Here is a 115,343-nt window from a genome sequence, read left to right on the forward strand (position 1 = left end):
GTGATCGGTCATCCGTACCACCCTGCAAGACACCAGAACGGTGTCAGGCGCAGGGCACTGTGGAATCTAAAAAATAAAAACTTGATTCATCACGCTATTGAGTTCTCAAACATCATATGCACACAACCGCCAGCCTCGGATTCTTTTCCGTGGCCGCTCGCTGCGACTCCGATTAATTTACACACAACTGTGAACGTTCACAAATCCGCTGGTCAGAGCGCTTTTTATTCCTTGCTAAGGTAACTCACAGCGTTCTGCGCGGCCCGCTTGGCAAAGGGCGAGACACCAGTGATGGTCGCAGCCCCCGGGCCCACACTCTCCCCATAACCCACCATGAACATCCCCTCCACCGTCGGTGTCATACCATCTAGTAGGTCCCGCACTGGGTTCACCGCCGGTCGAAAGCCGGTGCACCAGATCAAATGATCCGCTTCAATCTGATCAAGTGAACCAACCATTTCTTCCGCCGCCAGCTCACCCGCATCCCGCGCCTCACGCACATCTTCGACTGCAACGATGTCCCCCAGCTGCGATTCCGGTCCTGGATCGGCCTCGCCCTTCATCATCGCGTTCAACCGCTCCCGATTGCGGCGGAACAACACCCGTCCATCCACGTCATCCGGCATAAACCGTGGTTGTCTCCGCGTCAACCACGTCACATCCGCGACCTTCGTCAGTTCAGCAGCGATTTGTGCACCTGAGTTTCCTCCCCCGACCACTGCCACATTCTGCCCCTTGAATGGCTCCGCACCCGGATAGTTCGCAGTATGCCACTGCTTCCCCGCGAAATCGCCAGGATAATGGGGCACAAAAGGCGCAGACCAGGTTCCCGTAGCAACAATGAGACAATCGGCACTCCATCGCTCATCCTTGGCGTCGGAAAGAACGAATCGACCGGACTCTTTTGTCACGGTGACTATTCGCACGGGGCGTTCCACTGGAATGGAATAGCGCTGCTCATACTTGGTGAAATAATCCACCACATGCGAAGCCGGCGGAAATCCCGGATGACTGGGCATCATCATGCCCGGCAGATTGGACGCGTTCGCTGGGGAGAATAGTCGCAGCGATGGCCACGCATGTCGCCACGCTCCCCCGGGAGCTTCCTGATCGTCCAGCACCAGGGTCTGCACGCCCGCTCGCAGCAGGTAATACGCGGTGGCCAGCCCCGACTGACCTCCGCCGAGAATGATCGCCTGATAATCCCTCTCCACGGCGCTCATCTCCCCCTTTTTTCTTTTCGACGCCAGCTAGGCGCCTACCCGCGCACCCGCGAAGCGCTTCTTGCCCTTGCGCAGCACCAGCCATGAGCCGTGCAGAAGATCGGCCTCGGTGGGTGACCATTCGATGTCCTCGATACGCTGGTTGTTCACGTACGCTCCGCCCTCGCCCACTGTGCGACGGGCAGCGCCCTTGGACTTCTCCAACCCGGACTCAACCAGGAGATCCAGAATGCCTGTGCCTGGGGATACCTCGGCGATATCGGTTTCCTGCAGGGCAGCGGCGAGGGTTTGCTCATCCAGATCCGCTAGCTCGGCCTTGCCGAACAACGCTTGCGCGGCCAGCTCCACCTTGCCCACAGCATCCGGGCCATGGACCAGGGAGGTCATTTCTTGGGCGAGCACGCGCTGGGCTTCGCGCTTGAACGGGCGCTCGGCAACCTCGGTTTCCAAACGCTCGAGTTCCGCGCGGTCCAGGAAGGTGAACCAGCGAAGGTAGCGGATCACATCGGCATCAGCGGTATTGATGAAGTACTGGTACCAGCTGTATGGGCTGGTCATCTCCGGATCGAGCCAGAGCTTTCCGCCACCAGTGGACTTACCGAACTTGTTACCCTCGCTATCGGTCACCAGAGGAACGGTCAAGGCGTGGACGGATTCGCCATCGAGGCGTCGATTAAGATCCACGCCGGAAATGATGTTGCCCCATTGATCCGAGCCGCCCATCTGCAAACGCGCATCGTAGGTGCGGCGGAGGTGAACGTAGTCGTTGGCCTGCAGGAGCATGTAGGAAAACTCGGTGTAGGACATGCCGTCTGTTTCCAGGCGACGCTTCACCGTGTCCCGGCCAAGCATGGTGTTCAGCGAGAAGTTCTTGCCCAAATCGCGCAAGAACTCGATGGCGGAGAGCTGGGAAACCCAGTCGTAGTTGTTCACCAGAATGGCCTTGTTCTCCCCCTCGAAAGAGACAAAGCGCGTGAGCTGACCGGAGATGCGACCTGCCCACTCCTGGACGGTGGAGGCTTCGTTCATGGAACGCTCTCCGACATCGCGAGGGTCACCGATCATGCCGGTGGCGCCACCAGCCAAAACGATCGGCGTGTGGCCTGCGAGCTGCAGACGCTTGAGCATCAACAACGGCACCAAGTGGCCAGCGTGCAGCGATGGACCAGTGGGATCGAATCCCACGTATGCGGTGGTTGGGGATTCCATCTGCTCGCGCAGGGAATCGAGATCAGTGGACTGGGCGATGAGACCGCGCCATTGAAGTTCATCGATGATGTTTTGAGTTTCAGCCATGGGTAAGCCCGCTTTCTAGATATCTACAGGGAAGTGCGTGAGAGCAAAGACGCTGCTCAACGAGGCCAGGTGACAGCTTCATCAACAAGCAGCACGGGGATGCCGTCTTGGATGGGATAAGCCACGTTGAGGCGGGGATTAACCAGATAATCGCCGTTGAGCTCTAGTGGCCCCTTGTCCTGTGGGCACGCCAAGATATCCAGCAAGTGGGAATCAATCATGGTTACTCAGTCTAGCCCGATACTCCCCCGCAGACTGCCCCGCCCCTCGGCTCTGTGCATAACTTTTATTTTCTTGCACCATGCAATTTCGGCGGAAAAAGTTATAGTGTTAGGGACGTTGAGCAATCTAAGGGAGATGATCTGTGCGCTTCATGAAGAAAATGGTCACCGCACTAGCTGCTGCAAGCGCCTCAATCGCGCTGGCCACCGCACCACATGCAGCTGCTGCACCGGCCGGAAATATCGTGACCATCGCCGATAGTTATGGCGCTAACCCAGAACAAGCCTCGTACTACTTGGGCGGAGCATTCCCGGCGCTCAACCAGCCGGGGACTCCTTTCACTGGCGGCTGTCAGCAGGCCCATAACAACTGGCCGGGTAGCCTCAGCCGCCAGACTGGCGCCCCTGTCTCCAACTGGTCCTGCGCAGCATTGACCTCCAACGGAATCATGGGACGCGTTGAAGGAGCGATCCGCAGTGGTGACCTGCACCCCGGCACTCGCTCCGTGGTGATCTCCGTGGGCATGAATGACTTCGGCCCTCCGGGTGCACGCAACGGCTACGACGTGGGAAACCACCAAGCCATCCGCGATGCTCACATGCGCGAAATCCGCAATGTCTCCCAGCGCATCCGCGCGGTGAACCCCGGCATCAACATCGTGATCGCTGGCTTTCCTCAGGTAGCTAACGCAGCCGGTGGCGTGTGTGTACTCAACGTGATCAGCAACCTGCCGATGGGACTACCGCTGCCCGTGGTGCGCGACGTGGAGAGCTTCCACCGCCAGAACCAGCTGGACGCTGCCAACGCGAACGGCCTGCGATTCGTGGATGTCCGCGAGCAAACCCGCGGTCACGATACCTGCGCGGCGGACAACCAGCGCTATGTTTCCGGAATCGTGGATACCACCGCCCCACACTGGAATATGTTCCTGCACCCCACTGACCTGGGTAACGAGCGCATCGCCCAGGCAATTCGCCCCGTGGTCTAAGTTCTCTGGCATCTTGGGTGAACCTGCGTTCCAGCAGGTCTGCGCAGCAAAATACCGCCTCGATTCCGAGGCGGTATTTTCTTTTCCTGCGCTAGGTAGCGGATCCCACTTAGCGACGCGGAATTGGGCTTTCTTCCGCCCACTTGCGATCAACCTGGGACTGTTCGCGGACGCGCTGCTTCTGCTCTTCCACCCGAATACCGGCAGTACCGCCTCGGGTTGAGCGAGAAGCGACGGCACCTTCAACGGTGAGGACCTCGCGTACTTGCGGGGTCAATGCCTCGTGCACGCTTGCAAGCTCTTCATCAGTGAGGTCGATCAGGCCAACCCCGCGGGACTCCGCGATTCTCACGCAGGAGCCCGATGCCTCATGCGCCACGCGGAATGGAACGCCCTGGCGCACCATCCATTCAGCCAAATCTGTGGCCAGCGTGAAGCCAGCTGGTGCGAGTTCCAGCAATCGTTCGGGGTGGAACTCGAGTGTCTTTACCAGTCCGGCCATCGCTGGCAGCAGCAGGTTGAGCTGGGACACGGAATCCACGATGGGTTCCTTATCCTCTTGTAGGTCGCGGTTATACGCCAGTGGCTGCGCCTTCAAGGTGGCGAGCAGGCCGGCGAGGTTACCGATGAGGCGGCCAGTCTTGCCACGCATCAGCTCGGCCACATCTGGGTTCTTCTTCTGCGGCATGATCGAAGATCCGGTGGACCAGGCATCCGCCAAGGTGACATAGCCGAATTCCGGGGTGGACCAGGCGATGATCTCCTCGGCGAGGCGAGACAAATCCACGGCCGTCTGTGCCAGCACGAATGCCGCCTCAGACGCGAAATCGCGGGAAGAGGTGGCATCGATGGAGTTATCTCCGGCAGAGTCGAAGCCCAGCTCTTCGGCGATCGCCTCTGGATCCAGCGCCAATGAGGAACCGGCAAGAGCACCTGATCCATAAGGAGAGATGGCCAGGCGGGAATCGAGATCCCGGAAACGCTGCAGGTCTCGCTGCAGAGGATGCGCGTGGGCAAGCAATTGGTGCGCCAGCAGCACGGGTTGTGCGGCCTGGAAGTGGGTCTTACCCGGCATGATTGCCTCCGGATAGCGATCCGCCTGGCTCAGCAGAGCCTCCACCACGTCCACCACACCAGCGGCCACGTCACGCAGAGCTTCACGCAGCCACATGCGGAACAGCGTAGCCACTTGGTCATTGCGGGAACGCCCAGCACGCAGGCGTCCACCCACCTCAGTTCCGACTCGTTCAATCAACCCACGCTCCATGGCTCCATGGACGTCCTCATCGGACGCATCGGGCCCGAAGGCTCCGCTGCGTACATCATCACCGAGTTTTTGGAGACCGGCGATCATGGTTTCCAGGTCGGCGTCGGACAAAAGGCCAGCGCGGTTGAGCACGCGGGCGTGTGCCTGCGAGGCCAGCACGTCATACGGCGCCAACACCCAGTCGAAGTGCGTGGACTTACTGAGGGCTGCCATCGCCTCCGCGGGCCCGCCGGAAAAACGGCCACCCCAGAGGGCACCCTCGTTGGTTCCATGAACGTCCTGCTGAGTCATCTACTTCCCTTCGAAAGTCCCTGTTGGAGAAAGGTGGTTAGGCCAGATCGCGCTTGGAGGCGATCTTGGAGGATAGACCGTGCAGCTCCACGAAACCGCGGGACAAGGTCTGGTCGAAGGAATCGCCCTCGTCGTAGGTGGCCAGGTTGAAGTCGTACAGGGACTTGTTGCTGCGACGACCGTTGACGTCCATGCGTCCAGCGTGCATGACCATGCGGATATCGCCGGTCACGTGCTCCTGGGTGGAGTCGATGAAGGCATCGAGGCTGCGCTTGAGAGGAGCGAACCAGAGGCCGTCGTACACCTCTTCGGACCAGCGAGCGTCAACCTGACGCTTGTAGCGGGCGAGCTCGCGCTCCACGGTGACTGCTTCCAGTGCTTCGTGCGCGCGGATCAGCGCCATGGCTCCGGGTGCTTCGTAGATCTCGCGGGACTTGATGCCCACGAGGCGATCTTCCACCATGTCCAGGCGGCCAATGCCTTGGGCACCGGCGCGACGGTTCAGCTCTTCGATTGCCTGCAACACGGTGACCTTGCGGCCGTCGATGGCGACTGGGGCGCCGCCTTCGAAAGTGATGATAACTTCATCCGGAGCCTGGCCCAGAGCTGGATCTTCGGTGTAGGAGTAGACGTCCTTGGTGGGCGCGTTCCACAGATCCTCGAGGAAACCGGTCTCCACGGCGCGTCCCCATACGTTTTGGTCGATGGAGAATGGGGACTTCTTGGACTGCTCGATGGGGATGCCGTTTTCCTCAGCGAAGGCGATGGCCTTTTCGCGGGTCCACGCGTAATCGCGCACGGGAGCGATGATCTCCAGGTCTGGAGCGGTGTTCGCGAAACCGACCTCGAAGCGGACCTGGTCATTGCCCTTGCCGGTGCAACCGTGAGCCACAGCGGTGCCGCCGTGCTCCTTGGCAGCATCGGAGAGGTGCTTGACGATGAGGGGACGGGAGATGGCGGAAACCAGTGGGTATTCCTTCATGTACATGCCGTTTGCCTTGATGGTGGGCAGGCAGTATTCGTTCGCGAACTCATCGCGTGCATCCAGCACGATGGACTCCACGGCACCGGCACCAAGTGCGCGCTGGCGGACGGTCTCCATGTCCTCGCCGCCCTGTCCCAGGTCGATGGACACGGCAACAACCTCAGCGTTGCGCTCCTTGGCGATCCAGCTGATGGCGACGGTGGTATCCAGTCCACCGGAGTATGCGAGTACGACGCGATCCTTCATGAAAAATCCTTATCTGTTGCGAACTGTTTGTTTGCGTATTGAGTGAAGATGTATCTCTGTTCAGCGCTCGTGCCCAGCGTTTCTGCTCAGCGATACATCTTCGGGTTGCTTCTCTGCTTAGTAGTCTAGCCGTGGGCCAATTGCTGAAAGTATTCCGCCAGCTCCTCACCGGAGAAAGGCTCCTTGGCCAGAGCAAATATGGTGTCATCCCCTGCAATCGTGGCGGCCAACTGGCTCACATCGCTGCGATCCAAGATGCTGGCCAGATACTGCGCAGCCCCGGGAGGCGTGCGCAACACCGCGATGTTCCGGGAGAAATCCGTTCCCACCAACAACTCGCCGAGAACCCGGCGCAGCTTATCCGGACCATCGATCCGAACGTCACTGGAATCGGAGTAGTACACCTCTCCGCCTGAGCGGATCTTCCGCGCCCCGATGTCCACCAAATCACGGGACAGCGTGGCCTGGGTGATCTCCACGCCCTCGGCAGTCAGCATGTCAATCAACTGCCGTTGGCTGGACACCTTGTGCGTGCCGATGATCTTTTCCACCATGTCCTGGCGGGCGGAACGGGTTAACCCAGCAGCCATGCCACCAGTGCCTTCTGTGCGTGGAGCCGGTTCTCGGCTTCATCGAAGACCACGGACTGCGGCCCATCGATCACTTCTGCGGTGACTTCACTGCCACGGTATGCGGGGAGGCAGTGGAGGAAGATGGCTTCCGGATCCGCCTTGGCCATTACCTCTGAGTTGACCTGGTATTTCTTGAGCACCGTGCGGTCTTCCGAGGGGTCCTGCCCCATGGAAAGCCAGGTATCGGTGATGACCACGTCTGCCCCACTGGCATCCACCTGATCCGTCACGGTCACCGTGGCCCCGGTTTCCTGTGCCCGGGCCTGTGCGCGTTCCACGAAACGTGGCTCAGGCTGAAAGCCCTCTGGTGCGCAGATGGTGATGTTCACGCCCGCGGTAGCGAACCCCAACATGTAGGAATTAGCCATGTTGTTGGCCCCATCGCCGAAGTAGATGGCGTTCAGCCCCTGCAGCTCACCCTTATTTTCCTTGATGGTCTGCAGGTCAGCCAAGATCTGGCATGGGTGGAAATCATCAGACAGCGAGTTGATCAGCGGCACGGTCGCGGTCTCTGCCATTTGCTCCAGATTGGACTGGGCACTGGTGCGCCACACGATCGCGGAGACGAATCGGGACAGCACCGCGCCCGTGTCCTGGAAGGTCTCCCCCTTGCCCATCTGCGAGCTTCCAGAGTCCACGACAATGGCATTTCCCCCAAGCTCGGTGATGCCGGCGTCGAAAGAAAAACGAGTGCGCGTGGAGGTCTTATCAAACAACACGGCTACCGACTGACGATCCAGCAGATCGCGGTGAGCATTGTTATACCGGTCAGCCTTGAGCTCGGCCGCCAGCGCGAGGATCTCGGCCTGCTCGGCGGGTGAGACGTCATCGTCAGCGAGGAAATGTCGGAGTGTCATGTGATCTCAGTCCTTCTTCTGGTTGCGGTTGTCGGTGAGCATGGTCTTTATCTTTTCGACGCCCTCTCGCGCCTGCTCCTCCGTCAAATTCAACGGTGGGACGATCCGCAAAACCTCGGGGCTTGGGCGGTTGAGGATGAGGCCATAGTCCAGCGGATCCAGGGCCAGTGGCTGCTCGAGAACGGCTCCCAGCATGAGGCCGTGGCCACGGACTTCCTTCACGCCGGATTCCTTGGCGAGCTCATCGGTGAAAATCGCACTGATCTTCTTGACGTGCTGCAGGAGGTTTTCACCCTTGATGGTTTCTATCACTGCGTTTGCGGCGGCGCAGGCGATGGGATTGCCACCAAATGTGGTGCCATGCATTCCCTTTTCCAAAACCTGGGCTGGGGGCCACGCGATGGTGGCTCCGATGGGCAGACCGCCGCCCAGCCCCTTGGCCAGGGTGATCACGTCAGGGACGAAACCCTCATCAGTGGTGGTTTGGAATCCGAACCACTCCCCGGTTCTGCCCATGCCGGCTTGCACTTCGTCGATCATCAGGAGGATGCCGTGCTCATCGCAGATCTCGCGCAATCCGTGGAGGAAACCTGGCGGGGCTGGGATAACTCCGGTTTCGCCCTGGATGGATTCCACGAGGATTGCGGCCACCGAGTCATCGGCCAAGCTGCGGACAGCATCCAGATCCCCGTATGGGAAGTATTCCACTCCCGCTGGCATCGGCTCGAAAGGAGCGCGCTTGTCGGGCTGGCCAGTCATTGCCAGCGCACCCATGGTGCGGCCGTGGAAGCCACGCTCGGCGGTGAGAATGCGTGGGCGGCCAGTGGCGCGTGCGATCTTAAATGCTGCTTCGTTTGCCTCCGCGCCGGAGTTGCTAAAGAACACCTGGGTTTGTTCACCCTGTGGACCCAGCAGCCCGCGGAGCTGCTCTGCAAGACGGATGACCTGTGGGTGAGCGAACACGTTGGAGGTGTGGCCCAAAGTGGAGACTTGGGCGCTGACGGCTTCGATGATGGCCGGATGAGCATGACCCAGCGCATTGACGGCAATGCCTGCCAGCAGATCCAGGTAGTCCTTCCCCTGGCTATCCGTCACTACCGCGCCGCGGCCGGTAACCAATTCCAGCTGCGGAGTGCCGTAGGTGGGCATCACGGATGCCTCCCATTGGGATTGCCAAGAATTGTTTGCGCTCATACTTGCTCCTCCACGTCTGTCCATCCTTGGTCCGAAACCATTGTGCCAATACCTCCGGTTGTCATCAGCTCCAGAATCACGGAATGGGGAACGCGCCCATCGATCACGTGAGCCGCGTTGACCCCACCGCGGATGGCGGAAAGACACGCTTCCATCTTGGGGATCATGCCGGTATCCAGGCTGGGGAGAAGCTTTTCCAACTCATCTGGGGTGATGCGGGACACCAGGGAGTTCTTGTCCGGCCAATCGGTGTACAGACCCTGCACGTTGGTGAGCATGAGCAGGCGTTCTGCACCGAGCGCATCGGCGAGTGCACCGGCTGCGGTATCTGCATTGATGTTGTAAATATCGCCGTTCTCATCGGGGGCGATTGTGGAAATGACGGGGATTCGGCCGGCATCGATGAGGTCGAACAAGCTTGCAGCGTTGACCTTGGTGATGTCACCCACGCGCCCGATATCCACGGCCTCACCATCGACATCGACCAGCTTCTTTTGCGCGGTGAACAGGCCGGCATCTTCGCCAGAGGTACCCACTGCATAGGGGCCATGCTCGTTGATCAGGCCCACTAGTTCCCGGCCTACCTTGCCGAAGAGCACCATGCGGACGTACTCCATGACTTCCGGAGTGGTGACACGGAAACCGCCCCGGAACTCTCCCTTGAGACCCACCCGATCAAGCATGCTGTTGATCTGTGGGCCTCCGCCATGAACCACCACGGGTCGCGCACCGACGGTGCGGAGAAAGACCATATCTGCGGCGAAGGCACGCTTGAGCTCTTCATCCACCATCGCGTTGCCGCCGTACTTCACCACCACGATCTTGTTGCGGAAGTGAAGTAGCCATGGCAAAGCCTCTGCCAGCACGTGCGAACGTTGGCTGGGTGTGAGGTCAGCGGTGAACCTGGAAGAGTCCAGGGAATCCGGCAAGGTAGTCATGTTCACGATCCGTTTCGGGTTTGCGATGAAGTAGGGCGGGCTAAAACCATCTGTGGTGCTAGGTGGAGTATTCCGAGTTGATCTCCACGTAGGAGTAAGAAAGGTCAGTTGTCCACACGGTTGCTCGGCCATCGCCCACACCGAGGTTGATCTCCACGGCGATATCCGCGCCAGACAAATCGACATTGCGGGCACCTGGGGCACCGGTGGAATTCACGCACACGGGCTTGCCGTTGAAGGACACGTTGATCTTCTCTGGATCCATATCCACGGGGGCCATTCCCACGGCAGCGAGCACACGACCCCAGTTCGGATCGGAACCAAACATTGCACACTTGAACAAATTATCGCGGCCCACCACACGGGCGGCATCCTTGGCTTCCGCATCGGTAGCAGCACCGGTGACGGTGATGGATACGCGCTTGGTCACGCCTTCGGCATCGGCTTGCAGCTGCATCGCCAGGTCTAGGCACACCTGATGAATTGCATCCGTGAACTCCTGCTCGTCTGGGGTCACGCCGGATGCTCCTGAGGCCATGAGCAGCACCGTGTCATTGGTGGAGGTGGAGCCGTCCACGTCCAGGCAGTCGAACGTGGTGGCAGTGGCTGCACTGAGAGAATCGTGCAGCTGCGCGGGGTTCTCAATGAGGGCGTCCGTGGTGAGGAAGACCAGCATGGTAGCAAGTGAAGGTGACATCATGCCCACACCCTTGCCCATTGCGCCGATGGACCAGCCCTGGCCACGATAAACGGCTTCCTTCTGCACGATATCCGTGGTCATGATGGCGTTTGCCGCGGCGTTACCAGCGGTAATCTCCTCCGACAATTGCGGAACCAAGGTCTCAATACCGGAAAGGAGCTTTTCCATGGGGAGCACATCACCGATGAGACCGGTGGAGCACACAGCTACATCTGTGCTGTTGATCTCCAGCATCTCTGCGACCTTGTCCGCAGTGGCCTGAGCATCAGTATCGCCCTGCACGCCGTTGCACGCGTTTGCGTTACCCGCATTGATCACGGCAGCTTTGAACGTGCCGTCATTGTGCTTCCGGGTGAGCTTCACCGGGGAGGCGACAACCCGGTTGCGCGTGAACATGGCCGCTGCATGGAATGTGGGCCCGTTGTTGACCAGCAGGGACATGTCTGGCTTTCCAGATGGCTTGATACCCGCGGTGGTCGCTGCAGCCGAGAATCCCTGCGGGACGGTGATGCCAGTGGCACGTTCTCCCACTGCATGCCCATCTGGCTGGGTGGCCGATCCGTGTGTGTTCATGTTTTTAGACTCCAGACTGCGGGAGACCCGCGGTTTCTTCCCAACCCAGCATGAGGTTGAGACATTGCACCGCGGCACCGGCAGTGCCCTTGGTGAGGTTATCGATGGCACTGGTGATAACAGCCATGCCATCTATGACTTCCACCTGCAGGTGGGTCATGTTCGAGCCACGGACATTTTGTGTTTCCGGCTGCTGGCCCTCCGGGAGGAGCAACAGGAATGGTTCATTTGCGCAGAAGTCCTGGTAGGCGCGTCGAATATCCGCACTGCTGCCCCGGGCTGGGGCGGTTACCGTGGTGAGAATTCCGCGTGTGAGCGGAGCCAGAACTGGCGTGAAGACCACGTGCACTGCCTCGCCTTCGGGCACAAATTGCTGCAAGTTCTGGGTAATCTCTGGGGTGTGGCGGTGTGAGCCCACGCTGTACGCGCGCAGGTTTTCCATCGTTTCTGCACCCAGCAGCTTTACTGCTGCCTTCTTGCCCGCTCCGGACACTCCGGTCACGGACACAACGCTGATCTGTGGGGCGATCACCCCAGCCGCCACACCGGGCAATGCAGCAAGCGTTGCTCCCGTGGGGAAACAGCCGGGAGCAGCCACATAATTAGAACCCGCGATAATCTCCCGGTTACCCGGAAGTTCCGGGATGCCGTACGTGCGGCTACCTGCGTACTCCGAGCCGTAATAACGCTGCCATTCATCTTCGTTGCGCAGGCGGTAGTCCGCTCCGCAATCAACGACCTTCATGGAATCAGGCAGATCCAGTGCAGCGGACAGCCCGTGTGGCAGGCCAAGGATCGCGGCATCATTCTCAACGAGGATCTCACGCGTGGTTTCTTCCAGTACACGGTCCGCCAACTGTGGCAATTGCGGAACGATATCCCCGAACCTTTGACCTGCGTTGGAACCGCCGGTGAGGCTACCGATTTCAAAGTCCTTGCCATAGCCAGGGTGCGCAAGAAGCAGGCGGAGAGCCTCTCCTCCTGCGTATCCACTGGCACCTGCGACCGCAATTTTCAACATGCGATCCATTGTGCCTTACAGGAACCGAGAATGCAAACTATGCATAATTATGGATATTATCCACAATTCTCCGCAAAGGCCAGCGGAGATCTAGGCCCGCTGGGTAGCCCCCACAGCTTGAGCTGCTTGCGCAATCGCCGCTTCTCGAGCAGCAGTGGCTTCCTCTTCCTTCAACGTCCGATCAGACGCGCGGAAACGCAGTGAGAAGGTCAAGGATCGCAGTCCCTCACCCAGAGAGTCGGAACGGTAGATATCGAACAGGCGAATCTCTTCCAACAGCTCGCCCGCGCCTTCGCGCAAAGCGCTTTCCACCTCGGAGCTCGGAATATCCTCAGCCACCACTACCGCCACATCCTGCAGAAGCGCAGGGAATGGGGACAGCACAGGCCGTGGGAAAGTCTCGGTCAGCGGTAACCCATCCAGGTTCAGCTCCATGGCTACGGTGCGTGGCTGCAGGTTCAAGCGCTCGCACACCTGTGGGTGCAGCTCTCCGGCATGGCCGATGACCTTATCCCCCACCAGCACCTCAGCACAGCGGCCTGGGTGCCATGGCAAGTACTCGGCGTTGCGCACGGTGATCTCTACGCCAACTGCGCGAGCCACAGTGCGTGCAGCCTCAATCGCATCTCGGGCGCTAAACGCCTCCGGCTCACCCCATGTACCTGGCAACTGGCGGTTACCAGCAGCGATCATCGCCACATGCAGAGGCTGGACGGGCAAGGATCCCAGAATGTCCCGCACCTCAGCTTCGGTAGGCCGCTTCTTCACGGAGAGCATCGGAGAGCTCAGTTCCGAACGTTCCGGAATGCTTACCTGCGCGATGCCGTACAGGGCGGCGTCGCGCTGACCACGGGTGTTGTTACGGCGCAGCGCGTCCATCATGGATGGCAGCAACGTGGTGCCGATGGTGGCGTAATCGCTTTCCAGGGGATTCTGCACCTTGATGGCGACGCGACGAGCATCATCGGCGGGCAAATCCCAGACATCGAAGATGTCGTTGGCGATGAACGGAGATGGGATGACCTCGGCAAAACCTGCCCATGCCATCGCCCGGCCTACGGCGCGGCGCATCTTCTGTCGCGATGACAATCCCCGGCCAGCAGGTGCGGTTGGCACGATGGAAGGGATGTCTTCCAAGCCCTCCAGACGCAGCACTTCCTCCACCAGATCAGCAGGCATGGTGAGGTCAGGGCGCCACGTTGGTGGGGTTACTTCGATCTCGCGCGCGCCATTGCCATCCCGCTTGCCGGTTTCGCGGACTACACATCCGACTTCACGCAGGCGGCCAATGGTGGTGCCGTCCGGGTAAATCTTGCCGGCGACCTTTCCTGGTCGGGAGGTGAACATGGTGATGGTGGGCATGGTTTCCACTTCGCCCACCACCGTGCGGCCCTCTTCGACCTTGCCACCGGCGATGCGGCTGAGCAGAGCTACTGCAAAGTCCAGGGCTTCATCGATGATCGCGGCATCCACCCCGCGCTCGAAACGGCGAGAGGCTTCAGAACTGAGCTTGTGCCGGCGGCACGTGCGCGCGATAGTCAGCTGATCCCAGTGCGCCGCTTCAAACAGCACGTCAGTGGTGGTTTCGGAAATTTCAGACGTGGTCCCGCCCATGACACCAGCCAAGGACTGGATTCCGTTGTCATCGGCAATCACCACGTCTTGCTCGTGCAGGGTGCGCTCCACGTGATCCAGGGTGGTCAGCTTCTCCCCCGCCTTCGCTCGGCGAACATGCAGCGCGCCAGAGACCTTGTCTGCATCGAAAGCATGCATTGGGGTGCCGAGCAAGAACATCAGGTAGTTGGTCACGTCGGTGGCCGCATTCACAGAACGCGCACCACACAGCATCAATTCGCGCTGCAGCCACAAAGGAGATTCCGCGTTCGGATCGATCCCCGTGACCTTGCGCATGCCGAAGATGGAGCACTTGGTTTCCGGGTCCACGTTGATGTCCTGAACCGTGGCGTCGGAGGCCGAAAGGCCAGCGAAGAGGTCGTCATCAAGGGCAGCGGCGGCCGGGTCGGTTGCTGGGTCGCGGAACTGGAGGTTGAAACTCGACGCCAACTCTCGCGCCAATCCTCGTGCAGACAATGCGTATCCCCGGTCTGGGGTGATGTTCACGTCGAAGATGGTGTCATCCAGACCCAAGAACTTCCGCGCATCCGATCCGGGAGTCAGACCCTGGGATTCGAGCTCCGCATCAGAAATGGTCATGATGCCGGGGTTCTGCGCCTTGGCCAGCCCAACCTCCATGGCAGAGCAAATCATGCCCTCGGAGATCTTGCCGTAGGTCTCGCGCGCACCGATGGCAAAGCCACCGGGTAGCACTGTGCCGGGCAGGGCAATCACCACATTGCTGCCTTCTTCGAAGTTCCGGGCTCCACAAATGATGTTCTGCAGTTCCCCGGAACCGTTGGCCTGGCCCACGTTGACCTGGCAGTAGCGAATCGGCTTCTTGAAGCCTTCCAGCTCCTCAATCTTTTCCACGCGGCCAATGACCAGCGGGCCCTCGGTTACAGGAATTGATTCATAGCCTTCGGTTTCAAAGCCCACGCGGACAAAGCCGGTATCAAATTCTGAGGATTCCACAGACCAGCTGGGGTTGGCGGTCTGCAGGATTCGGGTGAGCCAGGATTGGGAGATCAGCATTGTTGAATCTTTTCCTTTAAAGAAGAATGGCGCGTGAGATGAAAAGAGAAATGCGGTTTAACCGCGGACACCGAAAGGCAAGGTGAAGCGGACATCGCCTTCCACCATGTCGCGCATGTCCGGCAGCCCATTGCGGAACTGCAAGGTGCGCTCAATACCCATGCCGAAGGCGAACCCGGAGTACTCCTCGGGATCCACGCCAGCAGCGATCAAAACATTGGGGTTGACCATTCCGCAGCCGCCCCATTCGATCCAGCCCGCGCCGCCCTTCTTGTTCGGGAACCACACATCCACCTCAGCGGATGGCTCCGTGAACGGGAAGTAGTTTGGGCGGATTCGGGTGGTTGTCTCAGGTCCGAAGAGAGTCTTAGCCAGGTGATCCAACGTGCCCTTGAGGTGGGCCATGGTCAGCCCTTTGTCCACTGCTAGGCCCTCGATCTGGTGGAACACCGGGGTGTGGGTGGCATCCAGCTCATCGGTACGGAACACGCGGCCGGGGCAGGCGATGTAAATCGGGAGATCCCGTTCCAGCATGGTGCGCATCTGCACAGGTGAAGTGTGCGTGCGCAGAACCTGCTTGGAACCTTCCGGGGCGATGTGGAAAGTATCCTGCAAGGTTCGCGCTGGGTGATCCGGGATGAAGTTCAGGGAATCGAAGTTGAAGTACTCTGCTTCCACTTCTGGGCCTTCGGCGATCTCCCAGCCCATGCCCACGAAGATGTCCGCGATGTGCTCAGAGAGGATCGTAATGGGGTGCTGCGCGCCACGCTGGCCACGGGTGGTGGGCTCGGTGACGTCAATCTTCTCAGCCCGGAGAACCTCTTGGTTGCGCTTAACCTCGAGCTCTTCCTTCACCTCATTGAAGCGCTTCTCCACGCGACCGCGGGCCATGTTGACCAAGCGGCCAGCTTCCTTGCGCTGGTCCTTGGGCAGAGTTCCCAGGCTTCGACGAGCAGCAGGAATCGGGGCTTCATCACCCAAGTGATCCCGGCGAGCGTTTGCCAATTCATCAAGATCCGAAGCATTCTCAAAAGCCTGGATTGCCGTGGTAGCCGCGGCTTCCAAACCGGCCTCTGATAGGTCGACCGTATTTTCAACGGATTCTGACAAAGCGCACCTCGCGATGTTGAAGCGAAAAAACAATTAACTTGTACAGTCTAGCCAACCGGCAGGACACGTGTGGGATTAGTCTGTGGCTTCTTCTTGCACCTGGGACTGGGCTTGTGACTCAGCCTGGGCTCGCGCCTGCGCCTTCGCTGATTCATAAAGACAGATGGAAGCGGCAGTGGCGAGGTTGAGGGATTCGGCACGTCCACGCAGAGGAATAGAGACGCGGACATCCGCTTCCGCTAGGAGCTCCTCCCCCAATCCATGTGCCTCATTGCCGAAGAGCCACGCGGTGGGTTTGGTGAGCAGTTCATCTGCTTCTTCCAGACTCACCTCCCCGTCTGCTGAGGTGGCCAGGATCTGCAGGCCCTTTGCCCGTAGCTGCCCCAGAACGTCCTTGATGTTAGGGTCACGAGCCACTGGCAGGTGAAAGAGGGAGCCCGCGGATGCGCGGACCGTCTTGCAGGACTGTGGATCAACGGTCTCGCCGGCAAAGACAACGGCATCAGCACCCATGGCATCGGACACTCGGATGAGCGTGCCGGCATTACCGGGGTCACTGGTTAACACTGGAACGGAAACCAGCTGAGGCCTCCCCGCGATGGCCTTACCTGTGCTCCACAGAACGGGCTTGCACATCGCGAAGATTCCGCTGGTGGTGACGGTGTCCGAAAGGTGCTTGGCGGCGCGCTCATCGATGGGGTGCACGTAGACGTTGAGGTAGTTGGCGGTGCGAACCACCGGCTCGTAACGCTCCGCCGCTGCCTCAGTCACGAAAACATCGGTGGCGGCACCGGTGGAGATAGCGGCTTCCACGGAGTTCTCACCCTCAACGAGGAATGCGTCAGCCTTCTTTCGCGCAGCCGCGCGGTGAAGCTTTGCCGCGTTTACTACGCGCGGAGTTCGTTCGGTAAAGGGTTCGCCAAAGTCCAGATGCATGGGGATCAATCTACCAGCCGCGGAAAAACCGCCTGCACACGCACAAAAAGCGCCACCCTTCCAAGAAGGATGGCGCTCAAATGCGATCGGCTCAGATGAAACTAAGCCAGTCGATCCTAGGACGCAGCTGGTGCGTTAACGTCCTCAGGAAGTGCTGCCTTGGCGGCATCGCACAGTGCGGAGAAGGCAGCGAAATCGTTCACAGCCAGCTCAGCGAGGATCTTGCGGTCAACTTCGATCTCAGCAAGGCGCAGGCCCTGGATGAGACGGTTGTAGGTCAGATCATTCTGACGAGCAGCAGCGTTGATGCGCTGGATCCACAGCTTACGGAACTCACCCTTACGCGCGCGGCGATCGCGGAATGCGTAGGTGTGTGAGTGGAGCATCTGCTCCTTGGCCTTGCGGTACAGGCGGGAGCGCTGACCACGGTAGCCCTTGGCGGAGTTGAGTACTTCGCGACGCTTCTTCTTTGCGTTCACAGAGCGCTTGACACGTGCCACAGTGATACGTCCTTTTCTAAAGTTTGGTTATGCGGGTAATGCGGGAAGGGTGCTGCGGAGCGGGGAAGGCTTAAGCCTTGCCCAACAGGCGCTTCATGCGCTTGGTGTCCGCTTGGGAGACCTCCGTGGTGCCCTTCAGGCGACGGGTGCGCTTGGAAGGCTTGCCCTCCAAGAGGTGGCGACGGTTAGCTTGCTCACGACGCAGCTTGCCGGAACCGGTGATCTTGATGCGCTTTGCGGCACCCTTGTGAGTCTTCTGCTTCATTGGTGAAATCCTCTGGCGTTCTAGGGGTGTCTACGACGGACTACTTCTTGCCCTTGCGGATCGGGCCGATGACCATGGTCATGTTGCGGCCATCCTGCTTTGGACGGGACTCAACAATGCCGTGTTCTTCGACATCGTTGGCCAGGCGCTCGAGCAGGCGGTAGCCGAGCTCCGGACGTGATTGCTCACGGCCACGGAACATGATGGTCACCTTGACCTTGGATCCCTTTTCAAGGAACCGGACTACGTTTGCCTTCTTCGTCTCGTAGTCGTGGTCGTCGATCTTCGGGCGGAACTTTTGTTCCTTCACCACGGTCTGCTGCTGGTTCTTGCGTGACTCGCGGGCCTTTTGAGCCTGCTCGTACTTGAACTTGCCGAAGTCCATGATCTTGGCGACAGGTGGCTTGGCGTTCGGCGCGACCTCAACTAGGTCAAGGTCTGCTTCATAGGCCAGCTTGCGAGCATCGTCAGTGTTGACGATCCCGACCTGTTCTCCGCCCGGACCGACGAGTCGGACCTCTGGGACTCGAATACGGTCGTTGATGCGAGCTTCTGCGCTAATGTTATGGACTCCTCAGTCAGCAGTGGTTAGGTTAAATACCGATTTCTGCGAGTGAGAATCCCCCAAATGTCCCCCGACATGGCAGCACGCTGCGCGCCGCCGATTTCTTTTCGATTTCGACGCCACGCTTCTCGCGTGCACATGACCCGAGCCCAATCACGGAGTGACGGTCACAGGTGGGAGAAGGAACTCCACTTGCAGTCTGTTTCCAATCCTTAACTCAGATAAATGAGCTAACTGGAACGAAACTCAGACGGTAGTGCGACCAACCTTAGCAGTTCAATACCCAGACACCAAATTCATTCGATGCTAATTTCTATCCATGGCCTCGCAAAAACCCACTCTGCGCCAGATTCGTGATGCAGCGCGTTTAGCAGCGGAGTCTCACCACAATCTAGCTCAGCTCCTCGATCAATATGCAGAGGCAGAAGACTCAACACCTTCGGGTGTCTCCGTACCTCACCTCACTGACCCAAACTCGCAGGCGCAGCAATCGGGCCGGCCACACTTCCCGGCACAACCGGCACAGCGCTCACAGCCACAATCTCCTCGACAGCCGCAGCCCCAACACATGCAGCCTGCGCCACAGATGTCACAAATGCAGCAGGTACCTCCTCAGGTAGCACAGCAATTTGCGCCACAACCAGGTCAATCGCCAACGCGCCCCGTACCAATGCGCCCTGTTCCACCGAACACCGCAGGAGCACCTCAAGGGTTCACCCAGCCCCCGCAGTATGGAAACCCTGGTCGGCCCGGGGTGGCGTCGGGAAACAAGAAGGATCCCACCGCACTCCAGCAGTGGTGGCAGAAGGAAGAGGCGATCACAAAGGTGCTCGCGGTGGTGGGTGGACTCATCACTCTCATCGGCCTGGTCTTCCTGGCCACGTTGGCATACGCGAGCGGCATCTTGGGGCCGGAATCCTCCGTGATCCTGGCCGCAATCATTGCGTTGCTGGTCTTCGGGTTGGCATTCCGCGCTCATGCCAATAGACCAGCAGGTTTCACTGCCCCTGCGATGATCACCGTTGCCGTGCTGGCCATGTTGGCGGACGTGTGGGTGATCGTTTACCAGGTCAAGTGGCTATCGGAGATCTCCGGCGCGGTGCTCACCACGGTCATATGCATCGTGGGCCTCGTCGTTGCTCGCGCGTGGGATAAGGAAAAGCTGGGGATCCTGCTCACCGTGCTGTCTCCCCTGTTCATCACGCCTTTCGCCTTCAATATTCTGCAGGATGCGCATTCCTCCCTGGCAATTCCTGGGTGTGTGATCGCCACTGCGCTCGCCGCGTTTGCCTCCCGCTGGGATCGCTCCTGGCCCGGGCTGCACGGCACCGCCTGCGCGGTCTTCACCCTGGGCATTCTGCTGACGTGGAATCAACCGCTGTGGACCTTCGCCGCCTCCGGTTTGGGCGTGGCCATCCTGCTCATTTTCGCTTACCGTCAGCCACGGGTATCCCGGAGTCTCAATGGGCTCGCGTGGATCACGTTCCTGCTGGCCCCACTCTTCGCGGCGCATAAGTTCCACGTCATGTTGGTGGTGTTCGAGGCAATCGTCTTCGCCCTCATCCTGATCTGGGCCACCACTCAACAAGCGCTCGTCAAGACCAAGCAGCCCACTTCTGTGCAGGAAAACGCCTTCTTCGGTGTTTACACCAGCGCCACCGCATTGGCGCTTGCGCTGGTCATGGGTTATTCCGAGACAGAAATCTTTTGGTACGCGTGCGGTTTCCTGCTGGTATGCGGAACCATCATTGTGCTCTTCCCCACCGTGCACACGGAGGCTACCAACGTGGCGGGCGCTGCAGCATCCATCCTGGCTGCCCCATTCGCTGTCCGTGTTCTCATGCCTGCGGAAAACCCGAGCACACAGATGTTTGATACCTGGCTCATCCTGGTTGTGGCCTGCGCCGTTCTGGGCCTCTATCTGTTCAAGCGTCGGGGCACGTACGCTGCCCAGGCTCCGGAATTGGAATCCTTTACCTTTGCCATTCTCGCGGTGGCCTCAGCGATCGTGGTGGCCACACTCCTGCTTATCAAGCCAGGTGAAACCAGCTTCATGATCGGGCACATGCTCATCTCCATCGCGTGGATCGTCCTCGGTATCGCATTGATCAGCCGCGGCCAGGACACCACCACCCGCGCAGGTCTTGTCCTCGTGCTAGTGGCAGTAGCAAAACTGGTACTCTTCGATCTGTCGATTCTGGGCGGTCTCGTGCAGGTTCTCGCATTCATCATCAGCGGTGCGATCCTGCTCATCGCGGCGTTCCAGCGCGAAAAGCTGTTCGGCAAAAAGCAGGCCAACCCCCACGTACAGAATCCCCATTTAGCTGGCGTCGCCCCTCACCCCAATGGGCAGCCGACACCTGGGCCGAACCCATACGGTTCCCATCCCAATCCCCCTCGCCCTCAACCCTCAAACAATCAACCTCCAAACCCACAAACCTAGGAACCTTCATGACCCGCAAGCTCGTAGCCAACCTCTTCTACTCCGTCGATGGCGTGGCCTCAGATCCTCATCTATTCCAATTTGATTCTTTCGACGCCTCCCTCGGCCAGCTCATGACCGAAGCCCTGGGGGAAATCACCGACAACGTTCTGGGGCGAGTGAGCTACCAGGAATGGGCTGGTTACTGGCCAGAAGCCACCGAAGGCCCAGACGCGGGATTCGCAAACTTCATCAACGGCACCCCGAAGCACGTGGCGAGCCGCACCCTGACCCAGGAAGAGCTGGCATGGGAAAACAGCCAGCTGATCACCGGTGACATGCTGGATTACCTTCGCGACCTCAAAGAGCAGCCAGGTGGAACCATCGCGGTTCAAGGCTCGCTGTCAGTGGTTCGCCAGTGCGTAGAGGCCGGACTCATGGATGAGCTCACGCTCATCATCCACCCTGTTATTGCCGGCAATGGGCGTCGACTCTTTGAAGGAACCGAAACCCAGCGCCTCACCCTGCTGCGCTCGCAGTCCACCGAAAATGGCAACATCATTGCCACCTACGGCCCCCGCGAAAACTAGCCGGGGAACCTAGCCACGGTTAATAACCGGGCTGCTATTTGCTCAACATCGGCTTGAGGTACTCGCCGGTGTAGGAGCCCTTCACCTTGGCCACCTCTTCCGGGGTGCCCTCGGCAACCACGAGGCCACCGCCGGATCCGCCCTCGGGACCCATGTCGATGATCCAGTCTGCAGCCTTGATCACGTCCAAGTTGTGCTCGATGATCACCACCGAGTTGCCCTTGTCCACCAGGGACTGGATCACCATCATCAACTTGCGGATGTCCTCGAAGTGCAGGCCAGTGGTGGGCTCATCCAGGATGTAGATGGTCCGGCCATTCGAACGCTTCTGCAGCTCTGCCGCCAGTTTCACGCGCTGTGCCTCACCACCGGAAAGCGTGGTGGCAGCCTGTCCCAGGCGCACGTATCCCAGACCCACGTCCACGAGGGTGTCCAGGTAGCGGGAGATGGACGTGACTGGGCGGAAGAATTCCGCGGCATCCACGATGGGCATCTCCAGAACCTGGGAGATGTTCTTGTCCTTGTACAGAACTTCTAGCGTCTCGCGGTTGTAGCGCGCTCCATCACACACCTCACACGGCACGTACACATCCGGCAGGAAGTTCATTTCGATCTTCAGGGTGCCGTCACCATGACACGCTTCGCAGCGGCCGCCCTTGACGTTGAAGGAGAATCGGCCAGCGGTGTAACCGCGCACCTTGGCTTCGGTGGTTTCGGCGAAGAGCTTGCGCACCTTATCGAACACGCCCGTGTATGTCGCGGGGTTGGAACGAGGCGTGCGGCCAATTGGGGACTGATCCACCTGCACCAATTTGTCCAGGTGCTCCAGGCCGGTGACCTTCTTGTGGCGTCCCGGTACCAAGCGCGCCCGGTTGAGGTTATTGGCCAGGCTCTGCGCCAAAATGCCGTTGATCAGCGAGGATTTACCCGAACCGGATACGCCGGTGACACAGGTCAGCACGCCCAGTGGGATCTCCACGTCCACGTTGCGCAGGTTGTTCTGCTGCGCGCCGAATATGGTGAGCTTGCGATCCGCATCGATTTCCCGACGCTTCTCCGGCACCGCCAGAACGCGAGCTCCGGAGAGGTATTGACCGGTGATGGAACGCTCCACCTTGGTGATGCCCTCGGGCTTACCTTGATAGACCACCTCGCCGCCGAACTCGCCGGCGCGAGGGCCGATATCCACCAGCCAGTCTGCGGTGCGGATGGTGTCTTCATCATGCTCCACCACGATCAGGGTGTTACCCAGGTCGCGCAGGTGCTCCAGCGTGGAGATCAAGCGAGTGTTATCGCGCTGGTGCAAGCCGATGGAAGGCTCATCCAGTACGTACAGCACGCCCGCCAATCCAGAGCCGATCTGCGTGGCCAAGCGGATTCGCTGTGCCTCACCGCCGGAGAGGGTGCCCGCGGATCGAGACATGGAGAGGTAATTCAGGCCCACGTCCAGGAGGAACTTCAGCCGAGCCTGAATCTCGCGCAGCACCGCACCAGCGATCATCTCATCACGCTTGGAAAGGGAGAGGTTGTCGAGGAACGTGCTGGCGTCGGCAATAGAAAGGTTGGCCACTTCGGCGATGGACAATTGACGCTCACCGGAAGCGATGGTCACGGCCAACACCTCCGGCTTCAGGCGGGTGCCGTCGCAGGTGGGGCAAGCAACTTCGCGCATGTAGCTGCGGTAACGCTCTTTAGACCAATCGGAATCGGTCTGATCCATCTTGCGCTTCAGGAAGGGCATCACGCCCTCGTAAGGTGCGGAGTAGTTGCGCTGGCGGCCATAACGGCTGCGGAAGCTCACGGCGATCTCCGCGGAGTGTCCCTGCAGCACTGCCTTCTGGTGCTTCTTGCTGAGCTTCTTCCACGGGGTCTTCGGGTCGATCTCCAGCTTCTCCGCAAGCGCGGTGAGCAGCTTGACGAAGTACTTGCTGTTGGGGCTGGAATCCCACGGGGCGATGGCGTGGATCAGTGGCGCATCTTCATCGGGAATGACCAGCTTCTCGTCCACTTCCAGGCGAGTGCCCAGGCCATCACACACGGGGCAGGCACCAAAGGGAGAGTTGAAGGAGAAGGTGCGTGGTTCCAGCTCATCCAGCGCCAACTCGTGGCCGTTGGGGCAGGCCATTTTCTCGGAGAAACGACGGATGCGGTTGGGATCGGAATCATCCAACCCCACCATGTCCAGCACCACGATTCCCTCAGCCAGGCGCAGCGCGGTCTCCACGGAATCCGTGAGACGCTGCTTCTGGGTGGGCTTGACCTGCAGGCGATCCACCACCACGTCGATATTGTGCTTGACCTGCTTCTCCAGCTTCGGTGGGTCGGAGAGTTGATGCACTTCCCCATCCACCTGCACGCGGGAGAAACCCTGGGCGGCGAGGTCTTCAAAGAGATCCACAAACTCGCCCTTACGGGTGCGCACCACGGGTGCCAGGACCTGGAACTTCAGGCCCTCTTCCATGGAGAGCACCTGGTCCACGATCTCCTGCGGGGTCTGGCGCTGGATGATCTCGCCACACTCGGGGCAGTGCGGCACGCCGGTGCGGGCGTAGAGAAGACGCAGGTAATCGAAGATTTCCGTCACCGTACCCACGGTGGAACGCGGGTTGCGGTTGGTGGACTTCTGGTCGATAGACACCGCCGGGCTCAAGCCCTCGATGAGGTCCACGTCCGGCTTGTCCAACCGGCCGAGGAACATGCGCGCATAAGAACTCAGAGATTCCACGTAGCGACGTTGGCCTTCAGCGAAGATGGTATCGAAAGCCAGCGAGGATTTACCGGATCCGGACAGCCCCGTGAACACGATCATCTTCTCGCGGGGCAAGTCGATGTCCACGCCCTTGAGGTTGTGCTCGCGCGCACCTTGGACAACCAACCTATCGGCCACTGAAAACTCCTCTATCTTGCCGTGGACGCCACCCGGCTCGTCTGAGCAGGGCAGCAAGCATACAAATGTCCAAGTTTACGCCACTTTGCACACTTTCTCCCATCCTCGCGGCAGCTACTACGGTGCGGGACATGACTTCCTCACTCACATTTGTCCCGGAAATCGACCACCTAGAAAACCCACGAGCCACGCAAGCCGTGAAGTTGCTAGCCGACGCCACCCTGATCCACACCACGGTGGCTCCCATGGACAACAATTGCTGGTTCGTGGTGAGCCCCAGTGGCGACGCCCTGCTCATCGATGCAGCCGGTGATGCCGAGCATCTCCTAGACATCGCCAGCGAAGCGAACATTCGCATCACCGACGTGCTGACCACTCACCAACACGATGACCACGTTCAGGCACTCGAAGCCGTGCTAAAGGCGACCTCAGCCCGACACCACGCGGGTCGCACAGATGCTCCCGGCCTGCCAGTTGCAGCCGATGAGACTTATGGCACCGACGATGGCCAATCCGAGTTGCTGCGCCTGGCCGGAGACTTCCAGGTCATGGATCTGCACGTGGTGGAACTGCGCGGACACACCCCAGGCGGCATCGCTGTACTGGCAAACAACGAGACTTACTTCCAGCCACCCCGCGCATTCGTGGGCGATTCCCTGTTCCCGGGTGGGGTGGGCAAGACCGAGAACCCAGAGGATTTCCAGCAGCCGATCGATGATGTTGAACAGCGCATCCTCAACCAGCCGGAAGAAACGATCGTGCACCCTGGCCACGGAGATTCCACCACTGTGGGCGAAGAGCTTCCGCAGGTGGATGAGTGGCGTCAGCGCGGCTGGTAAATCGAGTCGGAAATACGCCTGCGCCTGCACGGCAAAATTATGTAGGCTTATTTTCTAGCTGGATTATTTCCAAAACATATTTACTCATAAGGAGTGGTGACCAATGATCCGCAAGATTGCCCGCCCACTGTTGGCGTCCGCATTCGTTCTCGATGGTGTCCAGATGCTGAAGAACACCGGTGAGCACACCGAAGAGGCAAAGCTCATCGTGGGCAACGCACGCCGTGTTCTGCCTCCCAACGTTGCTGCAGTTATCCCCAAGGATGACACCACCAGCGTTCGTCTCGTCGCCGGCAGCAAGATCGCCGGAGCTGCCCTGCTCGGAACCGGTAAGGCTCCCCGCTTGGGTGCTGGCCTGCTGACCCTGCTGCAGCTTCCAACCTCTCTGTCCCGCAACGCTTTCTGGTCCGAGAAGGACCAGGCTGCCAAGAAGAACAAGCAGCGCGGGCTGGTCACTGACCTCGCTCTGGTTGGCGGGCTGGCCATCACCACTGCGGACACCGCAGGCAAGCCAGGTCTGACTTGGCGCGTGCAGAAGGCTCTGCCAGGCAAGTCCGAGCAGGAGAAGATGCTGGCCAACGCTCAGGATCAGGCTCAGGGTCTGCTGACCAAGGCCAAGGAAAACGCCGTTTCCGGCAAGGAAGCTGTGGCTTCTTACGTGGACGATCACTCTGATGAGTGGAAGGACACCGCTGCGGATCTTCGCGACAAGGCAGTGGAGATCGGTGGCCAGGCCAAGGAGTTCGCCTCCGAGCAGGCCGACGTGCTCACCTCCCAGGCTGCTGATCTGAGCGATCGCGCTCAGAAGGAAACCAAGGGCTTCCGCAAGCAGGCCAAGAAGGATCTCAAGAAGGGCCGCAAGCAGGCTCAGAAGGATCTGAAGAAGGCTCAGAAGCAGGCCAAGAAGAAGTACGGCCGCTAAGCCCCTCACTTCTCCGCTGCTTTCTCACCAACCACCCTGTCACTAGGGTGGTGATGTGAGTTACCCGCCGGATCCGAGCTCTCGCTCGGGTCCGGTTCCTTAGTTTCTACAGATTTCCTCACCATCGTTTATTGAAGGTTTGATGACCCCCAACTCCCCTCACTCGTCTCCTCGGGCGCAAATTTCCCAGGAGGAGACTTCTCGGGCGCAAATATCCCAAGCGCAGATCTCCCAGGATCAGATTGCCCAGGAGCAGGCACACTTGGATGAGCTGCTGCGGCGCATCGATGACGCACGGGCCACCCTGGAGAAGCGCCTGAAGAATGTGCGCAAAGAAGCGGATATCGATGACCCCCAGGGTCTGATGATGCGCGACCGTGAGGCGCAGGATATTGGCCGCAAGTTGGAAAGCTACACCGCAGCGGAAATCGGGTTGATGTTCGGACGGATCGACGTCGAGGATTCGGAACCAGAAAATCCCGTTGCGCGGGCAACGGGAACCATCCCGCTGGACCGTCGCTACATTGGCCGAATTGGTTTGCACGATGACGATTCCACGATGCGCACCCTGCTCATGGATTGGCGCGCTCCCATGGCCCGCCCCTTCTACCTGGCCACCACTTTGCACCCAGAGGGAGTGCACACGCGCCGGCACATCAAGACTCGTGGACGCGAGATCACCAGCGTGAGCGATGAGACACTCATCGCAGATACCTCGTCACCACATGAGACAGAGCACTCCAGCTCCACCGTGGCCACCGAAGCCGCGCTGTTGGATGCGGTGACTCGGGTGCGCTCCACACGCATGCGCGACATCGTGGAGACCATCGCTGCTGAACAGGACACCATCATCCGCTCCGAGCACCGTGGAGTGACCGTGGTGCAGGGCGCTCCGGGAACGGGCAAGACGGCCGTAGCCTTGCACCGCGCAGCGTATCTGCTCTACACGTGGCGGGAGCAGTTGGAGAAGTCCGGCGTGCTCATCATCGGCCCGAATGACCGCTTTCTCTCCTACATTTCCCAGGTGCTGCCCTCCCTGGGCGAAACCGGCGTGGTGCTGGCCACCCCGGGCACACTGTTGCCTGGCATCCACGCCGTGCCGGAAACCTCGCTGCTGGCACGCGAAGTCAAGGGCTCCGCGGAGATGCTCACCATCCTGGCCGATGCGGTCAAGACGTGGCAGACCGTCCCAGAGCAGCCCCGGGATTTCACCATCGACTCCGTCACCATCACGTTGACCCCGCGGATGATCCGCGCCGCGCGCACCCGTGCCCGGCGATCTCGCCGCCCACACAATCAGGCACGCCCACTCTTTGTGGATCACGTGGTGGGATCTCTCACCGAGGCCCTGGTGGAGAAAATCGGAGCCGATCCCCTGGGTGGGGAGAATCTCCTCTCCGCCCGCGATCGCGCGCGTCTGCGTGAGGACTTGGCGGGCGAAACCGCGGTAATCGAGGCCGTGGAGGAATTCTGGCCCGAGCTAACCCCGCAGAAAGTGCTCACTCGTCTGTTCGCAAACCCTGAGGAGGCAGCTCCGGAATACGATGCAGAGACGTGGTCAGGTTTGCGTCGAGAAATGGGAGAGAACACCGAGCCCACCTGGACGGATGCCGATACGCCGCTGCTCGATGAGCTGGTGGACTTGCTGGGGATGATCGATGACGAGGAGGCCGAAGCCAAAGAGCGCGAGAAGTGGCTGGCCAGAATCACCGAGGCGCAGGAAGCGCTGGATATTCTCTCGGGTTCGGCCTCGCAGGATCTGGACGATGGCTTCGCGCCGGAAGTTCTCATGGCCTACGACGTGATCGATGCGGAAACCCTGGCCGAGCGTCAGCGCGTGCGTACCACCGGCACCACCGCGCAGCGAGCCGCGAAGGATCTGCGTTGGGCATACGGGCACGTGATCGTGGATGAGGCTCAAGAGCTCTCGGAGATGGCGTGGCGGATGCTGTTCCGCCGCTCGCCGAATCGCTGGATGACCGTGGTGGGCGACCCCGCGCAGACGGGCAACCCGGCGGGCGTGGAGTCTTGGGATGCGGCGCTCAGCCCATATGTCTCCGAGCGCTGGAACCTCCACGAGCTCACAGTGAACTACCGCACGCCACGGGACATCACCACGCTGGCCGATCTACTCCTGCAGAAAATTTCCCCAGATCAGACCCCAACCATCGCCCTGCGCGAGTATGGCACTGGCGTGCGCGTCTCCTCTGACCTCAGCGCCGCGGTGGCTCAAGCTGCGGAGTTAACCGGGCAAGGCTTGGTTGGAGTGATTTTTGCCGACGACGCCCTGCCCACCAATATCGCGGACGATGAGCACATCATGCGCGCGAAAATTTCCGAGATCAAAGGGCTGGAGTTTGACGAGGTGGTGTTGGTAGATCCGCAACGTATCGTCGGCGCCTCCCCGCAGGGTTGGAACGATCTGTACGTGGCCATCACCCGCGCCACGCAGGGGCTCACGCTGGTCGTGAAAAATCCCGCAATGGATCCGGAAGAGATCATTGCGGGGCTGGAAGACTTCTAACCGGTGGTCAGTCGACGGTGTGGACGATCATCGTGTCGCAGTTGGATTGCCGGGCCAGATCCGCGGGAACGCTACCCAGCAGGCGGCCGGTCAGGGAATTGATCCCGCGGTTACCCACCACCAGCAGATCGCCATCGACCTCGGTCACGATGCCCATCAGCGCCTCAACCGGGGAGCCTTGCTTCATCTTTGCGGAGACCTTCTGCACGCCCATCTCTTCGGCCACGGCAATGGCTGAGGCAAGGATTTCATCCGCGCTCGCATCTCCTATAACTGCCTTGGAATCCCCGCGTGGGGATGAAAAGGCATCGGCGTCTGTCGCATAATAAGCAGACGCAAGCACCAGTTCCGCCCCGACTGCAGACGCGATACCTGCGGCCCTCCGCACTGCCAAAAGGGAGGAGTCCGATCCGTCTGTTCCCACCACAATGGTCTTGTACATGTTTGCCATCCTACATACCGGCTTCCTTCATACCCTTGAGTTCTTTGTTCAGGTCTGCGATTTCATCACGCAGGCGCCCGGCGAGCTCAAACTTCAATTCGCGAGCTGCGTTCTTCATCTGCAGGGTCATGCTGGCGATCAACTGCTCTAGCTCCGGACGAGCCATGGACTTGGCTTCTGCGCTGATACTCGAAGCGCTGGAATCTGAATTGAGACCCAGCATCGCCTCGTCTCCCTTGAGCGTGCTCTCCGCGCCCGAGTTGGCTTCCAGATCTGCGACTTGATCGAGGATATCGGCGATCTTCTTGCGCAGAGGCTGCGGATCGATACCGTGTTCCTTGTTGTACGCGACCTGTTTTTCCCGACGCCGATCCGTCTCATCAATGGCGAAACGCATGGAATCTGTGATCCGGTCTGCGTACATGATCACCTCGCCGGAGACGTTACGCGCGGCGCGGCCGATGGTCTGAATCAGCGAACGGGTGGAGCGCAGGAAGCCCTCCTTATCCGCATCCAGGATGGCCACCAGGGACACCTCCGGGAGGTCCAAGCCCTCTCGGAGGAGGTTGATGCCCACGAGGACGTCGTATTCTCCCAAACGCAGCTGGCGCAGCAGTTCGACGCGCTTGAGCGTATCGATATCCGAGTGCATGTAGCGCACCTTCACACCGTGCTCGAGCAGGTAATCAGTCAAGTCTTCTGCCATGCGCTTAGTGAGCGTGGTGACCAGCACACGTTCCTTCTTCTCCGTGCGCTGGCGGATCTGTTCGATGAGGTCATCAATCTGCCCCTCGGTGGGGCGAACCTCCACCTGAGGATCCACCAGGCCGGTGGGTCGAATCACCTGCTCCACGTATTCGCCCCCGGCGGCAGCCACCTCGTAGTCACCCGGGGTAGCGGACATGTACACGCACTGACCCTTGCGATCATCAAACTCTTCCCAGGTCAGCGGCCGGTTATCCAACGCAGAGGGCAGGCGGAATCCGTGTTCCACCAGGTTGCGTTTGCGGGAGGCATCGCCTTCGAACATGCCGCCGATCTGCGGAACGGTCACGTGAGACTCATCGATGATGGTGAGGAAGTCCTCCGGGAAGTAATCGATGAGGGTGGCGGGAGCGCTGCCCGGCGCGCGGCCGTCGATGTGGCGCGAGTAGTTCTCGATGCCACTGGTGAAGCCAACTTGCTGGATCATCTCCAGGTCATACTCGGTGCGCATGCGCAGGCGCTGGGCTTCGAGGAGCTTTCCCTTGTTCTCCAACTCCTGCAACCGTTGGGCGAGCTCATCCTTAATGGCGGCGATGGCCTTTTCCATACGATCCGGCCCCGCCACGTAGTGCGTGGCTGGGAAGATGCGCAGTTCTTCCACTCTGCGGATGATGTCTCCGGTGAGTGGGTGAATGAAGTAAAGGGCATCGATTTCATCCCCGAAGAATTCCACTCGCACGGCGAGCTCTTCATACGCAGGGATGATGTCTACGGTGTCCCCCTTGACGCGGAAATGGCCGCGGGTAAAGGCCATGTCATTGCGCGCGTATTGGATATCCACCAACAGGCGCAGGAACTGATCCCGTTCCACCTCTTCGCCGACCTTCAGCCACACCGAACGATCCAGGTAGGACTGCGGAGTACCCAAACCATAGATGCACGACACAGAACTCACCACCACAACATCGCGGCGAGACAGCAGTGCGGAGGTGGCAGAGTGGCGCAGGCGCTCCACATCCTCGTTGATGGAAGAATCCTTCTCGATGTACGTGTCCGACTGCGCGATATACGCCTCTGGTTGGTAGTAGTCGTAGTAAGACACGAAGTACTCCACCGCGTTATTTGGAAGCAGGCTGCTGAGCTCATTGGCCAGCTGCGCGGCAAGAGTCTTGTTGGGCGCCATCACCAAGGTGGGACGCTGGGTCTTTTCAATGAGCCAGGCCGCAGTAGCGGACTTACCGGTACCCGTGGCACCGAGCAGCACAATATCGCGCTCCTTTTCCTCTAGGCGCTTCGCCAGTTCTGCGATTGCCTTGGGCTGGTCACCAGCTGGCTTGTAATCACTGATGACCTCAAATTTTCCATCCGCCCGTTCAATATCCCCCACCGGACGAAACTCGGAATAGGACAGTTCTGGGCGCTCCGCTGCAAATGCCATGCATTCAGTCTAACCCGTGCCAAGACAGGCACATTTCTCCTGCCCGTGATGTGCTCAATGACGAACGCCAGTGGAATTGAAGCTTCTCCAGGAGCATCCTCGTAACACCAGCGGCAGGTCTACCGAGCGACGTTCTCCCAGAAGCGATCCACCTGCTCCAGCAAATCTTCAACTGTGCCGCTGTTGTCCAGGACAGTATCGGCAGCATCCAAGCGGGATTGCCTATCGATCTGCGCGGCTATCCGCGCCCTGGCGTCGGCCTCAACAAGACCGCGGAACTCAACCAAACGTTGCACGCGAACCTCATCCGGGACATCGACCACCACCACATGATCCATGCTCTTGTACTCCCCATTTTCAATCAACAGGGGCATGTCATAGACCAGCACGGACTCCCCCGCGGATTCCGCCTGGGCGAAGAGCTGCTGGGTGCGCTCGCGAATGCGCGGGTGAGTGATGGCATTCAGCTTGGTGGTGGCCTCGGTGGTGGCGAAGGCCTGCTTTGCTAGCTCGCCGCGGTTCAGAGTTCCATCCGGGAGCAGGACATCGGTGAATGCCTCGGACAACTCCTGCAGCGCGGGCTGCCCGGGTTCAACGATCTCGCGGGCGATCTGATCTGCATCCACCACGAATGCGCCATGCTCAGCCAGTCGCTTCGAGACCGTGGACTTGCCCGAACCGATTCCTCCAGTGACACCAATCTTTAACATGCCCCCACTATATGTTGCTTCCGTCGGATGACTGGGCGGGAATGCGATGCTGGGTTACTACCTCGTGGAGCACACACAACGCGGTGGTCTATCGAACCGACCTGAGCACTGTTTTCTAGGCTCCCCTTCGCGCCGAAGCAAGATCCTTCATTTGGCACAGCAAAAGGCTGTTGCCCCGGAACTCTCATTCCGGGGCAACAGCCTTTGTCATTCATTCACCGTGAGCCACGGTGAGCGAATATTTAGCGCTCGAGGATAGCGACGATGCCCTGTCCACCTGCAGCACAGATGGAAACCAGGGTGCGGCCGCCACCGTTCTGCTCCAGCACCTTGGCAGCGGATGCCAGGATGCGGCCGCCGGTAGCGGCGAATGGGTGGCCAGCAGCCAAGGAAGAGCCCTTGACGTTCAGCTTGTTGCGGTCGATGGCACCCAGTGGAGCGTCCAGACCCAGGCGCTCGCGGCAGTACTCTTCAGACTCCCAAGCCTTCAGGGTGGCCAGAGTCTGGGATGCGAATGCCTCGTGGATTTCGTAGAAATCGAAATCCTGCAGGGTCAGGCCGTTGCGCTCCAGCATGCGAGGCACAGCGTAGGTTGGGCTCATCAGCAGGCCGTCTGGGGTCAGACCGTTGCGGCCGTGGATGAAGTCAACAGCAGCGATTTCGGAATCCACCAGGTATGCGCGCACTGGGATGTTGTGCTCTGCAGCCCACTCCTCGCTGGCCAGCAGCACTGCGGAAGCGCCATCGGTCAGTGGGGTGGAGTTTGCAGCGGTCATGGTGGCGGTGGTGCCGTGCTGCTCAGCATCGCGCTTGCCGAATACTGGCTTGAGCTTGGCCAGCTTCTCCAGGCTGGAATCTGGGCGCAGGTTGGTATCGCGCTGCACGCCCAGGTATGGGGTGAGGAGGTCATCGAAGAAGCCCTCGTCATAAGCCTTAGCCAGCTTCTGGTGGGACTCAACTGCCAGCTGATCCTGGTCTTCGCGGGAGATTTCCAGCTCGCGAGCAGTGATGGCAGCGTGCTCACCCATGGACAGGCCGGTGCGTGGCTCACCGTTGTTTGGAGCCTCTGGTGCCAGCTGGGAAGGACGGATGGAGCCGAGCAGCTTCAGGCGGTCACCGGTGGTCTTCGCGTTGTTCACGGAGATCAGGGTCTTGCGAAGCTCGTCGTTGACAGCCAATGGAGCGTCGGAGGTGGTGTCGGTACCGCCGGCGATGCCAGCTTCGATACGACCGGAAGCGATAGCGTCGCCCACCTGGACAGCAGCGTCAAGGCCGGTGCCACAAGCCATCTGCACGTCGTTCGCAGGGGTCTGGGAGTCCAGAGCGGAACCCATGACAACCTCGCGGGTGAGGTTGAAATCGCGGGCGTGCTTCAGCACGGCGCCAGCGCTGACCAGTCCGAGACGCTCGCCCTGCAGGCCGTAACGAGCCACGAGGCCGTCAATGGCTGCGGTGAGCATGTCCTGGTTAGAAGCACTGGTGTACTCCTTGTTGGAACGTGCGAAAGGAATACGGTTGCCACCAAGAATGGCGACCTTACGAGGAGATCCGTTAGTCATAGTCTGAATCACTCCATCTATCTAGCTGGTTTGTTCGCGGGGCGTATATTTCCTCCGCGCGCATTGACCTGCGCTGCGGGAAGATTCCACGCCTGCATTTACACCGTCAAACTATACATGAGTTCATAGCTCCACTCTGCCGTTTTCCTAACCTCCGCCAACGGAGAAGGCCCCGTCCTCGCAGGTAGGTGTCTTGCTCAACGGGCTTTGTGGGCGCACTAGCCACCTGGCTCATTTAATTTCGCTAATCTTGAATGCGTTACTGAGTCTTCATACGACATTCACTAAGGAGCATTACATATGTCTACCCCTCAGAAAGACGCTTTCCAGCAGTTCCTAGATTCCTCCGCAGGCAAGTTCCTCGCTCCCAAGCTGGGCATTCCTCAGCCAGAGAAGCTGCGCCGTTACGAAAAGGGTCTGCCTGCGTTGGACGGCACTGTTGTCGTTGGTGGCAACGGTCGCCTCGCCGAGTCTCTGAAGTCCCTTCTCGCCGGAGATTACGACCTAGCGGCTTCTGTCGGTGAAGATAAGCACTCTGCGCTGGTTTTCGACGCCACCGGCATCAAGCGCCCAGAAGATCTCAAGGAGATCTACGAGTTCTTCCAGCCAGCAATGCGCCAGATCAAGCCATCCGGCCGCATCGTTGTCATTGGCACCACCCCAGAGGCAATCGACGACGTTGACGAGCACATCGTCCAGCGCGGCCTCGAGGGCTTCACCCGCTCCGTCGGCAAGGAGCTGCGCCGTGGCGCTACCGCTCAGCTGGTCTACGTTGACCCAGCAGTCTCCACCGACCTTTCCGGTGTCGAGTCCACCCTGCGCTTCCTGCTCTCCGGCAAGTCCGCATTCGTCGACGCCCAGGTCATCCGCGTCGGTGCCGAAGGCGCCGAGCTGCCTACCAGCTGGGATCGTCCAAACGAAGGCAAGATCGCAGTAGTCACCGGTGCTGCCCGCGGCATCGGTGCCACCATCGCTGAGATTCTGGCCCGCGATGGCGCCAAGGTCATCTGCGTGGACATCCCCGCTGCAGGCGAGGGCCTCGCTGAGACCGCCAACAAGGTCGGCGGAACCTCCTTGCCTCTCGACGTCACCGCTCCCGATGCAGCTGACAAGCTCAAGGAGCACGCTGAACAGCGCCACGGTGGCCCCATCGACATCATCGTCCACAACGCTGGCATCACCCGCGATAAGCTCCTGGCCAACATGGACGATGCTCGCTGGAACTCCGTCATGGCAGTGAACCTGATCGCCCCAGTGCGCATCACCGAGAAGCTGCTGGAGAACGGTGGCTTGGCTGACAACGGACGCGTCATCGGCGTGTCTTCCATCGCTGGTATCGCCGGCAACCGCGGACAGACCAACTACGGCCTGACCAAGGCTTCCATCATCGGCATGGTTGACGCTCTCTCTGAGAAGCTGGCCGACCGCGGCATCACCGTCAACGCTGTGGCTCCAGGCTTCATCGAGACTCAGATGACCGCTGCGATCCCATTCGCTACCCGTCAGGCCGGCCGCATGATGTCCTCCCTGTCCCAGGGTGGCCTGACCGTGGATGTCGCCGAGACCATCTCCTACTTCGCAGCTCCTTCCTCCAGCGCCGTGACCGGCAACGTCGTTCGCGTCTGTGGCCAGTCTCTGCTGGGCGCTTAATCAGCCACCACCTCGGCGTCGAAAAAAGAAGGAAGAAAGGAAGCTATGAGCAACACAGTGACTTATAAGGAACTGAGCTCGATTCCCGTCCTCATGGACGAGTACCGCAATGCGGTCAAGGACGTGATCCCTGGGCTGGGCGAAAAGCGCAGCGCCAAGGAAAACCCCAAGACCGCATACGAGGTCAAGGGCGTGAAGATCGATGTCAGCCACTTGGCTTCTTACACTCACGCCACGGGTTTGCGTCTGGGCAATGACCTGCCACTGACCTACCCATATGTGCTGTCTTTCCCTCTGGTCATGAAGGTTCTGACCGCTAAGGACAGCCCATTGCAGGCCATGGGCTTGGTGCACTTGAACAACACCATCGAGCAGAAGCGTCCGCTGACCGTGGACGATGTGCTGGACATCCGCGTGCACGCTGACAACCTGCGTCCGCAGAACAAGGGCGTACTGCTGGATCTCATCACTGAGATCTCCGTGGGTGGCGAGGTTGTGTGGACCCAGTCCAGCGCATTCCTGGCTAAGGGCGCGAAGCTTTCCAGCTCCTCCCCTTACAAGGATCAGCCTGCTGAGGATGGCCGTCTGCTGGGCACCACCGAGATGCCAATGGATGCCACTCCCACCTCAACCCTGCGAGTGTCCCCAGAAGACATCAAGGTCTACGCCGAGGCCTCCGGAGATAAGAACCCAATCCACGTGTCCAACCTGGGTGCGAAGGCATTCGGCTTCCCCGGAACCATCGCCCACGGCATGTGGTCCGCAGCCGCGATGCTGCAACCATTGGAAGGCCTGATCCCTGCGGCTGTGCGCTACCGCGTGGACTTTGCCAAGCCAGTGGTGCTCCCTGCAAGTGCCGCGGTGTACACCACCGAGGATGCATCCACGGGAACGTGGAACCTGCAGTTGCGTAAGGCTTCCAAGCTGGAGACCCTGCACGCCACGGCGCGCTTGGATTCCATCTAGCTTTTCGTCTTTCCCCGCTTGACCACTGCCCCGGGCAGCTCTGAATCCCAGAGTTGCCCGGGGTTTTGTGTTGCCCCAATGACCGAGAGCCTGCAGCAGCCACCGCAAACTTGCCCCGCAACCACGTGCGATGAACGTCAACACAACTTTGCATGAACATCTGCAGGTAGCCACCTTTTCCAGTTGCCAGGGATATCCAGGAAGCGGACACTCAAAAATGGACTAGTGCTATGCACGAAGTGCATTTATTAACCACTGCATTTTTCGAGAAATGGATGCTTCGTGACTCTGAACAATTACAACCATCCCGCCGCCATGGCTTCCCCTGCCTCGGAGAAGGGTGGCGACCGCGCATGGCACCTCTTCTTCGGTGTGGCTACCGTGGCCATGCTGATCTGGTTCACCATCTGGGGCAAGGACAACGTTGACCCCGGTGAGCACATGGCGTTGATGATCGCGGCTATCGTGCTGGGCTGTTTCATGGCCTTTAATATCGGCGGCAACGATGTGGCCAACTCCTTCGGTACTTCCGTGGGTGCTGGCACGCTGACCATGAAGCAGGCGCTGCTGGTGGCTGCTGCGTTCGAAGTTGGCGGAGCGATCCTCGCCGGCAGTCAGGTGACTGAGACAGTGCAATCGGGCATCGTGGATCTGGAAGCCGCGAACATCATGCCGATGGACTTCGCTTACATCATGCTCTCCGCGCTCATCGGTGCTGCTTTGTGGCTGCTCATCGCCACGATGATGGGTTGGCCAGTCTCCACCACGCACGCAATCGTCGGCGGTATCATCGGTGCAGCTGTGACCACCGGCTATCTCACCCACTCCATGGATGACCCATGGTCCATGGTGCAGTGGGGTGGCATCGTGGAGATCGTCATCAGCTGGGTTCTCTCCCCTGCCCTGGGTGGCATCGTGGCCTTCCTGTTGTACGGAGCCATCAAGAAATCCATCCTGGTCTACAACGACAGCGCCAAAGAAAAGCTCGATGAGCTCAAGCAAAAGCGCACCGAGTACCGCCAATGGCACAAGGGCTTCTTCCAGGGATTGAACCAAGAGGAAAAGCTGGAATACAACAATGCGATGGCGCGCGATGCCCTCACGGTCCAGGATGAGGATCACAAGCGGGATGACCTCGATTCCGATTACTACAAGAAGCTCTACGACCTTCAAGAGGACGCAGAGGACGTAGAAGCCCACCACGCTCTGGTCACCTGGGTGCCGGTGTTGGCCATGGCTGGTGGCATGGTGATCACCGCGATGCTGCTGTTCAAGGGCCTGGATAAGACTGGTCTCAACCTTTCCAGCTTGGGCACTCTGGTAACCATCATGATGGTTGGCGCCGCGATCTGGATGGCGGTCTACATCTTCGCCAAGACCATGAAGCACAAGGACCTGGACCGTTCCACGTTCATCTTGTTCTCCTGGATGCAGGTGTTCACCGCTTCGGCATTTGCCTTCTCGCACGGCTCCAATGACATCGCCAACGCGGTGGGACCCTTCGCCGCCATCCTGGACGTGCTGAAAACCGGGGAAATCAGCAGTGAATCCGTTGTCCCCACCGCCTTGTTGGTGGCCTGTGGCATCGCGCTGGTTTCCGGTCTCTGGTTTGTCGGCCGTCGCGTGATCGCGACCGTGGGCACGGGCCTAACCAAGATGCATCCCGCCACCGGTTTCGCCGCTGAACTTTCCGCTTCTGGCGTGATCATGGGTGCTTCCTTGATGGGATTGCCCGTTTCTTCGACGCACATTCTCATCGGCGCAGTGCTCGGCGTGGGACTGGTGAACAAGAACGCCAACTGGGGCCTGATGCGACCCATTGCTCTGGCCTGGGTCATCACCGTTCCCGTGGCAGCTGTCATCGGAGCAATCTCCGTGGTGGCAGCGCGCGCGATCTTCGGCGCCTAATCCAACAGCGCTAATCCAGCAGCTGCTTTTCCGCCAGCTCCTTGTACAAGGGGCTGGTTTTCAACAGTTCTGCGTGCGTTCCTGCCGCGGACACTTTGCCTTCATCAACCACGATGATCTGATCTGCGTCAACCACGGTAGACAGCCGGTGCGCCACCACCACCAGCGTGCGGTTCTTACTTGCCGCCTTGATGGCGCTCAGGATCAGCTCTTCATTGCGGGAGTCCACTGCACTCGTGGGTTCATCGAGCAGGAGCAGTGAACTATCCATGAGCAGCATGCGGGCCAGTGCGAGGCGCTGACGCTGGCCACCGGAAAGACTCATGCCTCGGTCGCCGATCACAGTATCTAACCCCTGAGCCTGTGCAAAGCGCTCTTTCAGGCCTACGCGCTCCAGGGCAGACCAGCCCTGTTCATCACTCACATGAGGATTGGCCAACCGTAGATTCTGCCACACAGTTCCGGCCAGAATCGCAGCCTCCTGCTCCACATACCCAATGAGTTCACGGACGGAAGAGCGAGACAGTTGCGACATGTCTTGCTCGCCCAAAAAAATCTTGCCCGCAGATGGATCATAGAAACGCTGCATGAGCGCCAGGATGGTTGATTTACCTACCCCGCTGGGACCCACCAGGGCCGTGGTTTTGCCAGCCGGGATCTCCAGAGAAACCCCGGAGAGAACGGGCGTGGACTTAGTCTCCGCCAATGACTCCGTTGAGGCAGATTCAGGGGTGGGACTCTCAGAGGCGGCGTCGGAAGAAGAAAGGGCGAGGTCAGAATGAGAGGGGTAGGAAAAATAAACATCGCTGAAGGTGACGGATTGGGCCGGGCGGGCGGTGGTGCCGAGATCATCTTCGGGGGCGATCTGCATGACTTCCTGGATGCGATCCACAGCACCCATGGCGGAGCGAATGGTGTTGACCGCGCTGAATATCAATCCCAGGGGCATGGACAGCATGAATAGGTAGAGCACGAAAGCCACGAGATCTCCCACGCTCAAGACCCCGGTGGCCACGCGGGCCCCGCCGAAGCCGAGGACGATGAGGAAGCTCATCTGAAGAGCCAGGCCACTGATGGGATAGAGCACGCCCTGGATAATGGCGATTTTGCGGCCCTTCTCGAAGGCCGAGTGGGCGTCTACCTGCAGCTCGGCCTCCACTTGGGCTGAAGCGTTGGCGGAACGGATAGTGCGGATCGCGCCCAGCGCGCGGTCCATTCCCGCACCCAGAGAGCCCACTGCCTTCTGCAAATCCTTGGTGTACTTCTGGATCTTGGTGGATGCGGCCACCACTATGAGTGTGGCCGTGACCAGGACAGTAAGCACCGTGGCCAGCAACGGGGGATCGATCAGGGCCATGAGGACAATCGCCCCCAGCATGGTGAATGCCGCTCCGACCAGGTCAACCACGCCACCAGTGAACGCCGTGCGGACCAGCGTGGTGTCCGAGCCAAGGCGGGTAACCAGATCACCGGTTCTCTGGGTGTCGTAGACGGAGATCGGCAGACGCAGCAATCGACCCAGTAAGTCTTTGCGGGTGTTGAGCACCGCGTGCTCAGCGGTGCGGGTGAGGAGGAAGATCTGGAAGGCATCAGTGATCGAGTGAATGATCAGCACCGCGACGAGCAGCAACACGAGAGAACCGATGGGTTCGGAGCCGATCTTTCCGATCATTTGGTTGATGATCGCTGGCTGAGCCAGGCCGGCTGCAGAAGTGAGTAGGGATAATCCAATGGCCGCCAGCAGTGGCATGCGGTGCTGCGCCATCATCCCCAACAGAATCGAAAAGGATCCGCGGGTGAGCTTGCCGTTCTTGGTTCGTACTGCGCTGCCATGCGTTGGGTTGGTATGCGCTGGCTTAGTTTCTGCTGGGTGGGTTTCTGCCGGGGCCATGTTGCCTAACTTTCTTTCGTGACGAGCAACCACTGAGGGTATAGAAAAACCCGCCCCTACTGGAGGGACGGGTTCGGGTGATTAATCTCTAGAGATTACTCAGCACCGCCGGCGAGCTTCTCGCGCAGAGCAGCAAGCTGCTCATCGGAAGCCAGGGTTCCGGAGTCTTCGTTGGAATCTGCAGCTGGTGCGGATTCAGAAGAGGACTCGGAGGAGTAGCCGCTTTCGCCGGCTTCAGCAGCCTCAGCTGCTGCAGCGCGGGAACGCTCGATCTGCGCAGTGTGCAGACCGTGGCGACGCTCAGCCTCTGCGTAGCGCTGCTCCCAAGCTGCACGCTGGGTCTCGAAGCCTTCGAGCCATTCGTTGGTCTCGGCATCGAAGCCCTCAGGGAAGATGTAGTTGCCCTGCTCGTCGTAAGAATCGGCCATTCCGTACTTGGAAGGATCGAACTCTTCGGTGTAGTCCTCGTCAGCCTGCTTGAGGGACAAGGAGATACGGCGACGCTCGAGGTCGATGTCGATGACCTTGACCATGGCATCCTGACCAACGGTAACAACCTGGTCTGGAACCTCCACGTGGCGCTCGGCCAGCTCGGAGATGTGAACCAGGCCTTCGATTCCCTCTTCCACGCGGACGAATGCGCCGAATGGAACCAGCTTGGTGACCTTGCCGGGAACGATCTGACCAATGGCGTGGGTGCGTGCGAATACGCGCCATGGATCTTCCTGGGTTGCCTTCAGAGACAGGGACACGCGCTCGCGGTCCAGGTCCACGTCCAGAACCTCAACGGTGACTTCATCGCCAACAGTGACAACCTCAGATGGGTGATCAATGTGCTTCCAAGACAGCTCGGAGACGTGAACCAGTCCGTCTACGCCACCCAGGTCCACGAAGGAACCGAAGTTGACGATGGAGGACACGACGCCCTTGCGGACCTGGCCCTTCTGGAGCTGGTGCAGGAACTCGGAACGAACCTCGGACTGAGTCTGCTCCAACCATGCACGGCGGGACAGCACGACATTGTTGCGGTGCTTGTCCAGCTCGATGATCTTGGCTTCGATCTCCTGGCCGATGTATGGCTGCAGATCGCGCACGCGGCGCATTTCCACGAGGGATGCTGGCAGGAAGCCACGCAGACCGATGTCCAGGATGAGGCCGCCCTTGACAACCTCGATAACGGTACCGGTAACTGGCTCGTCCTTTTCCTTGAGCTGCTCGATGGCACCCCATGCACGCTCGTACTGTGCGCGCTTCTTGGAAAGGATCAGGCGACCTTCCTTGTCCTCCTTGGTGAGAACAAGTGCGTCAATCTGGTCGCCGACTTCAACGATCTCGCTTGGGTCTACGTCGTGCTTGATGGACAGCTCACGGGATGGGATTACACCCTCGGTCTTATAGCCGATGTCCAGAAGGACCTCGTCGTGATCGACCTTGACGACGGTGCCTTCCACAATGTCACCATCATTGAAGTACTTGATGGTGGCATCGACGGCAGCGAGGAAATCCTCAGCGGAGCCAATATCGTTAATGGCGACCTGAGGGACGTTGTTGGTGGACATGTAGTAGTAGTCTCCGAGACGGATAGGAATAGTGTTGGACAGTTACAAAACATTTGCGAGCGATCAGGGCTCCCCGACCAGCGAGTTCTGCCGGCAGATGTAGTCCGCCAGCTTCACCCCATGATCTTTGAGCCCCCAGCTATATGGCGCTCGATCGCTCCCAAAGCAATGACATTCAAAGGCAGTAGTCGACTAAGACCAAAGCTTGAACGCCAGAGCAAAAGACAAAGCTAAAAAAGCAAAGCACGCCCATCTCAGGCGTACAATATTCCAAACACTACACCTTAGAGCCCCTGCCTCACAAATGGAGGATGGGCTCTTTTTTGCATGCTCAGCGCGCCACTGGCCACTCCCCCCGCTCACGCGATCACCGCGGAAATAATCACCGGGAACACTGCAGGGGATGTCACTGGCTTCAACACCGGGAGTACCCCGGGGCGCTAAGGAACACCCCGCGCCCCTTCGAAGCCCAAGTTTTCCTTAGAAGTTCATAAGAATCTTTGATTCCAGTTTGAATGCCACTTCATCCCCCTCCCCCGAATTAGGGCACCCGGAACAGGGGTAGCTCGCACTCATATGGAGATGAAAATAGTCATTAATTACACAGTCTCAACCTCTAGTGATCACTTAACTGTTGCCTCCATCACGTTAAATCATGTCCATGAGATGCACATATTTAAATACATAACCCCCAGGTCAAAATTGCATACGCAGGCAATTTAACGAATCTGACACTTATTTAATGTGTTGGAAACATAACTAAATACTGGCAATGCGATACGCAGTGCCCATGAACCGCGGCTGCGTTACAAGTGCTACCAAAACGCGGTTCTTAATGTTTGTATTCCTGTGAAATTTCTAAGAAAGTGCGCACAGGGAACTTAGGAATGCTTCAAAAATATTAAGAATCCCCCGTTAGCAATTCGGGCTGTGCTCCACACAGCCTCGGATCTCTCGGCCAGAAAGAAGTTCGCATGACCACCGTAGAACCCACCACATCCAACTTTCACCGACGCGCAGTTCTCAAATTTTCCCTCCTCGCCGGCGCAACAGGCGCTGCCGCAAACCTGGTCTCTCTCGCACCCGCGAAAGCTGCTCCCCTACAGATCCCCAAGCTCCTCAAAGACTGCAATGCTGCGGAGATTGCTGAGCGCGCGAATGTACTGCTCAAGGAGCAACGGATCTACCAATGGAGCATGGACGTGGGAAATGTCGAAGGCATTCCCATGGTTCACGCTTTGCCGGTAGGCGAAAGCCCCTCCATCGACTGGGCCATCGAATTCCTCGATAACTTCATCGATCTGCTCCAAAACCTCGCGGAAAGCGCAATCAACAAGATTTTCCCAGATCAGAAAGCTGGGCTTCAGGTCATCTCCCAGCAGATCCACGCTGTGGAAGAGCGTTTCTGGGCCAAGGTCAACGAATACAATGCCATACTCAAGAAGTACGAGAGCCGGGACCTGCACGCCGGTCTCGATGCCGCAGACCGCGTTCTGATCAGTGTGCTCGCCGGGTTCTTCCTGGGCCTCATCGCTGAACTTCAGGAGCTCCGCCGCAAGTTCTTCATCGTTGTGGAAGATGCATGGAAGGCCCAGCGTTTCTGGCTGGGTGACATCGGCGAGAAGAAGGACCTGCAGAAGTACCAGGACATGTGGGCAACCCTGCCCATCCCGGAGGTGGATGATTACCTCCACGATGATGACTTCTTCGCTTTTGCTCGCGTAGCCGGACCCAACCCACTGGTCCTTCGCGGAACCACCACGTTGCCAGAAGCCCTGGAAGTGGACCTGGAGAAGTTCGCCGCATCCGCTGGCGAATCCCTGGAAAAAGCCCAGGCCGAAGGTCGTCTCTACCACGTGGATTACGCCATGCTCGGCAACATGGCCAAAGAGGATGCCACCTTCAAGCTGATCACTGGTGACAACTACAACACCGCGCCCATCGCCCTATTCATTCGTCCCGCTGATTCCAAGCACTTGCGTCCCGTGGTCATCCAAATCGGCCAGAACCGCGGCACCTCCCCGGTGTTCTACGCACCTCAGCGCGGGACCCAGAAGACCTCTGAGTACTGGGGTTGGCAGATGGCGAAGACCGTAGTGCAGACCGCTGACTTCAACCACCACGAAATGTTCAGCCACCTCGGGGAAACCCACCTGATCTCGGAGGCGTTCTGCATCGCCACCCACCGTCAGCTCCCCCTCGGTCACCCATTGCGGGAACTGCTCGAGCCCCACTTCGAGGGGGATCTGTACATCAACAATCTCGCCGCGGCCATCATCATGGGCCCGTACACCATCGGCGATATCGTGCTGGCCGCCCCGCAGAAGGATATCGCTGGCGGAGCAGCTCAAGCACGCCTGAACTGGAATTTCACAGATCGCATGCCAACCCGCGATTTCGCTGATCGTGGCGTCGATTCCCCAGATCTCGAGTACCCATACCGCGATGATGCCCTCTCCGTGTGGGAGGAAACCTACAGCTGGGTGAGCTCGTACATCGACGTCTACTACAAGACCGATGCCGATGTTGCCGAAGATGCCGAGATGAGCGCCTGGGGCGATGAAGTGATCAACGAGGGCAAGGTCGCGGGCTTCAACAAACCACAGACCATCGATGCACTGAAGGAAGCCATTTCCATGGTGATCTTCACCGCCAGCGCCCAGCACGCAGCCGTGAACTACCTGCAGCGCGACCAGATGACCTACGCCCCGTACTACGCCGGCACCCTGGCCAACCTGCCTGACCGCGCGGACGGCAACTACTCCGAATCTGACTGGTTCAACATGCTGCCAACCTTCCTCAGCGCGTTCGCCCAGATGTACTTCCTCAATGTTTTGGGTGCGGTTTATTACCGACGCCTCGGCGACTACCGGAAGTCCACCTTCCCCCACCCACCGGCATTGACGGATGCCAGGGTGCAGACACCTCTCAACAACTTCCGCGATGGCCTCAAGAATCTGGAAGCCACCATCACGCAGCGCAATCAGGACCGCCTGTGGGAGTACCCATACCTCCTGCCCAGCAACATCCCGATGAGCACGAACATCTAGTTCCCAGCTTTCCTCGCTTACCTGCGCTTCACCGCACCGCCCTTTCCACGACGTACACAAGGACTACTTTTATGACTGCAACCAGCCAATTCAGCTACCGCAGCACCCGCAACATGCGAAACCGGGCTGTTCTCGCGCTCTCAATCAGCGCGTTGCTCGCAGCTGCTGGCGCTTCCGTGGCACTCAACAACGCTCCTGCAGCCCAAGCACTTCCTGCCGCGCACGAATCCAGCCCCAGCATGGTGCCGCAAACCAATTTCCACGATGGACCAGCTCCGGCCGGTCCTGCGGGCCGCATCTACATGCCAAACCCCGGCGAGAACGCCGTGCGCGTGTACGATTCCGCAACCAACCAGCTCCTGAAGTCCATCCCCACCGGTGGTGGGCATGGTCGCCCGGGAGTGATCGCTAAGTCTCACGATGACAAGAAGCTGTACGTGGATAATTTCCGCCACTTCCCCGCAACCGTCACCGTGATTGACCGCTCCAAGAATGACGCAACCAAGGAAATCTCCGTGTACTCCGCGCCGCTGGGAATCTTCAGCTCCAATGACGGCAAGGAAATCTACGTTCCCGAAGAAGGCGGAATGGTAGAGATCATCGACGTAGAAACCGACAAGGTTGTGCGCCAACTCCGGTTCCCGGACATCCCAGTGGGAGCCATCGCCGGCCCCGATGGGCTCATGTACATCGGATTTGGTTCCGGCTACATGGCCGGCGTGGATCCGCAGACCGGCAAGATCGTCAAGCCAGCCATCCACCTCGGCGGAATCGGCGCTTTCTGGTACAGCTTCAACGCTGACGGAACCAAGATGTACGCCGACGTAGTGAACTCCCTGGCCATCGTAGACATGGAGAAATGGCAGGTAGTCAACCGGCTGCACACCGCTCCGGACCAGAAGTACAACGTCTCCAACCCCGGCGCGTTCATCTCGACGCTCAACCCGGATGGCTCCCGCCTGTACGTGTCTCAGTTCGGCCGCGCCAATGTCCTGGTGGTGGATACCGCCACGGACAAGATCATCAAGGAAATCCCCACCAGCGGGTTCCAAACTGGCATCGAATTCAGCCCGGACGGCAGCCGCGGCTACATCTCGGACATGGGTCCGGATTCCTTGCCGTGGAAGGGCCCCATCGGAGAGATCACTCTCTTCGGAAAGCTCATCTCTTGGGGTGACACAGGCCCCAACCAGATCGTGGTGTTCGATCCGAAGTCGGACAACGTCCTGGGAGTTATCGACAACGGTTCAGAGGGCGTCGGCGTTCCTGCCGTAGTTGGCCTTCCTCAAGATTGGAAATAGGAAATGACTCACCTCGGAAAAATTACTTCCGCCCGCTTCGCCGGCAAGTCCCTCGTTGCTCTCAACACTTCGGTGTTGCTGTTTGCGTCCTTTTTGATGACGCCAGTCGCGTCCGCTCAATCCGAATCACCCACCTCGAACCAGGGCTCTGCCGAAAGTGCTGCAGACGGCTCCCGCGAGGGCGCGAATCGGAGTTCGGAACAGGGTTTGGGCCAGGGTTCTGCGGAGTCCGCCCGAACCCCCGGATCTCTGGAATCAGAGCTGGCTGAAGGTTCTGACACCTTTGATAGCTCCTCCAATAACCTCGGTTCCAGCACCCCAAACCTGAATCCTGATCATTCTGCTCCTTCCGCAGCCGAGCTGGATGAAAAGATCTCCGTGCCAGGCGTGCGCAACGTCCCGGGCGGGGCGATCTGGGTTCCGAACTACGGTGCGGGTTCCATCGTGCGCCTGAACAGCCAGACCTTGAAGGAAGAGGCCACTATCCCCTTCACGGGAGATCACCCAATGGTGGGCAAGGTCACCGCTGATGGCAAGCGCTTGTTCGTGGGTAATTTCGGACCGTTTGATCCCACCGTGACCGTGGTGGATACCCAGGCCAACCGCGTGATCAAGAAGATCCCTACGCTGGGCGCGCCTTATGCCACCATCACGATGTCCATGGATCAGGAACGTCTCTACGTTCCTACCGCGGGCTCCGTGGTTCATGTGGTTAACACCAGCACGCTGCAGATGGAACGAACCATCCCCGTTTACCTCCCGCCGTTCATCGCGCATATCGAAATCTCCCCTGATGAGAAGTGGATGTATGTCTTCCAGGCGTGGGGTTTGGTCACTCGTTACAGCTTGGAAACCGGCTTGGCTGATGGTGATGTTCTCCTCACCATCGGTAGCGCTCCAGGTTGGGGTGCCCTCTCGACCGACGGCAAGCGCCTGTACACCATCAACTTCATCAACGGAGTCTCGCTGATCGATACCGATAAGTGGCGCGTGGAGAAGAACATCATGGTGAATCCATACGGTGCCAACCCGATCTCCGGATCGCTCACCCCTGATGAGAGCGAGCTCTACATCTCCAACTTCTCCAATGATGAGGTGCAGATCCTGGATGCACACACCTTGGATGTGAAGCGAAGGATGAAGACCAACGGTGCCGCTGTGTATTCCGCATTCTCCGCAGACGGCAAGTACATGTGGCAAACCACCGTTGATGACGGCATTGAACTGCCCATCCCGCTGCCCATCGCGAGCAGCCTGATGTACCGCCAGAAGGATTACGCATATGGCGCATACCTGCTGGGCCTGAACTCCCGCGTGACCTTGTATGACACGGAAACTCTCACGCCACGTCAGCAGTACCAGACCCGAGGTGCCTTTGTGGCCGGTGTGTTCCCTCCAGAGGGACCAAAGGAAATGCCCGCCCCGCTTCCGGAAGATACTTCCGGCGTGACCGTCGGTTCTTCCGACGCCCTTGCCCCTGTCCTCACCAAGGATTTGCAGAAGTTCCTGGAAGAGCTGGCTCGCCTCAATGGCCTGGCCCTCCCCTTCCCTTCCCGTGAAGGTGCAAATGGCGATGCCGTGGGCTCCTCCACTCAGCCTGAATAGTTCACCCAGCTTTTCCCTTTACCCCGAAAGGAATGCCACCTCATGGCTAACCAGACTCTTCAAGCAGCAGAGCAAATCTACGTTCCCACCGGTCTCTTCGGCCAAACCGGCGTGGTTGATCTCACCCACCCATTCAGCGAATTGTGGCCATTTTTCCAGACTGCAGTGTTCCCAGTCTTGGCGTTCACCATCCAGTCTGTCACCAACTTCTTCGAGGGCACTGTTCGCTTCCTGCCCAACGAGATCTTGTCCACCCTCTTTGCGTAGGAGCAACATGACTGCCAATCAATCCCGCGTCCTTCCTGGGCGCAATCGAGTCGCTGCTGCTTTCGGCGGAGCCATCTTGATGCTCTCTTTCTTGGCAGGCTGCGGTTCCGATGAGGAAGCAAACTCTGCAAGTTCGGACAATGGGCCAAGCTCCTCTGTCTCTTCCAGTGCTCTCCCCACCGCGGGAACGGCACCGGGGTCAGCTGGCAACGCTGAGTCCTCCGCACCCAATCCCGCGGATGTGGCCGTGAACGAGGAGTTTCATGCTCCAGCAGATTTCACTCCCCCACCCGTGGTGAGCGAACCTCCCGCCAGCTTGGACCAGGGGCGTTACGCTCCTTACGGCCTGGCCGAGGATGGGCAGCCGAAGATCCCTGCGGATGCTCCGCGGGATCAGCAGTGCTCCATCATCAAGGGCACCAAATGCTCTGATGAGGATGTGAAGGCCTTCGAGAAGATGTGCACGGACAAGCCACTCTTGTGTGCAAACTACTTCTCTAACGATCGTTCAGATCTGGCACAGCAACAGTAATTTCCCACCACTTTCGAGGGCGCTGCTTACTCAAGCAGTGCCCTCGATTGCTGTCCTAGTGGCCCGCTGGTCTAGTGGGCGGCCAGATCCCAGTTTTCGCCGGCACCAGCAGAGACATCCAGTGGTACGCGCAGGGACACCGCCGAATCCATCTCGCGGATCAGCAGCTTCTCCACGTCCTCGAGCTCGCCCTTGGCTACTTCCACCACGAGTTCATCGTGGACTTGCAGCAGCACGCGGGAAGAGTACTCTCCTGCTCGAAGCGCATCATCCACGCGCAGCATCGCGATCTTGATGATGTCCGCAGCCGTGCCCTGGATAGGCGCGTTCAGCGCAGCGCGCTCGGCATTTTCCCTGGCCACCCGGTTAGACGAGCCGAGCTCTGGCAGGTAACGACGTCGCCCAAACAACGTCTGCGTGTACCCATCCTCCCGGGCCACCTCAACCACGTGATCCAGGTAGCGCTTCACTCCACCGAAACGCTCGAAGTAGTTCTCCATGATTCCCTTGGCTTCACCAGCGCTGATCTTGAGTTGCTGGGAAAGGCCAAAAGCGGACAGCCCGTAGACCAAGCCGTAGGACAAAGCCTTCACCTTGCGGCGCAGTTCCGCGGAGACTTCATCAACCGGGACATCGAACACGCGCGAACCCACGTAATTGTGCAGGTCCTCCCCCGATTGATATGCCTCAATCAATCCGGCATCCTCCGAGAGGTGCGCCATCACGCGCATTTCAATCTGGGAGTAGTCAGCGGTCAAGAGGGTCTCATAACCTTCACCCACCAGGAACGCACTGCGGATGCGCCGCCCTGCCTCGGTGCGCACGGGGATGTTCTGCAGGTTGGGATCCGAAGAGCTCAGGCGACCAGTGGCCGAACCCTTCTGGTTGAAGGTGGTGTGAATGCGCCCATCGTCCTTGATGGCCTCCACCAGCCCATCGATGGTGGACTTCATCTTCTGGTATTCCCGGTGCGCCATCAAGTGCGCGAGAAATGGGTGATTGGACTGGGCAGCCAGCTTTTCCAGCTCGCCCGCAGCGGTGGAATAACCGGTCTTGGTCTTCTTGGTCTTGGGCAGATCAAAGTCCTCGAAAAGCACCTTCTGCAGCTGCTTCGGGCTGGAGAGGTTTAGCTTTGGATCCCCCGCGATCTCCCGCGCTGCGGCAATCTCTTCCTCCAGCTTGGATCCATAATCCTGGCTGAGATCCTCGAGCAATTCCCGATCCGCCGTGATTCCCACATGTTCCATGCGCGCCAAGATCAGGCTCAGCGGCACTTCCAGATCGAAGTACAATGCGGATTGACCAGCAGCATCCAACTCTGGATTCAATGTGCGCACCAGCTCAATCACTGCTTGCGCACGTTCCACAGGCGCAGCGGATTCCGCCAGTTCCCGCCCGGCATGACGCTGCAATACATCGCTCAGCTCACCCGTGCGTACATCTGGACGCAGCAGGTAGGCAGCCAGCGACGTATCGTGCTCCACGCCATCCAACTCCATACCGAACACCTGGAGTTGGTGATAGGTCCGCTTGGCATCATGCAACCACTTACGCTTTTCGGGATCAGCGAGCCAGGAGGTGAGCGCGGCGTCGTCCTTAGGATCTAAGCCAGCCAGATCCAGCACCACACCTACGTTGTCCTTGTCCAAGATAGCGATCTGCTCGTCCACCACCTCGACAGCTACCGCGTCCCGCTTTTTGAGCCAGGCGGCCAGCTTGCCGGGTTTGATGTCCTCCAGGCTGATCGGGACTTGCGCGGTGTCTTCAAACTCCACGCCCAAGGTGCGGAACGCACGATTACGCAGGGTGGCGCCGAACTGCAGCTCCTCGAACACCTGCAGGGCCTCGTTCGCATCCACGTGTGCCGGGCGCAGCTGATCCATGGTTTCCACCACGTCCAGATCCCGCACCATCTCGGTGATCTCTCGCGCGAGTTTGACGTTGTCGATGTTCTCGCGCAGAGATTCGCCAACCTTGCCCTTGATGTCATCCATCGCATCAATGACACCGTCCAGGCTGCCGTACTGCGTGATCCACTTTTGCGCGGTCTTGGGGCCCACACCGGGAACGCCCGGCATGTTGTCCGAGGTATCTCCGCGCAGCGCTGCCAGATCCGGGTATTGGGTGGGCGTGACGCCGTACTTTTCCTCCACCGCATCCGGGGTAAACCTGTGCAGCTCAGAGACTCCCTTGAGGGTGTAGAGCACCGTGACATCCTCGTTAACCAGCTGCAACGCATCGCGGTCGCCCGTGCAAATCAACACCCGCATGCCCGCTTCCTGGCCCTTGGTGGCCAGGGTGGCGATGATGTCATCGGCCTCAAAGGACTCTTTGTCCAATGTTTCGACGCCAAGCGCTTCCATCGCGCGGCGGATCAGCCCGATCTGGCCTTTGAACTCATCCGGGGTGGACGGACGCTGTGCCTTGTACGCAGGGAAAGACTCTTCGCGGAACGTAGGGCCGGAGAGGTCAAAAGCCGCACCAACATGCGTGGGCTTCTCATTTTCCATCAGCCCCAGGAACATTCCGAGGAACCCGTACACAGCATTGGTGTGCTGGCCACCCGTGGTGGAGAAGTTCTGCGCGGGCAGCGCATAGAACGCGCGGAACGCGAGAGAGTGCCCGTCCAGCAATAGCAGGGTGGGGCGGTCTTCTGTGGTGGATTTTCCAGCGGAGCTCATGTGTGCCGAGTCTAGTAGAAGCCCAAGACAAAGCTCCCGAGAAGGCGAGAGATTCCAGGTGGGATTTAGAAGTCTGCGATGACCAGTTTCTTCATCTGCATCATGTGCTGGAAAGCATCGGGGCGTTCCATCAGCTCTTCCAGATTGGCGGGGACCACCTGCCACGCCATGCCGAACTTGTCCTTGAGCCAGCCACACTGCTCAGCTTCGGGAACCGCACTCATTGCATCCCACAGGCGATCAATCTCGGCTTGATCCTCGCACTGGATCAGCAGGGAGATCCCGCCGAAGCCATGGTCCTGGCCGGAGCCGTTGTCCATGATGGAAAACCACTGGTCGCCAATGCGGAAATCTCCGTAGGCCAGCGCACCCGCTGCTGCCTTCCCCGTGTCCTCGGAGTAAGGGAACGTGGTGCCCACCGCGGCACCTTCACCGTACTCAGCAAACAGGGAAACGTAGAATTCCGCAGCTTCCTGGGCACGATCCTGCGCCGGGCCATCAAACATCATCGAAGGCATGATGAACGGGCGAGGATCGCTCTCGGGATCCTTGAAGAACAGCTGCCAGTTCACACCGAACTTATCTTCCACCCAGCCATACAGTGGGCAGAATGGGTATTCGCCCAGCGGCATGAGCTCTTTGCCCTCTTCGCTGAACATTTCCCAGACCTTTTTCAGAGCGGATTTCGCCTTATCGGCGTCGCCATCAAAGAAACGGGGATCGAAGTTGAGCATGAAGGAAACGCCGGGGCTGGGGCGGAACTCATCGCCCGCGTTGATCAGGGTGATGAGGTAACCGGCGATCTCCACGTTCACGGTGACGGGCTGACCTGCGAATTCCTTCTGGAAATCGGGGAGGTCGGTCTCCGGGTAGCGCGCTTCGATGACGGTGCTGACCGGCAGGCCGGTGGTCTGGAAAACTTCCTCGTAGTACTGGGAAGCTGGCTCGGCGCTGCGATTGCACCAGACGTTGGGGATTAACTTTTGCATGATGGGGGCGCTTCCTTGTCTGGGGGGAGTGAATTGAGTGGAGTGCGTTGAGTGTGCGCGGCGCGCGGCTCATTTCCCCCGAGCATAGGCTCGCGCTGGTTGGGGGCGCTACATTTTCCTGCGCTGATACTCAGCGTGAAAGGCACGCGAAAAACGGGACAGAAATCACCTCTGCCCCGCTATATCCCCGAAGTACTACCTGTGGTGCCCCAGGTGAGACTCGAACTCACACTGGACGGGTTTTGAATCCGTTGCCTCTGCCAATTGGGCTACTGGGGCGTTAATGCTTGTAACAGACTATTCCACTAGGTAAGAAAGTTACAAAACCCCAGCATGAGCGCTCCAACCTCCTCGAACTACTGCGCCAGCACCCCGTCAGAGTCCACCACGGTGAGATCCATCCCGGCGGCGATCATCCGGTCCCTGAACTCGCGGATCATGCGGCCACCCACGGAGTTGATCTCATCCACCTTGTCCAGATCCAAGATCACGGAATTGGATTCAAATTCGTGCTCGCGAATGGCGCGCCAGATCTTTTCCGCTGCATTGAAATCGATATCACCCTGCAGACGAATAACGGTGGTTATGCCCTTGTCCGCCTTTTCGTCCTCCACCGTGGTGATACTGCGCACGGCCACTCGACCACGTTTTTCCGTAGCCATCAGGTGCAGGCCCATGTGCTTATTCAAGCGCTGGAATACCTTCTTGGCGCGCACGCTATTGCCGTTCTCATTGAGCTTCGGAGAAAACGCGGCAATTCCCAATCGCCCCGGCAAGGTGCCGATAATGCCGCCCGAAACTCCGGACTTCGCAGGCAAACCAACCGAAGCCATCCACCGACCCGCACCGTTGTACATGCCAGCGCTGGCCATCACCGATTGCACCTGCAGCGCCACCTCGTTTGAGCACACGCGCTTGCCCGTCACCGGGTGTGTACCACCATTGGCCAAGGTCGCGGCCATCTTCGAGAGATCACTCACGGTCACCATGATCGAGCACTGCTGCACGTAACTATCCACCGCGTCATGCGCGGTGTCCTGGATCATGCCGTAACTGCGCAACATGTGAGCCAGCGACAAATTGCGGTCTGATGTTTGAAGCTCTGAATCGCACGTCGGTTGATCGATATGCAATTCCCTACCCGCCAATTCAGAGAAAAAACTCAAGATCTTCTCCACGCGGTCCTCCACCGAGGATTCCTCGCCATTAATCAGCTGATTAACCGTGATGGCTCCCGCATTAATCATCGGGTTCATCGGCCGCTTAGTTTCCCCATCCAAGCTCAGCTCGTTAAATGCCTCACCCGAGGGCTCCATGCCCACAAACTGCGCCACATGATCCAGCGTGTGCTCCTCCAAAGCCAACGCATAAGCAAAAGGCTTGGACATGGACTGAATGGAGAATTCCAGATCCACATCGCCCTCGCGAAGCCCCTGGGCATAAACCTGTCCATCGACCGTGCAAAACGCTACCGAAAGTGGCTCCGGATCAGCGTGCGCGAGCTCCGGAATATAATCCGCCACCGCGCCCTCGCTATTGTCTTTCAGCTGCTCCAGCTGCTCTTTGAGGTACTCGGAGACAATATCGTCCTTCATCATTTGATGCCCTCCACTTTCAGTAGTGCTTTTTTATTTTCGACGCCACCGTTGTAGCCACCCAGCCCTCCACCGGCAGGCAACACGCGATGGCACGGAACCACGATGCACACGGGATTCTTCCCTACTGCGTTCCCCACCGCTCGGGCAGCCCCCTTGCGGCCAAGTTCCTGCGCAATTTCCCCATAGGATTTGGACTCCCCAAAGCCAATCTTCTCTAATTCCGCCCAGACAGATTTTTGCCATTGTGTGCCCCGCAATTCATAGCGGAGATTGAATTCTTGGCGCTTGCCCGCAAAGTATTCATTCAGTTGCGATTGGGTTTCTCGGAAAATGGGCGTGCTGTTTGCGTCGTCCAACAAAGAAGAATCATAAGAAGGCGCCGCAGGCTGGCTCGCAAACCATAACCCCACCAGCGCATCCCCCTCGCGAGCCGCCAACATCTGCCCGCGGGGCGATTCGAGCAGGGCGAAGTGAGTATTATTCATGAGTTCCGATATGCTTTCCCAATGATAAATAGGTTTCCGCGCCGAGCTTTGCGGGCGGCTATCGCCTTGAGCCTAACGATGGTGCTGACCGCGTGCGTAACGAACGAAGAATTGGGGCATCCCGAGGGCTGGGAAAAAGTCCAGCCAGCGGAAGTTCCCGAGTTGGCCAAGATGCTTCCTGATTCGATTGCGCAGAAGGGCACCCTCTCCGCCGCAGCGAACACCCCGTACGCTCCCGCGCAGTTCAAGGACTCGCAGGGCGAGATCATCGGTTATGAAATGGACCTGATCCAGGCCGCTGGCTCCGTGCTGGGCCTGGACGTGCAACTGCGACAGATGGATTTCAATCTCATCCTGCCCGCCATTGGTGCCGGCACGGTGGACGTGGGTGCCTCCTCGTTCACTGACACCGAAGAGCGCCAGCTCAACTACGATTTCGTGGACTTCTACAACGCGGGCGTGGCCTGGGCTACCCAACCGGGCAACGAGGGCAACGTGGATCCGGACAACGCCTGTGGCTTGACCGTCTCCGTGCAAAAGGGAACATATTCCGAGACCGACGAGATAGTAGGAAAATCCGCTCAGTGTGAGGCCGAGGGCAAACCTCCCATCACCAAGTTGGTCTACGCCAGCGCCGATGCTGCAGCCACCGCGGCCATTTTGAAGAAGGCCGACGCCTACAGTTCTGATTCCACGGTGATCTCTTATGCCGTGGAGCGTTCCGATGACAAGCTGGTCCAGATCGGTGAAGCCTTCGATACCGCTCCATTCGGCTGGGCAGTGAAGAAGGATTCTCCCCTGGGTCCCGCCCTGGCTGCGGCTCTGAAACACATGATGGAAACCGGCGACTACGAGCGCATCCTCAAGCCCTGGGGATTGGAAGAGGGAGCCGTGGATGAGGTGCTCTTCAACCTCGCCCCGCTACCGAATGCGCGCGGTAGTCAAAGCGCCCGAACCTCGCGCACTTCAAGTAACTCACGCACTGCCACGAAACGAAGGATCTCCGCATGAGCACCACCTCTGTAGCCACCCCGAGCCGCCCCAAGGAAAACCAGGCCATCCCGCTCCGCCATCCTTGGCGCTGGGTTTTCGCTGCCGTGCTTCTGGTGCTGCTGGTGGTTTTCGTCATCGACGCGGCTGGGCGTGAGGCCTACCACTGGGACACGTATTTCCAATACATCCTGGACACGCGCATTGCTACCGCTGCGCTCTACACCCTGGCGCTGACCATCTTGGCGATGCTCCTCGGTGTGATTCTGGGTGCCATCGTGGCTGTGCTGCGCATGTCCCCCAACCCGGTCCTCCAAGGCGTGGCCTGGCTCTACCTATGGATCTTCCGTGGAACTCCCGTCTACGTGCAGCTGGTGTTCTGGGGGCTACTCAGCTCGATCTACCAGGTCATTAACGTAGGGTTCGCGGAGATTGACCTCCAGCAACTGTTGATGAACGCCTTCCTGTTGGCCGTGCTGGGCCTGGGTCTGAACGAGGCTGCCTACATGGCGGAGATCGTGCGCGCCGGCATCCAGGCAGTTCCGGAAGGACAGTCCGAAGCCTCCACCGCGCTAGGCATGACCTGGTGGCAGAACATGCGCCGCACCGTGCTTCCGCAGGCCATGCGCATCATCATCCCGCCCACGGGAAACGAACTGATCTCCATGCTGAAGACCACCTCGCTGGTCATCGCCATCCCGTTCGCCGGTGAGCTGTATGGACGCAGCACGGATATCTCCAACAGCATCTTCCAGCCAGTTCCACTGCTGATGGTCGCTGCCACCTGGTACCTGGTGATCACCAGTCTGCTGATGGTTGCGCAGTACTACCTGGAGCGTTACTACTCTCGCGGTTCTTCCCGCAAGCTCACCACTCGCCAACTTGCCGCTTTGTCTGATGCCGAAGGTGTTCCTCCTCGCAATGTCACCGTGGGAGACAACACGCGCGATGGTGGCCGTGGCAATCAGTCCCGCAAGTCCTAATTGAGTGCCAGAACGATCAGTGCCAGACAAATCAGTGTCAGAAGCGAAAGAAAGTAAGAACATGAACTCACCAGTTGCTTCCGCCGATGTACCGATGATTTCGGTGAAAGAGGTGTGGAAGAACTACGGACGCTTGGACGTGCTCAAGGGCATTGATCTCGACGTGCCACGCGGCTCTGTCACCTGTTTGATCGGGCCTTCTGGTTCCGGTAAATCCACGCTACTGCGCTGCGTGAATCACCTGGAAAAGGTGAACTCGGGACGCATCGAGGTGGATGGCGAGCTCATCGGCTACCAAGAAAAAGATGGCAAGCTCTACGAGATCTCCGAAAAATCCGCTGCCAAGCAGCGCCTGCACATCGGCATGGTGTTTCAGCACTTCAATTTGTTCCAGCACCGCACGGTCCTGGAAAACATCATCGAGGCGCCCATCCAGGTGAAGGGCGAATCCAAGGCTGAAGCCACGGAATACGCACGCGAACTGCTGGCTCAGGTGGGATTGGCAGACAAGGAAGACGTCTACCCCATTCAGCTCTCCGGCGGCCAGCAGCAGCGCGTGGCTATCGCCCGAGCACTCGCCATGCGCCCCAAGCTGATGCTCTTCGATGAGCCCACCTCCGCTCTGGACCCAGAGTTGGTGGGTGAAGTGCTCAATGTGATGCGCCGGCTGGCCGAAGATGGAATGACCATGTTGGTGGTCACCCATGAAATGGGCTTTGCCCGGGAGGTCGCGGATTCCGTGGCGTTCATGGACGGCGGCGTGATCGTGGAGCACGACAACGCGCGCGATGTCATCACCAACCCGCAGCACCCGCGGACACAGGAATTCCTGTCTAACCTGCTCTAACCAGCATTTGTGCAGGCATCTAGCTCAAGTGCAGGCGCTCACGAGCTTGGCGTCGAAAAGCAAAGAATCCCGGGAGATTAGAGCGGAAATTCTACGGCTGCACCTGGACGTGCCATGGCACGCGGGGTGCTCCGCTATCGTCCTTGACCTGACGCAACAGCGGCTCAGCAGGATCCTTTTCGCGGATGGTCAACAACTCCGCGAAATGCATGGTTAGCCCGGAAATGGATCCCATTCCGTAGTGGCGGACGTCGATCTTGAGCTCCACGCCCTCTGGCGCGTCCTCTTTGTCATCTTGCTCTGGATCGTCCTCGCCGTACTCCTCCACCCACGTGGTGACGAGTTCTGGATCGGGGGTCAATCCCGTTTCCACCTGGAGATCGGCATCCAGATCATCCCCCAAAGCGGCGATGAGTCCGCGGAAATCTTCCTCGATGAATTCCATCTGGCTGGGCTTGGCAAGAAGGCGAAACATAATGCTTGGCATGCTTTCATTATTACACCAGCTATATTTGATGTGTGATTGGTTCTAACAAGCACTACTCCGCGCCCGTCCAGCCTCTGACCTCTTTGCCTGATGGAACGATCAAGCAGGTCAACCCGTTCACCGGCACCGAGGTATGGACCGTACCCGGCCGGGCGAATCGGCCCATGCAGGTACCGAAGCGGGAAGCCAAGGAAATCAAGGACCGCGAGGGATCCTGTGCCTTCGGCAATGCGCGCAAGCTCGATACCCCGCCGGAGAAGGCTCGTTTGGTGCTGGATGAGGATCAGCACCCACGGATCCTGCGCGGGATCAAAGCCAGTGAACTGAACTCCACGGAACCGCTGTTCCGTCGCGTCGCCAACCTCTACGAAATCCTCACCTATGAGTACTGGGCCATGAACTACGGCCACAAGATGAACCCCGCTGCGGCCAAGCACATGGTTGATTACCTCTCCGAGGATGAGGGACGCGCGCACGTGGAGAAGATCCTGCGCATCAAGCTGGAAGCGGCTGGAAAGTCCGCCGAGGAGATCGATGAGCTGTTCTCCGAAGAACGCCGCGCGCAATCGCTCCAGGAGATGTCCGGGAGCCTTTTCGCCGGTGGCCACGATGTGATCATCGCCCGCGATCACTACCAGCCAGAGGCCACCACCACGGATCAGCTGGCCGGATCCGGCACGCTGAGCTGGGAACACCACCGCCACTTCATCGCGTTCACCGTGGATGCGATGGATCAGCTGTACCGCTCCAACCGCTACGCCCGCTACGTGGCCGTGTTCCAGAACTGGCTGGAACCAGCCGGGGCAAGCTTCGATCACCTGCACAAGCAGCTGGTGGCCATCGATGAGCATGGCCTGCAGAACGAGTTTGAGATCGCCCAGGTACGCCAGAACGCCAACATGTACAACGAGTGGGCAGTGGATTACGCATCCCGCCACAACCTGGTGATCGCGGAGAATGACCACGCCATTGCCTTCGCCGGCTTTGGCCACCGCTGGCCTACCCTGGAAGTGTTCAGCAAGTCCGCTACCACCGAGCCCTGGCTGATGGCCGATGCAGAGCGCGATGGTGTGGCTGACCTGGTTCATGCCTGCCACATCGCTGCCGGGCCATCCATCCCCTGCAACGAGGAATGGCTGCACCGCCCGTTGGACATCGACGTGCCCATGCCGTGGCGCATCGTGATCAAGTGGCGCGTCTCCAAGATGGCTGGCTTCGAGGGTGGCACCAAGATCTTCATCAACACCCTCTCCCCTGCTGACCTCAAGGATCGTGTGCTCCCAGAGCTGCTGACCGCCCGCGAGGAAGGCCGCCTGGCTCCCGGGATCAAATTGGGTGACGAGTGCGATTTCGCCCCCAACAAGCTCAAATACAACCCGGCCATTCGCTAACTCGGGGTTGTATTTCCGGGGCGCTTTCTCCGGGTCATCTTCCAGCGATCCCCTGGCCCGCCAGCCCGTGATGGCGAAGTACCTATGATGGAAGAATGACTGACTCTCCCTCTTCTTTTTCTCCCGACGCCACCACGATCGCCTCTTACGCCAAGGATCACGGGGTGGATTTGGACTGGCAGCAGGACTTCTACCGCTGGCTGCACCAGCATCCCGAACTCTCTTTGCAGGAAGAGAAGACAGCGGCCTACGTGGCGGACAAGCTCTCTGAATTCGACTGCGAAGTAACCACCGGCATTGGTGGGCACGGAGTGGTGGCCATCTTCAAGAATCCTGCGGATGATTCTGGCGCTGGAGATGAAGGCCCCACCATCCTCATGCGCGCGGATTTCGATGCCCTGCCGGTCACCGAAGATACCGGTCTGGACTATGCCTCCGAGAACGATGGCGTAATGCACGCCTGTGGGCATGACATGCACACCAGCGCGCTGATGGGGCTCTGCGCGGTGATGGATGAGCGTCGGGACGCGTGGAAGGGAACCTTCATTGCGCTGTTCCAGCCCGCTGAAGAGGTCACGCGCGGGGCGTCGATGATGGTGGACGATGGCCTGAAGGACATCATCCCCACCCCAGAGGTGTGCCTGGCCCAGCACATCGTTCCCGGGGAAGCCGGAAGCATCATGTCCGCACCCGGCCCAGTGCTGGCGGCCTGCGATACCATCACGGTCACGCTGCACGGCAAGTCCGCTCACGGTTCACAGCCGCACGAATCGCTGGATCCCACCTACCTGGCAGCGATGATCGTGGTTCGCCTGCAGGGCATCGTGGGCCGGGAGGTGGCTCCAGATGATTTCTCCGTGATCACCGTGGGCACACTGAGCTCCGGCCACACCAACAACACCATTCCGGAAACCGCGAAACTGGTGCTCAACTGCCGCTTCTATGACACCGGCGTGCGCGACCGCACCTACAAGGCCATCGAGCGCGTGATCCACGGTGAGTGCATGGCCTCTGGCTGCACCAAGGAACCGGAGATCGAATACTCCGCCCACGGTGAATTGACCGATAACGATGAAAACGTGTTCTCCACTGTCCGCCCAGTGTTTGATGAGGTCTTCGGCGAGCGCTCAATCGATGCGGAGCCCTGGACCGCCTCCGAGGACTTCTCCGAAATCCCCCGCCACTTCGGAGTCCCCTACTTGTTCTGGACTGTCGGCGCTACCGACCCAGAAGTGTGGAAAACCGGGGAGAATATCCCCGGCAATCACAGCCCGCAATTCGCTCCGGCTGAAGGAGTTCTGGAGGCCTCCACCACGGCTGCAGTAGCCGCGGTGCTGACCTACATGAGCCACTAACTAGCGGGTGCGCTCCTGCCCCAGCAGGTGCACCTGGATCATGTTCGTGTTGCCGGAAATTCCCGGAGGGGAACCGGCCACGACAACCATCATGTCATCGCGGCTGTACTCATCCATGTTCAGCAGGGATGCATCCACGGCGCTGATCATCTTCTCGGTGGTATCCACATCCTCCACCAGGAAGGTTTCCGCACCCCAGGTCAGCGCCAGCTGCGAACGCACGGCCTGCGAAGGGGTGAACACCAGTAGTGGCAGGCGGGAGCGCAGGCGCGCCACGCGCTTGGCCGTGTCACCGGTAGAAGTGAATGCCACCATCGCGCGGGCGTTCAAACGCTCGCCGATATCCTTGGCGGCATAGGAAATCACGCCACGACGAGTGCGTGGGCGGTGAGACAGTGGCGGAACTTCGCCATCGATCTCCGCAGCCACCACGATGCGGGACATGGTCTTCACCGTGGTGATGGGGTGCTTGCCCACGGAGGTTTCACCCGAAAGCATCACGGCATCAGCGCCATCGAGCACGGCGTTTGCCACGTCCGAAGCTTCCGCGCGGGTGGGGCGGGAGTTCTCAATCATGGAATCCAGCATCTGGGTAGCCACGATCACAGGCTTGGCGTTCTCACGCGCAATCTGGATCGCGCGCTTCTGAACTAGCGGAACATCCTCCAGCGGAACCTCTACGCCCAGATCGCCGCGGGCGACCATGACTGCGTCGAAAGCCAAGATGACGGGCTCTAGCGCATCCACTGCCTCTGGCTTCTCCAGCTTGGCAATGACGGGTACGCGACGGCCCACCTCGTCCATGACCTCGTGAACCAGCTCCACATCAGCGGGGGAACGCACGAAAGACAGGGCGATGAAATCCACGCCGAGCTGCAGCGCGAAGCGAAGATCCTTGATGTCCTTCTCGCTCAGCGGTGGCACGGAGATGTTCATGCCGGGCAGGGAAACACCCTTGTTGTTGGAGACGGGGCCACCTTCGGTGACCTCGCAGATAACGTCGTTGCCTTCAACTGCCTTGCACAGGAGGGCGACCTTGCCATCGTCCACCAGGAGACGATCGCCTGGGCGGGCATCGCGAGCGAGGCCCTTGTAGGTGGTGGAGACGCGATCATGCGTGCCTTGCACGTCTTCCACGGTGATGCGGACGGTCTCACCGGTCTGCCACACGGTGGCACCTTCGGAGAAACGACCCAGACGAATCTTGGGTCCCTGCAGGTCAGCGAGGATACCGACTGCATGTCCGGTCTTATCGGAGGCTTCCCGAACCCAGCGGTAGTTCTGCTCGTGATCCTCGTGCTCGCCGTGAGAGAAGTTAAGGCGAGCCACGTCCATTCCGGCCTCGACCAGGTTCAGAATGTTCTCTTGAGAGGCCACAGCGGGCCCCAGGGTGCACACAATCTTGGTTCGTCTATTCACCCCATCGAGACTACAGCAGCCCCCCACACACTTCAGTGTTCGCTGGCAGCTTCCTAGCCCTAGCGGGTGGGATCCTCTGCCGGTTCGCTGGCTGGCCTGGCAACAGGTTGTGCCACAGCATCTGCAGCGTTGACGTGAGATTCGCGCGGCGCCTCATGAACCGCGTGCAGGTTGGCTTCCGCGCCTCCCGGCAACGCATATTCCTTGCGGCCTGCGTACTTCTTCTTCAGATAGAGGAAGACTGCGATGGCCAACGCAAAGACCACAACGGAAACCACCGCGTTGATACGAACATTCCCAAACACCGTGGTGGCTGGATCTGTGCGCAGGTTCTCGATGAAGAATCGGCCCAGGGTGTAACCGGCCACGTACAACGCGAAAACTCGGCCGTGGGTGAGCCGGAATCGCTTATCCGCCCACACCAGGAGCACGCAGATCAGCACGTTCCAGAGCAGTTCGTAGAGGAACGTGGGCTGCACTGTAGCAATGACTTCACCCGTGGACCTGCCGCCGATCTGGGATTCCATGCCCGCCTCGTTGACGCGGCGATAAATCTCCAGAGCCCACGGAGAATCGGACGGCCCACCGTAGAGCTCCTGGTTGAACCAGTTGCCCAAACGTCCAATGGCCTGCGCCAGGATAATTGTCGGCGCGGCGGCATCAGAGAACGGAGCCAGGGGCACCTTTTTCACCTTGAACAGCGCCCACACGGCCAGGGTGCCCAGCGCGATGGCACCCCAAATGCCCAAGCCTCCATCGGTGATGCGCAGGACATCCATGGGGTTCTTACCCGGACCGAAGTAGCGGTGGTTATCGGTGATCACATGGTAGAGACGCCCACCGATGATGCCCGCGGGAACCGCCACGATCAGCGCATCAGTGACCAATTCTGGGTCACCACCGCGCTTGGCATAGCGGGAACGGGACCAAAAGTAGGCCACGACCACGCCAGTGAGGATGCACAGTGCATAGGCACGAATGGGAATCGGGCCCAAGTGCCACACCCCTTGCGAAGGGGACGGGATAGCGGCCAGAATCATGTCATTCATTTGCGCACGCCAGCTGCCAGTTCTTCGGCAAGTTCAGCGAGCCGGCCATCCTCGGCGGCCTGGATCAAGGCTGAGCCGATGATCACGCCATCGGCGTACTGGACGATGGACGCGGCCTGCTCACCGTTGCGCACTCCCAGGCCCACGGCCACGGGCAGGTCAGAGACTTCGCGAACCCGCGCCACCAATTCCTTAGCACTGGAAGCCACTTCTTCCTGCGCACCGGTGACACCCATGTGAGAGGCGGCGTAGATGAAGCCCCCACCAGCCGAAACCGTGGACTCAAGACGCTCCGCCGTGGTGGATGGCGCGACCAGGTATACGGGATCAAGGTCATTGTTCTGGCACGCAGTTGCCCAGCGCTCGGCTTCTTCCGGAAGGAGATCGGGAATGATGCTGCCCAATCCACCCGCTGCCGCGAGCTCCTCGGCAAACTTTTCCGGCCCATATTGCAGCACTGGATTCCAGTAGGTCATGACCACGGCGTTGCCACCAGCTTCGGTGATGGCCCGCACCACGGCGATGGTGTCCTTGACCCGGAAACCATTGCCCAGCGCGATATCCGCCGCCTTCTGAATGGTGGGGCCATCCATCATGGGGTCGGTGAAGGGAATACCCACCTCAATGAGGTCGGCGTGCTGCGCCAGGGTCTTCATCAGCGAAAATGACTCTTCCACTGTGGGATAACCGGCGGGCAGGTATCCCACGAACGCTGCGCGGCCTTCTGCTCGGGCATCCGTGAAAATCTTGGCCAAGCGGGAGCTTTGTGAGCGCGCCATTAGTTGTTCTCCTCCTTGAGCCGCATGCCGAACCACTGGGCAGCAGAATCCACGTCTTTATCGCCGCGGCCAGACAGGTTCACAATGATCTTGGTTCCAGGCTCGCGCTCCGCCACCTTGATGGCCGCGGCCAGGCCATGCGCGGATTCGATCGCCGGGATGATTCCCTCTGTCTCGCACAGCAAACGGAATGCTTCCATGGCCTCCGTGTCTGTGATGGCCAGGTATTCTGCCCGCCCGGATTCGTTGAGGGCGGAGTGTTCTGGGCCGACGCCAGGGTAATCCAGACCAGCGGAAATCGAATGGGACTCGATGATCTGTCCATCTTCGTTCTGCATGAGGTCAGCGTACGAACCTTGGAAGACTCCCTTGCGCCCAATATTGATCGGCGCTGCGTGACGGCCGGTATCGACGCCATCACCTGCGGCCTCAGCACCCACGATCTTCACGCCTTCGTCCTGGATAAACGCGTGGAAGAGGCCGATCGCGTTGGATCCGCCACCCACGCACGCCACCACGGCATCCGGCAGTCCACCGGTTTCCGCCTGGAACTGTTGGCGGGCTTCCACGCCGATGACTCGCTGCAAATCGCGCACCATCTGTGGGAATGGGTGTGGGCCAGCGGCGGTACCGAAGCAGTAGTAGGTGTCTTCCGCATGGGAAACCCAGTAACGCATTGCTTCGTTGATCGCGTCCTTGAGCGTGCGGGAGCCGATGGTGACGACCTCCACGGTGGCTCCCAGCAAACGCATGCGAGCGATGTTGAGTGCCTGGCGCAGCGCGTCCACCTCACCCATGTAGATGCGGCAATCGATGCCCATCAGCGCACATGCGGTTGCGGTGGCCACACCGTGCTGGCCCGCACCGGTCTCGGCGATCACGTGGGTCTTGCCCATGCGCTTAGCCAGCAGCACCTGGCCCAGCACGTTGTTGATCTTGTGGGATCCAGTGTGGTTCAAATCCTCGCGCTTGAGCCACACCTCCGCGCCTACACACTCGGAGAACCTCGCCGCGGGGTACAGGGGTGAAGGGCGGCCGGAGTACGTGCGGTGCAGCTCATCGAGCTCGTTGAGGTACGCGGGATCAGCCTTTGCCTTGCCCCAGGCATCGGTGATCTCATCGATCACGGCCATGAGGGCTTCCGGAATATAACGACCGCCGAAATCACCCCAGTGCCCACGAGAATCTGGCTCGTGGTGCGTGGCGGTGGCGAGGATTTCTCCAGCAGTCGGCAGGCGATTGCCCTTCGCATCTGCGTTCTTGGCGTGCTTCAAGTGCTCTTCGTTAATCACCCGAACCACTTTACCCCGTGCCAAGACAGGCACTGGAACAGGCCGAAAAGTGAAAATTCAGAGGGGAAAGTTACTGGCGCTTGGTGGGGCACGCGGGGTGCTGACCAGCAGCCACCAGCTCGCGACAACGCTGGCCAGGGTTACCGGCGGTGACCAGCCCCTCCCCGATCAGCACCGCATCCGCGCCAGCCCCGGCATACGCGAGGAGGTCATGCTTATTCCGCACTCCGGATTCCGCAACCTTCACCACGTTGTTGGGCAAGCCGGGAGCAATGCGGGAGAACGTCCCCGGATCCACATCCAGGGTCTTCAGGTTGCGCGCGTTCACACCGATGATCTTCGCACCCGCGGCCACTGCCCGCTCAGCTTCTTCTTCCGTGTGCACCTCCACCAGAGCCGTCATGCCCAAGGACTCGGTGCGATCCAGCAGGCTTTCCAGTCGCTGCTGGTCCAGTGCCGCCACGATCAGCAGAATCACGTCCGCACCATGGGCACGGGACTCATGGATCTGATACGGATTCACCGTGAAGTCTTTGCGGAGAAGTGGGATATCGACGTGGCGTCGAACTGCATCAAAATCAGCCAAAGAACCCTTGAAGCGGCGCTGCTCGGTCAGGCAACTGATCACGGTGGCCCCGGCGGCCTCGTACGCACCGGCCAGCTCTGCGGGCTCGGGGATATCAGCCAGATCCCCCTTGGACGGGCTAGCGCGCTTGACCTCGGCGATCACCGACACGCTTCCGCTGGACAGGGCCGAGAGGGCATCGCGAGCTGGGGGCGCGTCGTAAGACATCGCCTTGATCTCCTTGTAGGGTATCTTCGCTTCACGGACGGCCTGATCTTCCAGAACACCGGCAATGATCTGGTCCAGAATGGTGGAAGTTGGTGAAGTCATGTGCGGTGTCTACCTCTCAGTAGGTCTCCGGCGGGAAATGATCGATGGTGCAACGGGCCACGTAGCTGATGCACCAAGCTTTATCCGATGCGTCCAGCCTAATGGGCTATTTCTTAGGGTTAAAATCGCGGTCATCGTCGGTCGGATCCACCCCGGCATCCAGGGCGTCCCAGAGCACGCGGCCGGAATCCGGATTAGCTTCCAAATCCTCCTGCACGGTTTCCCGGCGCACTTCGGGGGTTTGGTAGCGCGAGTTTCCTTCGGGCTTCTCCCCCGGCTGCATCGCGAGGATCACGCCGCCAATCACACCCAGAGCCGCAGCCACGATTGCAAGAGCTACCGGCCAGGTGTGCACGTGAGCCTGAGCCACCTGTGCCCAATCAGAGATGGTTTCCGGGGAATTCTTGCGCTGGGTAGCCATGCCCGTGACCAACAGATCGCGCACGCGCGTGAGGTCAACCTCGCTGGTCAGTAGCCCTACCGAGCGGAAGCTCGAGGTGGCAGCAAGCAGTGCGATGAGAACCCCCAGGAAGCGGCGCACCATCGGCTGCACCGCCATGCTGAGGATCAGGCAGGCCAGCATCGCCAGCGCCAACGGCGTGACCGCGGGATCCCATACAGAGCCCACCAAGTTGCGGCTGAACTCTCCGGTCTTGTCATCGTAGATATCGGCGGTCACGTAGACCATGCGCCCCGCAAACCACAGGCCGGCCGCGGAGAGCACCACGAACAGCAGTGCCAGGCGGCGGTTGCGCTGGCCCACCGGTGAAGTCTTCGCCATTAGTTCTCCTCCCCCAAAGTTCGCATGGTTTCCGCAGCCGCGACAGCGCGAAGTACCGCTGCTGCCTTGTTGCGGGTTTCTTCATCCTCGGCGTGCGGATCAGAATCGGCCACGATTCCGCCTCCGGCCTGCACGAATACCGTTCCGTTTTGGTAGATACCCGTGCGGATGGCGATGGCCTGGTCCGTGTTTCCACGGAAATCGAAATAACCGACCGTGCCGCCGTACACCCCGCGGCGGGTATCTTCCATCTCATCGATGATCCCCAGCGCACTCGGCTTGGGCGCGCCGGACAGCGTGCCCGCTGGGAAGGTCGCGGCGAAGGCATCCACCGCATCCTTGCCCTCTGCCAGGCGCCCGCTGACACCGGAAACCAAGTGCATGATGGCGCTGTAGCGCTCCACGTGGCGGAAATTGTGAACCTCCACGCTGCCAGGCTCGCTCACCCTGCCGAGGTCATTGCGTCCCAAATCCACCAGCATGAGATGCTCAGAGTTTTCCTTTTCGTCGTAGGTCAGCTCCTTCTCAAACTGCTGATCCTCCTCCAAGGTCTTGCCACGCGGACGCGATCCGGCGATGGGGTACGTGGTTACCTCCCCATCCTTGACCTGCACCAATGACTCGGGCGAAGAGCCGATGATCTGGAATGCGGTCTCGGAGAAATCTTCGTTCGGCACGTTCAGCAGGAACATGTACGGGCTCGGGTTAGAGACCCGCAGCATGCGGTAGATGTCCAGCGGATCGGCCTGGGTATCCATCTCGAAGCGCTGCGAGAGCACCACCTGGAAAGCATCGCCTGCCCGGATGTGCTCCTTGACCTTTTCGATCCGCTCCACGTGGTCGCCCTTTTCTCTTTGTCGCCGCACCGTGGGTTCGGGCGTGCTGAATGTTTCGACGCCACCCTTGCCACTTTGACCGAGTCTCGCGACCATGTCATCAATCTTCAGCAGGGCTTCGTCGTATGCCTCATCCACACGGGAATCGGAGTTATCCCAGTTCACCACGTTCACGATGAGCCAGATGGCACCTTCGTGGTGATCCACAGCAGCCATGCCATCCACCAAGAGCTGAACCATGTCCGGAACATCAAGATCGTCTTCGCAGGTATCCGGCAGATCCTCGATATAGCGGATCATGTCGAATCCCATGTAGCCCACCAATCCGCTGGTCAGAGGGGGCATCCCCTCCACTGCGGTGGTGTGCAGCAACTTGAGAGTCGCGCGAATCGCTTCCAGCGGGTTCAGGCCTTCGGGCATATCTGCTGGAGGTTCACCGATCCACGTGGCGGTGGATCCCTTGGCGGTCAGAGCGCAGCGCGCTCCGGTACCGATGTAGGACCAGCGGTCCCAGGATTGACCGTGAGCCGCGGATTCCAGCAGGAAGGTGCCGGGTCGGCCATCAGCGAGCTTCCGATACGCACTGAGTGCGGTTTCTTCATCAGCCAGAACCTTGCGGACAACTGGCACCACGCGGTGGCTGGCGGCCAGTGCGCGGAAGTTCTCGCGGGACGTGGTGAATGCTTTAGCCATGTTGTCCATTGTGCACCACCGGCGGAATCGCTAGAGAATCCGGTCTGCGTCAAAACAGGTGCGCGCGCCAGTGTGGCAGGCAGCGCCGTGCTGGATCACGTGCAGGAGGATGGTGTCCGCATCGCAATCCAGGCGGACGGACGTGACTTCCTGGGTATGGCCGGAGGTTTCTCCCTTGACCCAGTATTCGCCGCGAGAGCGTGACCAGTACGTTCCCTTGCGGGTGGCCAGCGTGTGGGCGAGAGCGTGATCATCCATCCACGCCATCATGAGCACGTCATTGGTCTCCGCATCTTGCACGATTGCCGGGACCAGTCCGTCTGCGTTGCGCTTCAAGCGGGACGCGATATCGGGATCCAGCTCAAAGGTACTGGGATCGGTGACACTCATTTAACGAACCTCAATACCTTCGCGAGCCATCTCTTGCTTGACCTCGGGGATGGATACCTCTCCGAAGTGGAAAATAGAGGCGGCCAAGACTGCGTCGGCCCCAGCTTGAACAGCAGGTGGGAAATCCGCGGCCTTGCCTGCCCCGCCGGAGGCAATGACGGGAATGCTCACTGCTGCGCGCACGGCCTGCAGCATTTCCAGGTCAAAACCGGATTTGGTTCCGTCAGCATCCATGGAGTTGAGCAGAATTTCTCCGACGCCCAGCTCTTCACCGCGGCGAGCCCATTCGATGGCATCGATGCCCGTGCCCTTGGAGCCGCCGTGCGTGGTGACCTCGAACCCGCTGGGGGTTGTGGTCTGTTCGGATGCGGACTCTGACTCTGCCACGCGACGCGCATCAACGGAGAGCACGATGCACTGCGCGCCGAAGCGCTGCGAGAGTTCGCGCAGCAGCTCCGGGCGGGCAATAGCTGAAGAATTCACGGATACTTTGTCCGCACCCGCGCGCAACAGTGCGTCCACATCCTCGGCGCTGCGCACACCGCCGCCCACGGTTAGGGGAATAAACACCTGGTCAGCGGTGCGCTTCACCACATCAACGATGGTGCCGCGGCCTTCCTTGGAGGCGGAGACATCGAGGAAGGTGAGCTCATCTGCGCCTTCGGCGTCGTAGCGAGCGGCCAATTCCACGGGGTCTCCGGCATCGCGCAAACCTTTGAAGTTGACTCCCTTGACTACCCTTCCGTCTTTCACGTCAAGGCAGGTAATCACGCGTACGGTCACGCTCATCGCATGCCGCCCCGGTCCCGAATGTCCTGGGCGGTGCGTGCCGCGGTGCCGATATCCACGGATTGGATGTGCTCCAGCAAGGTTGCGTGCACCTCTGGCTCGCCGGCCACCAGACCGGATACGCCGGGGCGCCACGGGTTGCCGGCGAAGTCGGTGGCTATGCCACCGTTTTCCTGCACGGCCAAGATGCCCGCGCAGTTATCCCACAGGTTCGGGCTGAAGGTCACGGTACCGCCAAAGACTCCCGCAGCGGTGAACGCGAGGTCGATGCCCACCGAGCCGGTCACGCGCATGCGTGGGTAGGACTTGCCGATCTCGTTGAGCATGTCCTGGCGGTAGCTGATGGGCAGGTTGCCGCGGCGCTGCGAAAGAATGGAGCCAAAGCTGATCTGGGTCACACCTGGATCTGAAGGTGGCAGCGGCCGCGCGGGCATCCCGTCCACCAGCAATCCGTGGCCCTTCCGCGCAGAGATGCGGCGCCCCAGCAGTGGCATTTCCGTCACGGACACCTGGGTTTCCCCGCGGTGCACGAGCGACAGCAGGATGCAGGCAAAGGGATTTCCCACTGCATAGTTGGCGGTTCCATCGATGGGATCCACCACCCAGTACGTCTCGGGCTCATCGCCACCAAATTCGGAGTACTCGGCGGCAGAGGCAGCGCGGGGGCCGTCGAGACCATCGGCCATATCGTCCGTGGGATAGCGGACCTGCGGGGCCTCCCCGGGGATTTCCCCAGGCAGGACCGTGCCATACTCTTCTCCGTGCACGGGTAGTCCCGTGTATTGGGATAGCAGCGTGCGCAGCTGTCGCTCTACGGAAAGATCCGCTTCCGTGGCGAAATCACCCGGGGACTTGATGATCTCCGGCTCTGCGCCTACGGCAGCAGAGAAGGTGGCTTCGGCTTCATCCACTGCGGCTTCGGCGATGGCCAGCAGCGCGCGGGTATCCAGTTCTTCATCAAAGTTGGAACTCATGGTCGCGCTGCCTCCAATGCTTCTTCCAGGGTGAACTTGCCTGCGTACAGTGCCTTGCCGACGATCGCGGAATCCACGCCTTCGTGCACCACCCGAGCCAGCGCGCGGATATCGTCCAGAGAGGAGATGCCTCCGGAGGCCACGACGGGCGCGGAGGTCGCGGCGGCTACCTCGCGCAGCAGCTCAATGTTTGGGCCGTTGAGCATGCCATCGCGGCTCACGTCGGTGACAACCAGACGGGATACGCCCTGAGAATCCAGGCGCTCCAGAACTTCCCACAGCTCACCGCCATCGGAGGTCCAACCGCGTCCGCGCAACCGCCACTCATCATCAACTTGGCGGGTATCCAGACCGATGGCCACCTGATCTCCGTAGCGCTGAATCACGGATTCGCACCATTCTGGATCTTCCAGCGCAGCGGTACCGATGTTCACGCGGCGACAGCCGGTGGACAGTGCTCGCTCGAGTGACTCATCATCGCGAATGCCGCCCGAGAGCTCCACGTCTACGTCCAGCTTGCCCACCACATCGCGGAGGATCTCAAAGTTGCTGCCGCGTCCGAACGCCGCGTCCAGATCCACCAGGTGAACCCATTCCGCGCCAGCATTTTGCCAGGCCAGAGCTGCATCAATGGGCGCGCCGTAGTTGGTCTCCGTGCCCGCTTCTCCCTGTACTAGGCGAACCGCCTGCCCGTCAGCCACGTCTACGGCGGGCAGCAGTACCAACGGTTGCGCGGAAGAAGTCATAGTTAAGGATTCCTCAAATGTCATTCGGGTTCTCAAAGGGCAATTATGTATCAGATCACATTGATCCTAACGCAGAGCGCAGACAGAACTGAACGCAGTACGCGGCACTCGAATATCCCATGCACATTTGCGGGGGATTTAACGCAAAGTTTCTACCCAATTACGCAGCAGACGTGCTCCGGCGTCTCCGGATTTCTCCGGGTGGAACTGCGTGGCCCACAGTGGTCCATTTTCTACCGCGGCCACAAACCTGGTCCGGCCATGCTCTGCCCAGTGCACCAGGGGCGCTTCCGTGCGTCCGTCCGTGACGAGTTCCCAATCCTGCACGCCATAGGAGTGCACGAAGTAGAAGCGTTCGCTCTCGGGCAACCCCGCGAACAGGGCAGATCCCTCCGCTACTTCCACGGTGTTCCATCCCATGTGTGGCAGCACATCCGCGTCGAGGCGCTGCACCACTCCGGGCCATTCCCCCATGCCCTCGGCAGGCAGCGCACCTTCACCGTCGGAGAATTCCACGCCCTGATCAAAGAGGATCTGCATGCCCACGCAGATGCCGAGCACCGGCCGGCCCCCTGCCAACCTCTCCCCGATCATCCGGTCGCCCTGCACCGCGCGCAGGCCTTCCATGCAGGCTGCGTACGCTCCCACTCCCGGCACCAACAGGCCATCTGCAGCCAGCACAGTTTCCGGATCCGCAGTCACGGTCACGTCCGCCCCCGCGCGTTCCAGGGCGCGCTGTGCGGAGCGGATATTTCCGCTGCCATAATCCAGCAGCGCCACCGTGGGGCGCTGGGTTCCTGCCGCCTGTTCAGAGTCAGTCATAAGTGTTGATCTTAACCCGCCGCGGGGGCCGGTTTTGCCGTGCCCCTTAATCGACGCCTCCCCACCACGCGATCAGCAATCACCACGCACAGTGCGAACGCGCCGATGCACGCAGCGATCCAAAACGCCTGTTGAAACGCGAACGCAGAGGCGGCAATTCCCAGCAGAATTGCGCCGATGCCAGTGCCGGAATCAAAGGTCATGTTCCACAGGGCGCTGGCCAAGGTGGTTTTCTCGTTCGGCAAGCGCTCGAAGAGCATCAGCAATGCCTCGTTTTGCACGAGACCAAAGCCCAAGCCAAAGATGCTGGCGGCAGCAAAAGCTCCTGCCACCAGGGGAATTCCCACCGGTGCCAGGGCGATCAGTATCCCGGCCAGAATCAAGCCCGTAATGCCACAACCCAGGCCGATCCCAGCCAGGTGTCCCGCTTCGCCACGCTTCATGGTGTGGCGACCAGCGATGATCCTGCCCAGCATCTGCATGCCACCCAGCACCGAGAGTCCCGCCGCGGAAATCAAGGCGGCCACAGTCAAGTCAATGGCTTCCACTGCTGGTGCCAAGAACGTGCTGAACGCCGCAAAGCCCGTGGCTATCGCGCCAATCGCCAAGCCCGGAACGGCTGCCAACTTCCAGGTAGCAGCGGGAATGGGCGCGGCAGATGCCTCGAGGCTGTCCGCGGAATGCGCAGTGGTGGCGTCGGCAAGAAGAGCATCCTGACCTGCCTTCCTGGCCTTGGACTGATACGGGATCCACCATGCGGCGGCCGAGCCCACCACCGCATAAATGGCGGCCACGGAGAACACCCACGCTTGACCGTGAGAATTGAGCAGCCACAGACCCAGCGGGAAGCTGATCAGCTGGGCCACGCCCACCGCCGTGCCCAGGGCAGCCGAGGAATTGCCCATCAGTCGGCGGGGCACCAGCTCAGCGATGAGCGCCGATTCCGCCACGGTCACCGCACCGAAACCCATGCCGCGCAGCACCGCAATGCCCAAAAGGACGGGTGGGGACATATCCACCAGGTAGACCAGCGCGGGCAGGCCGAGCATGATCCCCGCTCCCGCCATCACGGCCGGATACCCCACCACGCGGATCAGCCACGGGGTGAAGGCTTGGGTCAGGACGGTCGCACCCATGAACACGCCGGTGGACAGGCCCGCCAAGGATTCCGAACCGCCATGCTGAATCACGGTCAACGGAATGACCGGCAGGAGGAGCGTCCACCCGCCGAATGCGCAGAAGACGGAAATGAGCGTGGCGAACAGGCCGGGAGCTTTCCAGACACTCGTGATCTGTTCGAGCTCGGCAGTGCTGAGGGCAGGCTGACGCGAAAAAGAAATAGATGCCATTGGGGGTTCTAGAGCGCGCCCTTGGTGGAGGGAACGCCAGACACCCGTGGGTCATTCTCGGTAGCTGCGCGCAGTGCACGTGCCACGGCCTTGAATTCTGCCTCGGTGATGTGGTGCGGATCGCGACCGTAGATGCAGCGCACGTGCAGCGCGATGCGGGCGTTCAGCGCCAAAGTTTCGAAGAAGTGCTGGTTGATCACGGTGGCGTAGTGTCCACCGATCACCGTGTGTAGCAGCGCATCGGGCTCACCGGTGCCCACGTAATACGGGCGGCCGGAGACGTCCACGGAGGCATGCGCGAGGGTCTCATCCATCGGAATGTAGGCGTCTCCGAAGCGGCGGATGCCCTCCTTCGTGCCCAGTGCCTCCCCCAGCGCCTGGCCCAGCACGATGGCCGTGTCTTCCACGGTGTGGTGCGCGTCGATCTCAATATCGCCCTTGGCCTGCACAGTCAGGTCGAAAGAGCCGTGCGCACCGAAGGCGGTCAGCATGTGGTCGAAGAATGGCAACCCGGTGGAAATCTCGGTCTTCCCCTGGCCGTCCAGGTTGATTTCCACGGTGATATCCGATTCACGGGTGGCACGGCTCACGCGCCCAATGCGCTGATTAGCTTGCTGGCTCATGAGTTCTTCGTTTCTTTCTGCGTGGGGTTCTTAGTTAGTGCGGTTCTTAATTTTCGACGCCAAGGCCGATGCTGCCTCTAAGAATGCATCGTTTTCCTGCGGGAGGCCAATGGTGGTTCGCAGCCACCCGTCCACTCCGACATCTCGGATCAGCACATCGCGGTCCAGGAATTCCTGCCACATGGCGTGCGAATCGTGGAACCTGCCGAAGAAGACGAAGTTGGAGTGGGAATCGATGGTGTGGAATCCCAGCTCGCGCAGTGCTGCCACCACGCGATCGCGTTCTTCCCGCAGCTTATCCACGGTGGCCAAGGTGTCCTGGCTGTGGCGCAATGCCGCGGTGGCCGCAGCCTGGGAGAGCGTGGAGAGGTGGTACGGCAGGCGGACCAGCATCACTGCCTCGATAAACGCGGGATCAGCCACGAAATAACCCAGGCGGCCACCGGCGAAATCGAAGGCCTTGCTCATGGTGCGGGAAACCACCAGCTTGGTGGGGTATTCCTGCAGCAATGTGACCGCGGAGGGTTCATCAGAGAATTCCGCGTATGCCTCGTCCACGATCACGATGCCCGGCGCGATCTCCAACAGTTCTCGGATATCAGCCAGCGGGGTGATGTTGCCCGTGGGGTTATTCGGGGTGGTGACAAAGATGATGTTCGGCTTCTTCTCCCCGATGATCGCGCGGGCGGAGTCCATGTTGATGGCGAACTCATCTGCCTCCTTGCGAGCAAGGCTGAGGAATTCCGTCTGCGTGCCGGCAGCCAGGATGGGGTGCATCGAGTAGCTCGGGGTGAAGCCCAGGGCAGAGCGGCCAGGCCCGCCGAAAGCCTGCAGCAGTTGCTGCAGAACCTCGTTGGAACCGTTGGCTGCCCACACGTGCTCTTTGTCCACCTCTACCCCGGTTTGCCGAGACACATAGCGGGCCAGCTCTGTGCGCAGGCCTATCGCATCCCGGTCTGGGTAGCGGTTCAGCTCCGCGCCCAGCTCACGCACTGCCTGGGCGATCTCTTCGATGATCGCCTGGCTGGGTGCATAAGGGTTCTCGTTGGTATTGAGCTGGTTAGTCACCTTGAGCTGAGGTGCGCCGTAAGCGGACTGACCGCGCAACTCCTCACGGATAGGCAGATCCGAAAGCTGTGCCATGGTGTGAATCCCTCCGGGCTTATTTGAGTAACGGGCTGAATTTGAGTGACGGGCTTAATTGGGTAAAAGGCTTGCTGCGTCGAAACGAGGATTAATGATTGAAGCGCGCGGAGATGGCTTCCCCGTGTGCGGGAAGGCGCTCTTCCTTGGACAGCGCAATCACGGTATCCGCCACGTCCTGCAGCGCGGCTTTGTCGTAATTCACCACGTGGATGGACTTCAGGAACGTGTGTGTGGACAGCCCGGAGCTGTGACGCGCCGAGCCAGAGGTGGGCAGCACATGGTTGGAACCCGCGGAGTAATCCCCCAGCGGCACTGGACTGTAGCGGCCAATGAAAATGGCTCCGGCGTTTACGATTCTGCTTGCCACCTGCTCAGCATCACGAGTGTGAATCTCCAGGTGCTCGGCCGCATAAGCGTTTGCCGCGGCCACGGCTGCATCCAGTGAATCCACCAGCACGATGCCACTTTGCACTCCCTCGAGCGCTTCCTTCACCCGCTCCGCGTTCAGCGTCACTGAATAACGCGCGTCCACTTCGCGATCCACTGCATCGGCAAATTCCTCAGACGTAGTGATGAGTACCGAAGCCGCCATGGGGTCATGCTCAGCCTGGCTAATCAGGTCATAGGCCACCTCCACTGCATCTGCAGTCTCGTCAGCCACGATCGCAATCTCGGTGGGTCCTGCCTCGGAATCAATGCCCACTGTTCCTCGCACCAGCCGCTTAGCCGCAGTGACGAAAATATTGCCCGGCCCGGTGATCAGATCCACGGGTTCCAGCTCTTCTTCGGCACATCCATACGCCATGAGCGCCACCGCTTGCGCACCACCCACAGCCCACACTTCATCCACTCCCAGCAGGGCGCAGGCAGCCAGGATGGTCGCGTGAGGCCAGCCTTCTGGCTGTGGTGGTGAGGCGATTACTAGGGATTCGACGCCAGCCTCTTGAGCCGGCACCACATTCATGATGACTGAAGATGGGTACACCGCCTTGCCACCGGGCACATACAATCCCACACGCTCGATGGGAACCCAGCGCTCCGTGACTAGCCCGCCCGGCACGATCTCCACGGTGTGGTCTTCCGGCTTTTGGCTGGCGTGAAAAGCGCGAACTCGCCCAATGGATTCTTCCAAGGCCGCGAGGATTGCTGGCTCCAGGGAGGACAGAGCCTGATCCATGACTTCTTGCGGCACGCGAACGGACTCTGGAACCACGCCGTCGAACTTCTGCCCGTATTCCAAGGCGGCAGCTGCTCCGCGCTGGCGGATATCCTCCACCACGGGTGCCACGGTGGGGATCACCGAATCCACGTCCGTGCCGCCACGGGGAAGCGCGCGGCGGAGTTCGGACGTGGTGGGGGTCTGACCTCTGAGATCAATCCGGCTAAGCATCGGCGATGTCCTCCTCAAAACACGTATCCACGCTTTTCACTAGGGTGGATTTTCTAACCTATGGAGCGATCTTACTCAGCGCCCAAGACAATCCAGGTGCTCGGGTGAATCGAAGACATGTGATTCATCTGCTTGCACTGCCACATATGCCCACCTTGAGTAGAGCTCGGAGAGGATGGAGTCCCATGGCACAGACCATCACGTCACTGCTCACTGAATCCGCCTCGGCCACTGCCGCTGGCGATACGCAGCGCAGCTGGCAGCTCATTAATGATTACGCCCAGCACTTCTGGCTGGTTGATGAGCAGGAGATTCCCCAGGAGCTACTGGGCGACTACTACTCTGTTCGCGCTGCAGCTGCAGATTGGCTGGGTTTGGATGATGAGGCCGTGCAAGCGCTGTTCAGTCTCGAGTCGTGGGCCAAACAGAGCAATAACCACGAGGCAGCGCTCATCGCCAGGTCTCATTTGGCTTATCTCTCCCTGAATCGCAGTTCTCATCCCGTCTTTCCCCTGCCTCCCGCGGATCAACTCCTGGCCGATATCGCCGAGCGAATGAACCAATGGCGCCCACATGCAGATTCGCCAACGGTCAAGGATGACCCCAATCTGACGTGGCAAACGGCGGATCCTCGCCAGGCCAGCATGCTGACCGCAGCTGCCACTACCGCGCACAACGTGGCCACTAATCTATTGTCCGGAGATGCGCCGGTCCCCTCCGGCTCGAACGAGATGCCCGCAGACTCTGCTGGCTCCTCTGAGCCGCGCGAAGTTCAGCCCGCTCTCAATTCGGAACAGATAGCCAAGCTGGTGGAATTTTTCGCCACCATGGTTCGACGCTTTGGTAAAAATTCCTCAACACAGGCCGATAAACTGCTCTGGTTCTCTCAAGAGCATTGGGCCGCTGGGCGTTTGGAACAAGCCAAGCAAATGGCCCGCGAAGTGCTGGAACTCACCACGCAACCCGTGGCTCAGTTCGAAGCCCACTTCATGCTCGGCCACTTTGCCATGCTCGAGAATCTGCAGGCCGCGATGATTCCCCGCCAGGAGCATCTGAATCCCGAAGGCATGGGCCAGGAGTTGCTGGATCTTCCCGATTTCGGTTTGGCCGATGAGTCCGCCACCTCTGTGGACACGGATCAGGAAGTAGCGACGCATTGGAGTCGCTGTGCAGAGATCGCCCTAGAAATTGAGGCTCCCGCGCTCGCGCTGGAGCGCGCTGAGTTGGCTTGTCGCACTCTCTCTGCGCTGGGGCGGGAAGGGGACGCATGGGCATTGGCCTCGCGCATGGTGGAAGCCACCCGTGGCATTCCCATGTGCCCTGCCATTTTGGACATGCGAGCCATGCTCTCCCAGGCGGCTTTCATGTCCGGGTTGCACCAGGAGGCCTGGGATCATGCCCGCGCGGTAGCGGAATGGTCAGAGTTCACGCCGAACGTGGAACGCACCATCGCCTGCTACACCATCGCCACCTTTGCTGGCCTAGAGCTGGGGTTGGATACGGAAGTGCTGCAGCTGCAGGATCGGCGTGCGCAGCTGTATCGGCAAGCCGGGCAGTACGTCAACGCGTCCCAGGTATTGCAGTCCCTGGCCATGAGTGGGGATCTGGAATATCACGAGGCTATTGAGCTCATGCACGAGGCGCGGGAACTTCTGCGCAGCGTCGATGGCCAAGGTGCCGATGAGCACAGCGCCAATGACCGCAGCTTTGATAACCCAGGATCGAATCAGGATGCCCCCTCTGCAGAGGAAATGGCCGCAGAAGATATCGCCTGGAATGTTGCTGAATGGCACCTGACCATGGCGCACATCGTGGTGGAAGAAGATGAAGTCATCACTCATGCGCGAAAGGCCGCGGAGCAATTCGGAGTGGCCAATGACCCCATGAAGGAGTCCATGTCTTGGCTCACGCTGGCCGGAGGTCTCCTCGCACTGGGCGATACCTCAGAGGCCGATAGCGCGATCACGCAAGCCACCACTGCGCTACCCGATCTCAAACTCTGGCATCAGGAGACAGACGCGGACTTCGATCCCGTGATCAGCGAGCTAGTGGAGCACTACCAGTACATCTTGGACTTCCGGAAGACTGAATAGCCCGCCAATCCTCACGGGTGGCGCAGGAATTCCTCGTCAGAGCTGGTGACCGCACCAATCCAGTAGGTCAACATGGCTACTGCTGGGGCCAGCATGATGCCAGGCCACGGCGAGACAAAATCCACGATGTGGAGAATATCGCCGGGTTGGGCAGAGTTGGCGTCGAAATCCGGGGTTACGGCAGTAACCACCTGTAATCCGAGGAAGATGAACCACCAGGTTCCGCAGGCGATGCAGGCGGTCACCCAGAGCAATTGTCCGAGCCCGCGGCGGAATTTTCGGAACGCGAACCACGCGAGGATCAACCCGAGTGCGCAGGTCACGCCGGCAAAAATGAGGAAGCCGCGGAAGCCGGAATCGGCGGTTCCGGGGACTTCTTCCAACCCCTCATTGGGCAGAACCTGCAGTTGCGTGGTGGGGAAAAATCCTCCCCACACGGCACCCGCGATGCCAAAAAGCACCATGGTGATGACGAAGAACAACGCGCCATCGGCGATTGCTTGGGGAAGCGCGCGGCGGCGTCTGCTGGAAGTTTTCCCCTTTGAGGGGATGACGATGTGACTCAAAGAACTAGTTACAGAACGTCCACTTGCCGCCCTCGCGGACGTAATTGAGGGACTGCGCACCCTCGTTGCTCGTCACGTCAGCGGTTGCCTGATCGCCGTTGACACGCACATTCTGCACGTCGGAAATGGACGGGGCAGTGCCACCGATCTGATCGAATGTCAGTTCCTTGGCGGTTTCGGCTTCTTGGCGGAGCTTGGCATCGCCACCATAGCGATTCTTGTACTCGGAGCAGGAGTTATCCACCGTGTAGGTCAGGAATGTTCCCACGTTATTGCCACCGGCAGCCAGGCCGAAGGTGAGATCGGAGATGGCCTTCGTGTCATCGCCCGATGCAGTTCCACCGGCGGGAACGCGTGGTTCGTGAGGCTGGGCCAACGCTTCCTCAGCAGCGTTTTGCTGCTCGGCGGCAGCTGCATCTGCCTCGGGGTTTGCCTCGGAAGGGTTTCCGGAGGCGGATGCAGACGTGCTCTCGGCTGGCTTGGTTTCCTTGCCCTCAGACTGGCTCGCGCTGGTGGACGCGTTGCTGGAAGCGGAAGTCTCGGTGGAACCCTCATCATCAGAGCCACAGGCAGCGAGGAAAAGAGGGACCACCATCACGGCAGCCAGGAGAGTCTTACGTTGTGTCATGTCAAGCAGACTACCCTGAATACCGTGCAGCTCAACCCCAACACTATTTTGGCGCAGGCTCTGGAAATCCTTCGGGATTACGGCCTGGCTGATCTCACCATGCGCAGAATCGCCCGCTCGCTGGACGTGGCGCCGGGTGCGCTGTATTGGCATTTCTCCAGCAAGCAAGCTCTTTTGGGGGCGATCGCGGATCATCTGCTGCTGGATATCCCGGCCATTGCTCCGCGGGAGGAAACCGGGCTTTCTCCGTCCGCACAGATGGACCAGCTGCAGTGGGATCAGCTGGTGGAGCTGTGCGTGGATATTTACCAAGCGCTCACTTCTCTGCGCGATGGTGCGGAGATCACCCTGGCAGCCATGGCTTCTGGAACTTTGGATCGAGATGTGCGGGCAGAGCTGGAAGCTTTAGCTGGGACGCGGGGCGCGGTGTGCTTCCACTTTTTATTGGGTGCGGCCATGGACGTGCAGGCACAACAAGCTGTGGCGGCCGCACTGGGAAATTCGGAAGATTCCACTGATTTTCCCACCCCCGAACCACAGAAGATTCGCGAACAAGTGGAACTGATCCTGGAGCCACTCCGGCCCTGAGTAGCTCCGACCGTGAGCCCCGCCGCAAACCCGCGCTGAATTCCCCCACTTATACCCGCTACCCGCTGCGCACGTTGCGCTGTCTTGAAGCCAGTTAGACTAGACAACTATGTCTTATGGATTGGCGGATAAAAGTGGCTTGCGGGCCCCAGGTGCACCCCTCGTTGTGTGGCCTGGTGAGGCCTACCCACTGGGGGCCACCTTCGATGGCAACGGAACCAATTTTTCCCTCTTCTCCGAGGTAGCCACCTCTGTTGAGCTGTGCTTATTCGATCAGCGCGGGCTCGAAACCCGGATCCGGCTCGATGAAGTTGATGCCCACAACTGGCACTGCTACCTGCCGGGAATCGTCCCCGGGCAGCGTTACGGCTACCGCATCCACGGACCGTGGGATCCAGAGAACGGTCACCGTTGCGATCCCTCCAAGCTGGTCATGGATCCCTACGGCAAGATCTTCGATGGGGCTTTTGACTCCCACTCTTCCCTGTTCAATTACGACATTTTCAATCCTGAAGAACGCAACCAGGAGGATTCCGCTCCGCACGCCATGCGTTCAGTGGTGATCAACCCGTACTTCAACTGGAGCAATGATCGTCGCCCGAAGATCGAAGACCATGAGACGGTCATCTACGAGCTGCACGTCAAGGGCATGACCGCCACCCTGCCCGGTGTTCCCGAGCACCTCCGCGGCACATATGCAGGCTTGGGTCACCACGCCACCATCGATTACCTCAAGCACCTGGGTGTCACCTCCGTGGAGCTGATGCCCGTGCACCAGTTCGTGCACGATGATCGCCTCCGCGAGCAGGGACTACGCAATTACTGGGGATACAACACCCTGGGCTTCCTGGCCCCCCACCGGGATTATGCTGCGTCCAATTCCGCTGAAGGCGCGGTGGCTGAGTTCAAGCAGATGGTGCACAATTTCCACGATGCTGGCCTGGAAGTGATCCTCGATGTGGTCTACAACCACACCGCTGAAGGCAATCACATGGGGCCCACCTACAGCCTCCGCGGTATTGATAACGCGGCTTACTACCGCCTGGTGGATGGCGACCGCGAGCACTATATGGATTACACCGGCACCGGTAACTCCCTGAATGTCCGCCACCCGCAGACGCTGCAGCTCATCATGGATTCTCTGCGCTACTGGGTCACGGAAATGCACGTTGATGGCTTCCGCTTTGACCTCGCCTCCACCCTGGCCCGAGAGTTCCACGATGTGGACCGGCTCTCCGCGTTCTTCGACCTCGTGCAGCAGGATCCCGTCGTCAGCCAGGTGCGCTTGATCGCCGAGCCGTGGGATGTGGGCGAAGGCGGCTACCAGGTGGGCAACTTCCCCACCATCTGGAAGGAATGGAACGGCAAGTACCGGGACACGGTGCGCGATTTCTGGCGCGGCGAGCCCGCCACGCTGGGAGAATTCGCCTCCCGCCTGACCGGTTCTTCGGATCTCTATGCTTCCAACGGCCGTCGCCCCACCGCTTCCATCAACTTTGTGACTGCGCACGATGGATTCACGCTCAATGACTTGGTGAGCTACAACGAGAAGCACAACTCCGCCAATGGCGAAGACAATCGCGATGGCGAGAGCCACAACCGCTCATGGAATTGCGGCGTGGAGGGACCAACAGAGGACCCAGACATCATCAGTTTGCGCCAGCAGCAGCGTCGTAACTTCCTCACCACGTTGATTCTCAGCCAGGGCACGCCGATGATTGCTCACGGTGATGAGATCGGCCGCACCCAGCAGGGCAACAACAACGTCTACTGCCAGGACAACGAGCTCAGCTGGATGGACTGGGAAAACGCGGATTCCGATTTGATGGAATTCACCCGCTACCTGCTCAAACTTCGTCGGGATCACCCGGTGTTCCGCCGCCGCCGTTTCCTCGCGGGAGGCCCATTGGGTGAGGATGTGGCGGATCGCGATATCGCCTGGCTGACCCCAGAGGCGCGCGTGATGACCGAGGAGGACTGGTCCCAGCACTTCGGTAAATCACTCATGGTGCACCTCAACGGCATGGCCATCGGTGAGCCAGATAGGCAAGGCCGCCGCGTGGAAGATGATTCCTTCCTGATGTGCTTCAACGCCCACAATGAGCCGCTGGAATTCCGCATGCCCGCCCGAGAAAACGTCATGCACGTGGATCCGGGCGAGGAAAAGCAGTGGAACGTGATCCTCGATACCCACCAACGCCACGGCGTGCCGGATTCCGAACGCGTGCTCGTGGCCAAGGACACCCTGAGCGTCCACGGGCGTAGCGTTGTGATCCTGCAAAGGCCCATGGACAAGGAGATGATCTGATGAGCACCCCGACACTCCCCGCTCGCAGCGCGGAAGTTAGCATCACCCCCGAATCAGTGCAGGTCACGCGCTCTTCGGTCTCCTCGTCCCTTTTTCCCGACGCCGAGCTCTCCCCCTCTCAGCTCATCGGCTGGGACCTGCAGGCTCCGGATGGGCTTTCCCCGGGTTGGATTGAGCTGCTTTCCCGTGATGATCAGGAAGAACTGGTCCGCACGCGCGTGAACTTCTCTCCCATGCACTTGGAGGATTTCCTCGCTGTTCACCAGCGGTTGACCAACCTCCAGGCCGGATATGACTTGGATGATGTTCGCGAGCCTGCTGCAAGTTCGGCTGCGGAAAACCAGGGTAAGAAGACTGATTCTGCTGCGAATTCTTCCGCTGACTCAGCGCAGGCGGCTGTCTCCCCCGATGAATGGCTCAGCGGTGCGGGCGATGTAGGAGTGGCGTCGGAAGAAAAGTCCGACAAAACCCCAGCTCCGTGGGCCAAGGTCGCCACGCCTGATGAGGTGCCGGAGGCTAATGAGGACGCGGATATCGATAACCCGATCTACGGCCAGAATGTGACTGTGACCGGCGATGTGGAGCCCTATGACAAGGGTGATGTGTGGAACATGATTGCTGATGCCGGCGGCACGGTGGGTAAGAATGTGACCAAGAAGACCACGATGTTGGTGGTGGGCGAATGGGCGTCTGTCACCAGCAAGGAGAAGCGCGCCCGCGAGCTGCAGGAAAAAGGCCAGGAGATCAAGATCATCACGTTCTCTGAGTTCCTCGAAGCTGTGGGTAAAGAAGTTGCGGGCAAGGATTAACCAGAAGATTTTGGTTCACAGAGAACTATTTGCACACCTGCGGAGTCTGACTATTCATGCTGACTCTCACCACTGAAGCCGCTGCCCAAGAAATCCCGCATTCATCTGCGGGAACTGCGCCCCAATTCGTGGCGCTGGGCAGCGGCTTATGCGCATCCATCCCAGAGGGGCCTGGACGGGCAAGCGCGCGGTGGAATCAGCGAGCAGATCAGATCGTGGAGCGCCTGCGCCAGCTCTATGCCCAGCGTGGCACGGCATTGGAGTACCGGTGGGAAGAGGAACTCACTGAGTCCGGGGTGATGCGATGGGCGGCGCTTCGAGTGGTTGACGGTGCACTCCCGGCAGATTGCTTGCTGGCTCACCCCACGGTGGCCAAGCTCCTGGCGGAATCAATCGAGATCACTCTGGGAGCCACGCCCGCCGTATATTTCCGCGACGGAGAACTCCGCGCGTGCGCGGCGGCGGAGGCACAGGTGGTGCCAGGGTGGATCGGGCCCCTGGACTTGTCCGCAGGCTACTGCCTAGCACTTCCCCTACAGTAGGGAGCATGTCTGCCACCTATCGACTGCAATTACGCGGTCCCAGCAGTGATCCTTCCCAAGCCTTTACTTTCGCTGATGCGGAGGCGCGGATCGATTACTTTGTCCGCTTAGGTGTGAGCCATCTCTACCTCTCCCCGATTCTCACCGCGCCGCCGGAATCTACCCACAACTATGACGTGGTTGATCCCACCACGGTGAACCCAGAACTCGGTGGCTTGGAGGGTCTGAAATCCCTGGCCGAATCCGCTCACGCAGCGGGCTTGAAGATTGTGGTGGACATTGTCCCCAACCACGTGGGTGTGGATGATCCCTCCCTCAATGAGTGGTGGTGGGATGTCCTCAAGCTGGGCCAGGAATCGGAGTTCGCTAATTACTTCGATATCGACTGGTCTGCGGATAACGGTGCGGGCGGGCGTTTGGGATTGCCCGTGCTCGGTAGCGAGGATGACATCCAGGCCCTCGAAATTGACGGCGATATCTTGCGCTACTACGACAACGAATTCCCCATCGCCCCAGGAACAGGCGAGGGGACGCCTCAGGAAGTCCACGATAGGCAGCATTACCGCCTGATGTTCTGGCGCGATGGGATCATCAACTACCGTCGCTTCTTTTCCATCAACGGGTTGGCGGGGCTTCGTCAGGAAGATCCTGTGGTCTTTGAACATACCCACCGGATCTTGAACCAGCTGCTGGCAGCGGATCTGATTGATGGCGTGCGCGTGGATCACCCGGATGGTCTGGCGGATCCGTTTGGGTACCTGGAGAATCTGCGCAACCTCATCGGCGAGGATCGCTGGTTGTTGATCGAGAAGATCCTGGGTGTCTCCGAACCTCTGGATCCGCGCCTGAGCGTGAACGGAACCACGGGTTATGACGCCCTGCGTGAGTTCGATGGCGTGTTCGTCAACCGCAATTCGGTGCGTGAGCTCAGCAACGTGGCTGAAGAGTGGACCGGTTCCAAGTGGGATTATGCAGCATTTGAGCTGGCCGAAGAAGAGCTGAAATCTGACGTGGCCCGCTTTGAGCTGGCGGCTGAGGTTCGCCGCTTGGCCCGCGCAGTTCGCGCGGATAACTGGTCCACCACGGGCGAATCAGTCTCCGATGACCTGCTGGAGGAAACCCTGGTGGGCCTGGTGGCCGCGATGCCCGTCTACCGCGCTGATTACCAGTCGCTTTCGCGCGTGACCAGCACCATTCTGGCGAAGACCCTAACCCGCTATCCCGAACGAGCTGATGCGCTGGACCTCATCTCCTCCGCCTTGCTCGCACGGGGTGAGGCGAACACCCGCTTCGCACAGGTGTGTGGCGCGGTTATGGCCAAGGGCGTGGAAGATACCGCGTTCTACCGCGGTTCCCGGTTGATCAGCCTGCAGGAAGTGGGTGGCGCCCCCGGTCGCTTCGGTGTGTCCCTGGCGGAGTATCACATGCTGCAGGCAGAGCGCGTGCGCTTGTGGCCGGGCACCATGACCGCCCTGACCACGCATGACACGAAACGTGGCGAGGACGTGCGCTCTCGCATCACCGCGATCACCGAGGTCCGGGAAGAATTCGCGGACCTGTGCGCCGCCATTGATTACGTGGATGGCATGACGTGCCACTTCCTCCTGCAGAACATCATCGGAGTATGGCCCAGCCAGGGTCAGCCCGGTGAGGACGTGCGCGAGCGCCTGCATGAGTACGCCACCAAGGCCATGCGTGAAACCGGCGTGCGCACCACCTGGTTTGATGTGGATGAAGAGTTTGAAACCTCCATCCACGAGTGGATTGATCGCGTGATTGATGACCACGGCCAGCTCATCGGCAACTTCGTTCAGCTGATCAGCCACGGCGGCGAGCAGATCGCGCTGAGTAAGAAGCTGCTGCAGCTGATGTCCCCGGGCATCCCCGATATCTACCAGGGCACGGAGTTCTTCACGGATTCGCTGGTGGATCCGGACAACCGCCGAAAGGTTGATTTCGACGCCCGCCTGGATACCTTGGATCGGGTTTCTCGCGGGGATATCACCACTCCGGATGAGCAACGCTTGAGCTTGATCGCCACGGCTCTGCGCGTGCGCGCCCACTGGGATCTCGATGGGGAATCCTATTTACCCGTCATGGCCAAGGGTTCCCTGTATCGCTCGATAGTCGGTATGCTGCGCGGAGATAACGTGATCACCCTGGTCACCCGTCGCCCCATCACCGTTGAGCGAGCCGGCGGCTGGGGAGATACCACTGTGGTTCTGCCGGAAGGTCTGTGGGAAGACCAGCTGCGCGGCGGCACAATCTGGCAGGGTGAGGTGCAACTAAAGGACGTGTTTGCTGATCGGGGGCAGGCACTTTTGACGAGGATGAAATGAGCAAGAAGAAGAAAACTCCCCGCGAGGTAAAGCAATACGACCTCTGGGTGGCGGAGAACCCGGGGATCCGGGCGGAAATCGGCAGCGTTATCCAGGATGCGCTGGATGATGCTGGCATCACCTACGACCAGGTGGTGGTCCGCATCAAGGACCGCGATAGCTTCATGACCAAGATCGATAATCCCAACTACCCGGATTACGTGGACATCCACAGTGCCTATGACATCTTGGGCGCCCGAGTGATCACGTATCACTCCTCGGAAATCCCGCAGCTTCTCGCGGTCATGGAGAGTCTGTTCCAGGTGGAAGCCGTGGTGGACAAGGCCGCGGAAACCGCCCGGCGCGGCCGCTTTGGCTACTCTTCCCAGCACGTAATCGTCCGCGTTCCGCAGCTGGGCGGAATGCTCATGGAGATTCAGCTGCGCACCGTGCTCCAGCATGCGTGGGCCGAGTTTGAGCACGATATCCGCTACAAGAACCTTTCCGGCACTGCGAATCCGGAGATCCACCGCGCGTTCACTCTGGCAGCCGGGCTCATTGAGCTGGCGGATCAGCAGTTTGACTTAATCGCCGAGACCGCGGAGAAGGCCACCAACCTGGCCAGCCACTTCTCCGGCGAAATCAAGGAAGTCACCCTGGCGCGCTTCCTCACCCTGGTCTTCGGCGAGGAATTCCCCGCCTCCCGGGTGGCGTACTACGGCTATGCCGTAGATATGCTTGCCGCCCACGAGATCACCACGTATGAGCAGCTCGCAGAACTCCTCACCCCGGAGAACTTGGAGAAGCTCTTCAAGGCCTACAACTACCCCTACCCTCCAGGTCAGGTGCGGTTGTTGGATGACATGTTGCTCTTTGTCTACGGCCGAGAGCACATTCGCAAGACCGTGCACATCGGCGATGACTCTTCCAGCCGGCCAGGTCGCTTGGGCAACCGCTGGCAGAAGCTGGGGCAGACCACCATGGCGGATCTGGAAAACACCAAAGCCCCTCAGCGGGAAATCCAGGCCGATGAGAAGAAGCCAGCCTCAGCTAGAGGAAAGAAAAAGCCCCACAAGAAGTGAGTGCCTAACCCTAGCGACCGCTCAGCGCTAGCCCTTGCCCATCAGCTGATCCAGCTGCCTGCGCTCACGCTTCGTGGGGCGCCCAGCTCCACGCTCGCGCCGAGGGATTGAGGCCAGAATCTCCTTCGGTGGCGGAGGCGGAGAATGATCAACGTAGGCTGCCCGGGCGATGGCCGGACCCACCCGTTTAGCGTGCAGCTGCGCCACCTCCACGATGAATTCGCGGTGATTCACCCAGGCGCGCACGGTATCCCCCACGGCCACCGATTGCGCAGGCTTCACGGCCACACCGTTGAGCTTCACATGCCCGGCGCGTACCGCCTCAGCTGCTGCGCTGCGCGTTTTATAGAGCCGGACTGCCCAGACCCAGGCGTCGATACGAACAGAACCGCCTTGCGCGGCAGGGCTCACCACTCGTCCTTGTGATCCAGGATCTTCTTGATCTGCACGCCGAAGTACACGAAGGCCAACAGGCAGATCACGGGGACAACCACGCTAAGCAGCGGGGTCTTGAGGAGGAACAGACCCACGCCCAAGCTCACCAGGCCCACGACCGCCACGGTGCGAGCGCCATAGACGTTCTTCGCCATCTGCTGCTTGCGTGCGCCCACCAGATCCTTGTTCGGATCAATCTTTGCTTTCTTTTCCATATCCATGGTTAGCCATTCTACGTGCAGCCCAACGTGCTCACACGGGTTGATCCACCCAGCGATGCCCCGCCTCCTGCAGCTCGGCGCTACCTCCGCTGAGCCGCGCCACGGCAGATTCCAAGCGGCCGCGCTCCCCCGAACCCACGCCCAGGGTCATCTCCACGTCCGCCCCAAATTCTGTCGAGATGATCTCCACGCCCTCCCCGCGCAGCTCGGCCTCCCACTTCCCCGCTTCGGCATGCTCGGCGTGCACGGTGTAGAGCCACAGCGGGGTGCGTCGAACCCGTGTGACCTGCTCAAGAGCCTTCTTCGCCGCGTCCTGATAGGCGCGCACCAGCCCGCCGGTTCCCAGCTTCACCCCACCGAAGTAGCGAACCACCACCACGGTCACATCCCGCATCTCCGTACCACGCAGCACTTCGAGAATGGGCTGGCCCGCGGTGCCGGAGGGTTCGCCGTCATCGTTGGATCGCTCGATGGGCAAGGCCTGATCCTGCTGCAGGATGTATGCCGTGCAATGGTGGCGGGCATCTGGATAGCGGGAGGTGACGTCGTTAATAAACGAACGTGCCTCCTCCTCATCCTCAGTGCGCTGAACCAGAGCGATGAACCGAGAGCGCTTGATTTCAATCTCGGCGCTGAATTCCCCAGTGCTGGGCCGCAGGTATGGAGTGTGGTTGGCGGGCATGAGTGCATTATCGCAGTTAGGGTTGAGCTCATGTTTAGTGTCTGGGCACCTAAGGCCGATTCCGTTGAGATTGAGCTGGATGGCACGCGCCGTCCCATGGAGCGCCACGGGGAGTGGTTCCAGCTGGCCGAACCGCGTGAGCCGGGGGCGCGCTATGGCTTTAGCGTGGATGGGTCGCCGGTGTTTCCGGATCCTCGTTCTCGACGCCAACCCGATGGCATCCATGGTCTCTCCGAGGTCTGGATTAATGAGCATCCCGCTGAGACCTTGGGCCGTCCGCTGCGCGGTGAAGTGATTTATGAGCTGCACGTGGGCACGTTCACGCCAGAAGGAACGCTGGATTCTGCGATTGAGCGACTGGATGACCTGCTTGATGTGGGTGTGAGCGCTGTGGAGCTGCTGCCTGTGCAGCCTTTCGGTGGTCAGCGCAACTGGGGTTATGACGGGGTGAGCTGGCACGCAGTCTCTGAGGTGTACGGCGGTCCGGATGCGCTGGCGCGTTTCGTGGAAGCTGCGCATGCGAAGGGCATCGCGGTGATTCTGGACGTGGTCTACAACCACTTCGGGCCGGATGGCAACTACACGGGCGTATTTGGCCCGTACACCACCGGTGGCTCCACGGGTTGGGGTGAGGTGGTGAATATTCAGGGGGCTCTCTCCGATGAGGTGCGCACGTACATTCTGGATTCAGTGGCTATCTGGACCAAGGAGTTTGGGATTGATGGGTTGCGGCTGGATGCAGTGCATGCGCTGGATGATGTGGGGGCGGTGAGCATTATCGAGCAGATTCGGGACGTGGCTTCGCCCAGCTATGTAATCGCGGAGACTGACCAGAATGATCCGAAGTACACGGAGCGTTTTGGGGTGGCGCAGTGGAATGACGACATTCACCACGCGATCCACACCGCTGTCTCTGGTGAGAACCACGCTTATTATGCGGACTTCGGGACGGTTGAGGTGCTGGCCACCACCTTCCAGCGGGTGTTCTGGCACGATGGGCGCTTCTCCAGCTTCCGCGAGCGCACGCATGGCCGAGCACTACAGTCTCCGGATTATTCACAGTTCGTGGTCTACACCACCACGCATGACCAGACAGGCAACCGCGCTGCAGGTGACCGGCCGAGCATGAACCTGAGCGTGGAACAGCAGCTTGCCAAGGCTGCACTGGTGCTGATCAGCCCGTTCACGGTGATGCTATTCCAGGGCGAAGAATGGGGAGCTTCTACCCCATTCGCATTTTTCGTGGATCACGAGGATCCGGAGCTCAACCGCTTGACCCGCGAGGGGCGGATGCGGGAGTTCGACCGCGCGGGATGGAATCCGGAGGAGGTTCCGGATCCAGCTGCGGAGAAGACATTCCTGGAATCCAAGCTGAACTGGTCTGAGCGGACCGAAGGTGATCACGCGCACGTACTTGCCGGGTACAAGGAATTACTGCAATTGCGTAAGGACTTGCACTTGGCGGAGGCGGAGCTGGTGGATGTGCGCTGGCACTCTGACGAGCCTCTGAGCGAAGAGCTGTTCACGGTGGCGCCGGTGACGGGTTCTGAGGAGCTAGGCGGGGGTGATGATCCTGCAGGTTCTAGAGAGGTGGATATCTCCGGCCGGTGGATCGAACTGGTCTACCAAGCCCCAGAAAAGTTGGTCACGCTCACGGTCAATCTGAGCGACGAACCAGCGCGTGAGCTGGATGGCTGGGGTTATCGAGTTGTGAGCTCTTAACGAGTAGAGATTAAGGCTGTTTTCTCAACCTCTAGTCAATGTTGAGAAAACAGCCCAATGCAGTCGCTTACTCTTCGGGAGAATCTGCTGATACCTGCTTTAGGCCGGTCGCGAGGGAAAGAACAAACGCTTTTTCTTCCTCTGCTCGCCGCGGCTTATCCGCCAGGTCGCTCACATCGGCAGAATCGCCATTACTTGCGATGATCTCATCGATTCCACCTGCTCGCTTAATAATCTCTTGTGTCTGCATGCCTCCCCCGGCGCGCTTGATGTTGCGAGCGAGCTCGACCACATCGTTGTCAGGCATCTGATCACCGTTAAGGATGGTGGCGATTAATGCAGGGTTCTGCACCACGCCATGATTCATTGAGTCGAAACGGTTCCGTAGGTTTGTCATCGTTTGCTCATTAGACCCGCTCACAACTTCCTCATCAGGAACGGTATCTACAAAGCGAACAAATTCGTCCACTTGACCTTGGTTCTCTACCGCGGCTTGAGTGGTGGAAACCTGCGAATTAAGCGCATTATCCGGTTCTGAGGCGCATGCCACACCAGCAAATGAAGTGGAGAGTGCCACGGGTAATGCCACAGCTTTCGTACCAATGCGAGTTGACATTATCCACCCCTTTCTCAAATAGACTCCATACTTTCCCTATCACGCTAATAAAATAATAAACGTGCATCAAGGATCTATGACTTGTCTAACACCGAGCAACTCGAACTGCATTGAATACTTACTTTTGCAGTCATATGAATAAGATAATGGCCATAAATCGAACAGGCGGCTAATGCCGCTGTTGCGTGCGATCCTTATTCCGGATTCGAGCCATCACTTAAAAATAGTCTGGGTTCATTTCACTCTCTACAGCCCCCAGCTCAGCCCAATTAGCCCCGCCCATAAAGCGGGAGCACCGCCTCAGTCACCAGTGGCGCGAGGTCATTGGGCAGCTCAACACCTTCAGAGAAGTCCAACCACCGCAGCTCTTCGATCTCCGCAGCAGAGTGAGAAATCAGCACTGCCGCATTCTCCGCCGGATCCCCGGCGCGATACTCAAACAAATGAGCTTTGACTAGTGTGTCGGCTTCATTGGCAGCGTCGGCAACAAAGGTTCCCAAGAACGTGAGTTCGGTGGGTCGCACGCGCACGCCGAGCTCCTCGGCCACCTCGCGCACGGCAGTCTCGACTGAACTCTCCCCCGGTTCGGGCTTGCCGCCGGGATGCATGAATAGCTCGGTGCCGCGTTTGCGGACGGTGAGCATGCGGCGGTGGGCATCGAAGAAAACTACCGCGCTGACCTCGATGACCGCCCGCGAGGAAACAGGCTCAGGCAAAGATGCCCTCCCACGTGGCAGCCTTCAGGTCACCCATCAGGGACGGCGACTTGCTCACGCGCATCTCGGAGCCGAGCATGTACTGCACCTGCTCGTCGCCATCGACGACCGTGAGGTACACATCCGAATCGCCCTTGTTTTGTGCCAGCACGCGCTTGAGCCGATTCATGTTGTCGGTAGTGGCCTGGTCAACGCGCATGTGTAGGCGCAGCGGCACGCCCGTTCCGGAACCAGCGGAGAGCTCTGCGGACTTCAGGTCCTCGCAGAACAGGCTCATGCGGTCTTCCTTGTAGCGCACCCGAGCCTTGGCCAGCACGATGTTATCTTCCACAATCTGCGGCGCCACCAGCTGATACGTCTTGGCAAACACCAGCAGTTCCACCTGCGCCCCGTGGTGATCCTCCAGCGTGGCAATCACCCACGGCGAACCCTTCCGGTCCACGCGCCTTTCCACCGAGGAAATGATGCCGCCGATGCGCACCTCGCGGTTATCCGCCAGCTCACCGGAAAGCACCTTGGTCAGTGGCGTATCCACCTGAGCTTCTAGCGCAGATTCGAAACCATCCAGCGGGTGGCCGGAGACATAGAGGCCCAGCATGTCTCGCTCCAAGGCCAGCTCGTGCTTGCGCTCCCACGTGTGATCCGGCACCTCCACGCGGAAAACATCCCCGGCGGCATCGTCTTCCAGCCCGGCGAACAGGTCAAACTGTCCCTTCGCTGCGGCCTTCTTGGTGTTGATCACGGCATCCACCGCGCCCTCATGAACCAGCACCAGACCCTTGCGCGGGTGGCCCAGCGAATCGAACGCGCCCGCCTTGATCAGCGATTCCGTCACGCGCTTGGAACACGCCACGGCATCGATCTTGTCCAGGTAATCGGAGAAGTTCTTGAACGCGCCCTTTTCTTTTCTCGACGCCACAATAGACTCCACCACTTCTTCACCCACGTTTCGCACGGCGCCCAGGCCGAAGCGAATATCGGTTCCCACCGATTGGAAGGTGTAGGCGGACTCGTTGACATCCGGGGAGAGCACCTTGATACCCAGGTGGCGGCAATCCGCCAGGTAGATCGCGGATTTATCCTTCTTGTCAGACACGCTGGTCAGCAGCGCGGCCATGTACTCGGCGGTGTAGTTTGCCTTGAGATACGCGGTCCAGAAGCTCACCAGGCCGTAGCCAGCGGCGTGCGACTTGTTAAACGCGTAGCCCGCGAAAGGCAGGATGGTGTCCCACAGCTGCTTGATGGCCTCGTCTGAATAACCGTTGTCCTTCATGCCGGCCTCGAAGGCCGCGAATTCCTTCGCCAGCACCTCTGGCTTCTTCTTACCCATGGCTTTACGGAAACCATCGGCCTGGCCAGCGGTGTAGTTAGCCACTTTCTGGGAGATCCTCATGATCTGCTCCTGATACACAATCAGGCCATAGGTCTCCTCCAGGATTTCCTGCAGCGGCTCTTCCAGCTCTGGGTGGATGGGCACAATCGGCTTGCGGTCATTCTTGCGGTCCGCGTATTCCCAGTGCGCACCCACACCCATTGGACCCGGACGGTACAGGGCCAATGCGGCCACGATGTCATTGAAGCCGGTGGGCTGCATCCGCTTCAGCAGCTCCTGCATACCACCGGAGTCCAGCTGGAACACACCCAAGGTGTCGCCGCGCGCGAGGAGCTCGTAGGCGGCTTTATCGTCTGTGGTCAGACCTTCAAGGTCCAGATCTTCCCCACGGTTGGTCTTGATGTTATCGATGCAATCACCGATCACCGTGAGGTTACGCAAGCCCAGGAAGTCCATCTTCAGCAGGCCAATGGCCTCACAGGCTGGGTATGGCCAGCCGGTGATCAGCGCGCCATCCTGCTTGCGCTTCCACATGGGGATGCAATCCAGCAGCGGCACGCTGGACATAATCACCGCACAAGCGTGCACGCCGGCTTGGCGAACCACGCCTTCCAAGCCCAGCGCGTCATCGTAGATCTTCTTCACATCGGGATCGGTCTCGATGAGCTGGCGCACCTCGGCGGCCTCTGCGTAGCGCTCATGGTTCGGATCCGTGATGCCCGTCAGCGGGATGTCCTTGGCCATGATCGCTGGTGGCAGCGCCTTGGTGATGCGGTCTGCCATCTGGAAACCGGCCTGCCCATAGTGCGCACGCGCGGCATCCTTGATGGCCTGCTTCGTCTTCACCGTGCCGAAAGTAATCACCTGAGCGATCTTGTCCTCACCCCAGCGATCGGAGGCATAGCGGATCATCTCGCCGCGGCGTCGATCATCGAAGTCGATATCGATATCCGGTGCGGACGGACGCTCCGGGTTGAGGAAGCGCTCGAAGAGCAGCCCATGCTCAATGGGGTCAATATTTGTGATGGTCAGCGCGTACGCCACCAGCGCACCAGCAGCGGAACCACGGCCGGGGCCCACGCGGATGCCTACGGAGCGGGCGTAGTGGATTAGCTCGGCCACGATGAGGAAGTAGGAAGGGTAACCCTTCATGTCGATGACCTCGACTTCATACTTCGCCCGGTCGATGTATTCCTGTGGCACCTGCTCGCCGGCGAAGCGCTTGTCCAGGCCCTCCATCACCTCGTGCATCAGCCAGGTGGTCGGGGTGTAACCCTCGGGTACTTCCGCCACTGGCATGCGGTCATGCGGGTGCTCGTCCCACACTTCGCTGTAATCCTGCACGCGCTCGGCCACCAGCAGGGTGTTATCGCAGCCATCTTCCACCACGTGATCCCACTGCGCGCGGAGGTCTTCTGCCGTGCGCAGGTAGAAGCCCGATCCGGAGAAGGCAAAGCGCTTGCCACCTTCGTCATAGGTGGGCTCGTCCATGGTGGAGCCGGACTGCACGCAGAGCATGACCTCGTGCGCCTTGGCCTGGCTTTCCAGCACGTAGTGGCAGTCATTGGTCACCAGTGGCGGGATGCCCAGCTTTCGGCCCACTTCCAGAAGGTCATCGCGGACGCGCTTTTCGATGTCCAGCCCGTGGTCCATCAGCTCTAGGAAGTAGTTGTCCTTGCCGTAGATGTCCTGCCACATCGCGGCGGCTTCCACTGCCTGATCGAACTGTCCCAAGCGCAGGCGGGTTTGTACGTCGCCGGAAGGACAACCGGTGGTGGCGATGATGCCCTCAGCACGCTCGGCAATCAGCTCGGCATCCATGCGTGCCCACTTGCCGTACTGGCCCTCATAGCTGGCCATGGAGCTCAAGTAGAAGAGATTGCGCAGGCCCTGGGCAGTTTCCGCAACCATGGTCTGGTGCAGGTAAGCACCGGAGGCGGAGACATCGTCACGCTTCTGCTCCGGGTTTCCCCAGCGCACGCGGGTGGTGCTGAAGCGGGACTCCGGCGCGATATATGCCTCGATGCCGATGATGGGCTTGATGCCCGCGGCGGTCATCGCCCGGTAGAAGGAATCCGCGCCGTACATGTTGCCGTGGTCAGTCATGCCCACCGCGGGCATCCCCTGGCGCGCCGCTTCTTCGGCCAGCATATCCACCTTGGCCATGCCATCGAGCATGGAGTATTCGGTGTGATTATGCAGATGGACGAAAGAAGATTTAGCCATGTACGCGCTTCCTACTGTCTTTTTTGTAATCTTTTTGCCGAGGAAAGCATCTTCCCGGCGATGTTGCTGAATTCTCCCTAAGGAGCGTTAATCACACCGTAGTCTATCCCCTGTGAAGCAAGATATTCGTTCCGCAGTTGCACACCTGGACGCGCCGTTTGCCGTCCTCGATTTAGACGCCGCACTGGAAAACGCCGCAGACATGGTTCGCCGCGCGAATGGCACCCCCATTCGCCTGGCCAGCAAGTCCATCCGCATCCGCGAGCTGATGAAGCGCGTGCTGGAACTGCCGGGCTACCACGGCATCCTGGCCTACAACCTCACCGAGGCCCTGTGGCTGGTGGAATCGGGCGCCTCCGACGACGTCGTGGTGGCCTACCCCACCGCCAATCGCTCCGCCCTGCGCGCGCTCTTCGCAGACCAGCGCGCCCTGAACAGCATCACGCTGGTGGTTGATTCCGTGGAGCACCTGGATTTCATCGATGCGGTGGCGCCTACTGATCAACGTGGTGAGGTGCGTTTATGTGTTGATATCGACGCTAGCCTCGAGCTGGGAAAGCTACACCTCGGAGCCATGCGCTCCCCTCTCCACAGCGTCTCCGAGGTGCGAGGATTCCTCGATGCGGTGTGCACCCGCCCCGGGTTCAAACTCGTTGGATTGCTCGCCTATGAGGGGCAGATTGCCGGCACCACGGACACCTCCCGGGTCGTGTCGCTGATGAAGTGGGCCTCCACCAAAGAACTGGCACCTCGGCGCAAAAAGATCGTGAACACGGTGAATGCCCGTTTGCGCAGCCTGGGCAAACCTCCGCTGGAATTCGTCAACGGTGGCGGCACCGGTTCCATCGAGAACACCTCTGCGGAAGACGCAGTCACGGAGATCGGCGCGGGATCGGGAATCATCGGCTCGGCTCTGTTTGATCACTACAAGCAGTTCACTCCCCAGCCCGCAGAATGGTTCGTGCTACCCGTGGTTCGGCGACCAGCAGCAAACACTGTGACGGTTGCTGGTGGAGGCAGGGTGGCGTCGGGCCCCATTGGAAAGGACCGACTACCGCACGTGGCCTGGCCACCCGAGCTTTCCACCAACACCATGGAAGGTTTCGGAGAAGTGCAGACCCCATTGAGTGGCGATGCAGCTGCAGAACTGAAACTGGGGGATCATGTGTGGATGCGCCCCTCCAAAGCCGGCGAGCAGACCGAATATTTTAATTCAATCGTGGTGGTTTCCCAGGGTCGGGTTATTGATGAATGGGCCACCTACCGGGGCGAGAGAAAGAGTTTTGTGTAATGGCACGTGCAACATGGAATAACTGGTCTGGATCAGTCAGCGCCAACCCGAAGGAAATCGCGCAACCGCGCAGCGAAGCCGAATTAGTGAAGCTCATTCAGCAGGCCGCGACAACCGGCAGCCGGGTCAAAGCGGTGGGCGCGGGGCACTCGTTCATGCCGCTCGCGGAGACCGCGGGCGTTTTGGTGAACTTGGACAACCTGAGTGGCTTGGTGCATTTCGACCGGGACAACATGACCGTGACCCTGCACGCGGGCACTCGGTTACGCGATCTTCCGGAATTGCTGCGGCCCCTGGGTGTAGCGCTGGCGAATCAGGGCGACGTGGACCCGCAGTCCATCGTGGGCGCGATCAGCACCGGAACCCACGGCACGGGAGTCAACCACACCGGGTTTGCCGGGATGCTCCGGAGTTTCCGCATCATCACCGCGGACGGCTCCATTCACGATGCTCACCCCAATGCGGCCGATGAACTGGACCGCGAGCTGTACCACTTGGGGCGGATTTCCTTGGGCGCGCTGGGCATCATCACGCAGGTAGAGATGGACGTGGTGCCGACCTTCGTGCTGGAGGCCAAAGAAGCCGCCGAGCCCCTGGGCCCCCTGGTTGATACGTTCTCCGATAGGGCGCACGCTGCGGATCACCTGGAGTTCTACTGGTTCCCCCACACCAAGGTGGCACACGTGAAAACCAACACGCGCCGGGCCGCTGATGTGCAAACGTCACCCATTGCGCGTTGGCAAGAAGTGATGGCCGATGAACTACTGAACAACGTGCTGTTCGGAGCCATGAACTACCTCTCCGGATGGGTGCCCAGCACCACGCGCACGCTGGCGCGAATCTCCGCCAGCACCTTGGCGCAAAGGGAATACTCCGATGCGGCGCACGACGTGTTTGTCTCGCAGCGCCGAGTGCGCTTCAACGAGATGGAATACTCGGTGCCACTGGCCGATGCCACCGAGGTGCTCAAGGAAGTGCAGCACACGATCAATACCTGTGGCGAGCAGGTGCTCTTCCCGATCGAAGTGCGTGCGACCAGCGCTGACGATGTTCCACTCTCCACCGCCAAGGGGCGGGAATCCTGCTACATCGCGGTGCACCGCCACCACCCGCAGGATCAGTGGGCGTACTTCCGGCACCTGGAGCCAATCTTCAAGGAAGCTGAAGGCCGGCCACACTGGGGCAAGCTCCACACCCTGGGTCATGAGGATCTGCTGGAGAGGCACGAGGACTTCGCTGCTGTGACCCGCCTGCGGGCGAAGGTTGATCCGGAGGGGGTGTTCGTCAATCCGCTGCTGGAGCGGATGTTTGGGCTGGTTTAGCTCGCTGGTTGGTAGTTGACTGGTTAGGCTGCTGGCTGGTTAATCTGCTGCCTGCGCGGATGCCGATTGCGCGGCGGCTCGTTCGCGTTTCCCGGCGCGAGCAGCTCGGGTGCGCAGCAAGAGATCCGCGATGAAGATGGCCAGCGCCACCCAGATGATCACGAAGCCCACCCACCTGCCGGGCTCGATGTATTCCTTGGTGACGAACACCGCCCAGAGCATCTGCAGCATGGGGGTGATGTACTGGATCATTCCCAAACTGGTGAGGGTCAGCGCATGCGCTGCCCGAGCGAAACACAGCAGCGGTAGTGCCGTGACAACGCCCGCCAACATCAGGAGCACCGCGTGGCTGGGCCCATCCTGCACAAAGGTGTTGCTGCCTTGGGATTGCAGCCACAAAATGTAGCCCACACCCACGGGAGCCAGGACCATAGTTTCTGCCATGAGGGAGATCTGCGGGCTCAGAGTGATTCGCTTTTTCAGCAATCCATACAGGCCAAAACTCACGGCCAGTAGCAGCGGGATCCACGGCGGTGTACCCAGCATGATGGTCATGATGATCACAGCCGCGGCAGCTAACCCCACCGAGATTTTCTGCAGTGGGCGCAGCGATTCCCGCAGCACGATCACTCCCAGCAACACGCTTACCAGGGGGTTGATGAAGTAGCCCAGGGCAGCATCCGCCACCTTGCCGCTGTTCACTGCATAGACGTACACGCCCCAGTTCACGGAGATCACGATGGCCGCAGCGGTGACCAACAACCACTCCAGCTTGGTGATCTTGCGCAGCTTGCCCAGGTTGCCCACCACGGCCAGCACCAATCCCATGAACACGAACGTCCAGAGGAAGCGGTGAGACAGGATCTCTAGCGGACCGGCTGGTTTGAGCAAGGGGAAGAAGGCGGGGAACAAGCCCCACATTCCATATGCCAAGAAGCCCCAGATCATTTCGCGCCTCCCTGGGGTTTCTGGCCCTGTGGAGATTGGCCCTGCGCGTTCATGCCAGGACTATCCGCAGACACCGGGCGCACACCCATCCGGCCGTACACTGCATCAGCTGCAGCGGGTTCCACGGCAGCGATCTTCGGCTGCTCGGCAATCTTCCTGAGCTGCTCGGGAGTGCCGTACACCAGCACGCCTTCGGCCTTGATGTCACTTTCCCGTAGGCCCGCGCCCGCAGCCATGCTCCGGGTGGCTTGCTGCAACACGTCCTTGCGCTGCAATCCCTTGGCCGGTTCAGGCAGAACCCATTGCACCGGGCCCACAAGCAGCGTGCTCACGCGCAGTTCGGGATCGCGGAGCGGCTCGGTCAACTCCACTGGGTTGGCTTCATCTTTAGGGGTGACCAGTGCCCATCGCGCCTGCTCCCCTTGCATATCCCGCAGGGATTGCTCTGCTTGCTGGAAGTACTCCTGGTTACTCGCGGTATCAAAGGGACCCAACTGATCCCCGTTGATGTTTTGCGGCGCGGATACCCGGTCAGAAGCCGATAGCCCCAGAATGCCGATAAACAGCACCAACAGGCACAGCCCTGCCAGCCAAGCTACCCAGGCAGGACGGCGGGTATCTTCCCAATCCAGCTCTCTACTGCGCTTTTTATCCACCGGCACCTGCTGAGAGAGCCGTGCCCGGTACTGCGAATCCTTAGACACCGTTAGCCTCCCGCAACGCGCGCAATGATTGTTCAAGATCCTCTGGGTACTGCGAAGTCACGGTCATGAACTCACCATTGGGGTGCGGAAAGCCCAGAGACACGGCATGCAACCACTGCCGAACCAAACCCATCTTTTCCGCCAGCTTGGGATCCGATCCGTACATCGGGTCCCCCACCAATGGATGGTGCATTGAAGAAAAATGCACGCGGATCTGATGAGTCCTGCCGGTTTCCAATTTCACCTCTACCAGCGACGCCTGCCGGTGCGCTTCCAAGGTGCGGTAATGAGTGATTGCGTGTTTGCCATCATCGCGGACCGCAAAACGCCAGCCCGCCGAGGGATGACGACCAATCGGGGCATCAATAGTTCCGACCGTGGGATCGGGGTGGCCTTGCACCAGCGCGTGATAAGTCTTGGACACCGTCCGCTCCTTAAACGCGCGCTTCAAAATGGTGTACGCACGTTCGGAAGCCGCCACGATCATCACCCCGGACGTTCCCACATCCAGTCGCTGCACAATGCCCTTGCGCTCAGGCGGGCCAGAGGTGGAAATCCGGAAACCTGCTGCGGCCAGACCAGCCGTAACTGTCGGCCCTTCCCAGCCCAGGGTGGGGTGAGCAGCCACGCCCACCGGTTTATCCACCACGATCACATCATCATCCGAGTACAGGACGTTCATGCCCTCCACATGCTGCGGAGGTTCAGCGGTGAGATCCCGCGGCGGTTCCGGCAACGTGACATCCAGCCACGCCCCACCGACGAGCCTGTCCGATTTTCCGACAGCCTGCCCATCTTGGAGAACGTGTCCATTGACTGCCATTTCCGCCACGATGTTGCGGGAAAGACCAAGTAATTTGGACAGGCCGGCGTCGACACGCATTCCGGCGAGCCCATCGGGTACCGGAACCACACGATTCTCCCCGCTCATCGTGCCTCCTCTTCTTCAACCATCACGGCGGCCTTGCGTTCCGCAATCAATTTTGGTTCGACGAAAGCCGTGTACAACAAGTACGTCACCACACCGACGGTGATGGATGCATCAGCGATGTTGAAGATGGCGAAATTGCCGAAGGAGAAGAAATCCACCACATGGCCATGCAAGCCACCCGGGGAACGGAAGATGCGATCCATGAGATTGCCCAGTGCACCAGCACCGATGAGGATCGCTGGGGTGGCCGCCCACCAGGTGCGCACGCGCAGCAGAACCACCACACAAATGATGGTGGCGATGATCTGGAAAATGGAGAAGATCAACGTGGCATCCACTCCGAATGAGAACGCGGCTCCCGGGTTGCGGATGAGAAAGAGCCGGAACCACTCCCCGATGATGGGGTAAGAAGTGCGCGGCTCGAGATTTTCCACGACCAACCACTTGCTCAGTTGATCTACGCCCATGATCAACAGCAACAGCAGCAGCGAGATGCCCGACAAGCGTTTGGAATTCACAAGAAGACAGTCTAGTAGGCGGCCCGGACAGTCTTGAATCGGCAATGGGGTTGGGCGTGGTGGCTTTCGGTTTGTGCGCGGTTCTGCGGGCTCTCCCTTGTTTGGCGACTGGCTTGCGTCGGGTTGCCTGAGAAAGGTTGCCTACCAAGGGAAAGGTGCCGGAGTTTTCCACTCCAACTGTTAATGTGAATAATCGTGGTAAATCAGAGACTTCGGAAATTCCAGGCTGTCGTGGCAATGGTGGCTGTCACAGCCCTTGCTGCGTGCGGTGAAGAACCGGAGCAAGCCTCCGCCCCCGTTGAAGCACCGGTGGAGGGCATGAAAGTGGAGCTGCTGGATGCGGGCAAGGCTCCGCAGCAGCCGGTGGTGTGGTTCACGGATCAAGAAGAGCAGCACGTGAACTACAGCATCACCCGCGGGCTTGAGCAGAGCACCGAGGTGGATGAGGAAAAGGCGAAGGAGCTGGCTGCGAGCTCGAGCGCGGCGGAGTCCTCTGCTGCGGGTTCTTCTACCGGTTCGGCTACTGCGGGGCCTGATGCAGAAGGCTCTGGCGTTGCAGGCTCCAGCGCGGAAAACAGCGCGTCAGCCAGCGAATCCGCGAGCGCTGAGGAGGAAAGCAACAACCTTCCCTACGAGGAGGTCACCATGAACCTCCCGCTCACCACCGGAATCAAGACCGATGGCGACACCCGCACCAGCACCGTCACTGTGGGCAAACCAACCGGCGATAACACTGAGCGCAACGAGGACATCGCCTCCGCCGAGGGCTTCCGCATGACCACCGAGCAAGATCGCTATGGTCGCCCGCAGAATCGCACTTTCTCTTCCCCGGAAGGCGCGTCTGATTCAGCCCGGGCCAGCGTGGAAGAAGCCTTGGTGCAGATGAATAATCTGCCGCTGATCTTCCCTGAAGAACCCATCGGTGAAGGTGCCTCTTGGACGGTCTCTAATCGAGTAGAAGATGGTGGTATTTCCTTCTTGCAGACCATCACGTACACGCTGCTACAGAAGCAGAATCAGACGGTATCACTCTCCGTTTCCGCAGAGAGGAAGCCCGCCACGCAGTTCCTCAATGGCTCTGATCTGCGCATCATGGACGTGTCCACTGAGTCTTCAGGCCATATTTCTGTGAACCTCACGCACGCCGTGCCAGAACGCGGATCCATCAGCCTTTCCACGGTGGTGACCTATGGCAAAGAGGATTCCGCCACCCGGGTAAAGCAAAAGACCACGAGCAAAAGCTCATGGTCTCCGGCTGAATCCTAATTAGCGCTTAGGGCGTTAGTGCTTAGAGCGCCTGGTTACACATTGGCGGCACCTGGTCTGGCACCACGTTGGTGACCAGGTCACAAGCCCACTTGCGATCCAGCTTAAACTTGCCGTCCTGCTCCACGAACTCCACTCCGGAGATCAGCTGTGGTTCACGATCCGGCATGGTCAGGTTCACTGCTGCGGTGTAGATGCCGGGAAGCGCGGAAGGAAGCACGGGTTCCTTGACTTCGAATTGTGCTCCGGAATCAACGGTTGCCTTGGTGAGCGCGTCGAAGAGCTCAGGGGCTTCCTCGCCACCCATCACGGCATCCAGCTTCTGGTCGGTGGGGACGTTAGGATCCACCGCGCGGGCAAGCGTGGCGTGCAGCTCAGCAGCCGTTGGCGCGGCTGCAGCTTGCTCGGTGGTCGTCGTGGTGGTTGACGTTTCTGGAGAGGAATCATCGTCGTTTCCACAGGCCGACAACGTGAGGCCAGCGCCCAGGGCGGTGACGAGTGCCAGGGTCTTCAGTGAAGCCTTAACCATGAGAATGAATACTCCTTGTGATGTTGGGTCAGCGTGTACCGTTTTTCGGCGTGTGACCCGGCGTTCTCTCCTCCCCGGTCCGCGACAGGGGATGTTCTAGCCAACAATGTTACACATGTGTCAGGTGTGACGACCAACCCCGAGATCACTAATCTGGGTCACATGGACCCCAACGCGTCACCCGCAGCCCCCGCAGAGCAGGCTTCCAGAATCGTCATCCTCGGCACCGGAGGAACGATTTCCTGCACCACCACAGCTGATGGATCTCTGCACCCCACCCTGAGCATCGCAGAGATTTTCGCGCAAGCCCAGATTGAACTGCCAGGCAACGTGGAAGTGACCTGCCAGGACGTGATGACTCTGGATTCTTCCGCCATCCGGCTCGAGGATATCGATGAATTAATCGCACACGCCCACCGGAGCATCCGCACTGCCGAGGCGGGCAGCGTGCGGCTAGCGGGCATCGTCGTGGTGCACGGGACGGATTCCATGGAAGAAACCGCCATGGCTTTCGATCAATCGCTCCTCGGCCCCACCCCGATCGTCTTCACCGGGGCACAGCGCCCAGCAGATGATCAGCATCCCGATGGCCCCGGCAATCTGCGCCGTGCCATAGAATTCCTCCTCAGCGCGCCTGGCGATTCCCGCCCACACGTTGTCTTCGGTGGGCAAACACTCCCGGCTTTCGGTGCCACGAAAATTCACACCACCGCGGACGCTGGATTCGCCTCCACCGTGGAAGATGCAGCGCAAACCGAGTCTGAAATCCACTTTCTCCTCCCCGCCTCCGAGCGCCACGAAAGCCGTGACACTCCCCCGCTGGCAGGTCTCTTCGTTCCTATTTTCGACGCCCACATCGCCGCCAACCCCGTCCTCATCGAGATGCTGTTGGATCCACACTCCGCCGCGCCCACACCTGATGGCCTCGTGATTGCCGCGATGGGCAGCGGTAATGTCCCGCCACCGATGGTCAACGCCATGCGGGAAGCCACCAACCCCATCGTCATCTGCTCCCGAGTCCCCTTCGGCGGAGTGCACTTTGTCTATGGAGGTTCTGGCGGCGGCGCCAGCTTGGCTCAGCTGGGCATGCTCTCCGGAGGAGCCCTCCGGCCCGCCCAGGCCCGGATGGCTCTCCTCGCCCATCTCGCCCGCGGTAGGCAGGACAACTAGCCCGGCTAGTCGTCCTCCTCATCTTCCGGGAGATCCCAATCCAGGGAGTCCAAGGGGTTGCCGGGTGACAGGGCAGGATCCGTTACCGCGAAGGTGCGTGTCTTGCCTGGGCCGCTCGCGCGCGTTTCAAAACGCACGCTCACCACTCCCAAACCCGTGCCCTGTACCCATCCGTGGCCGAATTCCTCATGCACAATGTCCTGGGTGGCCTCCCACGATGGAGCCTCATCCGGGGTTTCTTCCGCTGCTCCATCGGTATCCGCATCAGCACCGTCACCAGCGGCTTTCACCGTCGCTGCGCTCGCAGAAGCAGCACCCCGGGAATTCAGCGGAGCCAACTCACCAACTTCTGAATCCTCAGTCACCACGATGCGGCCAGTTGACTGCGGGTTGGATAGTTCCGGGAATAGCACTTCCTGACGGTCATCCACCAGGCCGGAAAGCCCCACCCCGACCAACCGAATGGCCCCCACATCCTCCGGTCGTGGCAACACCCGGCGAGCCACGGAGATGATGGTGGACAACTCATCCGTGGCGGCAGGCAGAGTGGCTGATCGCGTGTGAATCTGAAAATCAAAGGTGCGCACCTTAGCCGTAATGGTGCGCGCTGCCCGCCCATCCTTGAGCAAGCGTGAATGCGCCGCGCGGGCAGCGCTGTCCAGGTAGCGCCACACTTCTGCCGAGGTTCGTACGTCGGTTTCCAACGTCCGCTCCGCAGACACCTGCTTAGACCGAGCACGCGGAGCCACCGGCCGAGTGTCATCACCCGCTGCCATCCGCTGGATCTCGGCACCCACGGAGGAAAGCAGCGAACGAATATCCAGAGGATCCATGTCCACGAACTCCTGGATGCTGTGCACGCCAACTTCCGCGAGCCTGCCCTGCGCAACCCGGCCGATTCCCCACAGTTCACTCACTGGGCGGGGACCAAAGATTTCCATGCGTCGAGCAGCGGGAACCACCGCCACCCCATGTGGTTTACCCAGGTCACTAGCCATTTTCGCATCCAGTTTGGTGGAGGCCATTCCCACCGAGGCGGGCAACCCAGTGTGCTCATCCACTGCGGCTTGCAGGTCCAGCGCCCACTGCCGCGCCTCGGCTTCGGTTGCCCCGCGCAATTGTTCTGGCTCGGCAAAGCCCTCATCCACGCTCAGCTGTTCGATGACCCCGGCATAATCCCGGATCACAGAAAAGATGCGTCGGGAGGCCGCCTTGTATACCGAAAAGCGGGGTGTCACCACCACGGCCTTACCGCGGCAGAGGCGCACTGCCTGGCTGCTGGGCATGGCTGAGCGGGCTCCGAAAACTCGCGATTCATACGAGGCTCCGGCCACTACTCCGCGCCCGCCCATGCCCGCCACCAGAACGGGGCGGCCGCGCAGCGTGGGACGCGTGAGCTGCTCCACCGCGGCGAAGAACGCATCCATGTCGATGTGCGCCACCCAGCGTTCCTGCGTTTGCCCCGCATCCCCGCGCCCGTCATCCCCACCATGTTCCATGGGCGCTATGCCTCGTCCCCGGGCCGGCGAATAGCCACCGCAGCCACCACTGCCGCGATGCCAAGGACCTCAATCATGCTCAACATCTGCCCCAGCATAACCGCGCCGAATATCGCTGCCACCAGCGGTAACAACGCCAGCAACAAGGCAAAATACGCTGGCCCCGCCATCCGCAGCACCACCTGATCCAGGCTGTAAGGAATCACCGCGGAGAGCGTGCCCAGCCCAATGGCCAGACCCAGGATGAGGACCGGATCCATCGTCGTGTGTGTCGACGCCACCCCGGCCCGTTCCGCGAGCAGCAACCCCAGACCCACCACTGGTGCGCTGAGTACAGCAGCCCAGGCAAAACCCACGGCCAGACCGGTGCGCTTGGTGGATTGCGGGGCCGGCACAGCAGCACCGCCAGCACCACCCGTCAGATCGCCAGAATCCAGAGACACCCCACCGTTCACCGGCTCGGGGGCTACTGTCTCTCGAGAAACCTTGTCCCCCAGGACGATGTAAAACGCCCAGAGCACGGCAGCGCCGATGGCAAACAACACGCCAGAGGCCGAGGCTGACCATTGCGCCCCAGACAAGGTGAGTACGCCCGCAGTGGCCAACACAAGAGCCAGCCAATCTCTCCGGGTTCTGCTGCCCAGTGCTGCCACGGCGATGGGTCCCATGAACTCGATAGCCACAGCGGTGCCCATGGGCAGCCGCGCGATGGCCTCATAAAAGACCATATTCATGCCCAGCGTGACCACGCCGAACAATCCGGCGAGGCGACCCGCAGAGCTGAAGAATTCAGTAAACCGCGGGCGCAGCAGCACCACTAGGATGAGTGCAGCTGCACTCATCCTCATCCACGCCACCAGCGAGGGCGGGAACTGCTCGAACAACCCAACGGCCAGGGCAGCGCCAGCATAGAGCGACGCCCCGGAGGCCAGCATGACCCCCGGCGCCGCCCATCGCGAAGCCCTCGAGTTATGCACTAGATGCGGTGCACCTCAGCGGTACAACCCTCGGCCACCTCTACGGGCAGCTCTTCACCAACCACGATGTCCAGCTGTTCTGCCAGCACTTCCTTGGCGATCGCCTCGATGTTATCCATGGCCCACTTCTGCTGGCTTTCCGGCACGGAGAGGCGCACCTTGATGCGGTCGGACACATCGAAGCCGGCGTTCTTACGTGCATCTTGAAGCCCGCGAACCTGGTCAGCAGCCCAGCCTTCGGCCTCGAGCTCTTCGGTCACGTTGGTATCCAGCACCACCAGGCCACCGATGGCTGGCACGTCTGCGGTGTGCTCAGGATCCTGAGCCACCAACTTGCGGGTGTACTCGTTGTCCTGCAGCTCGATGCCGTCGGCTACCACCACTCCATCCTCGGACACGGTGTAGTTTCCGGACTTCACGGCCTTGATCACTCGCTGGACGTCCTTACCCAGACGAGGTCCGGCCGCGCGAGCGTTCACCACCACGTCAAAGGTGCCCACGGAGGCCACGTCATCGGTGAGCTCCACGTGCTTCACGTTGACCTCGTCGGCAATGATCGAGGTGAAGTCCTCCAACTCCGCAGCGTTCGGAAGGGCCACGGTCAGCTGTGGCAAAGGCAAACGGTTGCGCAGCTTGTGCGCCTTGCGCAGAGAAGACGCGGAGGAGCTGATGGAACGCACGGCATCCATTGCCTCCACCAACTGCTGGTCTTCCGGCAGCGCGGAAGCATCTGGCCATTCTGCCAAGTGCACGGAGCGCTCGCCGGTCAGTCCGCGCCAGATCACCTCGGTGGTCATCGGCAACAGCGGAGCTGCCACGCGGCACAAGGTCTCCAGCACGGTGTACAGGGTGTTGAAGGCCTCTGGGTGGACAGTATCGCCCTCCCAGAAACGGTTGCGGGAGCGGCGCACGTACCAGTTGGTCAGCGCGTCACAGAACGTGCGGATCTCATCAGTTGCAGTTGCCACATCAGTGGCATCCAGTGCCGCCGTGGTCTTCTCCACCGTCTCGCGCAGCTTGGCCAGGATGTACCTATCCAGCACGTTGCTGGAATCCGTGGAGAATTCAGCTGGCTGGGAGGCGTACAGGCGCAGGAAGGAGTAGGCATTCCACATCGGCAGCATCGCCTGGCGCACACCCTCGCGGATGCCCTGCTCGGTGACGATCAAGTTACCGCCACGCAGGATCGGCGAGCTCATGAGGAACCAGCGCATGGCATCCGAGCCATCGCGGTCGAAGACCTCGTTGACATCCGGGTAGTTGCCCTTGGACTTGGACATCTTCAGCCCATCATCACCCAGCACGATGCCGTGAGCCACCACCTTGCGGAACGCCGGACGGTCAAACAGCGCTACAGAGAGCACGTGCAGCAGATAGAACCAGCCGCGGGTCTGGCCGATGTACTCCACGATGAAGTCCGCCGGGGCGTGGGTCTCAAACCAATCCTTGTTCTCGAATGGGTAATGGACCTGCGCGAATGGCATGGAGCCAGACTCGAACCAGCAGTCCAGAACCTCTGGCACACGGCGCATGGTGGACTGTCCCGTGGGATCATCCGGGTTGGGGCGGGTCAGCTCATCGATATCCGGGCGGTGCAGAGAGGCAGGACGACGCCCAAAATCACGCTCCAGCTCATCCAGAGAACCGTAGACATCCACGCGCGGGTATTCCTCGTTATCCGAGACCCACACGGGGATCGGCGAACCCCAGTAGCGGTTACGAGAGATGTTCCAATCGCGGGCGTTTTCCAACCACTTGCCGAACTGACCATCGCGGATGTGCTCCGGCAGCCATTCGATCTGCTCGTGGTTGAGCTCCACCATGCGATCACGGAACTTGGTCACTGCCACGAACCAGGATGGCAGAGCCATGTAGATCAGCGGCTCGCCAGAGCGCCAAGAGTGTGGGTAGGAGTGCTCGATGGTCTGGTGGCGAACCACCTTTCCGGCTTCCTTGAGGTCCTTGATGATTTCCTTGTTGGCGTCGAAAACAAGAAGACCTTGGTACTCAGGAACCAGGGAGGTGAACTTGCCGTCCATGTCCACGGGGATGACCACCTCGATGCCGGCGGCGTCACAGGTGTTCATATCGTCCTCACCAAAGGCCGGAGCCTGGTGGACGATACCCGTGCCGTCCTCGGTGGTCACGTAATCCGCACCGAGGATCTGGAATGCGTTCGGGTGATCGCGGAAGTAACCGAAGATCGGCTCGTAAGTCAGGCCCACCAGGTCGGTGCCGGGGTGCTCACTGACCACGGTGTGCTTCTCGCCCAGCTCCTTGGCGTACGCACCCACCAGATCCTGAGCCAGCAGGAAGCGACGGCCACGAAACTCCTCCGCGCCATCCTCACCCACCTCAACCTGCACGTAAGTCACCGCAGGGTTGACCGCCAGAGCCAGGTTGGAAGGCAAGGTCCACGGCGTGGTGGTCCAGGCCAGAGCAGAAGCGCCCACCAGCTCAGCATTCGCGGACGAGCCGTCCTTCACGCCCGTGATGGGGAACGTCACGGTCAGCGTGGGATCCTGGCGCATCTTGTAGGAATCATCCAGGCGGGTTTCCTGGTTGGACAGCGGCGTATTCTCCGCCCAGGAATAAGGCAGCACGCGGAAGCCCTGGTACACCAAGCCCTTGTCCCACAGCGCCTTGAATGCCCACATCACGGACTCCATGAAGTCTTGATCCATGGTCTTGTAACCGTTGTCAAAATCTACCCAACGCGCCTGACGCGTCACGTAGTCCTTCCATTCATCGGCGTAGCGCAGCACGGAGGTGGCACAGTAATCGTTGAACTTGGCCACACCCATCTCTTCGATTTCCTGGCGACCCTTGATACCCAGCTGCTTCTCCGCCTCCAGCTCAGCGGGCAGGCCGTGGCAATCCCAGCCGAACACGCGGGCTACCTTCTTGCCGCGCATGGTCTGGTAACGAGGCACGATGTCCTTGACATAACCCGTCAGCAAGTGGCCGTAGTGTGGCAAACCGTTGGCGAAGGGAGGGCCATCGTAGAAGACGTATTCTTCCGCGCCCTCACGCTGCTCGATGGACTCCTGGAACGTGCCATCCTGCGCCCAATACTTGAGCACTTCCTGCTCCATCACTGGGAAAGAGGAGGTGCCCTGGGTCATGTCCTGGCGCGGATATGCGCCGCCAGCTGGGGTATTCATGGTGTGGTTCCTGTTCTACGTTGCGCTCTAATTTTTTCTTCCCGACGCCACCACTCGCCTACACGCAGCGGTTTCGCCAAAAAATCAGGGACGTGAACAGTCACGCGGTACCACCCTGGTTGCCCCATTTCCGCATGAACGGCCATGGAACCACTCTTCATGCGGCGATAACGTGCCGCGACTCCGCTCGGTTCTACTGGGCGCCGTGATTCTTCAAAGGGTGATTCCTAAAAGGATGTCCCTCAAAGGTGGTTCACGATGCTGTTCTTCCGATGACGCTCCCCGGTGATTGCCGGATCTACACGAATACAGGTGAGTTTACACTGCAATTTTTATCCGGCAAGACTGGGCAAAGCGCGGCTGGCTTCTGGCGTGCCTTTGCCGTGGCTTTGCTGAACTCCGCTGGGATGCTGCTGTGGCGCTGGGCATTCAGCGGGTTGAGCCGCACAGGGGCATGGGCAGGGAAAAAGAGCGAGAATCACGGCTTAGTGCGTGATTCTCGCTCTGTGTTCTTGGCGGGTCTGGGGTTCCCTACCTGCGGTTGGTGCGCTTATGGTGACGGATCCAGTCCACCACGAAGAGCACCACTCCGATTACTGCCACCACCATGCAGATCCATGCCCACGTGGTGGAGCCCATCAGCAACGCCACAATGAGAGCGGCAAAACCGAGGGCAGCCAGTGCTAATGCATAACTCAGCATGGCTTAGCGGTTGTTGTTCTCCACCTGGTGGGTACCGGCTGGTGCAGCGGTGCCACGGGCGTTGAGCTCTTCCAGCTGAGACTCCAAGAAGGTCTTCAAACGGGTGCGGTACTCGCGCTCGTAGGTGCGCAGTTCCTCGATACGTGCCTCGAGGGTAGTCTGCTGCTTCTTGATGGTGTTCATGATCTCAGTATGCTTGCGCTCTGCATCCTGCTCCAGAGCGTTTGCCTTCTCCTGGGCCTGACGGATCTGCGCCTCGGACTGAGCGTTGGCATCAGAGAGCAGGGTCTTGGAGCGCTGATCGGCATCTGCCAACTGTGCTTCAGACTTCTGCTTCGCATCCGCGAGCAGCTTCTCGGAGCGAGTCTTCGCTTCGTTGAGCTGTGCATCTGCGCTCTTCTTGGCATCATCCAGGGTTTTTGCGGAGCTGGAGTTAGCCTGCTCCACGGTGCGCTTCGCCTCGCGGCGGGCATCTGCCAGCATGGAGGAGGACTCTGCCTTGGCATCACCGGTGAGGCGATCAGCCATTTCCTGAGCCAGGGAGAGAACGCGAGCGGCCTGCATGTGGGTATCCGCATTTGCGGTACCGGCAGCGTTGGAGGTGGAGCTGGCCGCGGTGGAAGGAGTGGAAGGAGCAGCGTTGGCGGACTTGCGTGCTTCAGCTGCCTCGTTCTCGGCCTTCTTGGCGCGCTCTTCGGCGGCCTTGATACGGGAATCCGCATCCTTCAGGCGAGCTTCGTACTTGGATTCCAGATCCTTACGCAGGGATGCTTCCACATCGGCGGTGGAGGTGGTGGACTGCTGTGGCGCGCGGCCTGCGTACTCGGCTTCAACGTCGCGGCGAACCTTCGCCTCAACATCACGACGAACGCTGGATTCCACATCGCGGCGAACCTCAGCCTCGATCGTGCGGCGAAGCTCGGCTTCGTCCACAGCAGGAGCAGCAGCTACGGTGTTGCCCGCGCCGGAACCGAGGTTGCCCGCACGGCTCTTGAGATCTGCGTTTTCGTCCTGCAGTTCAGCGAGAGTGTCCTCAACGAGATCGAGGAACTGATCCACCTCATCCTCGTTGTAGCCTCGCTTGCCAATCGGTGGCTTGCTGAAAGCCACGTTATGAACGTCAGCTGGAGTCAGTGGCATAGGTTCTTCCCTTCCAAATCGGAATGCCTCAATGTGCCAGAGGTAATTTTATTTATCTTGCAAACTTCTATGAAGCATAGCAGCGCCCAGCAGTTAAGGCTTAACTACACGTATAGATCTTACCGATAAGTGCACAAATGTTGGTACAGAATCGCGGTTCAAATGCAACACTTATAGAGCAATTGCTGACAGGAATTTTAATCGGTTGCCCGTGAGGTTTGAAATGATCTTTTCCACACTCAACGGGCCGAAACATTCAGCGGGCCAAAAACCGGCAAAACGAAGTGCCCCTAGGTGAGGCTTCTAGGCGAGGGCGATGAGCACCGTGCTCAGGAGCTGCAGCCCGAAGAACAGCACCAGGACGGACAGATCCAAAGCCACTCCGCCGAGCTGGACTGGGGGGATCAACTTGCGCAAGGCCTTAACCGGGGGGTCGGTGATCATGAAGATCGGTTCTGCCACCAGCGCGAACCAGCGCTGTGGGCGCCAGTTTCGAGAAAATGATTGGATCATCTCGATAACAATGCGCAGCACAAGGAAGAAAACGTAAAACCTGATGAGCCAAACGAGAATGAGCAGTATTTCAGTCACGTTGCTTAGAGATCTTCCGCCATTTGATCCAGCTGGCTCTGCTCCAAGTGCACGCCTTCCGGAATCAAAACATAGTTGCGCACGCCGTTGAGCTTCTTGAGCTCCGCATCAGCACCGCGGGCCAGGCCAGCGGCGAAGTCGAGCACGCGGGTTGCCTCGCCCTTTTCCATGCCACCGAGGTTGAACACCGTGACATCCCCATCCTTGAGGGACTCAACCAGGTCGCTTCCCTGGGTGTAGGTGCTCAAGGTGAAACGAACCAGCTGTGGCTCAGGGGTGGCTACCGGGCGACGAGCTGCAGAGCGGGTTCCACCCACTGGCTCGTCGTAGCTGCGCACACCAGCGGTGCGGGAGATGGTGACTGGAGCTGCGTCATCGTAGCTGCGGGGACGGCGAGAGTAGCGATCCTCTGGATCTCGTGGGCTCACGCGTGGCTCCCGGTCCAGTGCAGACTCCCGGCCCAGGCGATCCACGCGGGATTCCCGAGCAGGTTCGGCTTCCTCGCGGAATCCTTCGCCGTAGTAAGACTCCTCGTAGGATTCCACTGGTCCGATGCCGAAGAATTCCTTCAGCTTTCCGCCAAATCCATCTTGTGACATGGGTTGGTTCCTTCCCTAGGTTTCGCCAGCTGGCTTCGCTGCAAAGAACGATAACTGTGCTGGCGTAGATTACTCACGGCGATTGTTCGCAACGTGCTCTTGATGTTGACCACGATACGGCACTATTTCGTGATTTAAATTACTGGTCTCGGTCCCATGATATCCGTTCCGACACGCACCAGCGTGGAGCCCTCGGCGATGGCAATCTCCAGATCCTGGCTCATGCCCGCCGAATAGACGGGGGCTCCGAGCACCCGATCAGAGATCTTGTCTACCAGCTTCCGACCCTCGCGGAAAACTTCAGCCGCGTCGGCGTCGATAGGAGGAACGGTCATCAATCCCCGCAGTTCCAGGTGCTCGGCGGCTGCCACCGCATCGGCCAGCGCGTCGATGTCCGCGGCGACAGCGCCACCGCGTTGGGGATCGCCATCAGCGCTGAATTGCACCAACACGGGCAGTGGGTCTTCTCTATCTCCTCGGCCGATGGCCAGCTCCGCCCCGCGCTGCAGCGAGGTGACCAGCCGCAGGGAATCCACGGTGTGCACGGCAGCTGCCCAGCGCGCCACAGAATTGGCCTTGTTGGTCTGCACCTGGCCCACCATGTGGAAATCCAGGCGACCCTGCAACTCCGCGGCCTTTTCTCGGGCCTCTTTCTCGCGGTTCTCCCCCACGGCTCCCACGCCGAAACCGGCGAGCAGTGCGATATCTGCTGCCGGGTGAAACTTGGTGATGGGCAGCAGATCCGCCCCACCTGCCACGGCGATGCGCTGTCGTACCTCGCGCAAAGCTTGAGCTAGTTCTTGAGCTCGGGCATCATCATTAGTCATTGTCAGGCATCCAAATCACGCCGGCTTGTCGGCCAGTGGTTCCTTCGCGGCGGTAGGAGAAGAAGTTCTGATCCTCAACCGTGCAGCGCGGATCCGCATCAATGTTGCGCACACCCAGGCTGAGCAACTGCCGGGTAAGACCAGCCCGGATATCCAGGCCAGAGGTACCCTGCGCGGTGGTGGTCCGGGATCCCGGCAGCTTGGACTCCACATCTGCCGCCATAGAATCGGGAACCTCGTAATTCGCACCACTAGCCGCGGCCCCCATGAGGGCGTGGATCTGCGCGGGGATCGCACCCAGCTCTTCCATCCGCGCGATGGTCCGGGCAATCACGCCATTGCGCGCGCCCATCCGTCCGGCATGCACCGCGGCGATCACACCCGCCTGCTCATCGGAGAGCAACACGGGCACGCAATCGGCCGTTAGCACCACCAAGGCGATACCCGGAATGGTGGTGAGCAGGGCGTCGGTCGCCTCAATGGGACCTTGGCCAATCATGTCGGCGGTTACTTCGATGACGTTTGGGGAGTGAATCTGCTCCATGAACATCAACCTCTGCGGGTCGAGCTGCAGAGTTTCCGCCAAGCGCTCGCGGTTGCGTGCCACGGCCGCAGGGTCATCCCCCACATGATCGCCCAGGTTAAACGTGGCGAAGGGCTCTGCGGATACCCCACCATGTCGGTTGGTGAATACCTTGCGCACTGCTGGTGCGTCCGCGTGCTTCGTCACGTTTCTCCTGCTCCTTCTTCAACAAACCCTAGCTAGAAACTAACTAGCGGAAATCTGGCAGATCCAGGTCATCGTCATCTTCAACTGCGGAGTAACGAGGAGGCTCCTGGCTGGTGAACAGCCCGCCTGGCTGGGAGGCAGGCACCTCGCGGTGGGTGCGCTGGGAGAAGCTGGAACCCGGACGGGGTTCAGGCTCCTGTGCGCGGGGAGGCTGCTGGGTCTCCGGGTTTTCAAAGATGGTCGACGCCGGCTGTGCAGCCGCAGCGGGCTGACGCTGTTGCGCGGACTGTCCATTGCGCTGAGCCTGAGAATCAGCGGATGGGGAATCGTCGAAACCGGTAGCGATGACGGTGACGCGAACTTCATCGCCCAACTGGTCATCGATGATGGTGCCGAAGATGATGTTGGCATCTTCATCCGCCAGGTCCTCGACCAGAGTTGCAGCCTGGGAAACCTCCATGAGGCCCAGGTCGGAACCACCGGCGAAGGAAAGCAGCACGCCCTTGGCGCCCTTCATGGTGGACTCCAGCAGTGGGGAGTTGATGGCGGACTCAGTGGCCTTCACGGCGCGGTTTTCGCCGCGCGCGGTACCGATGCCCATGAGGGCAGAACCGGCATCGGTCATCACGGAGCGCACGTCTGCGAAGTCCACGTTGATCACACCAGGGGTGGTGATCAGCTTGGTGATGCCTTCCACACCGGAGAGGAGAACCTCATCGGCCTTGCGGAAAGCTTCCATCATGGAGAGCTCTTCATCGCTCATGCGCAGCAGGGAATCGTTGGGGATCACGATGAGGGTGTCGCACACCTCGCGCATTGCCTCGATGCCCGCCAGGGCCTGCTTGCCGCGACGCTTGCCTTCGAAGGTGAATGGGCGGGTCACCACGCCCACGGTCAGGGCGTTCTGCTTCTTCGCGATGTTTGCCACCACGGGAGCTGCACCCGTTCCGGTGCCGCCGCCTTCGCCAGCGGTAACGAAGACCATGTCTGCGCCGGAGATGATCTCTTCGATCTGATCCTTGTGATCCTCAGCGGACTTGCGTCCCACGTCGGGGTTGGCGCCTGCGCCGAGACCGCGGGTCTCTTCGCGGCCGATATCCAGTTTCACGTCTGCATCGGTGAGCATCAGTGCTTGGGCATCGGTGTTGATGGCGATGAACTCAACGCCTTGGAGCTTTTCATCGATCATGCGGTTCACGGCGTTGACGCCGCCGCCGCCGACACCCACCACCTTGATCTCTGCGAGGTGGTTTCCTGGAGTGGTCATATCCGGTGCTCCGCCTTTCCATTCTTACTGTTGGTTCTTGCTGGGTGTTTCTGGCCGTGAAGACGCGGTTTCTCTCAGTAGATCCCCGTGTTCAATGGCCCTCAACGTGCTGTCTTTGATGCGGTTTTGGAGTCCGATCTTGTTAACCATCATGACTGCCGCAGCGCGTAATTGAGTGGACATTTTTGGTTGCGTGTCGTAGGTCTCAAGTAGTACTTGAAGTTCGACGCCCAATCTCCCAGCTAGGGTTTCAGCGTGGGCATCGCGGGGTTAGAAACA

The 115,343-nt window shown here is 59.9% G+C and carries 100 protein-coding genes and 1 tRNA gene (1 of these 101 running past the window's edge); 31 read left to right on the forward strand and 70 right to left on the reverse strand.

What is annotated here, in order from left to right:
* Window positions 1–224 precede the first annotated feature (224 nt).
* From IRY30_RS06395 to IRY30_RS06405, 3 genes are read right to left on the reverse strand one after another with little or no spacing between them, the layout of a single operon-like run.
* Window positions 225–1,223, reverse strand: a complete 999-nt coding sequence (locus IRY30_RS06395; RefSeq protein WP_194556614.1) for an FAD-dependent oxidoreductase — start codon at window positions 1,221–1,223, stop codon at window positions 225–227.
* A 27-nt stretch (window positions 1,224–1,250) separates the two neighbouring features.
* Window positions 1,251–2,519, reverse strand: coding sequence for a tyrosine--tRNA ligase (gene tyrS, locus IRY30_RS06400; RefSeq protein WP_194556615.1), 1,269 nt, complete (start codon window positions 2,517–2,519; stop codon window positions 1,251–1,253).
* Between the two features lie 56 nt (window positions 2,520–2,575).
* Window positions 2,576–2,740, reverse strand: coding sequence for a Trm112 family protein (locus tag IRY30_RS06405; RefSeq protein ID WP_194556616.1), 165 nt, complete (start codon window positions 2,738–2,740; stop codon window positions 2,576–2,578).
* Window positions 2,741–2,892: 152 nt separating this feature from the next.
* Here IRY30_RS06405 and IRY30_RS06410 point away from each other — a divergent pair, with 152 nt between their 5' ends.
* On the forward strand, window positions 2,893–3,729 hold the full coding sequence (locus IRY30_RS06410) for a GDSL-type esterase/lipase family protein (protein ID WP_194556617.1): 837 nt from the start codon (window positions 2,893–2,895) through the stop codon (window positions 3,727–3,729).
* A gap of 109 nt (window positions 3,730–3,838) precedes the next feature.
* Here IRY30_RS06410 and argH read toward each other — a convergent pair whose 3' ends face one another.
* The 14 genes from argH to infC all read right to left on the reverse strand — a co-directional run bounded on the left by argH (window position 3,839) and on the right by infC (window position 18,455).
* A complete protein-coding gene (gene argH / locus IRY30_RS06415; RefSeq protein ID WP_194556618.1) occupies window positions 3,839–5,287 on the reverse strand; it encodes an argininosuccinate lyase in 1,449 nt (482 codons plus the stop codon).
* A gap of 37 nt (window positions 5,288–5,324) precedes the next feature.
* Window positions 5,325–6,518, reverse strand: coding sequence for an argininosuccinate synthase (locus tag IRY30_RS06420; RefSeq protein ID WP_194556619.1), 1,194 nt, complete (start codon window positions 6,516–6,518; stop codon window positions 5,325–5,327).
* A gap of 125 nt (window positions 6,519–6,643) precedes the next feature.
* Window positions 6,644–7,108, reverse strand: coding sequence for an arginine repressor (locus IRY30_RS06425; RefSeq protein WP_194556620.1), 465 nt, complete (start codon window positions 7,106–7,108; stop codon window positions 6,644–6,646).
* On the reverse strand, window positions 7,093–8,007 hold the full coding sequence (gene argF / locus IRY30_RS06430) for an ornithine carbamoyltransferase (RefSeq protein ID WP_194556621.1): 915 nt from the start codon (window positions 8,005–8,007) through the stop codon (window positions 7,093–7,095). The genes IRY30_RS06425 and argF overlap by 16 nt, the downstream gene beginning before the upstream one ends.
* Before the next feature lie 6 nt (window positions 8,008–8,013).
* Window positions 8,014–9,201, reverse strand: a complete 1,188-nt coding sequence (locus tag IRY30_RS06435; protein ID WP_228503102.1) for an acetylornithine transaminase — start codon at window positions 9,199–9,201, stop codon at window positions 8,014–8,016.
* Entirely contained in the window at window positions 9,198–10,130 is a 933-nt protein-coding gene (gene argB, locus IRY30_RS06440; protein ID WP_374708564.1) for an acetylglutamate kinase, read from the reverse strand. The genes IRY30_RS06435 and argB overlap by 4 nt, the downstream gene beginning before the upstream one ends.
* Before the next feature lie 67 nt (window positions 10,131–10,197).
* A complete protein-coding gene (argJ, locus tag IRY30_RS06445; protein ID WP_194556624.1) occupies window positions 10,198–11,412 on the reverse strand; it encodes a bifunctional glutamate N-acetyltransferase/amino-acid acetyltransferase ArgJ in 1,215 nt (404 codons plus the stop codon).
* A 4-nt stretch (window positions 11,413–11,416) separates the two neighbouring features.
* On the reverse strand, window positions 11,417–12,433 hold the full coding sequence (gene argC, locus IRY30_RS06450) for an N-acetyl-gamma-glutamyl-phosphate reductase (RefSeq protein WP_194556625.1): 1,017 nt from the start codon (window positions 12,431–12,433) through the stop codon (window positions 11,417–11,419).
* Window positions 12,434–12,523: 90 nt separating this feature from the next.
* Complete coding sequence (pheT, locus tag IRY30_RS06455; protein WP_194556626.1) at window positions 12,524–15,082, reverse strand: phenylalanine--tRNA ligase subunit beta; 2,559 nt, start codon at window positions 15,080–15,082, stop codon at window positions 12,524–12,526.
* Between the two features lie 57 nt (window positions 15,083–15,139).
* Window positions 15,140–16,192: a phenylalanine--tRNA ligase subunit alpha gene (gene pheS, locus IRY30_RS06460; RefSeq protein WP_194556627.1), complete on the reverse strand. Its 1,053-nt coding sequence runs from the start codon at window positions 16,190–16,192 to the stop codon at window positions 15,140–15,142.
* A 75-nt stretch (window positions 16,193–16,267) separates the two neighbouring features.
* Window positions 16,268–17,128, reverse strand: a complete 861-nt coding sequence (locus IRY30_RS06465; protein WP_194556628.1) for a TrmH family RNA methyltransferase — start codon at window positions 17,126–17,128, stop codon at window positions 16,268–16,270.
* A 116-nt stretch (window positions 17,129–17,244) separates the two neighbouring features.
* On the reverse strand, window positions 17,245–17,628 hold the full coding sequence (rplT, locus tag IRY30_RS06470) for a 50S ribosomal protein L20 (RefSeq protein ID WP_194556629.1): 384 nt from the start codon (window positions 17,626–17,628) through the stop codon (window positions 17,245–17,247).
* A gap of 70 nt (window positions 17,629–17,698) precedes the next feature.
* Complete coding sequence (gene rpmI / locus IRY30_RS06475; RefSeq protein ID WP_194556630.1) at window positions 17,699–17,893, reverse strand: 50S ribosomal protein L35; 195 nt, start codon at window positions 17,891–17,893, stop codon at window positions 17,699–17,701.
* A 40-nt stretch (window positions 17,894–17,933) separates the two neighbouring features.
* Window positions 17,934–18,455 carry a translation initiation factor IF-3 gene (gene infC / locus IRY30_RS06480; RefSeq protein ID WP_194556953.1) on the reverse strand — a complete coding sequence of 174 codons (522 nt, stop codon included), beginning with the start codon at window positions 18,453–18,455 and terminating at the stop codon, window positions 17,934–17,936.
* A 757-nt stretch (window positions 18,456–19,212) separates the two neighbouring features.
* Here infC and IRY30_RS10430 point away from each other — a divergent pair.
* Both IRY30_RS10430 and IRY30_RS06490 read left to right on the forward strand, forming a co-directional pair.
* Complete coding sequence (locus IRY30_RS10430; RefSeq protein ID WP_194556631.1) at window positions 19,213–20,901, forward strand: DUF2339 domain-containing protein; 1,689 nt, start codon at window positions 19,213–19,215, stop codon at window positions 20,899–20,901.
* Window positions 20,902–20,909: 8 nt separating this feature from the next.
* On the forward strand, window positions 20,910–21,470 hold the full coding sequence (locus IRY30_RS06490; protein WP_194556632.1) for a dihydrofolate reductase family protein: 561 nt from the start codon (window positions 20,910–20,912) through the stop codon (window positions 21,468–21,470).
* A 34-nt stretch (window positions 21,471–21,504) separates the two neighbouring features.
* Here IRY30_RS06490 and uvrA read toward each other — a convergent pair whose 3' ends face one another.
* Window positions 21,505–24,357 carry an excinuclease ABC subunit UvrA gene (gene uvrA, locus IRY30_RS06495; RefSeq protein ID WP_194556633.1) on the reverse strand — a complete coding sequence of 951 codons (2,853 nt, stop codon included), beginning with the start codon at window positions 24,355–24,357 and terminating at the stop codon, window positions 21,505–21,507.
* Window positions 24,358–24,488: 131 nt separating this feature from the next.
* Here uvrA and IRY30_RS06500 point away from each other — a divergent pair, with 131 nt between their 5' ends.
* The 3 genes from IRY30_RS06500 to IRY30_RS06510 all read left to right on the forward strand — a co-directional run bounded on the left by IRY30_RS06500 (window position 24,489) and on the right by IRY30_RS06510 (window position 28,642).
* Entirely contained in the window at window positions 24,489–25,196 is a 708-nt protein-coding gene (locus IRY30_RS06500; RefSeq protein ID WP_194556634.1) for an MBL fold metallo-hydrolase, read from the forward strand.
* A 103-nt stretch (window positions 25,197–25,299) separates the two neighbouring features.
* A complete protein-coding gene (locus IRY30_RS06505; protein ID WP_194556635.1) occupies window positions 25,300–26,118 on the forward strand; it encodes a DoxX family protein in 819 nt (272 codons plus the stop codon).
* Between the two features lie 142 nt (window positions 26,119–26,260).
* A complete protein-coding gene (locus IRY30_RS06510) occupies window positions 26,261–28,642 on the forward strand; it encodes a HelD family protein (protein WP_194556636.1) in 2,382 nt (793 codons plus the stop codon).
* Window positions 28,643–28,649: 7 nt separating this feature from the next.
* On the opposite strand, the gene IRY30_RS06515 is transcribed toward IRY30_RS06510, so the two are convergent.
* The 4 genes from IRY30_RS06515 to IRY30_RS06530 form a co-directional block, all read right to left on the reverse strand.
* Complete coding sequence (locus IRY30_RS06515; RefSeq protein ID WP_194556637.1) at window positions 28,650–29,093, reverse strand: universal stress protein; 444 nt, start codon at window positions 29,091–29,093, stop codon at window positions 28,650–28,652.
* Between the two features lies 1 nt (window position 29,094).
* Window positions 29,095–31,227, reverse strand: coding sequence for an excinuclease ABC subunit UvrB (uvrB, locus tag IRY30_RS06520; RefSeq protein WP_194556638.1), 2,133 nt, complete (start codon window positions 31,225–31,227; stop codon window positions 29,095–29,097).
* A gap of 119 nt (window positions 31,228–31,346) precedes the next feature.
* On the reverse strand, window positions 31,347–31,937 hold the full coding sequence (gene coaE / locus IRY30_RS06525; RefSeq protein ID WP_194556639.1) for a dephospho-CoA kinase: 591 nt from the start codon (window positions 31,935–31,937) through the stop codon (window positions 31,347–31,349).
* A 242-nt stretch (window positions 31,938–32,179) separates the two neighbouring features.
* The gene (locus IRY30_RS06530) at window positions 32,180–33,496 is read right to left on the reverse strand and encodes an acetyl-CoA C-acetyltransferase (RefSeq protein WP_194556640.1); all 1,317 of its coding nucleotides are present in this window, start codon (window positions 33,494–33,496) and stop codon (window positions 32,180–32,182) included.
* Between the two features lie 300 nt (window positions 33,497–33,796).
* Here IRY30_RS06530 and IRY30_RS06535 point away from each other — a divergent pair, with 300 nt between their 5' ends.
* From IRY30_RS06535 to IRY30_RS06545, 3 genes are all read left to right on the forward strand, one after another.
* Complete coding sequence (locus tag IRY30_RS06535; protein ID WP_194556641.1) at window positions 33,797–35,146, forward strand: 3-oxoacyl-ACP reductase; 1,350 nt, start codon at window positions 33,797–33,799, stop codon at window positions 35,144–35,146.
* 45 nt (window positions 35,147–35,191) lie between these two features.
* Window positions 35,192–36,112, forward strand: a complete 921-nt coding sequence (locus tag IRY30_RS06540; RefSeq protein ID WP_194556642.1) for a MaoC/PaaZ C-terminal domain-containing protein — start codon at window positions 35,192–35,194, stop codon at window positions 36,110–36,112.
* Window positions 36,113–36,427: 315 nt separating this feature from the next.
* The gene (locus tag IRY30_RS06545; protein WP_194556954.1) at window positions 36,428–38,020 is read left to right on the forward strand and encodes an inorganic phosphate transporter; all 1,593 of its coding nucleotides are present in this window, start codon (window positions 36,428–36,430) and stop codon (window positions 38,018–38,020) included.
* 10 nt (window positions 38,021–38,030) lie between these two features.
* On the opposite strand, the gene IRY30_RS06550 is transcribed toward IRY30_RS06545, so the two are convergent.
* Together IRY30_RS06550 and rpsA are read right to left on the reverse strand one after the other, a co-directional pair.
* The gene (locus tag IRY30_RS06550) at window positions 38,031–39,911 is read right to left on the reverse strand and encodes an ABC transporter ATP-binding protein (RefSeq protein ID WP_228503105.1); all 1,881 of its coding nucleotides are present in this window, start codon (window positions 39,909–39,911) and stop codon (window positions 38,031–38,033) included.
* Between the two features lie 95 nt (window positions 39,912–40,006).
* The gene (rpsA, locus tag IRY30_RS06555; RefSeq protein WP_194556643.1) at window positions 40,007–41,470 is read right to left on the reverse strand and encodes a 30S ribosomal protein S1; all 1,464 of its coding nucleotides are present in this window, start codon (window positions 41,468–41,470) and stop codon (window positions 40,007–40,009) included.
* Window positions 41,471–42,444: 974 nt separating this feature from the next.
* Here rpsA and IRY30_RS06560 point away from each other — a divergent pair.
* From IRY30_RS06560 to IRY30_RS06580, 5 genes are all read left to right on the forward strand, one after another.
* Window positions 42,445–44,520, forward strand: coding sequence for a lipoxygenase family protein (locus tag IRY30_RS06560; protein ID WP_194556644.1), 2,076 nt, complete (start codon window positions 42,445–42,447; stop codon window positions 44,518–44,520).
* Between the two features lie 71 nt (window positions 44,521–44,591).
* Entirely contained in the window at window positions 44,592–45,821 is a 1,230-nt protein-coding gene (locus IRY30_RS06565) for a YncE family protein (RefSeq protein WP_194556645.1), read from the forward strand.
* A gap of 3 nt (window positions 45,822–45,824) precedes the next feature.
* Entirely contained in the window at window positions 45,825–47,426 is a 1,602-nt protein-coding gene (locus tag IRY30_RS06570; RefSeq protein WP_194556646.1) for a YncE family protein, read from the forward strand.
* Between the two features lie 42 nt (window positions 47,427–47,468).
* On the forward strand, window positions 47,469–47,693 hold the full coding sequence (locus IRY30_RS06575) for a hypothetical protein (protein WP_194556647.1): 225 nt from the start codon (window positions 47,469–47,471) through the stop codon (window positions 47,691–47,693).
* Window positions 47,694–47,700: 7 nt separating this feature from the next.
* Complete coding sequence (locus tag IRY30_RS06580) at window positions 47,701–48,225, forward strand: hypothetical protein (RefSeq protein WP_194556648.1); 525 nt, start codon at window positions 47,701–47,703, stop codon at window positions 48,223–48,225.
* A 71-nt stretch (window positions 48,226–48,296) separates the two neighbouring features.
* On the opposite strand, the gene polA is transcribed toward IRY30_RS06580, so the two are convergent.
* From polA to IRY30_RS06605, 5 genes are all read right to left on the reverse strand, one after another.
* A complete protein-coding gene (gene polA, locus IRY30_RS06585) occupies window positions 48,297–50,906 on the reverse strand; it encodes a DNA polymerase I (protein WP_194556649.1) in 2,610 nt (869 codons plus the stop codon).
* Window positions 50,907–50,971: 65 nt separating this feature from the next.
* Window positions 50,972–51,895, reverse strand: a complete 924-nt coding sequence (locus tag IRY30_RS06590) for a VOC family protein (RefSeq protein ID WP_194556650.1) — start codon at window positions 51,893–51,895, stop codon at window positions 50,972–50,974.
* 202 nt (window positions 51,896–52,097) lie between these two features.
* Window positions 52,098–52,174: transfer RNA gene (locus IRY30_RS06595), tRNA-Leu, on the reverse strand.
* A 77-nt stretch (window positions 52,175–52,251) separates the two neighbouring features.
* The gene (locus tag IRY30_RS06600) at window positions 52,252–53,490 is read right to left on the reverse strand and encodes a glutaminase (protein ID WP_194556956.1); all 1,239 of its coding nucleotides are present in this window, start codon (window positions 53,488–53,490) and stop codon (window positions 52,252–52,254) included.
* On the reverse strand, window positions 53,490–53,978 hold the full coding sequence (locus IRY30_RS06605; protein WP_228503108.1) for a methylated-DNA--[protein]-cysteine S-methyltransferase: 489 nt from the start codon (window positions 53,976–53,978) through the stop codon (window positions 53,490–53,492). The genes IRY30_RS06600 and IRY30_RS06605 overlap by 1 nt, the downstream gene beginning before the upstream one ends.
* Window positions 53,979–53,999: 21 nt before the next feature.
* Between IRY30_RS06605 and IRY30_RS06610 the strand changes: the two genes are divergently transcribed.
* From IRY30_RS06610 to IRY30_RS06620, 3 genes are all read left to right on the forward strand, one after another.
* Window positions 54,000–54,989, forward strand: coding sequence for an ABC transporter substrate-binding protein (locus IRY30_RS06610; RefSeq protein ID WP_228503111.1), 990 nt, complete (start codon window positions 54,000–54,002; stop codon window positions 54,987–54,989).
* Window positions 54,986–55,951 carry an amino acid ABC transporter permease gene (locus IRY30_RS06615; protein ID WP_194556651.1) on the forward strand — a complete coding sequence of 322 codons (966 nt, stop codon included), beginning with the start codon at window positions 54,986–54,988 and terminating at the stop codon, window positions 55,949–55,951. The genes IRY30_RS06610 and IRY30_RS06615 overlap by 4 nt, the downstream gene beginning before the upstream one ends.
* A gap of 61 nt (window positions 55,952–56,012) precedes the next feature.
* Window positions 56,013–56,798 (forward strand): amino acid ABC transporter ATP-binding protein, encoded by a 786-nt coding sequence (locus IRY30_RS06620; RefSeq protein WP_309824806.1) that lies wholly within the window; start codon window positions 56,013–56,015, stop codon window positions 56,796–56,798.
* Between the two features lie 91 nt (window positions 56,799–56,889).
* On the opposite strand, the gene IRY30_RS06625 is transcribed toward IRY30_RS06620, so the two are convergent.
* Entirely contained in the window at window positions 56,890–57,285 is a 396-nt protein-coding gene (locus tag IRY30_RS06625) for a hypothetical protein (protein ID WP_194556652.1), read from the reverse strand.
* Window positions 57,286–57,317: 32 nt separating this feature from the next.
* Between IRY30_RS06625 and IRY30_RS06630 the strand changes: the two genes are divergently transcribed.
* Both IRY30_RS06630 and IRY30_RS06635 read left to right on the forward strand, forming a co-directional pair.
* A complete protein-coding gene (locus IRY30_RS06630; RefSeq protein WP_194556653.1) occupies window positions 57,318–58,676 on the forward strand; it encodes a DUF4921 family protein in 1,359 nt (452 codons plus the stop codon).
* 95 nt (window positions 58,677–58,771) lie between these two features.
* Complete coding sequence (locus IRY30_RS06635) at window positions 58,772–60,031, forward strand: amidohydrolase (protein ID WP_194556654.1); 1,260 nt, start codon at window positions 58,772–58,774, stop codon at window positions 60,029–60,031.
* Here the strand turns inward: IRY30_RS06635 and pyk are convergent, their stop codons facing one another.
* From pyk to hisD, 16 genes are all read right to left on the reverse strand, one after another.
* Window positions 60,032–61,450, reverse strand: a complete 1,419-nt coding sequence (gene pyk / locus IRY30_RS06640; protein ID WP_194556655.1) for a pyruvate kinase — start codon at window positions 61,448–61,450, stop codon at window positions 60,032–60,034.
* 59 nt (window positions 61,451–61,509) lie between these two features.
* Window positions 61,510–62,490 carry a prolipoprotein diacylglyceryl transferase gene (gene lgt, locus IRY30_RS06645; RefSeq protein WP_194556960.1) on the reverse strand — a complete coding sequence of 327 codons (981 nt, stop codon included), beginning with the start codon at window positions 62,488–62,490 and terminating at the stop codon, window positions 61,510–61,512.
* A gap of 5 nt (window positions 62,491–62,495) precedes the next feature.
* Window positions 62,496–63,278: a tryptophan synthase subunit alpha gene (gene trpA, locus IRY30_RS06650; protein ID WP_194556656.1), complete on the reverse strand. Its 783-nt coding sequence runs from the start codon at window positions 63,276–63,278 to the stop codon at window positions 62,496–62,498.
* A complete protein-coding gene (trpB, locus tag IRY30_RS06655) occupies window positions 63,278–64,570 on the reverse strand; it encodes a tryptophan synthase subunit beta (RefSeq protein WP_309824800.1) in 1,293 nt (430 codons plus the stop codon). Before trpB ends, trpA begins: the two co-directional genes overlap by 1 nt.
* Window positions 64,571–64,640: 70 nt before the next feature.
* Window positions 64,641–65,465, reverse strand: a complete 825-nt coding sequence (gene trpC / locus IRY30_RS06660) for an indole-3-glycerol phosphate synthase TrpC (RefSeq protein WP_194556657.1) — start codon at window positions 65,463–65,465, stop codon at window positions 64,641–64,643.
* A 106-nt stretch (window positions 65,466–65,571) separates the two neighbouring features.
* Window positions 65,572–66,246 (reverse strand): TIGR02234 family membrane protein, encoded by a 675-nt coding sequence (locus IRY30_RS06665; protein ID WP_194556658.1) that lies wholly within the window; start codon window positions 66,244–66,246, stop codon window positions 65,572–65,574.
* Window positions 66,246–67,775, reverse strand: coding sequence for an anthranilate synthase component I (locus IRY30_RS06670; protein ID WP_194556659.1), 1,530 nt, complete (start codon window positions 67,773–67,775; stop codon window positions 66,246–66,248). Before IRY30_RS06670 ends, IRY30_RS06665 begins: the two co-directional genes overlap by 1 nt.
* A gap of 30 nt (window positions 67,776–67,805) precedes the next feature.
* Complete coding sequence (gene hisI / locus IRY30_RS06675) at window positions 67,806–68,165, reverse strand: phosphoribosyl-AMP cyclohydrolase (RefSeq protein ID WP_194556660.1); 360 nt, start codon at window positions 68,163–68,165, stop codon at window positions 67,806–67,808.
* On the reverse strand, window positions 68,166–68,954 hold the full coding sequence (gene hisF, locus IRY30_RS06680; protein WP_194556661.1) for an imidazole glycerol phosphate synthase subunit HisF: 789 nt from the start codon (window positions 68,952–68,954) through the stop codon (window positions 68,166–68,168).
* The gene (locus IRY30_RS06685; RefSeq protein WP_194556662.1) at window positions 68,951–69,928 is read right to left on the reverse strand and encodes an inositol monophosphatase family protein; all 978 of its coding nucleotides are present in this window, start codon (window positions 69,926–69,928) and stop codon (window positions 68,951–68,953) included. The genes hisF and IRY30_RS06685 overlap by 4 nt, the downstream gene beginning before the upstream one ends.
* Window positions 69,925–70,674 (reverse strand): bifunctional 1-(5-phosphoribosyl)-5-((5-phosphoribosylamino)methylideneamino)imidazole-4-carboxamide isomerase/phosphoribosylanthranilate isomerase PriA, encoded by a 750-nt coding sequence (priA, locus tag IRY30_RS06690; RefSeq protein WP_194556663.1) that lies wholly within the window; start codon window positions 70,672–70,674, stop codon window positions 69,925–69,927. Before priA ends, IRY30_RS06685 begins: the two co-directional genes overlap by 4 nt.
* A gap of 138 nt (window positions 70,675–70,812) precedes the next feature.
* Entirely contained in the window at window positions 70,813–71,496 is a 684-nt protein-coding gene (hisH, locus tag IRY30_RS06695) for an imidazole glycerol phosphate synthase subunit HisH (protein WP_194556664.1), read from the reverse strand.
* 11 nt (window positions 71,497–71,507) lie between these two features.
* A complete protein-coding gene (locus IRY30_RS06700) occupies window positions 71,508–72,845 on the reverse strand; it encodes an MFS transporter (RefSeq protein WP_194556665.1) in 1,338 nt (445 codons plus the stop codon).
* A gap of 8 nt (window positions 72,846–72,853) precedes the next feature.
* Window positions 72,854–73,468, reverse strand: coding sequence for an imidazoleglycerol-phosphate dehydratase HisB (gene hisB / locus IRY30_RS06705; RefSeq protein WP_194556666.1), 615 nt, complete (start codon window positions 73,466–73,468; stop codon window positions 72,854–72,856).
* A gap of 30 nt (window positions 73,469–73,498) precedes the next feature.
* The gene (locus IRY30_RS06710) at window positions 73,499–74,611 is read right to left on the reverse strand and encodes a histidinol-phosphate transaminase (protein WP_194556667.1); all 1,113 of its coding nucleotides are present in this window, start codon (window positions 74,609–74,611) and stop codon (window positions 73,499–73,501) included.
* 91 nt (window positions 74,612–74,702) lie between these two features.
* Window positions 74,703–76,004, reverse strand: coding sequence for a histidinol dehydrogenase (hisD, locus tag IRY30_RS06715; protein WP_194556668.1), 1,302 nt, complete (start codon window positions 76,002–76,004; stop codon window positions 74,703–74,705).
* A gap of 185 nt (window positions 76,005–76,189) precedes the next feature.
* Between hisD and IRY30_RS06720 the strand changes: the two genes are divergently transcribed.
* Window positions 76,190–78,097: a hypothetical protein gene (locus tag IRY30_RS06720; RefSeq protein ID WP_194556669.1), complete on the forward strand. Its 1,908-nt coding sequence runs from the start codon at window positions 76,190–76,192 to the stop codon at window positions 78,095–78,097.
* Between the two features lie 11 nt (window positions 78,098–78,108).
* Here IRY30_RS06720 and IRY30_RS06725 read toward each other — a convergent pair whose 3' ends face one another.
* Window positions 78,109–78,663 carry a hypothetical protein gene (locus tag IRY30_RS06725; protein ID WP_194556670.1) on the reverse strand — a complete coding sequence of 185 codons (555 nt, stop codon included), beginning with the start codon at window positions 78,661–78,663 and terminating at the stop codon, window positions 78,109–78,111.
* Window positions 78,664–78,667: 4 nt separating this feature from the next.
* Window positions 78,668–79,291, reverse strand: coding sequence for a hypothetical protein (locus tag IRY30_RS06730; RefSeq protein WP_194556671.1), 624 nt, complete (start codon window positions 79,289–79,291; stop codon window positions 78,668–78,670).
* 24 nt (window positions 79,292–79,315) lie between these two features.
* On the opposite strand from IRY30_RS06730, the gene IRY30_RS06735 reads away from it, so the two are divergent.
* The 6 genes from IRY30_RS06735 to IRY30_RS06760 all read left to right on the forward strand — a co-directional run bounded on the left by IRY30_RS06735 (window position 79,316) and on the right by IRY30_RS06760 (window position 86,938).
* Window positions 79,316–79,879 carry a TetR/AcrR family transcriptional regulator gene (locus IRY30_RS06735; protein ID WP_194556672.1) on the forward strand — a complete coding sequence of 188 codons (564 nt, stop codon included), beginning with the start codon at window positions 79,316–79,318 and terminating at the stop codon, window positions 79,877–79,879.
* Between the two features lie 109 nt (window positions 79,880–79,988).
* The gene (gene glgX, locus IRY30_RS06740; RefSeq protein ID WP_194556673.1) at window positions 79,989–82,187 is read left to right on the forward strand and encodes a glycogen debranching protein GlgX; all 2,199 of its coding nucleotides are present in this window, start codon (window positions 79,989–79,991) and stop codon (window positions 82,185–82,187) included.
* Window positions 82,187–82,996 carry a BRCT domain-containing protein gene (locus IRY30_RS06745; protein WP_194556674.1) on the forward strand — a complete coding sequence of 270 codons (810 nt, stop codon included), beginning with the start codon at window positions 82,187–82,189 and terminating at the stop codon, window positions 82,994–82,996. Before glgX ends, IRY30_RS06745 begins: the two co-directional genes overlap by 1 nt.
* Window positions 82,997–83,052: 56 nt before the next feature.
* Window positions 83,053–83,538: a hypothetical protein gene (locus IRY30_RS06750; RefSeq protein ID WP_194556675.1), complete on the forward strand. Its 486-nt coding sequence runs from the start codon at window positions 83,053–83,055 to the stop codon at window positions 83,536–83,538.
* Window positions 83,539–83,543: 5 nt separating this feature from the next.
* Entirely contained in the window at window positions 83,544–85,877 is a 2,334-nt protein-coding gene (treY, locus tag IRY30_RS06755) for a malto-oligosyltrehalose synthase (protein WP_194556676.1), read from the forward strand.
* Window positions 85,874–86,938, forward strand: coding sequence for a GTP pyrophosphokinase (locus IRY30_RS06760; protein WP_194556677.1), 1,065 nt, complete (start codon window positions 85,874–85,876; stop codon window positions 86,936–86,938). Before treY ends, IRY30_RS06760 begins: the two co-directional genes overlap by 4 nt.
* 27 nt (window positions 86,939–86,965) lie before the next feature.
* On the opposite strand, the gene IRY30_RS06765 is transcribed toward IRY30_RS06760, so the two are convergent.
* The 3 genes from IRY30_RS06765 to IRY30_RS06775 are packed head-to-tail and all read right to left on the reverse strand — an operon-like array spanning window position 86,966 to window position 88,276.
* A complete protein-coding gene (locus tag IRY30_RS06765; RefSeq protein ID WP_194556678.1) occupies window positions 86,966–87,349 on the reverse strand; it encodes an RNA-binding S4 domain-containing protein in 384 nt (127 codons plus the stop codon).
* On the reverse strand, window positions 87,346–87,594 hold the full coding sequence (locus tag IRY30_RS06770; protein ID WP_194556679.1) for a hypothetical protein: 249 nt from the start codon (window positions 87,592–87,594) through the stop codon (window positions 87,346–87,348). The genes IRY30_RS06765 and IRY30_RS06770 overlap by 4 nt, the downstream gene beginning before the upstream one ends.
* Before the next feature lie 31 nt (window positions 87,595–87,625).
* A complete protein-coding gene (locus IRY30_RS06775; protein ID WP_194556680.1) occupies window positions 87,626–88,276 on the reverse strand; it encodes a YigZ family protein in 651 nt (216 codons plus the stop codon).
* Between the two features lie 30 nt (window positions 88,277–88,306).
* On the opposite strand from IRY30_RS06775, the gene treZ reads away from it, so the two are divergent.
* Window positions 88,307–89,998 (forward strand): malto-oligosyltrehalose trehalohydrolase, encoded by a 1,692-nt coding sequence (gene treZ, locus IRY30_RS06780; RefSeq protein WP_194556681.1) that lies wholly within the window; start codon window positions 88,307–88,309, stop codon window positions 89,996–89,998.
* A 67-nt stretch (window positions 89,999–90,065) separates the two neighbouring features.
* Here the strand turns inward: treZ and IRY30_RS06785 are convergent, their stop codons facing one another.
* From IRY30_RS06785 to dnaE, 3 genes are all read right to left on the reverse strand, one after another.
* Window positions 90,066–90,614, reverse strand: a complete 549-nt coding sequence (locus tag IRY30_RS06785) for a hypothetical protein (protein WP_194556682.1) — start codon at window positions 90,612–90,614, stop codon at window positions 90,066–90,068.
* Window positions 90,615–90,883: 269 nt separating this feature from the next.
* Complete coding sequence (locus IRY30_RS06790; protein WP_228503114.1) at window positions 90,884–91,330, reverse strand: NUDIX hydrolase; 447 nt, start codon at window positions 91,328–91,330, stop codon at window positions 90,884–90,886.
* A complete protein-coding gene (gene dnaE / locus IRY30_RS06795) occupies window positions 91,323–94,889 on the reverse strand; it encodes a DNA polymerase III subunit alpha (protein ID WP_194556683.1) in 3,567 nt (1,188 codons plus the stop codon). The genes IRY30_RS06790 and dnaE overlap by 8 nt, the downstream gene beginning before the upstream one ends.
* Before the next feature lie 112 nt (window positions 94,890–95,001).
* Between dnaE and IRY30_RS06800 the strand changes: the two genes are divergently transcribed.
* Window positions 95,002–96,180 (forward strand): amino acid deaminase/aldolase, encoded by a 1,179-nt coding sequence (locus IRY30_RS06800; RefSeq protein WP_194556684.1) that lies wholly within the window; start codon window positions 95,002–95,004, stop codon window positions 96,178–96,180.
* A complete protein-coding gene (locus IRY30_RS06805; protein WP_194556685.1) occupies window positions 96,180–97,502 on the forward strand; it encodes a D-arabinono-1,4-lactone oxidase in 1,323 nt (440 codons plus the stop codon). The genes IRY30_RS06800 and IRY30_RS06805 overlap by 1 nt, the downstream gene beginning before the upstream one ends.
* 39 nt (window positions 97,503–97,541) lie before the next feature.
* Here the strand turns inward: IRY30_RS06805 and rarD are convergent, their stop codons facing one another.
* From rarD to lspA, 4 genes are read right to left on the reverse strand one after another with little or no spacing between them, the layout of a single operon-like run.
* Window positions 97,542–98,450, reverse strand: coding sequence for an EamA family transporter RarD (rarD, locus tag IRY30_RS06810; protein ID WP_194556686.1), 909 nt, complete (start codon window positions 98,448–98,450; stop codon window positions 97,542–97,544).
* A complete protein-coding gene (locus tag IRY30_RS06815; protein ID WP_194556687.1) occupies window positions 98,447–99,154 on the reverse strand; it encodes a hypothetical protein in 708 nt (235 codons plus the stop codon). Before IRY30_RS06815 ends, rarD begins: the two co-directional genes overlap by 4 nt.
* Window positions 99,147–100,085, reverse strand: a complete 939-nt coding sequence (locus IRY30_RS06820; protein WP_194556688.1) for an RluA family pseudouridine synthase — start codon at window positions 100,083–100,085, stop codon at window positions 99,147–99,149. Before IRY30_RS06820 ends, IRY30_RS06815 begins: the two co-directional genes overlap by 8 nt.
* On the reverse strand, window positions 100,082–100,603 hold the full coding sequence (gene lspA / locus IRY30_RS06825) for a signal peptidase II (RefSeq protein WP_194556689.1): 522 nt from the start codon (window positions 100,601–100,603) through the stop codon (window positions 100,082–100,084). The genes IRY30_RS06820 and lspA overlap by 4 nt, the downstream gene beginning before the upstream one ends.
* A gap of 195 nt (window positions 100,604–100,798) precedes the next feature.
* Between lspA and IRY30_RS10435 the strand changes: the two genes are divergently transcribed.
* Window positions 100,799–101,869, forward strand: a complete 1,071-nt coding sequence (locus tag IRY30_RS10435; protein WP_194556690.1) for a DUF6263 family protein — start codon at window positions 100,799–100,801, stop codon at window positions 101,867–101,869.
* 22 nt (window positions 101,870–101,891) lie between these two features.
* On the opposite strand, the gene IRY30_RS06835 is transcribed toward IRY30_RS10435, so the two are convergent.
* On the reverse strand, window positions 101,892–102,398 hold the full coding sequence (locus IRY30_RS06835; protein WP_194556691.1) for a hypothetical protein: 507 nt from the start codon (window positions 102,396–102,398) through the stop codon (window positions 101,892–101,894).
* Between the two features lie 162 nt (window positions 102,399–102,560).
* Here IRY30_RS06835 and IRY30_RS06840 point away from each other — a divergent pair, with 162 nt between their 5' ends.
* The gene (locus IRY30_RS06840) at window positions 102,561–103,568 is read left to right on the forward strand and encodes an asparaginase domain-containing protein (RefSeq protein WP_194556692.1); all 1,008 of its coding nucleotides are present in this window, start codon (window positions 102,561–102,563) and stop codon (window positions 103,566–103,568) included.
* Window positions 103,569–103,573: 5 nt separating this feature from the next.
* Here IRY30_RS06840 and IRY30_RS06845 read toward each other — a convergent pair whose 3' ends face one another.
* From IRY30_RS06845 to IRY30_RS06895, 11 genes are all read right to left on the reverse strand, one after another.
* Window positions 103,574–105,067 carry a DNA polymerase IV gene (locus IRY30_RS06845; RefSeq protein ID WP_194556693.1) on the reverse strand — a complete coding sequence of 498 codons (1,494 nt, stop codon included), beginning with the start codon at window positions 105,065–105,067 and terminating at the stop codon, window positions 103,574–103,576.
* Between the two features lie 5 nt (window positions 105,068–105,072).
* Window positions 105,073–106,002: an EamA family transporter gene (locus tag IRY30_RS06850; protein WP_194556963.1), complete on the reverse strand. Its 930-nt coding sequence runs from the start codon at window positions 106,000–106,002 to the stop codon at window positions 105,073–105,075.
* Between the two features lie 41 nt (window positions 106,003–106,043).
* On the reverse strand, window positions 106,044–109,208 hold the full coding sequence (gene ileS / locus IRY30_RS06855) for an isoleucine--tRNA ligase (RefSeq protein ID WP_194556694.1): 3,165 nt from the start codon (window positions 109,206–109,208) through the stop codon (window positions 106,044–106,046).
* 531 nt (window positions 109,209–109,739) lie between these two features.
* The gene (locus IRY30_RS06860) at window positions 109,740–109,910 is read right to left on the reverse strand and encodes a hypothetical protein (RefSeq protein WP_194556695.1); all 171 of its coding nucleotides are present in this window, start codon (window positions 109,908–109,910) and stop codon (window positions 109,740–109,742) included.
* A gap of 3 nt (window positions 109,911–109,913) precedes the next feature.
* Window positions 109,914–111,050 (reverse strand): DivIVA domain-containing protein, encoded by a 1,137-nt coding sequence (locus tag IRY30_RS06865; protein ID WP_194556696.1) that lies wholly within the window; start codon window positions 111,048–111,050, stop codon window positions 109,914–109,916.
* A 303-nt stretch (window positions 111,051–111,353) separates the two neighbouring features.
* A complete protein-coding gene (locus tag IRY30_RS06870; RefSeq protein ID WP_194556697.1) occupies window positions 111,354–111,641 on the reverse strand; it encodes a YggT family protein in 288 nt (95 codons plus the stop codon).
* 5 nt (window positions 111,642–111,646) lie between these two features.
* On the reverse strand, window positions 111,647–112,240 hold the full coding sequence (locus IRY30_RS06875) for a cell division protein SepF (RefSeq protein ID WP_194556698.1): 594 nt from the start codon (window positions 112,238–112,240) through the stop codon (window positions 111,647–111,649).
* Between the two features lie 134 nt (window positions 112,241–112,374).
* On the reverse strand, window positions 112,375–113,067 hold the full coding sequence (locus IRY30_RS06880; RefSeq protein ID WP_194556699.1) for a YggS family pyridoxal phosphate-dependent enzyme: 693 nt from the start codon (window positions 113,065–113,067) through the stop codon (window positions 112,375–112,377).
* On the reverse strand, window positions 113,060–113,797 hold the full coding sequence (gene pgeF / locus IRY30_RS06885; RefSeq protein ID WP_194556700.1) for a peptidoglycan editing factor PgeF: 738 nt from the start codon (window positions 113,795–113,797) through the stop codon (window positions 113,060–113,062). Before pgeF ends, IRY30_RS06880 begins: the two co-directional genes overlap by 8 nt.
* 43 nt (window positions 113,798–113,840) lie before the next feature.
* Complete coding sequence (gene ftsZ / locus IRY30_RS06890) at window positions 113,841–115,064, reverse strand: cell division protein FtsZ (protein WP_194556701.1); 1,224 nt, start codon at window positions 115,062–115,064, stop codon at window positions 113,841–113,843.
* A gap of 242 nt (window positions 115,065–115,306) precedes the next feature.
* Window positions 115,307–115,343, reverse strand: partial view of a cell division protein FtsQ/DivIB gene (locus IRY30_RS06895; RefSeq protein WP_194556702.1) — the 3' end only. It continues 635 nt past the right edge of the window; only the last 37 of its 672 coding nucleotides appear in the window; its start codon lies beyond the right edge, outside the window — the gene reads right to left on this strand; its stop codon occupies window positions 115,307–115,309.

This window comes from Corynebacterium suicordis DSM 45110 (assembly GCF_015351405.1).
GTDB classification, from domain to species: domain Bacteria; phylum Actinomycetota; class Actinomycetes; order Mycobacteriales; family Mycobacteriaceae; genus Corynebacterium; species Corynebacterium suicordis.

What these genes read in the sequence shown, in the direction of transcription:
- pheT (WP_194556626.1), bottom strand. Translation starts at nt 15,082, where the DNA reads ATGCTGATCTCCCAATCCTGGCTCACCCGAATCCTGCAGACCGCCAAC.
- IRY30_RS06865 (WP_194556696.1), bottom strand. Translation starts at nt 111,050, where the DNA reads ATGCCACTGACTCCAGCTGACGTTCATAACGTGGCTTTCAGCAAGCCA.
- IRY30_RS06720 (WP_194556669.1), top strand. Translation starts at nt 76,190, where the DNA reads ATGGCACAGACCATCACGTCACTGCTCACTGAATCCGCCTCGGCCACT.
- IRY30_RS06420 (WP_194556619.1), bottom strand. Translation starts at nt 6,518, where the DNA reads ATGAAGGATCGCGTCGTACTCGCATACTCCGGTGGACTGGATACCACC.
- coaE (WP_194556639.1), bottom strand. Translation starts at nt 31,937, where the DNA reads ATGTTAAAGATTGGTGTCACTGGAGGAATCGGTTCGGGCAAGTCCACG.
- IRY30_RS06620 (WP_309824806.1), top strand. Translation starts at nt 56,013, where the DNA reads ATGAACTCACCAGTTGCTTCCGCCGATGTACCGATGATTTCGGTGAAA.
- IRY30_RS06465 (WP_194556628.1), bottom strand. Translation starts at nt 17,128, where the DNA reads ATGCATCTGGACTTTGGCGAACCCTTTACCGAACGAACTCCGCGCGTA.
- IRY30_RS06625 (WP_194556652.1), bottom strand. Translation starts at nt 57,285, where the DNA reads ATGCCAAGCATTATGTTTCGCCTTCTTGCCAAGCCCAGCCAGATGGAA.
- IRY30_RS06745 (WP_194556674.1), top strand. Translation starts at nt 82,187, where the DNA reads ATGAGCACCCCGACACTCCCCGCTCGCAGCGCGGAAGTTAGCATCACC.
- IRY30_RS06730 (WP_194556671.1), bottom strand. Translation starts at nt 79,291, where the DNA reads ATGACACAACGTAAGACTCTCCTGGCTGCCGTGATGGTGGTCCCTCTT.
- IRY30_RS06575 (WP_194556647.1), top strand. Translation starts at nt 47,469, where the DNA reads ATGGCTAACCAGACTCTTCAAGCAGCAGAGCAAATCTACGTTCCCACC.
- IRY30_RS06515 (WP_194556637.1), bottom strand. Translation starts at nt 29,093, where the DNA reads ATGGCAAACATGTACAAGACCATTGTGGTGGGAACAGACGGATCGGAC.
- argF (WP_194556621.1), bottom strand. Translation starts at nt 8,007, where the DNA reads ATGACACTCCGACATTTCCTCGCTGACGATGACGTCTCACCCGCCGAG.
- trpC (WP_194556657.1), bottom strand. Translation starts at nt 65,465, where the DNA reads ATGACTTCACCAACTTCCACCATTCTGGACCAGATCATTGCCGGTGTT.
- argJ (WP_194556624.1), bottom strand. Translation starts at nt 11,412, where the DNA reads ATGAACACACACGGATCGGCCACCCAGCCAGATGGGCATGCAGTGGGA.
- IRY30_RS06635 (WP_194556654.1), top strand. Translation starts at nt 58,772, where the DNA reads ATGACTGACTCTCCCTCTTCTTTTTCTCCCGACGCCACCACGATCGCC.
- IRY30_RS06875 (WP_194556698.1), bottom strand. Translation starts at nt 112,240, where the DNA reads ATGTCACAAGATGGATTTGGCGGAAAGCTGAAGGAATTCTTCGGCATC.
- hisF (WP_194556661.1), bottom strand. Translation starts at nt 68,954, where the DNA reads ATGAGCGTGACCGTACGCGTGATTACCTGCCTTGACGTGAAAGACGGA.
- IRY30_RS06500 (WP_194556634.1), top strand. Translation starts at nt 24,489, where the DNA reads ATGACTTCCTCACTCACATTTGTCCCGGAAATCGACCACCTAGAAAAC.
- IRY30_RS06760 (WP_194556677.1), top strand. Translation starts at nt 85,874, where the DNA reads ATGAGCAAGAAGAAGAAAACTCCCCGCGAGGTAAAGCAATACGACCTC.
- IRY30_RS06750 (WP_194556675.1), top strand. Translation starts at nt 83,053, where the DNA reads ATGCTGACTCTCACCACTGAAGCCGCTGCCCAAGAAATCCCGCATTCA.
- hisB (WP_194556666.1), bottom strand. Translation starts at nt 73,468, where the DNA reads ATGAGCCAGCAAGCTAATCAGCGCATTGGGCGCGTGAGCCGTGCCACC.
- argC (WP_194556625.1), bottom strand. Translation starts at nt 12,433, where the DNA reads ATGTTGAAAATTGCGGTCGCAGGTGCCAGTGGATACGCAGGAGGAGAG.
- uvrB (WP_194556638.1), bottom strand. Translation starts at nt 31,227, where the DNA reads ATGGCATTTGCAGCGGAGCGCCCAGAACTGTCCTATTCCGAGTTTCGT.
- IRY30_RS06435 (WP_228503102.1), bottom strand. Translation starts at nt 9,201, where the DNA reads ATGAGCGCAAACAATTCTTGGCAATCCCAATGGGAGGCATCCGTGATG.
- IRY30_RS06570 (WP_194556646.1), top strand. Translation starts at nt 45,825, where the DNA reads ATGACTCACCTCGGAAAAATTACTTCCGCCCGCTTCGCCGGCAAGTCC.
- dnaE (WP_194556683.1), bottom strand. Translation starts at nt 94,889, where the DNA reads ATGGCTAAATCTTCTTTCGTCCATCTGCATAATCACACCGAATACTCC.
- hisD (WP_194556668.1), bottom strand. Translation starts at nt 76,004, where the DNA reads ATGCTTAGCCGGATTGATCTCAGAGGTCAGACCCCCACCACGTCCGAA.
- IRY30_RS06850 (WP_194556963.1), bottom strand. Translation starts at nt 106,002, where the DNA reads ATGCTGGCCTCCGGGGCGTCGCTCTATGCTGGCGCTGCCCTGGCCGTT.
- ileS (WP_194556694.1), bottom strand. Translation starts at nt 109,208, where the DNA reads ATGAATACCCCAGCTGGCGGCGCATATCCGCGCCAGGACATGACCCAG.
- IRY30_RS06805 (WP_194556685.1), top strand. Translation starts at nt 96,180, where the DNA reads ATGGCACGTGCAACATGGAATAACTGGTCTGGATCAGTCAGCGCCAAC.
- IRY30_RS06545 (WP_194556954.1), top strand. Translation starts at nt 36,428, where the DNA reads ATGGCTTCCCCTGCCTCGGAGAAGGGTGGCGACCGCGCATGGCACCTC.
- IRY30_RS06845 (WP_194556693.1), bottom strand. Translation starts at nt 105,067, where the DNA reads ATGGAACATGGTGGGGATGACGGGCGCGGGGATGCGGGGCAAACGCAG.
- IRY30_RS06535 (WP_194556641.1), top strand. Translation starts at nt 33,797, where the DNA reads ATGTCTACCCCTCAGAAAGACGCTTTCCAGCAGTTCCTAGATTCCTCC.
- IRY30_RS06425 (WP_194556620.1), bottom strand. Translation starts at nt 7,108, where the DNA reads ATGGCTGCTGGGTTAACCCGTTCCGCCCGCCAGGACATGGTGGAAAAG.
- ftsZ (WP_194556701.1), bottom strand. Translation starts at nt 115,064, where the DNA reads ATGACCACTCCAGGAAACCACCTCGCAGAGATCAAGGTGGTGGGTGTC.
- IRY30_RS06540 (WP_194556642.1), top strand. Translation starts at nt 35,192, where the DNA reads ATGAGCAACACAGTGACTTATAAGGAACTGAGCTCGATTCCCGTCCTC.
- tyrS (WP_194556615.1), bottom strand. Translation starts at nt 2,519, where the DNA reads ATGGCTGAAACTCAAAACATCATCGATGAACTTCAATGGCGCGGTCTC.
- IRY30_RS06510 (WP_194556636.1), top strand. Translation starts at nt 26,261, where the DNA reads ATGACCCCCAACTCCCCTCACTCGTCTCCTCGGGCGCAAATTTCCCAG.
- IRY30_RS06820 (WP_194556688.1), bottom strand. Translation starts at nt 100,085, where the DNA reads ATGAGCGGGGAGAATCGTGTGGTTCCGGTACCCGATGGGCTCGCCGGA.
- rpmI (WP_194556630.1), bottom strand. Translation starts at nt 17,893, where the DNA reads ATGAAGCAGAAGACTCACAAGGGTGCCGCAAAGCGCATCAAGATCACC.
- IRY30_RS06505 (WP_194556635.1), top strand. Translation starts at nt 25,300, where the DNA reads ATGATCCGCAAGATTGCCCGCCCACTGTTGGCGTCCGCATTCGTTCTC.
- IRY30_RS06775 (WP_194556680.1), bottom strand. Translation starts at nt 88,276, where the DNA reads ATGCCCGCCAACCACACTCCATACCTGCGGCCCAGCACTGGGGAATTC.
- IRY30_RS06610 (WP_228503111.1), top strand. Translation starts at nt 54,000, where the DNA reads ATGATAAATAGGTTTCCGCGCCGAGCTTTGCGGGCGGCTATCGCCTTG.
- IRY30_RS06685 (WP_194556662.1), bottom strand. Translation starts at nt 69,928, where the DNA reads ATGAGTTCCAACTTTGATGAAGAACTGGATACCCGCGCGCTGCTGGCC.
- rpsA (WP_194556643.1), bottom strand. Translation starts at nt 41,470, where the DNA reads ATGTCCACCAACAACGTCCCTCAGGTCGCCATTAACGATATTGGCTCC.
- IRY30_RS06580 (WP_194556648.1), top strand. Translation starts at nt 47,701, where the DNA reads ATGACTGCCAATCAATCCCGCGTCCTTCCTGGGCGCAATCGAGTCGCT.
- IRY30_RS06700 (WP_194556665.1), bottom strand. Translation starts at nt 72,845, where the DNA reads ATGGCATCTATTTCTTTTTCGCGTCAGCCTGCCCTCAGCACTGCCGAG.
- IRY30_RS06710 (WP_194556667.1), bottom strand. Translation starts at nt 74,611, where the DNA reads ATGGCACAGCTTTCGGATCTGCCTATCCGTGAGGAGTTGCGCGGTCAG.
- IRY30_RS06600 (WP_194556956.1), bottom strand. Translation starts at nt 53,490, where the DNA reads ATGAAGGACGATATTGTCTCCGAGTACCTCAAAGAGCAGCTGGAGCAG.
- IRY30_RS06785 (WP_194556682.1), bottom strand. Translation starts at nt 90,614, where the DNA reads ATGTCAACTCGCATTGGTACGAAAGCTGTGGCATTACCCGTGGCACTC.
- IRY30_RS06490 (WP_194556632.1), top strand. Translation starts at nt 20,910, where the DNA reads ATGACCCGCAAGCTCGTAGCCAACCTCTTCTACTCCGTCGATGGCGTG.
- lgt (WP_194556960.1), bottom strand. Translation starts at nt 62,490, where the DNA reads ATGATTCTGGCCGCTATCCCGTCCCCTTCGCAAGGGGTGTGGCACTTG.
- hisH (WP_194556664.1), bottom strand. Translation starts at nt 71,496, where the DNA reads ATGACTGACTCTGAACAGGCGGCAGGAACCCAGCGCCCCACGGTGGCG.
- IRY30_RS06550 (WP_228503105.1), bottom strand. Translation starts at nt 39,911, where the DNA reads ATGGCCCCGGCAGAAACCCACCCAGCAGAAACTAAGCCAGCGCATACC.
- IRY30_RS06590 (WP_194556650.1), bottom strand. Translation starts at nt 51,895, where the DNA reads ATGCAAAAGTTAATCCCCAACGTCTGGTGCAATCGCAGCGCCGAGCCA.
- IRY30_RS06605 (WP_228503108.1), bottom strand. Translation starts at nt 53,978, where the DNA reads ATGAATAATACTCACTTCGCCCTGCTCGAATCGCCCCGCGGGCAGATG.
- IRY30_RS06880 (WP_194556699.1), bottom strand. Translation starts at nt 113,067, where the DNA reads ATGACTAATGATGATGCCCGAGCTCAAGAACTAGCTCAAGCTTTGCGC.
- IRY30_RS06615 (WP_194556651.1), top strand. Translation starts at nt 54,986, where the DNA reads ATGAGCACCACCTCTGTAGCCACCCCGAGCCGCCCCAAGGAAAACCAG.
- IRY30_RS06565 (WP_194556645.1), top strand. Translation starts at nt 44,592, where the DNA reads ATGACTGCAACCAGCCAATTCAGCTACCGCAGCACCCGCAACATGCGA.
- IRY30_RS06665 (WP_194556658.1), bottom strand. Translation starts at nt 66,246, where the DNA reads ATGGCGAAGACTTCACCGGTGGGCCAGCGCAACCGCCGCCTGGCACTG.
- IRY30_RS06395 (WP_194556614.1), bottom strand. Translation starts at nt 1,223, where the DNA reads ATGAGCGCCGTGGAGAGGGATTATCAGGCGATCATTCTCGGCGGAGGT.
- IRY30_RS06840 (WP_194556692.1), top strand. Translation starts at nt 102,561, where the DNA reads ATGGACCCCAACGCGTCACCCGCAGCCCCCGCAGAGCAGGCTTCCAGA.
- IRY30_RS06405 (WP_194556616.1), bottom strand. Translation starts at nt 2,740, where the DNA reads ATGATTGATTCCCACTTGCTGGATATCTTGGCGTGCCCACAGGACAAG.
- treZ (WP_194556681.1), top strand. Translation starts at nt 88,307, where the DNA reads ATGTTTAGTGTCTGGGCACCTAAGGCCGATTCCGTTGAGATTGAGCTG.
- IRY30_RS06835 (WP_194556691.1), bottom strand. Translation starts at nt 102,398, where the DNA reads ATGGTTAAGGCTTCACTGAAGACCCTGGCACTCGTCACCGCCCTGGGC.
- IRY30_RS06860 (WP_194556695.1), bottom strand. Translation starts at nt 109,910, where the DNA reads ATGCTGAGTTATGCATTAGCACTGGCTGCCCTCGGTTTTGCCGCTCTC.
- treY (WP_194556676.1), top strand. Translation starts at nt 83,544, where the DNA reads ATGTCTGCCACCTATCGACTGCAATTACGCGGTCCCAGCAGTGATCCT.
- argH (WP_194556618.1), bottom strand. Translation starts at nt 5,287, where the DNA reads ATGACTCAGCAGGACGTTCATGGAACCAACGAGGGTGCCCTCTGGGGT.
- rarD (WP_194556686.1), bottom strand. Translation starts at nt 98,450, where the DNA reads ATGATCTGGGGCTTCTTGGCATATGGAATGTGGGGCTTGTTCCCCGCC.
- IRY30_RS06770 (WP_194556679.1), bottom strand. Translation starts at nt 87,594, where the DNA reads ATGGATATGGAAAAGAAAGCAAAGATTGATCCGAACAAGGATCTGGTG.
- polA (WP_194556649.1), bottom strand. Translation starts at nt 50,906, where the DNA reads ATGAGCTCCGCTGGAAAATCCACCACAGAAGACCGCCCCACCCTGCTA.
- IRY30_RS06670 (WP_194556659.1), bottom strand. Translation starts at nt 67,775, where the DNA reads ATGGCTAAAGCATTCACCACGTCCCGCGAGAACTTCCGCGCACTGGCC.
- IRY30_RS06560 (WP_194556644.1), top strand. Translation starts at nt 42,445, where the DNA reads ATGACCACCGTAGAACCCACCACATCCAACTTTCACCGACGCGCAGTT.
- IRY30_RS06410 (WP_194556617.1), top strand. Translation starts at nt 2,893, where the DNA reads ATGAAGAAAATGGTCACCGCACTAGCTGCTGCAAGCGCCTCAATCGCG.
- priA (WP_194556663.1), bottom strand. Translation starts at nt 70,674, where the DNA reads ATGACTTCTTCCGCGCAACCGTTGGTACTGCTGCCCGCCGTAGACGTG.
- IRY30_RS06530 (WP_194556640.1), bottom strand. Translation starts at nt 33,496, where the DNA reads ATGACTAACGGATCTCCTCGTAAGGTCGCCATTCTTGGTGGCAACCGT.
- hisI (WP_194556660.1), bottom strand. Translation starts at nt 68,165, where the DNA reads ATGAGTGTCACCGATCCCAGTACCTTTGAGCTGGATCCCGATATCGCG.
- trpA (WP_194556656.1), bottom strand. Translation starts at nt 63,278, where the DNA reads ATGGCGCGCTCACAAAGCTCCCGCTTGGCCAAGATTTTCACGGATGCC.
- glgX (WP_194556673.1), top strand. Translation starts at nt 79,989, where the DNA reads ATGTCTTATGGATTGGCGGATAAAAGTGGCTTGCGGGCCCCAGGTGCA.